The sequence below is a fragment of the Microcoleus sp. Aus8_D2 genome, assembly GCF_036702665.1.
In the GTDB taxonomy this organism is placed as follows: domain Bacteria; phylum Cyanobacteriota; class Cyanobacteriia; order Cyanobacteriales; family Microcoleaceae; genus Microcoleus.
Window position 1 is genome coordinate 1 of sequence record NZ_JAUBUN010000009.1, and the last position, 85,900, is coordinate 85,900.

Below are 85,900 nucleotides of genomic sequence, written 5' to 3' on the forward strand. Positions count from 1 at the left end.
CAAACAAAATAACTGGTTTGATCGTTCGGAATGCAAGTCCTCTGAATTTGATGCGGACTGAAGTCCTCACTACAAACAAAATAACTGGTTTGATCGTTCGGAATGCAAGTCCTCTGAATTTGATGCGGACTGAAGTCCTCACTACAAACTTTACTACAAACCTTCATTTACCAGCGTAAGCCCCCATCCGTTCTTTGATAAACCGGATATAAAAATGCCTGAAAGTAGACTTAATCACCCGCGGCATTCCAAAGTCTATCGGCATCATATTTTCCGGCAACTTCCAATCCAAAACCTTGAGAGTTTCCGGCTGCAACAGCGGAAAATCAATCGCCTCCAAATTCGAGCACAGTCCCAATCTCATCGCCGCAGCTACAGTCGGAACCAGGGCCGGATTGACATTAATAATTTCAACTAAAGTTCTGTCCAGCGCAAACACATCATCAGACGCGCCCAACATCCCCAAAAACTTAGGTTCGCCGCCGCTTGGCCCGTTACCTTCATGACCGATAATGCCATCCAAAATCGTCAAACTTGGGTTAATTGCTCGGGCAGTTTCTACTAGCATTTGACCGAATTTGGCGCTATCTTTGCCAGCTTCCATGTGCCACCAAGCTTTCATTTTTCCGGGCACGCAGCCGAACAAATTTTTCACGCCCATTGTCACGGTTAATTGAACGTGAGATTTGAGCTTGGGAAGATTAATCACCACATCAGCTTCCATTGCTTCTTTGCAAAGTCGGAGATGATTGAAGTCTTGGCTGACTGTTTCGTAGCGTTTTCCTTGAAACTCTACTACTGGTAAATTTAGTTCTGCCAACAGTGGCAAATAACCGTTGGCTTTGGCGACACCCATGGCGCTACCAAAAGCCGGACTGTCTCCTAAAAACGGTTTACCACCTGCTTCGATGACCATTTTCGCCACGCAGTAAACCAATTCCGGGCGGGTGACGCATTCTTTGGTAGGGCGAGCACCTGTCAGGAGGTTGGGTTTGAGTAAAACACGATCGCCCGATTTGACAAAAGCCGAGATTCCGCCCAAGGGTGCGAGCAGGTTTTCTAAAGATTTTTGTAGCTTTTGGCGATCGTATGAATTGGCCCGAATTAAACTAACAGCAGACATAATTGGGAATGGGGAATTGGGAATGGGGAATGGGGAATGGGGCATTGGGCATCTTGCCCGCTCGCGAAGTCGAAGGGTGGGCATTGGGCATCTTGCCCGCTCGCGAAGTCGAAGGGTGGGCATTGGGCATTGGGAATTGGCAAAACAGGGAATGGGGCATTGGGGAATGGGGAATGGGGAATGGGGAATGGGGAATGGGGAATGGGGAATTGGCAAAACAGGGAATTGGGAATTGGCAAAACAGGGAATTGGGAATTAATTTACAACTAATTTTTAGCAGTTTGTAGTTGGCCACTCTTACCGATGCCCGATGCCCTCTTTGGCCGATGCCCTCTTTGGCCGATGCCCTCTTTGGCCGATGCCCCACTGCCCTGTTTGGCCCATGCCCTCTTTGCCCGATGCCCCATGCCCCATGCCCCATGCCCACCCTTCGACTTCGCGAGCGGGCAAGATGCCCCATGCCCACCCTTCGACTTCGCGAGCGGGCAAGATGCCCCATGCCCCATGCCCCATGCCCCATGCCCCATTACCAAGTTTAAGTAGACATCGGCAATCTGCCAGAAGCAGCCCGCTGCATGGTACTAACTCGCAGGGAGTTAGAGAAAATTCCTTGACCTTGAAGTTCCGGGATAGCAGGTTTAACTTCCACTTTCACCAACCGAGAAGTGCAGATAAAAACCGTTTGATCGACCAAATGAAAAGTCAACCAAGGTTGATTTAACAAAGTCAGCACTTCGTCTTGAAATTCTTGTGCTGGGATCGGAATAGTAAAGGTTTCAGTGTGACCTTCCACATAATGAAATGTTACTTGAGTTGTGTTCTCTTTATCTTGAGTTAGTTTCCCAAAGGAACCTGCGCGCATAAATCTTGCTCCCAAACTTTAGAATTGAAAAGATCAGACGGCGGTTGAAACCGCGTCTAAACAAACGTAGATAAGACGGCGGTTCAAACCGCGTCTACACAAACGAAGTCCACCTCCGTGGACTGAAGAAAATAAGGTAATTTTAACCGCCTGGCCTTCAACCCGCTGGGAGTGGGTTTTGTTTGACAAGAAGCGGTTTCAACCGCCCGGTCTTCTTCTCCCAAGCGTATTGGCTTATACCTTCGATCGCCTAAACGTTAGCAGAAGATACCGGCATCGCACTCATTTTCTCTAAATCTAGAACTTTTGCCAAGTCTTCTGCACTCATTAAACCGCGTTCTAGCACAATTTGCCGCAAAGATTTGCCTGTTTCTAGAGATTCTTTGGCGACGGCGGCGGCGTTGAGATAGCCGATGTGAGTGTTGAGGGCGGTAACGAGGGCGAGACTGCCTTCTGCGTAGGCGAGACACCGATCGCCCTTAGCTTCAATTTTATCGAGGCATTTGGCAGTCAGGGCGCTGATGGTGTTGCCTAAAATTTCGATGCTGTGAATCAGATTGTAGGCGATTAAAGGCATCATCACGTTCAATTCTAATTGTCCCGCTTGGGCGGCTAGGGCGATCGCGCTATCGTAACCCATGACTTGAAAACACACCATCGAAGTCATTTCTGCCATCACCGGATTGTATTTCCCCGGCATAATGGACGAACCAGGTTGCACGGGAGGCAGTTGAATTTCCTTGAAACCCGTTTTCGGCCCCGAGTCCATCAAACGCAAGTCATGGGACATTTTAACGCAATCCTGAGCGAGATTTCGCAGTGCGCCGGAGACATTTACAAATGGTGCCATGCTCTGCATTGCTGCCATTAAATGCGGTGCTGGTTTCAGAGGTTTTCCGATTAACTCTGCGAGGATTTGAGCGACTTTTTCACAGTATTCTGGGTGAGTATTTAAGCCAGTTCCGGCCGCGCTTCCGCCCAATCCCAAGGATGTCAAATCGCCGGAAGCAGTTTCAATTCTGGCGGTATGTTCTCTGAGAATTTGCGCCCAAGCGCGGAAGGTTTCACCGAGTCGCACCGGGACGGCATCTTGCAGGTGAGTGCGGCCGGATTTGACGATATCGTGGAATTCTACGGCTTTTTTGTCCAGGGATGCGATCGCCTGCGATAAAGCGGGAAACAAAGTTTTTTCCAAAGCCAACAATCCGCCAATCCGAATTGCAGTCGGAATCACATCATTGGTTGATTGACCGTAGTTTACATGATCGTTAGGACTGACGCGCTTGTAGTTGCCTTTTTCATCGCCCATAATTTCCAAAGCGCGATTGGAAAGAACTTCGTTAACGTTCATGTGGTGAGAAGTTCCAGCGCCTGCTTGGTAGACATCAACTACAAATTGATCGCGCAAATTTCCCGCTAAAACTTCATCAGCGGCTGCGATCAGTGCTTGACTGATATCTTCAGGAATGCAGCCGAGTTTACCGTTGACAATTGCCGCAGCTTTTTTAATTAAAACGCAAGCATCGAGGTAAGTTGATAAAGGTTTAATGCCGCTAATTGGGAAATTTTCAACGGCGCGCAGAGTTTGGATGCCGTAGTAAACAGTAGATGGGATTTGTTTGTCTCCCATCGAGTCGCTTTCGGTGCGGTAGGTGATGCTTGGCTGTTGAGTCATATCCTCTGGTTTGCGATAGTTAGGAAGTGTACAATTTTTTGGGTAACAGCGGGCTGCGGGTGTTTTGACTGTACCGCGCCCGAGAAAGCGACTGTAGAGTAGCGCGAAATTGGCGATCGCCTCAAATTATCTCATATCCTGGAGTTCCTTCTCAAATCGAAAAATGGAAAATCTCAAATCAAGTTTTCGGTGAGGGCGATCGCACGCAGACAGGCCCAGTCAGCTATAATCCTACAAGTAAACCAATTTCACTCTTACTGTTAAACTCCCATGAACAAACCAGCAACAAGTTTCAAACACCCGCTAAATATTTTGCTCCTCGGCTTAAGTGCATCGCTGATTTTTCCGGCTTCAGTAAAAGCTATATCTAGCATTGTTTCCTCTCCAGTAATTTCCGAAAAACCAGCCGTTTTAATGGCTCAAGTTCAGCAGCGAATCCAGTTCAAAAAAGGTACTAATTCAGCAGAAATTAAAGGAGGAGTTGCGCGCGGAACTGTCAATACTTATTTGATTCAAGCCAAACAAGGGCAAAAAATGAATATCAAAATCCAATCCCCGGAAAAAAATGCTGTTTTTAACATCATAAATCCCAAGACCAAGACGATAGTTAAAGAAGCAAAAAGCTGGTCAGGAGAACTCAGCCAAACAGGAGACTATGAAATAGCTGTCGGTACAGAACGAGGAGGCGCAAGTTACACTATGTCAGTTTCGATAGAGTAACATTTCGATGTGAGTTTTAGGTAGTTAAATCCTGCAAGTTAGAACATTACCTAAATTCCCTAAACCCTGTTTTTTACTCCCGCAACCATCTCAAAAATGACAGTGTTAGCAGTACAGGCATCTTGCTTGTGCTGCTAAGTCTGATTAATTGTAGGAATCGCACATCATTGAGATCGATCGATCTCCTGGTTTTATGCCAAAATAGATTGTAGTATTAATTTTTATGAGGATTGTTCATGGCTCGTTTAAATCACATCCTTGTCGTCAGTGCCGTCACCGTTCTAGCTTTGACTGGTTGCGACAGCGCCAAGCAAGCTTCCACTCCCAAGACTTCACCTTCAGAGGTTCCTGCTGCTACGGCTGTCAGCACATCTGACAAAGCAGCATCTCCCGTTAGCTATGCAGAGTTGGTGAGTGTAGTTACCAATACCAAAGCAGCAGTTCAGACTGGTAATTTTGCCAAAGCCAAAACCGAATTTGACAAGTTCGAGAATTCCTGGAAGAAAGTCGAAGATGGCATCAAAAAAAGAGATCCTAAAAGCTATGATGCAGTTGAAGAAACTACAGAAAAAGTCATGACAGAACTCAAAAAGTCAAAGCCGAGTAAAGACCAAGTGCTGGCCGAATTGCAGTCGCTCGAAAAAACTATCAGTAGCATTCCCAAATCCTAAAATAAAGTGCTGAGTGCTTGATTCTACAGTCGGGGACGCAGAAACCGAGTTTTTTACCGTCGTAATTCGTTCAAACCTTGAATAAAAGTTAAAAGATCCGGTTTCTCTGAGTCGGAGTGCGTAAGTCCTGTGAGAGTTATGCGATCGCAGTTACTCAGAAACCAGCACTCAACGCTCCCTCTTTATATAACCTCTGTATTCCCAAACTTTCAACCACTATGAAGAAAGCATTTCGCAAGTACCACCGCATTATAGGCATTATTGTTGCTTTGCCGATCGCGCTGACCGTGTTGACTGGAATGGCTATCACAATGCTCCGAGAGTGGCCGCTCGGTATAGAAATCTCATCGAGATTCTTGTTAAAAATTCATACAGGTGAAATCTTTCACCTGCAAGCAATTTACCCAATTTTAAACGGATTGGGAATGCTCGGCTTATTAGTCACAGGTTTAAGTATGTCGGGTTTGTTTGGCAGAAGAAAGCAGCCCACCTCCAACGATTCAAACTAAATATATGACGAACTTGTGAAGGTTAAAATCGATGATAAAACAAATTGAACTGGAACAAATATTATTAAAAAAATTGCGGATACTTCCGACCGAAAAACAGCAGGAAGTTCTCGATTTTGTGGAATTTTTAGTTGAAAAAACAAAACAATCGCAACAGTTATCAACGAAAAGTTCCGAGTATAGCAGTTCGCTAACAGAACCACCGCCACTCAAGCTATCTTTCACAGAAATTGCTAGGTTGCCGATCGCGGAACGTCATAAAATACTAGCACCATATATGGCTGTCACAGCCCAAGATTTTTCGACAGATCCTGAATTAACTGAATTTTCTGTACTCGACGGCGAAGACTGGGAGACTGAATATGAATGAACGCTGAAACCCTTGATGCTGATAGATTATAAGCTTACGTTATCACCATAAGTACGGGAGATCCGTTTTGACTATAACCTCCCGCGACTTGTTAATAAACACTACTCATAATGCGTCCACATCCGCAAAATTTTCAGCGTATTTTCAGAATCAATAACCTCATACACCAGACGATGCTGAATATTTATTCGCCGTGAGTACGCACCAGCCAAATCTCCCACTAATTTTTCGTAGGGTGGTGGATTTTGAAACGGATTGATTTTAATGATATCAAGCAAGGCTTATGCCTTATCTCGTAAATTACTAGAAGCTAGTTTTTGGGCATCTTTCTGTGCCTGTTTGGTGTAAACTAAATCCCAACTCACCACTCTAACTCCCGATCGCATTCCTCAATCGGTGTCGCCAATCCTTCCCGAATCGATTCTCGCATTCCCGGAACTGACAGAAGATACAATGTTTCCTGCACCGATGCCCAATCAGCTTCAGATAACAACACGGCATTGCTACTCTGTCCTGCAATAATAACGGGCTGATGCGACTGGCTCACCGCATCAATCAAATCCTGTAACTGCTGTTGAGCAACTTTGACTGGAATCATAACTATTTTTAACTTTGGCTGCCTCTATTATAGCTTGAAAGAGCGCAAATTCTACTCGATCGTGATACTCATTTTGTGTTTTTTATGATTTGAATAGCTCGTTCTACCCGTTGCTGGCTCGGATATAGAGAACACACGATATTTAGATGGGGTAAGTTGACTAATACTACCCCATCTTTGTTCTACCCATTGAGATGAGGATTGAAACCTCACCCCAACAACATTCCACCTACAAAGGTGGGAGAATTTAACCCTTGGCACTCCAATTAAGCACTAAAACTCGGTCGTTTCATCATCCGATCGTGCCATACTTTCAGATGTGTTGCTGTTTCTGGAATCGCAATCTGACAAAATCCACCAAACGCAAATCCAGCCACCGCCGTAATATCTGCCACACTAAAGCGATCGCCTGCAATATATGGCTGATGCGCCAACAATCGATCTAAGCTGTCGATCGTGGCTAGTGCTTGCTCTTTTTGCTTTTCTCCCCACGCCGGGATTTGATAAGCTTCAAATCCTAAACCAGACGTGGCGTGGTGGAAATAATTGGCGATCGCATCGAGCAAATTCGCTTCCACTTTCCGCTGCATCATGTGGATCACCGCCCGCTCCTGCGCCGATGTTCCCGTCAGCGTCGGTTCCCCAGCCAGATGGTCGAAATACTCGGTAATGGCGGTACATTCGGCTATGCAAGTGCCATCATCCAGTTCCAGCAAAGGGACGGTACCCGCTGGATTTTTCGCTAGGAACTCCGGTTGCTTGTGCGCCCCATTCGGTACATCCACTTGAACAAATTCCACCCGATCGGTCAACTCCTTTTCCGCCAACGCCATGCGCACGCGAAAAGGATTGGGAAAGGCTTTATACTCGTAAACTTTCATGACCTACCTCGCAATGTATTTTTGTCTATCTAACGTTCGTTAGATAAATTGTGGCGCGAACCCAGCCGAGTTGTCAACCCCCTATCTGACGTTAGATAATTAAAAATATGAGCGACTATCCTACAAACTATTCAGCAAAGGCGATCGAAATTCTCGACGCGGCGGAGATCCGGATTCGGCAGGGGGGATTCGAGGCGGTGAGTTACCGCGATCTCGCTGCGGATGTGGGGATTAAGGCGGCCAGCGTGCATTACCATTTTCCACAGAAGGCTTTGCTAGGGGTGGCGGTGATCGATCGGTATAGCGATAAGTTGGCTGTCGCTTTGGGGTCGGTTGATTTGACGCAAGCAACGGTGGCAGAGCATTTACAGCGATTGTGCGATTGCTATGCGGCGGCAGTGCTCAATGACGGGATGATTTGTTTGGGGTGTATGTTGGGGGCGGGGTCGAAGGATTTACCGGAAGCTGTATCAGAGGCGGCAAGACGGTTTTTTACACGGTTGCTGGCTTGGATTGAGTTGGCGCTGGGCGATCGCCCTGACGCGGCAGCATTAGCCGTTCACATCATCGGCACGTTGCAGGGGACGATGATTCTGGCGGTGGCGCTCAAACGTCCTGAGTTAATAGTAGAAGCGAGCGATCGGGTCAGGCAATTGGTTGCAGAATAAATTCGGCTCTCCTCGATTTCACTAACACCAATGACAATCGCATCTAATTAACACCAAGTTTGGTAAGTGGATATTCAGCCGCCAAAAATAGCCTAGAACGGTTGTTATGCAGTGCGATCGTCGCCTGCAACTGCGATGTCGAAGTGCAGCACTTCTTCGCGGACTCCCAGCTTTGTATAGAGTGCGATCGCAGGCTCATCTCCGATGTCCGCCTGTACGAAAATAACATAGGCTCCTCGCGTTGCAGCAATCCTTTTGAGTTCTTGGATTAACGCCGTCGCGATGCCTTCGCGCCGGTGCGCTTGTGCCACAGCCAAATCGTAAATGTAGATTTCACTGCGCTCTTGCTCGAACTTATGAAGTTCGTAGGCGGCGATTCCGCCCACTACCTCGCCATTCTTTAACGCTGCAAGGGCGATGAAGTAATCGCTGGCGAGCAAGCGCTCGATATAGGCTTTACTTGGGCGAGCCGCTGTATAGGTTTCCGTCTCATCAAACGCCTTGCCGAAAGTCGCCATCATGGATTCCATGAGCGCCAAGTCTTCTGACGCCAGCAGGCGAATACTGAATGGAATTGAAAATGACATGGTTTAACCTAAATGACAGAGCTTAATTCTGTACTTTTCTCTTTTCTATTGTATTCAAGACTTGGGACAGATTCTGATTGAGGCTCGCATACCCCTGTGCGTTCAAATGTAATTCGTCACGTCTATATTTCGGCAACATCATGCCCTGATTATCGCCAAGAATAGGGAAGGTATCAAACACTATAGTTTTCTCTCCGGCCAATGTGGCAATGTAGGCATTTACTTCTTTAATCGCCCGACTGATGTCATCAGACCAAAAAGGCTTGCGTTCTAGCGGCACTTCTCCAACTGGGAAAATAGTAGTCACGATCGCAATTGCGCCCAGATTCTTAGATTCTTCGACAATTCGTTTAATATTGGCTTGACAATTGGCAACGATCGCATTTCTGCGTTCCGGAAACAAGGCGATGGTTTTCAGATCGTTGACACCAACTTGGATGATGACGATTTTGGGTTTTAATGAACTCACGTGATAGGCAAATCTTGCGATCGCCTGAACAGAGGTTTGAGAGCCAATTCCCCGGTTGATGAACTCATATTGATTGAGATTAGGCGGGTTCCAACTGGCGGCCCTGGAGTCACCAAAGAAAACCACGCGGGTTTGCTTGGTATTAGTAACTGGCTCGGCATTGATAGGATGGTCGTTCAATCCTAGAGGATCTAAACGAGTTTGATTGAGTTCGCGATAATACTGTTTGGCTCGATTGAAAAGCAGAATATTTAGAAAAATTGAGCTTCCCAGCACTACTAATAAAAGAGCGATCGACAGCATGGTACGTTTGCTCAATGTCATGTTTTTGAGATTTTGCTGCTATTTTATGTCACATACTATGAGATGTTAATATCGATATGCTAGGGATATTTGTCTGCATAGCTATCCCATTCACCCTAAGTTATGTTCCTTCAAATTCTCCCATTGCTCCCAACCGGATTGTGATTAACTCTACATCAGTTAACGCTTCATGCGCTCCTTGTTTTGTTCCTTTTGGCGTTGTCCAAAAACATCCTGCTTCACACACCCGATCGCCAGTTTTAAGACTGCCTGAAATAACAAATACATACTCATCAGCCGGATGAGTATGAACTGGAATAATTGTACCTTGCTTCATCTTCAACCGATGAATCGAGCCTTGCGGTACTGGCTCAGCTAACACAACCCAACTTGTCCCTGGAAACACCGATAAGTCAGCGAATTGTTGTGTCGATAAGTCTTGAAAAGTTTGAGTCATCGGTTTCATCCTCGCTTTGCAGTAAATTTATCATACCGATCGCCCTTCAACTCCCGCCGCCCATCCCCAACCACAATACTTAATAAAAACTTTACAAAACTTACCCGATCGCCCAACACGAGTTAGAGTTATTCTATAAAATCCAGCAATCCTGGTACAGTAAACCTTCCCGTCACTTATCCAGTGGTTCGATGACTCACACCCAAAGCACCAAAACCGCCGCCCCTACTGCAATTTATTCCTTGACAATTGCTCCCGCCTGTGTATTGCGGGGTCAAAAAGCCCTCGCACAAGCCGGAGATGCGATCGCCCGTTTCGGAAAGCGGCCGCTAATCGTTGGCGGTAGCAACTCCCTCGCCGCCGCCCAACCCTACCTGCAACCAATCGTAGAACAGCAACAGTTAGAATCCGCCCACACAGCCTACGGCAAAGATTGCAGCGAAACGGGCCTCGAAACCCTCCGCGCAGCCGTCCAAACCCACAAAGCCGACTTTATCATGGGTGTCGGTGGCGGCAAAGCCTTGGATGCAGCCAAACTCCTCGCCCATCAGTGCAAAATCGCGATCGTCACCATCCCCACATCAGCAGCCACCTGTGCCGCTTGGACAGCCCTTTCTAACATTTATTCCGAACAAGGTGCGTTCCAATACGATGTCACATTAGCCAGATGTCCCGACTTATTGATACTCGACTACAGATTAATTCAAACAGCACCGCAGCGGACATTAGTAGCAGGAATTGGAGATGCGATCGCCAAATGGTACGAAGCATCAGTCAGCAGCGGACACTCCGAACAAACCATGATAATTGCCGCCGTCCAACAAGCTAGAATACTGCGCGATATCCTATTCCAAAAATCAGCCACCGCCCTCAAAGAACCCGGTAGCGAAATCTGGCAAGAAGTCACAGACGCCGCCGTATTGCTAGCAGGAGTAATCGGAGGAATCGGCGGAGCTCAGTGTCGCACTGTCGCCGCCCACGCCGTCCACAACGGCCTAACTCATCTATTAGCCAGTCACGGCACATTGCACGGCGAAAAAGTCGCCTACGGCATTTTAGTGCAACTGCGACTAGAAGAAATGCTGCAAAACAATCAACTCGCAGCCACCGCCAGACAGCAACTGCTAAAATTCTACGCCGAGATTGGATTGCCTCAAACTTTAGACAACTTAGGACTTGGAGACGTTAGCGTCACACAATTGCAGCGCGCCGCCGACATAGCCTGCGATGCCAATTCTGACATCCACAGACTGCCGTTTAAAGTCGTTCCCGAACAATTAATGGCAGCGATGGTTTCTACCACCGCACCTGTGGGAGAATTGAGAATCAAGAATTAAAACCGTTTGTAGTAAGGACTTTAGTCTTTAAAAAACCGTGCTAGAAAAAACTGAAGTCCTTACTACAAACGAGGAAAAATTCGATGGTTTTTACCACACAACCTGTGGGAGAATTAAAAATCGAGAATTAAAACAGTTTGTAGTAAGGACTTTAGTCCTTAAAAAAACTCCTAGAAAGGACTGAAGTCCTTACTACGAACCAGGAAAACTGACAACTGACAAAAAACAAATGACCTTGGATTGGATTAGCCCTGCTGACAGGTTGCAAACACTACCGCCCTACGTATTTGCCCGTCTCGACGAACTCAAAGCCCGCGCCCGCGAACAAGGACTAGATTTAATAGATTTAGGAATGGGAAACCCCGACGGTGCAACTCCGCAACCGGTAGTAGAAGCCGCCGTCGCAGCCATCCACAATCCTGCAAATCACGGCTATCCGCCCTTTGAAGGAACTGCCAGTTTCCGCCGCACAATTACTAAATGGTACAGCCGACGCTACAATGTTGAACTCGATCCCGAAGGAGAAGCATTGCCTTTGTTGGGTTCAAAAGAAGGTTTAGCACATTTTGCGATCGCCTATATCAATCCCGGCGACTTAGTATTAGTACCGAGTCCCGCTTATCCCGTATTATTTCGCGGCCCCATCATCGCCGGTGCCAAAGTTCACAACATCATTCTCAAACCCGAGAATGACTGGGTAATTGACTTAGGTTCCATTCCCGACAGCGTAGCCGAACAAGCAAAAATTCTCTACTTTAATTATCCCAGCAATCCGACCGGAGCGACTGCTCCCCGGGAATTTTACAAAGATATTGTTGCTTTCGCCCACAAACACCAAATCTTGTTGGTTCACGATTTGTGTTATGCAGAATTAGCCTTTGACGGCTATCAACCGACAAGTTTATTAGAAATTCCCGGCGGTAAAGAAATCGGCGTCGAATTTCACACCATGTCAAAAACCTACAATATGGCCGGCTGGCGAGTCGGTTTTGTGGTAGGAAACAGCAAGATAATTCAAGGTTTGCGTACCTTAAAAACTAACTTAGATTACGGTATATTTTCCGCCTTACAAGCAGCAGCAGAAACTGCACTGCAATTACCCGACAGTTACTTGCATGAAGTGCAGGAACGCTATCGCACTCGCCGCGATTTTATGGTTGAAGGCTTGGCCGAATTGGGGTGGAATATTCCCAAACCTTTGGCGGCAATGTATCTTTGGGTTCCCTGCACTCCGGGCATGAGTTCCACGGATTTTGCCCTGAATGTTTTGCAGCAAACGGGTGTGGTTGTGACTCCTGGTAATGCTTTCGGCCCTGGCGGCGAAGGATATGTGAGGATTAGTTTAATTGCAGATTGCGATCGCCTGGGAGAAGCTTTGCGGCGATTGAAACAAGCAAACATTCGGTATCAGTAGTCATTAGTCATTAGTCATTGGTCATTGGTCATTAGTCCTTAGTCCTCAGTCATCTTGCCCGAAAAGCGTAACCGAAGGGTTGTCCTGCCGTCATTAGTAATTAGTTATTAGTCATTCATTAGCTGTCAGCAACTAATAATTAATAACTAATAACTATTTAATGAATAATGAATATTGAGTAAAAAACAATACTAGCTTATCATTAGTAAGGTGAACAATGTCCACCCTACTAATGACTAATGACCTGTTTGCCCCATGCCCCATGCCCCATGCCCCATGACTATAACGTTTTAATTTGTTCGATCGCCCAGTTAAAAGTTTCCATAACTTGCTGGAGGGCAAATTCATCTTCCAATGTAGATAAAGCCAGACTCGGAGACCTTTTTTCTCCAGGTTCTGTAGGTAACGAGAGACCGATCGAACTTAGCTTATTTCTCAATTCCAGCCAATTTGGTTCGGCATTAAACGGCGGTTGGGAACCGTAATTGTCAGCAGAAATCTCCATTCTGCCAGCAATATCTACAGTGAATAACTGATATGGCTTTCTTCCCCTGTGATGCAATTGAGCTGCGAAACCGCCGTAGGCATCCCCCGTTCCCCAATGGATTTGAATTTCGGGTTCTTGACTTTTCGCCCAAAGGTAAATTGCTCTTGCCATTTGCGCCTCGTCGGTGCCCCGTCTAGCTTTGATTTCCGCAAAAAATGACGATTCATCCCAGCGCCTTCTTTCGCGCGTTGCGCTGGATTTTTTCTGCTGTGCTTCGGCTGTCTGACCGATCACTCTGGGAACCAAGGTTTTCAAATTATCTTCACTTACATACTGCTTAATTTCCAGGGCCAAAACTTCAACCGGGTCCATTTGTTCGTTGAGAAATTCCACAACTCGGCGCATTTCAGCGGAAATCTCGTCTGCTACAAATACTAAGCGAATTTTACCGGCTTGCAAATTAGTTTTAACTTTCTGCCAAAATAGGTCTTCATTAGCATCCGCACCGAGAAACTCTTCAAAAATCTGTTCGGGATCGCGACCCCGATCGCGACAATTAGCTTCAAACAAAGCAATAATGGAATCTATTGGCCAATAAACCAACGCATTAGCAGCATAGTCGATCGACTGACCCAGCACTTTTTGGCGCATTTCGGCATTACGAGTGCGCCGGACATCCACCAAAGTAGGAACTGCATTTTGGTCGAGAAACAAATGATCCAACGACCACTGGACGGCAGTTTCCTCATCGGTGGGTACTGCGGCTTCCCGCGAAATTAACAGCCACCTCCGCGCCGTCGCGCGATCGATTTGGTCTCCGGCAATCAGATTAGGATAAGTTAAAAGCAAGTCTTGTAACTGGTCTTCCGAGTCGTAGGGCTGTTCCATCATTTCTACCAGCCTGTCATCGTCCTGAATCAGATAAATACCTCCAGCCATGCAAACCCACCTACTAGATTTTAGATTTTAGATTTTAGATTTTAGTCAGTTGTCAGTTGTCAGTTGTCAGTTGTCAGTTGTCAGTTGTCAGTTGTCAGTTGTCAGTTGTCATTAGTCATTAGTGTTCAGCCAATGACTTTTGAAGGTGCAAGGCATTAGTTATTAAGCATTATTCATAATTAAAGAAAAATTTTGAATTCAATACTTTTCCTGGTTTGTGAATTCCCCAAAAAACTCCTTCTGACCAATAACTGATGACCAATGACCATTGACTGATGACCACCCTTCGGCTTCGCAAGCGGGTAAAATGACTGATGACTGATGACCAATGACAAATGACCAATGACCACTGACCACTGACCACTGACTACTGACTAAGACAACCAGTAAATACTCGCTTGGCTGGCCCGGTCATGTAAATCCGCCCAGAAACTTCTGCCCATTCGATTTCCAAAACCCCACCGGGGAGTTCAACAGCAGTTGTCCGATCGCACTTTCCGACCAATACCCCAGCTACCACAGAAGCACAAGCACCAGTCCCACAAGCTAGAGTAACACCTGCACCTCTTTCCCACACCCGCATTTTTACGTAGTCCCGTCGTATCACTTGAATAAATTCCGTATTTGTACGCTGCGGGAAAGCTGAGTGGTGCTCGAATTGAGGGCCGACAGTTTCCAAAGCAACAGCCGAAACATCCTCTACAAAAGTAATGCAGTGAGGATTTCCCATGCTGACGCAGGTAACAGACCAAGATTTACCAGCAACTTCGATCGGCATATCTATCACTTTGGCATCTGGTGCAGCTAAAGTTGTTGGAATTTCCGCAGCCAGCAGCCGGGGAAGTCCCATATCCACCTTAACTTGACCGTCAACCAGCAATTCGGGGCTAATCACACCCGCCAGAGTGTGGATGCGATACTCAGTTTTTGCCTTCTCACCTTCCAAATCGGCGATAAACTTAGCCAAACAGCGAATCCCATTGCCGCACATTTCCGGTTCCGAACCGTCGGAGTTAAAAATCCGCATCGTATAGTCAGTACCGTTTTGACCCGGTAGCGCAAAGATTACACCGTCTGCGCCAATCCCGAAATGTCGATCGCACATGGACACAGCTTGTTCTGGTGTTAAAACTGGTTCTGAGGAGTGGCGGTTGTCAATCAAAATAAAATCATTGCCCAGTCCGTGATACTTTGCAAACTCGATCGGCATAAAAACAAACCTCTGTTGGTTAAAACTAATTAGTTGATAGACTGCATAAAGCCATTAAGTGATTAGTCAGTTGCCCCTTGCGTCCCGCCCGGATGTCATTAATCCTAAGTCCTCACTCCTCAGTTGGCCACCAAAGACCAATGACCAATGACTAATGACCAATGACTAATGACTAATGACTAATGACCAATGACTAATGACCAATGACCAATGACCAATGACCAATGACCAATGACTAATGACCAATTTACCCATTTCCCACTATGTCAGAATTTGAGACAGGATTGCCCAGCGTTCGCCTAATACAAAGCTACATCAAAGACAAAGAACAGGTAGAAATTAAACTCATGACCGGCGACTTGCTAGCCGGCAGAATTTTTTGGCAGGATCATAGCTGCATTTGCCTCCTCGATGCCTCAGAAACACAAATTCTGATCTCGCGATCGGCAATTGCTTATCTCAAACCTAACGCCTGAGGAGAGGGGGAGAGGGGGAGAGGGGAGAGTGGGAGATGGGGAGAGGGGGAGAGGGGGAGAGTGGGAGATGGGAAAAATATTCCTTCTTCCGTCTTCTCTCTTCCTTCTTGCTTCTTCCGTCTTCCCTCTTCCCTTTTTCCTCTTCCTTCTGACTAATGACAACTGACCAATGACTAATGACCAATGACAACTGACAACTGACCAATGACCAATGACTAATGACTACTGACTACTGACTACTGAACTAATCGCTAAACAGCTTTTCGCTGACTTGGGCGGTGACAAAAGGCAGCTTTAAGGCAGGTTGCGGCACCGGAGGCGAGGCCGTTCGCTGCATCAAGCCGAGCTCGTAGAAGCCGCCGCACAGCAGCAAACGATCGCCCTCTTGCAAATCCGTAATTCCATCCGGCCAGCGAGTAAACTTCCCTTCCCGGCGGATCGCCCGCACCTGCACCCCATACTGGGTGAGCAAATCTACCTCTGACAGTTTTTGACCAACCCAAGGACTGTTGGCTGGTAACCTCAACCACTGACAAGAACTGTCGCCCTGCGGGACAGCAACTTCGCCCTTCGCCAGCAACTCAAAACTGATCAGTTCTTCCGGTTCACCCACTACCAAAACTCGATCGCCCGACAGCAAAGCAGCCTTCCCGTTAGGATAATCAATTTCCTCGCCATCTTCGCGGACGATCGCCATCACGCTGACCCCTGTCAACTGCCGCAAGTTAGTTTCTTCCAGAGTCATCCCAGCGATGGGAGAACCCTCCGGTAAGTTGTACCAATCGCCGTTGAGATCTCGAACCGCCACTTTCAAATCCCGCGAAACCGCCAAAGGTTCCCGCGCCGGCCGCAATTCCAGATAGCGGCTGCTGCGAATTTGCTGCACATCCCGCCCAATCGCCATTGCAGAGACACCCATCCCAGCCAGCAAGTGGGCAGATAATTCTAAACTAGCCTCAAACTCCGGCTGCACAACTTCCCAAGCCCCCAATTGATAAAGCAGTTCAATGTCTTTATCTTTGTTGGCGCGCACCACAATATCCAAATCCGGGACTAATTCTAAAGCCCGTTTCAGACACAAGCGAGTGCTCATAGGATCGGGAAGAGTAATCGCCATTGCTTTGGCGCGTTCTACCCCGGCGGCTTCCAACACGTGCAAGCTAGCAGCATTCCCGTAAATGTAAGGAATTCCTGACACTCTGCACTCTTGAATTCTGCTTTCCGACTCGTCGATTACTACAATTGAACAGTTGCGACTTTGCAGCATTTTGACTAAATTTCTGCCAACTCCCCCGTAGCCGCAAACCACAACATGATTTTGTTCGGGCATAGTTTCAGCTATTTCCACAGGTTGAGATGTTTCGTCAAAATAGCGCTGCAAAGGCCCGAAATTTTCCGCCCACTTCAATAACTGTGGCACGCTTCTCAATACAAACGGCGTCAGCACAAGCGTGACTGCTGTTGTTCCTAAAATTAATAGGTAAACATCTCGCGAAACCAGCCCCATAGCTTGACCGGAACTAGCGAGTACAAAGGAGAATTCTCCGATTTGAGCTAAGCCCAAACCTGCGATTAATGCTGTTTTTAGAGGATAGCCAAATAGTCGGACGATCGGCGTTACAATCAAGAATTTGCCGACAAATACTAGAAATACCAGTCCCAGAATTAACTCTAGATGGTTCCAGAGAAACACCGGGTCGATTAACATTCCGATGGTAACAAAAAATAAGGATGCAAAAATATCTCGCAAAGGCTCGACATAAGTTAGAGTTTGGTCGGCATATTCCACCTCCGAAATCATTAAACCCGCCACAAATGCGCCCATCTCGATCGAGAAACCCAGATATTCTGTCAGCAGCGCAATCCCTAAAGCCAAAACCACAACTCCCAGCAAAAACAGTTCCCGGCTTTCAGTTCTCGCGAGATAGCGCAGCAACTGCGGGACGATCCAAATGCCCGCTACTACTGCACCCGCAGCAAATAATCCGATCCGCACCAGGGCCCAGACTACCGTCATGCCGATCGCCTCTGCGGGCTGGTTGAGGGCCGGCAAAACAGCCAGCATTAGCCCCAAGGCCAAATCTTGAACTACCAAGATTCCCAGCATGACTTGTCCGTGGGAAGTACCGCCTTCATTGCGTTCCATCAAGCATTTGAGTACAACCGCCGTCGAGGAAAGCGACAGAATCGCCCCTAAAAACACCCCTTGGGCAGGGGATTCTACCCAGCCTACACCCAAAGAAATTGCAGTAGTAAAGGCGATCGTCAGCACAATTTGCAAGCCCCCCCCGCCCAGACTAATTGCTTTAACTCGATTTAGTTCGGCGAATGAAAACTCTACTCCCAAAGCAAACAACAGAAAAGCAACACCAAATTCTGCCAGGGTGTCTACCTGAATTAATTCTTTAATCAGCCCCAAACCGGCCGGCCCAACTACGATCCCTCCCAGGAGGTATCCGAGAATTACCGGCTGTCGCAACAGCGATGCAAAGAGTCCTCCTGCTGCGGCAGCAGCGAGAACTAGAACTAAGTCAACAATCAGTCGGAAGTCTTCTTGCACAACTTTATGAAAAAAGTGTAAAGTTATATTATAGTCTCTAATGTGTTGACTATGTTAGGGGAGTTGACTATAGTTGAGTAGCAAGCGCAACTGCCACTCTTGAACAAGGTATTTTCTAATGACAAAGAGTTCAAATCCTCACAAAAAGCTTAACCTCTTGCAAGTTTATCGAGGGATTGGGGCTTTATTGGTGGTAATGTTTCACGTCAACCAGATGAGCGCGGAAAGATTAAATCAAGTTACTTTTTTTAATTTATTTCAGGCTGGGTGGAGTGGTGTTGATTACTTTTTTGTATTGAGCGGCTTTATCATGGTCTACGTTCACCGATCGGCGATCGGTAAAAAAGATCAGTTAAAATCATTTTTAGTCAAGCGCTGCGTGCGAATTTACCCGATCTACTGGATAATTACTCTGACAGTTTTGTTTTTCTTTCTAGTGATTCCAGGTTTTGCTAATGCTCAAGACTTAAGTTTGGGAAAGATAATTATGTCGCTGCTCTTGATTCCTCAATATGGCAAGCCAATTCTGGATGTAGGTTGGACTTTAGTTTACGAAATTTATTTTTACGTATTGTTCAGCATAGCTATCTGGCTAAAGCCTAAACAGTCTGTGCCTCTGCTGTCGGCTTGGCTATTTGTCACACTTCTACATTTTTCTAAAGTAATACAATTTCCCGATGCTTTTTTCTTGCTGAATCTAGTATTTGGCAATATGAATCTAGAATTTGTTTTGGGTGGCTTGGCTGCGTATATCGTGCTTAAATATAACAATAAAATTACTAATTACAGATGGAGCTTATTTTGGATAGCAAATTTAGGATATGTTATTTTAGGAATGTTTGTGGCTTGGGGCAACATTGAGTTCGATCGGATCAAGACTTTTGCAGTGCTGGCAGCTTTATTAATCATTGCTTGTACCTCGATCGACCTCAAGGATTCTCCGAGAATTCCTTATTTTTTCATCTTCCTAGGCGATGCCTCGTATTCAATATTTCTGCTCCACAGTCCGGTGATATCAGCAACTACAAAAATTGTGCAAAAGGCGAATTTAGGAAAATATTTCGACGGTTTCTTTGCCCCTGCTCTAGTGGCATTGTTTGCTGTAGTTGTCGGCTGCATATTCTACTCTTTCATCGAAAAACCGCTGACAGTTTATCTGCGGAAAAACGTAGTTGAAAAAATGAGTTTTTCCCAAGCGCCAGCCAGCTAATTGTAGGGTGCGGATCTGTGAGATTTTCGATGCTATCGAGATTATTCGGCAGTTGAAACCGCTCTTTTTAAAACAAAGTCCGGATGGTGCGCGGACTAAAGAATAAACGCGGTTTCAACCAAGTCTCAAAATAACAATCTTAACCCGCGAAGGTGGGTTTTGTTTGTGTAGACGCGGTTTCAACCGCCGAGTCTCTGCATTGCTTGTTCGTTAATAAAATTTTGAATTAAATCGGGAAGAGGCAGATTGAGGGTCATATTTTTATCCTTCCTCATGTGCGATCGACCTTGGCATATCTTAAATATTATAAATCAGATTTCACCTATTGTCGTTTGTGTAGGGTGGGTATCTCTGTGAGATGAGAAATGGAATTTGAAGATTGTAGATGGCGACGCACCTTCTATTGTGTGGAGAAATTATTCATCCAAGGCCGACAACAACACGAAAACCAATGCCCATCTTCCCGCTGTCCCGCGAGAGATGGTGACGATACGAACTAGAGCACTGGAAGCTATTACTATTCCAAGAACCTCCACGCAACATCCGTTGATTCTCTTCTCCACCTATTTCCCAGGAACTTCCGTCAGAAGGGGCACCGTTATAGTTAGATTGGTAGGGATCGCGGCACCATTCCCAAACATTTCCGTGCATATCAAACAGCCCAAAAGCATTAGGATAAAACTGCCCTACATCAAGTGTGTGTTCGCGATAATCTTTAAAAGTATAGTAATCAGGATGACTCAAACAATTCCTCAGATAACACCACATATTAGAGTCAAAGCTAGTGTTAACCAAATCATGTGTGATTTTATCACCAAAATAGAAACGTGTCGTCGTTCCCGCACGACAAGCATATTCCCATTCTGCTTCAGAAGGTAAACGATAACTATTGCCTGTTTTTTTAGTAAGCCGATCGCAAAATTCCACAGATTCATCCCATGATACTAATTCGGCTGGTCGTTTACCTCCTTGAAAATAGTATGAACCCTTTTCCATTACTTTTTTCCACTGTTCTTGGGTAACGGTATATTTCCCCATAAAAAAAGGTTGGATCGTTACTCGCCGTTGTGCGGAATGTGGGTTATCTGAGCCACCTATCTGGAATGTGCCACCCGGAATATAAACCATGTCGATCGCTGTTGAGTCACCTAAGTCTTCGATAAAAGATTGAGCCGACTTAACGCGACGGCTGATTGCTATGCCCTGGTTATCTACTCTGATGACCTCAAACTTAAAGCTATAAAATAAATCATTTAATTTCAATTTTACCTTAAATTTAGCTTGAGATTTTAGCAGATTATAGGCTGCAAATTTTACTTTCAGTGATTTATCTTCCAGTCCTTGAAGGAGGATCAAATCTAAACCGTTTTCTCCGTATTTCAGCGCTTGGGACAGTGCAGCGATTCTCACTTCGATCGCCGGCGAGGCTAAGCGGCTTTTAACACCTGCAATTCCTCCTAGAACAGCCGCATCGATGGGAGTTGAATTTTGACTGCCGAGGACGGCATCATATTCTCTAGGTTGATTTTGCTCGTTTGGCATGGCATTTTAACCTCTGTACGATTAACCACTGTGGCATTTACTTAATAGCTATGTCAAATATTCACAACTGACGCAGCCACCTAAAAAGCAGACAAATAATTCGTTATGCTTTGCGCTTTCATAAGCTACATTTATCTACTGTGTGCCAGCTTAACATTCCTTTACTCTTTAGGTCTAGAGCGTGATAAACTTAGGAGCTTTGTGTAACATTAGCTGGACAAAGATTGAGGATATCGGTGATGACAACGACTGTGAATCAAGCTAACTCCAAGTCAAGTACCGAAATAGTTGTAGGTGCTATTTGGGAGTGTAAGCTGTTGAGAACAAGCATGAAAAGGGCGATCGTAAGTGGGGGAATTATTGCCAGCATTCTCAGTCTGGTATCGCCGGTGCAAGCTTTGCAGGTAGTGGTGACGCCGCCAAATCCTGAACTGGGTGATACGCTGTCGGTAATCATTCAGGTTGATGGTAACGGCGGGGAAACTCCAAAAGTGTCTTTACAGCAAAAAAATTACCCTGCTTTTCCGATCGGCAATAATCGCTTTCGGGCTCTGCTACCGACGACACCACTGGAGAAACCCGGTGCGCGCCTTCTTCAAGTCTCCGGTGACGGACAAGTGCAGAAGTTGAATGTGCAAGTGCGCGATCGAGATTTTCCCACTCAATCTATCTGGCTCCCGCCTGGGAAAGACGAGGAAGGTACGGATGCCGAGTTCGATCGCGTGGACGCCTTTAAAGCACTGGTGACACCCCAAAAATTTTGGGATGGCAAATTGTTGCGCCCCAACTCCGGCGAAATTACCACTATTTACGGCGTGCGTCGGTACTATAATGGGGTATTTGCTAAGGACTACTACCACCGCGGCGTCGATTACGCCGGCGCTTACGGTTCCCCTGTAGTCGCACCGGCCGCCGGTCGCGTGTCTCTGGTGGGACGCGAATCCCAAGGGTTCAAAATCCACGGGAATGTCGTTGGTATAGACCACGGTCAAGGCGTAGCAAGTATTTTGATGCACCTCAGCCGGATTGATGTCAAGGAAGGCGATTTCGTGAAAGCGGGTCAAGTAATTGGTGCTTTGGGGTCAACGGGGGCTTCGACAGGCCCTCACCTGCACTGGGGACTTTACGTGCACGGGCAGTCTGTCGATCCGGTACCTTGGCGGCTTCAGGCAATTGAGTAGGACTTTTTAACGATTTTGACGAATTTAACAGTCAATTATGGGGTAAGTTTGTGGCTGGGGTGTGCAGATAACTTTTCTGGGTTATCACTATTGAGTTATGATTTGTAGAAAAATTCTCAACTCAACCCTCAAAACTCGAATCTCAAGACGCCAGCAATCGCGTCTTTACAAAACTTTATTGATGATGCCGTTGAGCGGGAAGCATATATGAGTATTGAAAAAATTGTGGAACAGGCTTTGCAAGACGGCTATTTAACGCCGTCTATGGAAGCTGAGGTGGGACGGATCTGCAATACGGCTTCTGAATTGTCGATCGAAGAGTACATGGCTCTCGATCGCCTGATGGGAGCTTTGTTGACCGGAGAAGTTGTGGTTCTGCCGCGCAAACAGTTCATCAATGTGATGGAAGAGTTGGTGCTCAGCGATGCGATCGCTAGGGTCGCAGAAATTGAGGCGAGCAGCGAGCTGAGTCTGGATGTGGGAGATATTGCGGCTTATGCTTTAAATAGGCTGCCGCCTCTGTACGCTACGACGGAAGAGGGAGCTCACTTTCAAAGGGCTAGGGCTAAAGAGCAACTTCACGATTTGATTTCTAAAGAAGTCAATGCAGCGATCGATCGCAACTTGGACAGACCTGAACCGGTCAACCCCACAGCTTTGGGTAAGCCGTCTTCTGGAACCGAAGTTCTGTCTAATCTCAGCAATTGGCTGCAAGCTAACGCCGTTAATTTTGAGCCGCAGCCGTAGTACCACCTCCAACAGCTCTATTTGGGTTTAAGTCGATCCCGCTCAATTCAAAAAGCGGGATTTTTAGTTTTTGAGCCACAAACAGTTGACCGCTTGACAGTTGACCGCTTGACAGTTGACCGCTTGACAGTTGTAGGGGCGGTGCCCCGTGCGGGCCCTCTTAGTTGACAGTTGACCGCTTGACAGCTTGTCAGTCAGCGAAGCGGAAGGGTTGACCTGGGATAACTACCTCTACCTAGAAGATCGTTTCCGGTTGTATCGGAATTATTTAACCGCAGAGGGCGCAGAGAACACAGAGAGATAAATGAGAGATTAATACAGGACGATGCTACCGGATTTGAGATCGCAAGACATCCGTCACAATTGAAAAAAAAATAAAGGAATTGTTTGTTTTACATAGCAAACAAACAATTCCCTTTTCCTTCTGGCCTGTGCTCTCTGACTGATGACTAATGACTGATGACTTCAAACGATTAATTATTGCTCTCAGAAGAGTCTGCTGAGGGGGCGGCAGTAACTTTTGTTTCTCGTTTTTCACGTTTTTTCCGTTCAGCTTGGATGACATCTTGAAGCACTATTCGCGCTTGAGCCATTTTTTCCAAATTGCTGCGGTACAAATCTAAATCTTTGCTAACTTTGTCTTCAGGTAGATGCAAAGCTGCACTGACTTTGGCGATCGCGTCGTTGCGAGTTTCTGGGTTTTTTACCATCTCGGGATCGGCTTTTTCTAACAGCGAGAACAAACCGATCGCGAATAAGCGACTGTACTTAAATTGAGCGTTGCTGGCGATCGCCCCTAAAGACGCTTGCAAATCTCCTGCATCTTCAAAGCTCATCGAGCGATCGAGCCACGACACCAATTCGGAGCCGGAAAGTCGATCTGCCAAGCTTTCCAAGCGGTGAGCGTCATGTTTGTAGCGATCGGGATCGTCTTCTAGGGACTTGCACAAGGCGTTAAAAATCGAAAGTCTGTCTGCTTCTGGGGCGTACCCGAGCATGAATCGATCGAAAGCTGTCACCACGCCCAAAGCATAAATTGGGTCGTATTGAAAATCGACATTCGCCGAAAGCAAGTGCATTTCTACCATCAACTCTTCTACCACTCGTCGGTAAATTGAGTTAATCGGTCGAGTGTGAATCGTATAGAAACTTCGCTTAGTATCTGAAACAGTACGGTTCTTGTTCACCTGAGTTTTATAGATAAATAATTGTGCCGCCACAGGTGGACCAGCGCGGCATGAGTAAAGTCGGGGGAGTCGATTGGCGATCTCGCTGGCAAAAATTGCCAGTTTTTTTTAAGTGCAGCAGCCGGGAACACAGGCAAAATTTGATCGATCAGATTTTGCGGGCGATCGGCAGCAACAATTAATTTGTCGCGCTACCAGGGCAAAAGCCAAGTATCTTTACAATCATAGCTTAGCTGGGATCGCTCCTAAATCCCATCTTCTGACTTGCCCGGCCCTGTTCGGGCAACTCATACCACAATCATATTTTACTGTCAAGCCCAATCGTCAAAAATCGAACGAACATGACAATTTCTCCTGAATTAAGAGCTTTAGCCCAATACATGGCGGGCGAATTTGACAACCGAGAACAAGCGCTAGCAGATCCGGCGTGGTACGTCCACCTACGTTTTTGGCAAAGACCGCTGCCCGTTGCTCTATTTTCCGAGCCCAGCATTGCCCTGTTTGCCGAACAAGCCAATATTCTGGAACTAGACAAGCCCTACCGCCCCCGCATCGTGCAACTGAGGCACGTTCAGGGAGCGCCAGGACTTATAGAAGCTCAGTATTATATGTTTAAGGACATTGCAGCCGTCAAAGGAGCGGGTCGCCATCCTGAGTTGCTCGAAAAGCTAACTAGCGAGCAAATCGAACTCCTCCCGGGCTGCACCCTCTCGGTTGCGGTGCAAAATTTAGGTTCAAACCGCTATCGCTTTCGGGCATCTCTGCCTCCGGGCACTCGCTGCGGCTTTACCTACGACGGGCAAAATTACCAAGTAGACTTGGGATTTGAAGCCGCAGGCGAGGAATTTCTAAGCTACGACAAAGGAATAAACCCCACGACAGGTAAGGCTATCTGGGGAGCTTTAATGGGCCCTTTTAGATTTGTCAAGCGTCAGGATTTTGCTTCTGAAATATTGGCCAATACGCTTGGGATCGGATCGGACGGCGGTTTAAACCGCGTAAGCGTCAAACTTTCGTCCGCCTCCGCGGACTAAAGACGAAGAGCGCGTAATTTTCACCACCCGGTCTTCAACCTGCGGAGGCACGTGCAAGTTTGTGTAGACGCGATTTCAATCGCCCGGTCTTCTTAAATTGTCCTTACACCAAAACCGATGTCAGCAAGAGCAATCAACTTGCGCGCGGCACCCCCTCTAGAGCTTCTTCTTCCGTCTCAAAGATTTCAAACACAGAATCCATCATGGTGACTTCAAACACCAGTTTGGCTTCTGGATGAACATTGCAAATGCGGAAACTGCCCTTAACTTTATCCGCATCGCGCATACCTGCAACCAACGAGGTCAGGCCAGAACTATCGATAAAGTTTACCTGACCAAGATTCACGACGACATGACGGCTGAGTTTGGAAATACACTCTTGCAACTTGAGGCGGAATTGCCAAGCTGTCGTGATGTCCAACCGTCCTGTCGGTGCTAAGACGATAACTGTTGTACCGTCTTGAAGCGTGTGGGTTTTTTGATCAATATGAATCACTGACCCTTCCCTCAAATTTATTACTATTTATCGCGGTGGTTACTTTCTCAGTAGTTTAACTCAGGTCGGTGACTGCTGAGGCAACCAATTCGCCCAATCTTGCGGTTTTAAGAACTTTGAGTAGAGTTCGGCTTCTGGAGAGTTGGGTTCTGGCTCGTAGCAATATTCCCAGCGTACCAGAGGTGGCAGGGACATCAGAATCGATTCGGTGCGTCCGTTGGTCTGCAAGCCAAAGGTCGTGCCCCGATCGTACACTAAGTTAAATTCAACGTAACGGCCGCGGCGGTAAAGTTGGAAATCGCGCTCGCGATCGCCGTATGCTTTCGATCGGTGTTTTTCAACAATTGGGGTGTAAGCCGGCAAAAATGCGCGGCCGCAGTCCTGTACGAAGGCGAACAGCGACTCCCAGCTTCTGGGTTCTGGGTGTCCGGCATTCTTGCTGTACTCAGCAGCTTTCCCTTTGACATTCTGGTCGCGGTAAAGCGGGCCTTGAGCGTTTTGGTAGTCAAAAAACAAGCCGCCGATGCCGCGAGTTTCTTGGCGGTGCGGGAGGTAGAAATATTCGTCGCACCAGAGTTTAAAAGTCGGATAATAGTCCGAATGGTGTTTGTCGCAAGCTGCTTTGAGAGTTTTGTGGAAATGAGCTGCATCCTCATCCAACAGGTAATAAGGAGTCAAATCGACACCGCCGCCAAACCACCAAATCGGGCCTGCCTCAAAATAGCGGTAATTCAGGTGAACCGTAGGCAAATAGGGATTGCGGGGGTGCAGCACCATCGAAGTACCAGTGGCGTAGAAATCGTGACCGGCAGCTTCTGGGTGCTTGGCCAGAATCAAAGCTGGCAAACTTTCGCCCCAAACTTGGGAAAAGTTGACTCCGCCTTGTTCAAACACATTGCCTTCGCGCATAACGCGAGAACGTCCGCCCCCGCCTTCGGAGCGTTCCCAAGAGTCCTCTTTAAATTTGCCGCCGCCATCGACCTGTTCGAGGGCTTGACAAATTTCGTCTTGTAGGCTTTTCATAAATTGGCTGACTCTAGCTCTAGAGTCAGCGGGTGGCAAAAACGGGGAAGTTGCGGTTTTAAGTGTTGTAGAAACTGTCATAAAATTTCTGTTGTCAGATTTGAGTTTTAGATGGGCGATGATTCCCAAATCCAGTAGTCCTGTAATTATGCCACCGCAGGTCTGCAAATGATCGCAATGAAGATACATTAAAAAATAGCAACAAAAATATACTTAAACTTGCGATCGAAAATTCGTTGACCCAATTGCAGAGCTATGGTGGAGAACACAATGCCCAACACACTCGATATTAGTTCAGTCTTAGAAATCCTGCGACCCGTGCAAGACCCCGAACTGCAAAAGAGTTTGGTGGAATTGAACATGATTCGTAACATTAAAATTGACGGCGGTGTCGTCAGTTTTACTTTAGTGCTGACAACGCCTGCTTGCCCCCTGCGAGAATTTATTGTCGAAGATTGCCAAAAAGCGGTCAAACAGTTGCCAGGAGTCGAAAAAGTGGCCGTGGAGGTGACAGCCGAGACCCCGCAACAAAAGGGAGTAGTCGATCGCCAAGGCATAGAAGGCGTTAAAAATATTATCGCAATTTCCAGCGGCAAAGGGGGCGTCGGCAAAAGCACAGTGGCGGTGAATGTAGCTGTAGCCCTGGCGCAAACCGGCGCAAAGGTGGGTTTGCTGGATGCCGATATCTACGGGCCCAACGACCCAAATATGTTGGGGCTGGGGGACGCAAAAGTAATGGTGAGGGACGGAAAAACCGGAGAAACCCTCGAGCCCGCTTTCAACTACGGCGTCAAATTAGTGTCGATGGCGTTTTTAATTGACAAAGACCAACCCGTGATTTGGCGCGGCCCGATGTTGAACGGCATCATCCGACAGTTCCTCTACCAGGCGAATTGGGGCGATTTAGACTATCTGATTGTCGATATGCCTCCGGGTACGGGAGACGCACAATTGACAATGGCGCAAGCAGTGCCGATGGCAGGTGTGGTGATTGTGACGACACCCCAGACCGTGGCTTTGTTGGACTCCCGCAAGGGGTTAAAGATGTTCCAGCAGTTGGGAGTCTCGGTATTGGGAATTGTGGAAAACATGAGCTATTTTGTGCCGCCGGATATGCCTGACAAGCAGTACGATATTTTCGGTTCCGGTGGCGGGGAAAGAACGGCGGCTGAGTTGGGAGTGCCGCTGTTAGGCCGCATTCCGCTGGAAATTCCGCTGCGGGAAGGTGGCGATTCGGGCGTACCGATTGTGGTGGGCCAACCGGGTTCTGCTTCGGCGAGGGAGTTGCGGGCGATCGCGGGTCGGATTGCTGGTAAAGTTTCCGTAGCAGCCCTAGCCTAATAGACATCTCATCCAAAAGTTCGTCAAGGGCAGGCTCTCCGGCCTGCCCCACAAGAGTTTTTGGGAGAAGTCTCACAAACTTTCGTTTCCCAGCTTTGTCTCCTGTTGGCGAAGCTTTGCCTAATTCCCGAGATCTGCTTGGGAACTAGAAACGAGAAACGGTAAGCTATAAAGAGCAAACTTAACATTCAAAGAATTATGATTTTTCCAGGTTCGGCAGTTCGAGTTAAAGATAAGGGCGAGATTTACTACGGCTTTCAAGGACTTGTGCAGCGAGTTACCGACGGGAAAGTCGCGGTATTGTTTGAAGGTGGCAATTGGGACAAGCTGATTACGTTCCGCTTATCCCAGTTGGATATTGTGGATGCTACGGCTGGCCGCGCGAAATAGTCATTAGTCATTGGTAATTCGTAATTCGTAATTCGTAATTTTGGACTTACGCAGGGGTGGCGATCAACCGGGTTTTTAATCGAAATACGTGCTTATAACCCTCAAGTTTGGTAAAAAACCCGGTTTCTGACTACCCATATTATCAAGAGACTTGAATTGCATAAATATTTAATTGATAGAACAACCGCAGACGAAAGGCAGATCGACACAGATTAACGCAGATAATTTCAAGAATTGAGAGTCAGGAACCCCATAGCTTTCATCTAGGGGCTTGTAGACTGTCCGGCTCTTCGAGCGGGATGGAACAAGCCAAACCTGACCAGGCTCGCGTCCTTTGAGGACTCCGTTTTATGAGTCATGACACCAACGAATGCGTAGCCAGTTCGTTGCCCTGTCGCTAAAAGTTAAACAGTTTTAACGGGTTAAGACAGTGCTTTTAGCCGAAAAAGCTCATTAAACATTGCCGAGGCTAACATTACACGCGAGTAGAAGAGACGCAAAAATGTCTAATTTTATTTTTGTTCTAGACACTAAAGGCCGCCCGCTATCACCCTGTAAACCAGGATTAGGGCGCTCATTACTCAACGCAGGCAAAGCATCTGTTTTCAGGCGATTTCCCTTTAGGATAATTTTGAACAAAGAGGTTGACGCAAGTCCTGAGCCCTTAGAGATCAAACTCGATCCAGGCTCTAAAACTACTGGTATTGCCATCAAGCAGAGCGACAAGATAATCTTTGGAGCCGAGCTACAACATCGAGGGCAACAAATTCTAGAAGCATTGCTGTCTCGTCGCCAACTCAGGCGAGGAAGACGCAATCGCAAGACTCGGTATCGTCAGGCGCGATTCCTCAATCGCACCCGTCCGGATGGTTGGCTAGCTCCATCTTTACAGCATCGGGTCGAAACAACGCTCACATGGGTTCGCAAGTTGATTCGATTTGCACCCATTGCCAGCATTGTTCAAGAGCTAGTGCGGTTCGATTTGCAACTAATGCAAAATCCTGAAATCTCAGGTGTTATGTATCAGCAAGGAGAATTGCACGGTTACGAAGTCCGCGAGTATCTCTTGGAAAAATGGAATCGGCAGTGCGCTTATTGCTCGGTTGAAAATGTACCGTTTGAGATTGAGCACATTCAAGCTAAGTCAAGAGGTGGTTCCAACAGAGTTTCTAATTTGACGCTGGCTTGTCACGATTGCAATCAGAAGAAAGGTAATCAGGATGTTCGGGCATTCCTAGCGGCTAAACCCGACGTGCTAAACCGCCTTCTGAAACAGGCAAAACTACCACTCAAAGATGCGGCAGCAGTCAACTCAACCCGATGGGCGTTGTTCAATGCACTTAAAGAGACAGGATTACCTGTCACTACTGGTACAGGCGGGCAAACTAAGTTCAATCGCAATCGATTAGGCTTGCCCAAATCGCACTGGCTTGATGCTGCGTGTGTAGCTAACTTTGACACCCTCGAAGTCTTAACCTCAAAGCCGTTACTGATTACAGCAAAAGGGCATGGGATGCGGCAGATGTGCGGTACAAATAGGTATGGCTTTCCTACTCGGCACAAATCCAGAGTGCAAATCCACAAAGGGTTTCAGACTGGCGATCTTGTTAGTGCGACCGTTACCGCAGGGAAGAAAATCGGCTGCTATGTAGGGCGGGTTCTATGTCGTGCTTCAGGTAGTTTTGATATTGTAACCAAGTCTGAAAGAGTGGCTGGTATTGGTTATAAATATTGCAGTCCGATTCACAAAAAAGATGGCTATAGCTACGCATTTTGAAGAAAGTAACTTCAAGGCGACTGAAGTCGCTACCGCTTTCCTCCCCATGTCTAAAGCCAGGGGCTTCTCGCTCGTTTTTTGGTGAATGAATGCAATATTGTCTAAGGTGGCAAATTCTAAGCGTGCCGCACTGTTGCTGAAAAAAGCCATAACACAAAACCGATAACTAATGCCCCATGCCCCATGCCCTATGCCCCATGCCCCATGCCCCATGCCCCATGCCCCATGCCCCATGCCCCATGCCCCATGCCCCATGCCCCATGCCCAATGACTAATAACTAAAACTATGCGTTTACCTTTACCCCAATTTACAACAAAAGAGCGCCATCCCGATCGCATTGCCGAAGTCATCGAGACAGCAACTACGGAGTTTTTGGCTCAATGTTTAGAACCTGATGACTTGAGTTTTCCGGTGATGCCGCCTTTCGGGAGTTGGGTGAAGGCCCAAGATGAAGAATCAAAAAATCAAATCTACGGCGTGGTTTACTATGCTACCACTAGCCCGATCGACTCCGTGCACAGAGCTCGCGCCTTGGGATTGTCGCTGGAAGAGTTGCGGGAAGAACAACCGCAGATTTTTGCGATGCTCAAAACCGAGTTTCGAGTGGCGATTGTGGGGTTCGAGAAGCCCCCGGAAAGGTTGAACGGCAACGGCTCCTCTAGGGGTACAATTTATCAGTATTTGCCGCCGCGCCCGCCACAAATTCACCAGGCGGTTTATCGGTGCGAACCGGATGAGGTGATTGATTTTACGGTGCAGTTGGATTTTTTGAGGACGCTGCTGGGAGTGACTAATGCGCCGGTGGATGCGCTAATAGCGGCGACGATTCGGGAGATTTATCAGTTGCGAATGCGCGATCGATCTTGGTTGGTGGAAGCGGGCAGGAGTTTGAGTGTTTTGCTCAAGGATGATTACGACAGATTGCGGGTGATTTTGAGTCAGATTCATCCGTAGGGGACAACTGTTATAACTACAAAATCGAGATAGTCTCAACCTAGCCGTTAAAGATGACAGGTTTCCTAAACTAAACTAAGCTATCAATAGTTCAGCCCCGACACTACTGCTACCCAACATAACTCTCATGCAAGGACAAACACTCGCAGGACGCTACCACATCATAAAACACTTGGGAGGCGGTGGATTCGGTCAGACTTACCTGGCTGAAGATAAAAAGCGATCGGGTAATCTTCGGTGTGTCGTCAAGCAACTCAAGCCGCAGTTTACAGATCCGCAAACTCTAAGTATAGCTAGACGTTTATTTAAAACAGAAACAGACACCCTTCACCAACTAGGAACTCATCCTCAGATTCCCGAACTTTTGGATCATTTTGAGGAAAATCAAGAATTTTATTTAGTTCAAGAGTTGATTGAGGGGATAGATTTAAGTAAAGAAATTACTCCGGGCCAGCAGCTTAGCGAGTCTGAAGTTATGGCTATTTTGCAGGACATCGTAGAAATATTGGTATTTGTTCAGGATCACAAAGTCATCCACCGGGATATTAAACCTGCTAATTTAATGAGGCGCAATTCTGACCGCAAAATATTCTTAATTGACTTTGGGGCGGTCAAACGAATTAGCACTCAAATAGCTAACACCACAGGGCAAACTCCGCCGACTATTGGCATCGGTACTGGTGGCTATATGCCAGCGGAACAAAATAACGGACAGCCTAACTTTAGCAGCGATATCTATGCTGTGGGAGTGACTGGCATTGAATGGCTGACTGGCATACTTCCTCACGAGTTGCCAAAAAATGCTAACGGTGAAATTATTTGGCGCGCTCGCGTCCCAGTTAGCGCCGGTTTTGCTAATATTTTAAACAAAATGGTGCGCTATCATTTTCGCGATCGCTACCAGTCAGCCGCAGAGGTATTGCAAGCTTTCAACAATTTGAGGATAGTTCGACCATCTTCTACTCTAGTATCATCTCCTAACTTATTGACATTAATGAGTAACTGGACGCGAGATCATAAAATTGGTTTGCTTGGGGTTGGTTTGGCTGCTATATTTGGTGTAGCAGCATTATTTACACCAGAAATTAGAAAACTTATGGGATTGGAGGCTGCGGACAATTTGGCAAGTTATGACAATACAGTCCAAGGCATTAAAATCAAATATCCCGATAATTGGACTAAACAAGAAGAGTCTAACGCCATTACCAAAGAGGTGGTTCAATTTATTTCACCGAAAGAAAGCGAGGGCGACTTTCAAGAACGGCTGATTGTCACAGTCGAACCTACCAGCAATCAAACCCTCGATGACTATACGAATTTATCTAAGCAAGAAATCCTGAAGTTAGATAAAAATGCTAAGATAGCTAAAGAGGAAAAATCGACTTTAGCTGGCAAAAATGGGTAGAGAGTTGTTTATACAACCAAAGAAGGGAATGAAGAGTTTAAAAAATTGAATGTTTGGACGCTGAAACATGACAAGGCTTATTTGATTACCTATGAAGCGGAAGCGGGGAAGTACGATAAGTTTTTGCCGGTTGTTGAGAAAATGATTAAGTCGCTGGAAGTTCAAGACACCAAATAAATTTATTGAGGCAGTTGTCAGATTATGGTGACAGTATCAATCAAATCAGATCCCCCTCGCATCCCCCTTAAAAAGGGGGACTTTGAACCGTCTTGTCCCCCCTTTTTAAGGGGGGTTAGGGGGGCTCTCCGGGTTTAATTGCTAAAGCCATAGAAAAACACCGCAAATTAGGGGAATCAATTAGCATTTGGCAAGATGGCAAAGTAATTACTTTAACTGCAGATCGAATTCTCCCCCTGAAATTAGATAATAATAGTTAACCTTTATTTTGCCATCAAATGAGCAACAGATATTGTAGTCAAAGGATTCGGGCAATTATTTAGGATTCGGCTACTTTTTCTGGTACTCGCCGATATTTACCATCTAAACGTTCCTGTCGCTGACGGCGGTTGTCAGCTTCTAACATTGCGAGCACTTCATCTAACTGTAGCGTCCAAGCATCAAGCAGGCGACAAGATTCTCGCATTCTAGCAACATTTTGCTGTCTAGTTTCTAAATCGGGTATTCTTGGCTGTTGAGTCATGGCAGATTCCAACTCCTTTTAATTTCTTGAATACTGGCTTCTGAGGCATCGGCGATCGCCTCTCCTTGGTCTATCGTCCTATACAAAAAGTCTAGCACATCGGCTGTTGCTGCTGGTTGAGATTCTGCCACCTGTTGCAAGATTCTGTGCAAGCGGTTGTAGGGAATTCTCAGGCGTTCCTTGACATTATCAATTGCTTCTAACTCAGGCATTGTTTCCGGGGTTTCGCCAAATTGCTGTAAGAGGGAATATTCTGCTGCTGTTGCTGTGTCGAGAAGTGCGACTAACCGCTGTTGTAATTTGAAAATATTGCTGATAGTTTGGTCTGGTAATCTTGCCATTAATTTGAATTTGGAGGCTGACAAATTATCAGTATAATAGCATTGGCTGGGGCTGTGAAACCTGGTTTTTTACGAAAAATATTCGTGGCAGCCGACAGATTAGGTAAAAACCCGGTTTCTTTAGTCGCAGTGAGTAAATCCTCCCGATCGTATTCAGATTGAACGCAATCACTCAATCTGATAAATGTAAGCATCGTCAACATTGAATACTAGCGGACTGTCAAAGTGTATCTACCTCTTTCGCCTTTTTTATAAGCATTAACAACTACGATATAGCGGCCGCTGGCGGGTAAGGTGAAGGTGAGGGCTGAATTGGAATTTGATTTGCTGATGTCGTCATTTTTTGCTAACAGTTTTCCATCAGGGCCAAAGAGTGCGACATAGGTATCAAAATCGCTACTTTCTACGCTAATTGTAACTGATTGACCGGCACGACCTACAAAGCTATGTTGCTCGTACAAACTTCCATCAGAGGGAAGGGCAGAGGATCTACCGGGTATTAATGAGCTATTAGCGGTTAGTAATACGCTTGATGTTTGGGAAGTTGTTGCAGTTCCTTGAAGTATCCTAAGATTGTCAAGGACTTTTTGATAGCTCTCTCGATCTCCTTGCTGCTGCAATAAGTTGGCTGCTTTCTGAAAGTCTTGAATTGCACCCTGCTTATCTCCTAATTTAGAGCGGACAGCTCCCCGGTTGTTGTAGGCTTCGGCATCGTTAGGATTAATTCGCAAAGCTTCGTTGTAATCGGCTACAGCACCCTGCTTATCTCCTAATTTATAGCGGGCAATTCCCCGGTTGTTGTAGGCTTCGGCAAAGTTAGGATTAATTCGCAAAGCCTCGTTGTAATCGGCTATAGCACCCTGATTGTCTCCTAAACCACGGCGGGCATTTCCACGGTTGTAATAGGCTTCGGCAAAGTTAGGATTAATTCGCAAAGCTTGGTTGTAATCGGCTATAGCACCCTGATTGTCTCCTAAACCACGGCGGGCATTTCCACGGTTGCTATAGGCTAAGGCAAAGTTAGGATCAATTCGTAAAGCTTGGTTGTAATCGCCTATAGCACCCTGATTTTCTCCTAAACGACGGCGGGCAACCCCCCGATTCTGATAAGCCTTGGCATAATTAGGATTAATTTGCAAAGCTTGGTTATAATCGGCTATAGCACCCTGATAATCTCCTTTTTCATACTTATCCCCACCCTGAATATAAAAATCATCAGCCTTCGGCCCTGTTGCCACAGGTGCACTCGGAACCTTCACCCCTAAATCCACTTGAGATGAAGCCAACAATCTCAAACTCGTATTAATCGGAATCCCCAGATTAAAACCAGTCTTAGCAATTTGAATATCCTGATTAATACTGCTAGATTCCGCCGCCCTCGTATCCGCCCTCCCGTGAATTCCCACCACCTCGCCATTCTCATTCAACACCGGCCCCCGCTCATTCCCGGCAACGTATTATTACTATAAACCAACGCATAACTATCTTCTAAAGGTCGAGAAGCATTAGCAGTAATCCGCCCATCCGTGAAATTGTAAATCGAACTATTAATCGCCGCTGAAGTCTTCGGAAACCCAGCCACATAAGCAGCTTTCCCTTCTGTCGCAAAATCCGAGTTGCCAATCTTAGCAACGCTGTAAGTTTGACTGCTGGTAAACTCGACAACTGCTAAGTCAATATTTGGCAGTTTTTTGACACTGCTGTAATTGAGCAAATACCGCTTGTCATCAGGGGTGACAATCTCATATTTAGCTTGAGCATCTTTGAAAACGTGACGGGCAGTCAGCACCGTGTAAGTGTTGCCATTCCGTTTAATAATGATTCCCGAACCAGGATTTTTACTGTCAATCAGGACTGTGATTGATTTAGCTATTTTGCCTACTTCATCAGCAGATATTGCGAAAACTGCGGTTGGTTGTGCGATGACAATAGTTGCAACTGTACCGATTAAGGCGATGGGAAGTTTGTTAGAGAAGTTCATTGATTTTATTTGTTAATAGAAGAGATGACTTCAACAGAAGTTAATTTATACCTTGGGAAATCTCATTTTTATCGAAGGCTCGCTCCCCCTAAATCCTCCTTAATAAAGGGGACTTTGAGTTGTCCTGTGTTTCTATCGTTTTTAGAGAAGGCTCGATCCCCCTAAATCCCCCTTAATAAGGGGGACTTTAAATGCTCTCTTGTCCCCCCCTTACTAAGGGGGGCTAGGGGGGATCTCCGGGTTGGAAAACACGCGCTAGGGGGATCGATCGCCCATAATGAATACGAATCGACTATGGTGAAATAGGAGAAACATTTTCCTCAACAGGTGTCTCCTCCAGATATCTATCCACATCAACAGAACCAGGCCCAGTTTCAGATAGTACATATCCAGAGGCCAACCCGCGACGATCCCTCAATCTTTGCAAAGTAGCATCAGCATCACTCCCCCGCTTGAGAGTGAATAGCAAAGTCCTATTCGTACAACTATCGTCTTTGTTAACAGCAGCACCACCGGTTCTCCGTTCAGAATTCCAGTGTTAATATATTTGAGAGTACCGTTGTCGTAGTTTCGCTGAAATCTTCGACCTACCTCTTGGCAGCGTTTTTGGGCCGTCCACGGCGGTGGAAAATAGTTGTTAGAAGTCCAGCGGACGAGTGGCACATTCCCCCGTGGGGTGCGAACCAAGGTGACAGGCTGTCTGTTGAGAGTAGCGCAGAAAAAGCTATTATTTCCCGCACGGCTGGGTTGACAAAACAGCGCAGTTGTGCTAGTAGAAACTACTAACCCTGTCAGGAGTCCCGTCAAGATTTTGAATTTCATAAATAGAAATTTTTGATATATTATCTCATAGCTGAGCTACATTTGCTACCTGGAACTTATCCTGATGCTCAGGGCGATCGCCAATCAGTCTGTCATAATTTATTTAAACCAAAAAATCATATGTGGGTAGAGATAACGGCGCTAAATCAAGTTCCAGAATTGGGTATTTTGAAGGTGAAAGTTGAGGATACTTCGCTGATTTTGAATCGCCAAGGTGCGAAGGTGACTTGTTACCGCAATGCTTGCTCTCATTTGGAATATCCGATCGATATGGGGAAAGTAAGTAATGGCATCATTACTTGTCCGTTTCACAAATTTCAGTTCAAGTTAGATACTGGTAAATGTTTGAATTCACCCGATTCCTTGGAATCTTACCCGGTCAAGATTGAGGGCGAGATCGTTTTTGTAGAAATTGGTTCGTAGTAATGACTTTAGTCCTTATTACTCGTTATCAGGCTCTGCCTGATAACGCATATCCGGAGGCTCTGCCTCCATTTTCATCTTTCCAAAGCGAGGCAGAGCCTCGCTTATATCGGTTCCCCGGCAGAGCCTGGGAACCAGTTGATTGCAGAGTTCAACCAATCATTTTCGCGCGTCGCTGGCGGAGGAAAACCGCTAAAAGCCCGATCGCCCCAACGATCAAAAGCAGCCATTCTTCCGGCTCAGGAACCCCAGAAACGTTGAGAGGATTGTTCGGTTTGCTCAACTGTTCCTTACCAGATTCTACCTTGCGATCGAATCGATCGCTCTTAGCTTCCGCCGCCTTTAGCTGCTGTCTTTGCTCGTCATTAACCAACACAATCATCGAAGAATACGGTGTCACCACCTTAAAGGTTTTAGCCAACGAGTGCATCGCATCCAACTGAGTCAACTGATTGGCAGTTTTCTCTTTGCTAAGTGCGGTTATCAACTGCCGCGCAGCTATCGGTTTAAAACCCTCATTTGGATCGTCTGTGATTTTCGCCACCGCTGTCGCCGCCTTCGGAGTTTTGCTGTAACTCCAAACATAGCCATCAACAACACTGATTGCAGACTTACCCGAAGCTGCTGTCGTCGCCACTCGCTGCATCGCCTCTTTGATATCCGTAGAAACTCCGCCGCCGCTATCTTGAATCAGCTTTAAAGTTCCATCGTCATAGCCTGGGGGCAAACCTCCCAAATGCACTGTCCACAGGGGTGCAGCTAGGGAAACGCTGATTTTGCGATCGTCCGATAACTCGTAGCTGTGGCGATCGCTCACCAAGAATACAGTATCGTAAGTTCGATCGCCGCGCAACTGTGCAAACTGTTGCAGAATATCCTTAAGTTGGAGCGTACCATAAAACGTCAACTTTCCAACATCAAAACTCCGCAAATCTTCCACCAACTTCGGCGGCATCCCCGCAGCACTAGCCACATACAAATCAACCGTATTTCCTTTTAAACTATTCGCTTTCAACCATTCAAAATTCTCCTTAACCTCCTTCGTTTCCCCCGCCATGCTGCGGGAAGTATCGAGAATCACTGCCAACTTTTTGCCCCGCGGCAGCGAGTAATTTGCCTCAACCAGCGGCTTAGCCGAAATCGTATTTTCTCCCGGCAAATTTGCTAAACGCGGTATTGGTTGCTGCTGCGAAACTGCTGGCACAAATCCCGGCAGCCAAGTTTCCTTGGCCTCTTTCAGGCTGTATTTAATCTCCTTTCCTGCTACTACTCGGCGAGTATTTTGATTCCAAAAAATATTGCGTTTTTCAGCCAACTTCGGCATCGCCCAACCCTGCGGCTGTCGCATCACTTTGTAAGTCAGCCACAGATTCATCTCCGTTGGTGCGTCAGTTTGCGTGCGCGAAAACTCTCGTTTAGCAGGGATGGGAAAAGCTCGCAAGCGGTATTGTTTCGGGCCAATTTGTTCGAGCAAAGCCGGATCTACGCTTTCTCTCACCTGCTGGTTGTAAACTTGTTGTGCGGCACCTCGGGGCGACACAGTAAATGCAAAACGCCTTTTCAAATCGCCAGTATCGCCCAGCCAAACTCCGGTAACTGCGGCGCTTTCCGGCAGAGAGAAGTAATAGAATACTTCTTGCAAGTTGGGCGTTTGATTTTTGTAAACTTCGTAGAGTTGAACGTCAGCCCAATCGCCCTTTTCTGTGACTGTAACTTCTTGCGACTGCAACCATACTTTTTCCTCATTGACATTCAGCAAACCTGCTTTAGCTTCTTCGCGGTTAGATGTTGACTGCACTGCGTGCTTTACTGCTGCTGCGTCGCCTTTTTGGATTTCGGTATCGAAGAATCCAGCGTAGAGTTTTTCGGCTTTTTTAACATCGGAACCTGAGCCTTGATACAAAAACGGCGACATTAAAAAATTATAGCTGTTCTGCACGTTGCGAGCCGCTCCGTCAGGCAAACTGAAAGTATTTTTGTACATCTCATAAATGTGGTTGTTTTCTCCCACAGTGCTGAGATAGCGGTACGGAGATAAATAAGCGTTAACTAAGCCGGATCGAATCAGATCGGACTTGGCTAATAAAGTTTGACGCGCAGTCTCATTGGCTGCGGGAGTAGCCAGAATTTTCATCGCTTGAATTTGGGGCTGCTGTAGCAAAGCTGCGAAAATCGCCAGCCAAGCCGCCATAACTCCCAAGCTGCCCATTATTGCTTGATTTTTTCCGTATTGGGAAGCGAAACTGTTTAATATTTTGCGCCCGGATTGGATGTACAGAAAGCCGTAAAGGGAAGGCATTACCACGAATAAGCTGGAGGTAAAACCAAACAAAATCAAGGATAATGGTAGCCACCAAATTATCTCAAATGAAATGTATTGTAGAGAGTTGAGCAGTGGTACTACCCAGGCAAAACTAAAAAATGCAACAGTTATCGTAAGTGCGACAGGTAGAGCATAAAACATCAGCAAGGTTGCCGCCCAAGTTCCCACTAACAACATTAAGCTGTGAAATGCTAACTGTATCCACGCACTGCGCTTGTTTCCCATGAATCCAATCGAACTTGGCTTTCTGTTGACAGCATCTTGAGAGGAGTTACCCACTCCGATAGAAGAAACCGGGTTTTTTACCTCAACTGTGGGCTGTAACGAAGTATTATCGTAAAAAAACCCGGTTTCTGGCCGCCCGTTTTCTATTTTTCCCAAATATCCGTACAGCATTTCGACTAAAAATGCTGCGATGCACAAAACGATTGTTGCGATAATTAGCGAGCTGGCTGGATTCAGTTCTCGCAGCAAAAATAGCCTGATTAAGCAGAGTAAAAATAACGGCGCTTCTACTCCGTAAAACAAGCGCATTAGCTGTAGCGGTTGCTTTTGAAAACGCCTTGCTCCGACTATGGTAGATATTGTCGGCACTGCTATCAGTGCTGTTAGGGTTAAGGAAAATTCAAGGGGAATAATTCCCTCTATTGTTGCTTGAATTAAGGGAATTGCCAGGTAGGGCAAAATTCCTAGATAAACAATTGACAAAAATGTCAGGTTCCACACCCAGAAAATTATTTTGAAAATTGCATCAAATACTTGCTTTGCTTTCATTTTTTGCTCCTGTTAAGCTTTGTTTTACAGCATTGTGTACGCGGGCAGTAAACTCTTCTACCTCAGGACTATCTGGATTTACGGCACTGTCAAAAAGAATGGAAACTAGCACCCAAGTCTGATTGCGATGGGTGATGTCGCTGCCGATGCGCGACAAGAAGTTATCCGTTGTTTGCCCTGAAGATTGCAGCCAGTATGCAGCGGATAGTTGGTTGTCCCTCAGATACAGCCAGCGAGCGGTTACGGCAGGAGTTAGCTGTTTTTGTTCTATGCGATTGACGGAGATGCCGCTGGTGACAAAGCACAATTCTGGTGCGTGATAAGTCTGCCAAGATGTGCTGGCTACTGCGAGCATGGAACCGTGCAAGTTACCTGAGACAAATCTCTTTTTTTCTGCTTTTGTGTCTGGGTAATTGCCGAAGAATCTTTGTTCGCTGGGATTCAGGGGGATGGCTTCGGATATAATTTGTGTTGGTAGTTGTAAAGGGGCGATCGCTATTTTTGTACTTTCTACATGATACAATTGAGAAATTACTGCCAAAACAGCCACCGTCGCAATTAGTCCGGGTTTTGCCAGAGGCTGATTTTTGAGTATTTCCGAATCTCGTTGCGAGTTAAAATCAATTTGTTTTGTGGTCGGAAATTTAGGAACTTTTTGCAGCATCAACCAACTTAAAAAACAAGCGCAAACTAAACCGACAATTCCCAAGGGGACGTGCAGGATTTCGGCATAAGTTGGCTGTTGGAAAACTTGGGCGACTAACACTAAGACCGCAACCCGCAAAGCGTTAGCAGACACTAACATTAAAAAGTTAGCAGCGCATACTGCCAGCCATTTAAAATTCAATTGGCGGCCTTCTAACCAGGTGGCAGCTAGCAAAAATAGCGTCCCGACTAAGAGTGTTTTAATGCCGCTGCAAGGTACGTCAACGTGAGCGATGCCGTTTTCCAAAACGATGATATCGTAGGAAGAAATAGCCCCGATTTGGAAAATAGAGAGAAATTTTTCTACTACCTGAGCAGTTAGCACTCGCGCCGGCAAACCCAATCCGCTATTAAACTGACTGTTGAATGGTAAAATACAGGCCAGCAAGCCCGCAACTGGCAAGTTTTTTCGCCAAAAGTTCGGCTCCGCAAACAAGCCGCACAGCCCGTAAGTTCCGAGGATAAATAGCATTACGCTAACTTGTGGGATATTAATTGTGCACCCAAGGGCGATCGACAAAACACCTGCACCCAACATCAACAGCAGCGGATTGCGCCTCAAAACGATGTTTGGGGAAAGGGCGAGCGGCCGATCGCCCGAACTGAGCGATCGCCCTACTAATGCTACAATCAGAAAACCAATTGCTATCTTGTAAAGTGTCGGTATCTCAACAAACGAGGATAACAGCCACTTAACAGCCGAGATATTGGCGCAAAACCAAGCAAGCGCCAGCAAAAAAGGAGCCAGCCAAACCAAATTAACCGCCTGAGGGGGACTAACAGAATCGGGAATTCCCGAATCGGGAATGTTGGTGCGTTGCATGATACCGCTTGACATTCACATTGGTGACATCTTATCTCAGCAAAATTGGTAATGCCTAGACCGATTATTTAAGTTTTGTCAAGCTTCTATTTCCTCTACAGAGATGCTAGCTAGCGTTATAATGATTTTAGCGGAGGTAAAAATGAGCGAAAAAAGTCCTGGATACAAAATTCTTAGCGATAATCGACAAGCGCGCCATCTGTATGAAATTATAGATACATATCAGGTGGGCATCGAGCTAAAAGGAACCGAAGTCAAATCTATTCGGGAAGGAAAAGCCAATTTGCGGGACGGATACGCCTTGGTGAAGAACGGGGAAATATGGTTGATCAACGTTCATATTTCGCCCTGGAGAAGTGCTAGCAACTATTTTAATCACGAGCCTCGCCGCACCCGCAAATTGCTGATGCACAAGCAAGAAATTCGCAAATTAATCGGCAAAGTGGAAGAAAAAGGCTTGACTTTAGTGCCTTTAAAAATGTATTTGAAAGGTGGCTGGGTAAAACTTGATATCGGTTTGGGGAAAGGGAAAAAACTGCACGACAAGCGCGAAGATTTGAAGAAACGCGAAGACAAGCGGGATATGGAACGTGCGATGAAGCAATTTTAGTCATCAGCGATCAGTCATCAGTCATTAGTCATTAGTCATTAGTCATTAGTCATTAGTAGCTGTAGGGTGCGGATCCATTAAAAATCCCTCAATAAAAATCGACAATCTCATGGATCCGCACCTGGGTTCTTCAAAGGCCGCTGTAAACAATCCTCCGTTTCAGTCCGCACCAACATGATGTTGTAGCAAGACTTGAGAGAAATGGTATAAATCAGAGGCGATTATCTGTAGGGAAACGGCAATGCTTTGTCCGGCGCGGGACAGGCGCGAATGAAAGATAATTTGGATCAGATTGAGGATTGTAGCAATACATTTTCAAATTGGTATTATTTGAGATTTATTCTGGTTAATTAGTCATCATAAAATTGTTCGATATCCCCATTTAGAATTTTGAGGACGGATGTCTTCACTATAAAGTTAATTAGAGTTATTTCAGCGCAATCGATTTTATCTATTATACCATTTCTAAAGATATTGGCTACAAAATAATAGTTTGGTTTGTTTACGAGGCCGAGAGTTTGTCAGGTGCGTCGCTGTAAGATTGTCGATTTTTATTGAGAGATTTTTGATGGATCCGCACCCTACAACTACTCGATTTTTATGCCCTGATACAGTCACATACTGTCGAGCGCCATTATGACTAAGTATTATTACTTATAAGACTGCCAAAATCCTGCCCGCTGCCCTCTGCCCGCTTGCTTCTTGCTAATTTCTGAAAATATCCGGATTGCTTGTGGAGTCTCAGGAAGGATCAACTTATGCTCGAATACATCTAGGTAGTCGCAGCATGACGCAAGCATTCGGCTGTGGAGTTGCAAACTAGAGCTCAGAAATCGGCTCAAGCCTGAGTCATTTCGTAAGATTATGATGCCATGAGGGTGGCAATTAAATATCGACCAGTAAATATCCCCCAACTCTCAAGTTAAAATATGCTAAAAACGACACCATTAGCTAACATTTTTAATGTTATGAAAGAGCCAGCAAAAAAGCATCATCACTCCAAGTGGGCGGCATTCCTGCTGATGCTAACAGTAGGCTTGGGCGGCTGGCAATTTGGGTTGCCGGAACTCGCATCACTTTTTAATAATATGGGGTTGGAAAACTACAAAGGCAATCGATTGGCTGATACTCAACAAGCCTATGAGTTAGCGCTCTCCGTAGACCCCAAAAGCCGACCAGCTTTGTACAATTTGGGATGGCTTTGCGAAGAGGTGCAAGATTTAGAATGCGCCCGAGGAAAATATCTGCAAGCTGCCAAACTCGGTATGCCTGCTGCTTACAGCAATCTAGCTCGATTATATATAGTAGAGAAGAAAAACTATCCTGCGGCCGTTCACTTGCTGTTCCAAGGTTTGAAATTAGCTGAGGACGATCGAGTAAAATATTCTTTACTCAAAAATTTGGGATGGGCTCGGCTGAAACAGGGTCGATATTCCGAGGCATTGCAACATCTGGATGCAGCGATTAAACTTGATAGTGAAAGACCAGCAACTTACTGCTTAAAAGCGCAAGTCCTAGAAGGGATGAAAAAAACTAAGGAAGCGCTACCGCAGTGGAAAACTTGTCTAAAGTATGCGGATTCCCAAGAATTCGATGAGGATATATGGATAGGAATGGCACGTCAACGATTAAAAGAGGAAAAAACAAATAAATGAAACGCACAGTTTTGTTTTCATCAACCATACTGGCAATTATCACGGTACTGGAGCTAAGTCAAGCCTCAACAGCACTGCCAACTCCTGCGACTGTTAAACCTACTGTTAATGAATCAGTCGAAACGCTGTTAAACTCGAATCAGTCAACGTGGCGGCAGTGCAAAGATAGAGATGGATATTATAGGTGTCCGAATTTGGTCATGCCTTCGGAGAGCGAAGAATAAGAGTTATTTTCAAGGAATTGTGTAGAGTACGCCATCAGCACTTGACACCAACAGGTATGTAGTATGTAGTAGTGTTATGTAGGTGCGCCGTGCGCACCTTATACGATTTTAGATTTGAGATTAAATAATTGAAGAATTAGAAATGACTTATGACTATCATGGTTTGCAGCTTGCATAAAGCTGCATTCTTTTTTTGAACTGGTATCACTATTGATAATTGCTTTTTTCCTACAGCCACCATGTACCGCCATTTATAGCATCTCTCTTGCTGGCATCCGCACGAGAGCGGGGAGAAAACCCCGCCAGGACTTCTATTTACTCGGCCTCCGTCAAAGCTGAATCTTGCTGCTGCTGGGAGTTGCGGTAAAAACTAGCAATAATCGCCACCATCAACCACCAAAGCATATTAACTTCTGGTCGGTACCAAACGGTATCGACAAAACCGTGGGCCATCATTCCGGCTAAAGTTGCGATCGCCCCCATCAACCAAAACCCCTGATTCGATTTGAGATTTGGGATTTGGGATTTGAGATTTGGGGATTCTTCCTCTAAATGAGAGCTGTTAAATTGTGCGTCGCGCAATTTTTTGATCTGCAACAAACCTTGATTGACGGTAACAGTCATCAGCCACAGGAAACACATTAAACCGATAAAACCAGTTTCAACCGCTATTTCCAACAGCACGGAATAAGCACTCAAAGCAGTGAATTTCGGTTTCATATAAAGCGGATAAACTTTATTGAAAGCAGTGTTTCCCGGGCCAATGCCGATAATTGGCCGATCGCGAATCATGTCAATCACCGCCGTCCAAACATTAATCCGAAAATTGTTGCTGCTGTCGCCGCGGCCGACAAACATACTCGAAACTCGATCGCGCAAGGCTGGCACCAAAAGCACTCCCAAAATTAACGCCCCAGCCAAACCTCCTAACCCTAACGGCAGCGCCAAAGTCCGCCAGAACCGAGGCATCAAAGGGCTGTACCAGTACCAAAGCAGCACCAAAAATACCACAAGCAGAGCCACAAAACCGATCCAAGCACCCCGGCTGTCGGTGTAGCGCAAACACGCGCAATTCACCACCAACATCGTCAGCGCTAAAAGTTTGGTACCCCATCCTTTCCACACAAAAAGTGCGGCGGCGCTTAATGCAATTGCCGGCAGCAAATAGGAACCGAGCAAGTTGGGATTGCCCAAAAAACTGTAAACTCGCGTGAGATTGGCTTGACTAGAAGTTGGATCGTTCCAAGTAGCTAATGGCGGCACTTTGTCAATCCACTGCCGCACGCCGTAGAAACTGACAACTAGAGCGACGTTCAAATATACGGCGATTAACCACGATCGCCAACGGGAATCTCGCAATATCCGCGCCATCAGTGCGAAAAAGAGCAAATACAGGGTTAGTTTGCTCCAACCCGTAAAAGCGGCGGCTTTCACCGGCGACATTGCTGTGGCGACGGTAGCAATGCCCCAGTACAAAAGTACCAGTAAGTGAATGGGTGTGAGGGCGATCGCGCGATCGTCCGAAACAGTCAGCAGCACCCAAAATGCAGCGCCAGCAGCCATCAACACCCCCACCAGGGCGTTGTTTACAAACGGGCCCATACCGAACGTCAAGGCGAGCAAACCAAAACCCAGGGGTTCCGCCCACTGCATCAGCCAGCTACCCTGCCGCCAACTGCGCGCATTGCCGATCGCCAAATTCAATAAATAACTGCCACTTTGCCACTGAGAGAGCGGCAAATTTGCCATAGTTAACTGTTGCCAAACTGAGTTCATTTCTCTTTTAGATTTGTACTTAAATAATGGGAATGGGGAATGGGGAATGGGGCATGGGGAATGGGGCATCGGGCATCGGGTATCGGGCATTGGTCATCTTGCCCGCTCGCGAAGTCGAAGGGTGGGAATTGGTAATTGGTAATTGGTAATTGCTTCCAATGACAACTGCCAACTGACAACTGCCAACTGACAACTACCAACTGTCAACTGTCAACTCTTTTTACCTTTCCAGCAACTCCGTAGCATTGGTACAGGGGAGCCAGAGTACGTAGCGATATCCAGATTCCGGAGTGCCTTGAATCGAGAGTTTGCCGCCTTGAATTTCCACCAACTGGCAGCAAAGCAGCAGCCCCAAGCGTTCCCTGGCGCCGTAACCAGCTAACACCGGTGCGGTATCCGCTGCATTCTCAACTACCAAAGCCGCCAACTCAGAAAACGCCAGCGTTAATCGCTGCGAAGCCTGTGTCTGTGACGGGAGTTCCGGTTCGAGTTCGGGGGAGTCGGTTTCGGGGTTCGATCGCGCACCGCTATCGGCTCCGACCATCAACAAGTAGTCGGAGTAGAGTTTAGCATGGGGCAAACTTTCTCCCAACCAAGGATGAAAAACCCAAACTCCGATATTGATACCCTCTTCTTTCCGAGAAACGTGGACTCTAATCACGCTGCCTGCACCAGCGGATTGAATAATGCTAAAAATTAAGTGGTGCAGCATTTGCTGAACTTTATCCTTATCGGCCAACCAGATGCGCGGCCCGGGCCCCATCGACAAGTTAATTTCTTGCTCTCGTCTAGAGGCTGCCGGCGACAGGGTTGTCACCACTTGGTGACACAAAGTTTCTATATCAACTGCGGTTCGCTTCAAGGTGAAAGCGGTATCGTCTAGTTCTGCCAGTTCCAAAATTTCTTCAACTAGCGATCGCAAAGATCGGCTGCTGTCTTGAATTACGTCAATATATTCTTTTTGCTTGCTCGTTAAGGGGCCGTAAATTTCTTGGTTCAACACGCTTGCCATGCCGAGGACAGAAGTGAGCGGGGTGAGCAATTCCTGCGCTAAATGATTCAGCAGTTTTACTTTAATTGAGTTAGTAGATAAATCGATATGTTTGCTATTCATCGGTTATTTTTGTTTGTTCATTATCGAGGGTTTATTGTTAAATCTAGTCCGGTTAAAACATTCATTCTGATTAAGTTGAGCGTGAGAAATTTATTATTCAAAAATATAAAATGCCTCTAGCCAACAACTTGATTGTCAGTGATTAACTGGCACTGGATATTAGTTGTCGTTTATTATACATCTTCCCCAAGTTTATAACAAGTTGTTTCATTAGACCTCTTGCAAAAATAGTGAGAAATGGGCTATAATGCCCGTTCCACAACAATATTTTTTTCTGTGGAACGGGCATTATAGCCCGTTCCAAAATTAGATCGAAAAGACTTTTGCAAGAGGTCTATTCATGACGAATCCCAAACCGATCGGGAACAGAAAGGCAAGATATAGCAGTTGACAGTTGACAGTTGACAGCTAGCCCGCCCGCGAAGTCGAGGGGTTGACAGTTGACAGTTGACAGTTACATAGTACGAGAATCAAACCGTTTATGCTAAAGGGTTATAGGATCTATTCATTCTATTATTTATGTCCTAACCTATGTGGCGGTTGCTATATCATCCTTATTTTTGCTTCTCTCTTCCTGCTTCTCTTTTCCTACTTCTCTTTTCTCTATTCCTAATTGCAGATTCGGAGTAATTAAGATTTAATCATTCCTTCTAAAGCGGATTGCAAGTCTTGGGTGAGTTCGGCAACTGCTAACCTGCGACTGGTTTGATATGCTTCCCAGCGATCGCCCACTGAGATTGGTTCGCCCACGGTCATTTGTACCTGCTGTTTGCCCAAAGAAGGCCTGCCGAAAGGATTTCCGCCTTTGATGCGAGTCAGTACGTCCCACAGCAGCAATGTGGTTTCTGCCAAACGTTCGGCTGTCAGCTTTTCTTGGACGTACCTGCCGGTGACGGAGACGAAACTTTCAACAAGTCTCATATGCCACATCCGCAGATTTGCTTCTTCAGCGAGGCGATCGGCTAATCCTCTTTCTAAGGCACAAAGTGCTGCAATATCTTTGATATCTTCTCGATAAATATAGTCCCAGCCTGCTTGTTCCAGACGGCGGCAGCGGTCGATCAAACTGCCTTTGGGCTTCAAGTTAAAATATTCTTCTGCTACTTGCAAAGCCACGTCTAACAGTGCTGTCAGTCGAGCAATCATCGCTTCATTGTCCGAATCGTTTGCCGTTGTTTCGGGCAGCGATAGTGATGTCAAAGAAGATGTTTTTAACTGTAAATTTCGATGGTAAAAACGGGCATAAAACTGTTCCATTACTGTTAGCAAATGGCTGCCAACTCGAATCAGGCGCAGATATTGGAATTTGTGATGCTGGTCTGCGGGAGCGAGATTTTCTGCCTCTAATTTAGCAATCTCGGTGGGTTCTAAGGCTGGAAGTCCGCAATCTATTTCTAATTGAGTTAAAAGTTTTTCTAATGGTTCCCAAGGCGGATTGACATAGCGGTATTGAATGCCGATCGGCACAATTAACACTTTTTCCTCAGTGCGTCCGGCTTTTAGCAAGTCTTCCACGCACCAGAAGCCCATTTGAGCGATTCCGGGTTCTAGGGGGCTGACTATTTCATTGTGACCGTTGGTGGCACCTTCTGGGGCGGCGGCGATCGGGAATTGGCTGTTGGCGAATAAATCGCGGGCCGATCGCAATCCAGCGCGATCGATTTTACCGCGGACGATCGGAGTACCGCCGAGGCTCGAATACAGCCAGCCGACGCCAGAACCGGCCCACAGGGGAATTCCGCGATCGTAGATAAAGTGGGAATGTACGGGGGATTGCAGCGAAATGCCCTTGGCGCGCGCCGCCTGGGGAACGAGTTTCCAAACCAGTTGTCCCAAGCAGTAGGGATCTTCTGAGTTGGGATGGCGGAAGGCTAGCAAGAAGCGAACTTTCTGATTTTGAAATTGGTGGAATAATTCGGCGAGGGTTTCGACGTTTTCGGCTTGAATGTGGCTGATATTCGTCTTAAATCGCAGCCACCAAGGGAGTATTTGCTGACAACCCCGGACGATTAAGGGGTTGTAGGCTGGGGGTATGAATTCCAGCGGTGGCTGAACTTGGTTAATTGAATTCGGCATTTGGCGATTTTAAATTTTAGATTTTAGTTCAGATCGTGTCCGATCGATAGCAATCAGATTCGTTCGTAGTGCGGACTTTAGTCCGCAGCCTGAAAGCGGACTGAAGTCCGCACTACAAACCGTTCGTAGTGCGGACTTTAGTCCGCAGCCTGAAAGCGGACTGAAGTCCGCACTACAAACAGAAACAAAACCCACTTCAATGAGATTGCTAACTTAAGCTTATTGGTTTATAGCCACAAGTGCATAACTCCTCTCACTAAGATTTTGGCAATCCAAAATCTAAAATCTAAAATCTAAAATCCTATTGTGCGGCTTCAAGAATGACTTCTTGGAAGTTAATCACGTCCGATCGCGGATCGCAGTGAGTGACTTTGACTTCTAGCCGATCGCCAATTTCGACCGATCGACCAAATCGCATCGCCAACTCCAAACCCAACTCTTCCAACAAAATCAATGCCAGATTGCTATCTTCCCTCAACCAGCGCAGCATCAAAGCTTCCCAAACCTCATCGGGATTGCGCCGCAAATATTCCAATCCCCAATAGCGGTTAGTTTGGCGTTCCACAGTAGAGGCTTCTCTAACTGCGGTACCGAGACACATCACGATGTCCTGTATTTCTTGGGCCGAAAAAGGCAGGGGTTCGTCCCGCAGGTGGGCTTTAATTTGGAAGTGAGTCAGCAAGTCGGTATAGCGGCGGATGGGAGAAGTAACTTGGGTGTAGGATTCCAAACCCAAGCCTGAATGGCGTCCGGGGGTCAGACCCATTTCGCTGCGCGGCATACAGCGGCGCACGGCGCAAGCGCGGGCTGGGCCAGCGGGCACGGCCAGGAGTTCTTCCTCTGGGGGGAGTTCCGGCTGCGGCTGATAGCGGTACGGTATGGGCAGGCTGTGAGTTTGACCGTAGCGGGCAGCTACTTCGCCGGCTAAAATCATCATTTCTGCTACTAGCAATCTGGCTGTAGAGTCGTCGATGACGTGGATTTTGATGTCGTCGCCGTGGACTTTGATGACGGATTCCGGCATAAAAATGCTGATGGCGCCTTGGGCTTCCCGCCATTTTTGGCGAAGTTTTGCCAAAGCGGCGATCGCGCCTATTTCCGGTTCTGCTTCAATTCCCAACTCCAGCATTTCATCTACGTCATCGTAGGTTAAGCGGTAAGTAGGTTTAATCTTGCTGATGTGGATGCTGTAATCTTGGGCCGCACCGGTTTCATCTAAGGTGACGCTAAAGCTGAGAGCGCTGCACTCTTTACCTTGAATTAAACTCATTGGCCCAGTCGCCAAAGCTGGCGGAAACATCGGGATCATACCCGTGGGTAAATAAACCGTAGTGGTGCGTTTTCTGGCTTCGAGGTCGAGTTCGTCTCCGGGGGAAAGCAAGCGGGTAGGATCTGCTATGTGTATCCACAGGCGCTGCTGGCCGTTTTCGAGGAATTCTAAGCTGAGTCCGTCGTCGATTTCGGTGGTGCTTTCGTCGTCGATCGTGTAAACCTTGAGATGAGTTAAATCGAGACGATTTGTGTCTGAGTCGGTTGGGGGATTTTCCAGGCAGCTTTGGGCCACTTCTAATACCTTTGCGGAGAATTGTAGGGGAATTTGGCTGCGCCGCAAAAACAGGTTTTCGTGGTGGCTCCACAGGCCTAGATCGACTAGGAGTCCAAAGGCTGCTTCCGGGTTTTCGGAACGTTGTAAGCTGGCTAAAGTTTCTAAAGCCGGCGTGCGGTGAGTTGCTTCTTCTCCGAGGGTAGCAAAACGTTCTAGGGCGTCGAGGCGAGTTCGATCGCTAGGAAGCCAATCTACATTTTCCCCAGCCAGCCGCTGTTTGACTCGATCCCAAAATCCTTGGGATTCTTGGTGTCGTTGCTGTTCTACTTCTTGCTGGTGTTTGATTTCTGCTACTTGGGCGGCCGATCGCGGTTCGTAGCGATCGCCCTTTTGTTTGAAATACAGTTTGTCTGTTGATAGCAAACAATAAGCTGCATAACATTGCGCCGGAGTGCGATCGGAAAATAGCAGCACGGCGAGGGATTCTGGATCTGTGTTTTCTCCGTCACCCACTAGAAGTTCCCAAGCTACTTCTAGACTCGAGGGATCTGAATAAGCTTCTACTTCTTTGAGAAATTTGGAAATGTCGGAGTGTTTGTAAGTTTCTCCGACTGCTTCGTAGCTGATTTGTTTGGGCGGTATGCTGTGCGGTTGACCGTTTTCGTCTACCACCACCCAGTTTTTTTTGCCATCGGGGCGATCGGCAACGGCCAGACGGCGGTCGCCGTGCACTCTAAATTCTACTAACGTTCCCTTCTCCACTTGCCAGCTTTATGTTTGAGATTTTGGATTTTTACAGTGGCCACTTTATCGAGTTTCTTTGCTTCCGATTTTAGATTTTGGATGTTTACATTTTTTAAATCAATTGTCAAAACTAACATCTAAAAAGTTGTGCTTTTTGTGCTTTAATTTTTAACTTTTGAGATTTTGATTAAGACTTACGCACCAGCGACTCAATACGAAATATTGCCAGCTATTAGCTACCATCGCTTGCGACAAAAAGACGTTGTTTTCGCGTAAGTCCTATTTTTGTCCAAAATCTAAAATCTAAAATCTAAAATCCAAAATCCAATTAGCCTTCTTGGTTTACGAAGGGCATCAAAGCTACAATTCTTGCTCTTTTGATGCTGCGGGTCAAGTCGCGCTGTTGTTTTGCCGTCAAACCGGTAATCCGGCGGGGCAAGATTTTACCGCGTTCTGTGACGTATTTTTTGAGCAAATCGACATCTTTATAGTCGATCGGGTCTCCGGGTTTGATTGGCGAAACGCGCCGGCGAAAGTAAGTCATGGTTCTTTGGTAATTGGTAATTGGTAATCGGCAATTGGTAATTGGTAATCGGCAATTGGTAATTGGTAATTGGTAATGGGTAATTGGTAGTTATTGAAAGACTTTTGGATGACTGCGATAGTAGAAACTATTGGTCATTAATCCTTAAATACTTCCCATTTCCCATTCCCCATTCCCTATTCCCCATTCCCCATTCCCCATTCCCTATTCCCTACTTGATCTCTTTGTGAGCAGCGTGCTTGTTGCAATGGGGGCAGAACTTTTTGAGTTCTAGCCGCGCCGTCGTGTTGCGACGGTTCTTGGTCGTGGTGTACCGAGACACGCCTTTGGAGCGTTTGCTCGCGTTTGTTCGGCACTCAGTACACTCTAGAGTAATTATGATGCGGACGCCTTTAGCCATAATTCTAAATAAATTTCGACTAATTTAAACACAATTTATTATCGTCTCACATTTGTCTGCACTTGGTCAAGCAATCTCCTAACTTTGATGTCGAGGGAGTAGCCGCGCTTGGTTCCGATGACGATCGTCTTCCCCAGTCGATCGTGAAAAGCTTGGGGAAACCTTTCTGCGTCGGTGAAAGCAAAGCTACAGTCGATCGCCAGGGGCAGCATCAGCAGCAAGACACCCGCGTTGCCAGAGGTGAGCCCAGCTACACCTGCGAAGGCTAGGGCGGCGCAAAAGCCCAGCAATGCCTCGCGCTTGCAGAGTTCTTGCACTCCGGGAGTCCGTTGGAATCTGGGATCGAAAATTTTCATGTCCAAAGCCCAGCGCCCGAGACTTTGACCTTGGTTTTTCCTGGTGATCGCTACGCGCATTATCAACCACAGCAGGACAAAAAGGATGATTTGGGCGATCGGATTTGTGCCGAGAATCAAACTGGGTATCCAAACGGCGATCGCGTCGATGCAGAAGGCACCGGCGCGGCGTTCGAGTGATACTTTGGGCAGGAGGGGAACTAGGTCGGAACTCATGGGTCAAAAGGGCGATCGCCATTAGCTACTTTTTTATCTTAAACTGTCGAGCCGGTCGATCGGTTTAAATCAGCCTAAATCAAAGTCAAAGCCAAGCCCTAATTATTCAAGCAGAAAATGGATTTTCGCCTATTCCCAACTGCGTTTTAGACTTTTCCACCTGTTCCCAGAGTGTTTGGATTTGAGTAAAGGCCTGTTCCACAGGCATTTTGCCGTTAGATGTCAAAGCACTGATCTAACCCACTCGCTGGGAAAACTCTTGTAAATTCGCATTAAATACCAAATTCTCTGGCTTTACTTCACCGTAGTAACGATTTTTAGGATATAAAAAATCTGAAGTTGCTACCATTACTTTAACCTTCCCTGAAAACTTGTTTCTTGAACATCTATGAACATATCTATACTATAAACTGTGCTTGCCTTCTATAGTTGTGCTGCAAGTAGCAAAAATTATGTGACATTTGGGGAAGTTTTTTGTGACTCTAATTACAAATAGAGATGACGATGGCAAAAGCATAAGTAATTTCACCTAGAAAACTTGGACAGGTGAAATCTGTCGATTTGGGATTTGGGATTGTGGATTGTAGATTGTGGATTGTAGATTGTGGATTGTGGATTTGCGTAGAAACTGGTGTTTGTCCGTAAGTCCTGACTCAAGTCAATAAGTGACAAAAAATCCAAAAATCGATATGATTATTGCCGACCTCAATAGTTAGGCTTTTAGTAAAAAACTGCGTAATGTCTCCAAATGTGCGTGAAGCAAAGCTATCCCGTAGGGAATCGCCCCGTCCCAAATCCCCGAAACAGCAAGTGTTAATCAGACTTGTCCTCGCCCTAATTGCTGCTGTTATCGCCTTCAACATTCCTCACTCCTTAATTCCCGTGTTTAAAGAACCCGTATCCCAAGCATCGCCGCCGCCAGAAATCCAAAACGTACTCGCAGGGAAGCGCAGAATTGTGACGGTGGGCGACAGCATCACCGAAGCCGCGAAATACCCCGGAGGTTACGTTTGGCTGCTGCAACGCTATCTGAATGCGCTATATCCCGATCGCAAAATCGAGATCGTCAACGCGGGCATCTCCGGTAACAAGGCGAGTGATATGCAGGCGCGCTTTCAGAAAGATGCGATCGACAAAAAGCCAGATTTAATCACGATCAACGCCGGAGTAAACGACGTTTGGCACGCTTTCTTCGACTTCCAAAACCTTCAGTTTCATCCGCAAGGCAACTTAGCCGCCGGAGTACCGCTGGCAGAATATATAGACAAAATAACTCAAATGGTGCTGGCAGCCAAAGCCGCAGGAATTCGAGTCGTGCTGCTTTCCCCAACTCCCATCCGCGAGATTCTCGACGGCCCCGAAAATCGCAGGTTGCAAGAATATGTTGCCGCAATGCGAGAAATTGCGAAGCAAAATCAGTGTTTATTTATCGATTTAAATGCGCCGTTTCGGGAAGTAATCGGCACCTATCAAAAACACGCGGGCAAAACTCTGAATTTGTTAGCCGCCGATGGAGTTCACCCGAATCCGTCGGGATATCGAATCATTGCTTTTACTATCTTGCGCGGCTTGGGCGTACCCGCTAAGGATATTGAGAATTTACAGGTAAAAAATTGACAGTTTGTAGTGCGGACTTCAGTCCGCTTTCATGCAGCGGACTGAAGTCCGCACTACAAACTATGTTACTCATCAATGGGCGGATGATAGCGCTTCAACCAACAGCTACCGATAATCACCAACGCGACTACAACGATAATTTCCGTCCAAAAAAACGATAGGAAATCGCTAGCCGTTCCTACAGGCGGAACTCCCGGCTGAGCGTTGCGAATAGCGGGAAAAGCAAACAGCATTACAGCAGTCCAACTCAGCATTCCAACTTCCGGCAACTTCCCGGATTTCATCACCTTTAATGCTAGCAACAGCGCCATAATTGACAGCACCCACATAATCACAATAATCACCAAGGCAAAAAATTTCACCGGCAGCGATCGAGTTGCAGAAACATCGATATAAATAAAGATAGATGAATTCTCTTCCAGTGGCTTATAACTGATGTCGAAGCCGGGAACATCGGCATTAAACTTAAATGCCAGCGGTACAGGATTGAGTTCAAAGGGAGCAAACTTTTTGCCCATCGAAGCCAGCGGATCGATGGAAATAGCTACTTTAGCAATGTGCGTGTCAAATGGATAATTGTTGATTTTGCCCTTGACTAAGTTAAACTTTAATGCCGGGACAATCATCGGCTTGCCTTCTTTAAAGGTAATTTCCGAATCTTCTACATTGGCGCCGTTAACTGTCATTAACAAATCTTGAGCGGGGTAAGTTGGCCCTTTTTTGTAAATACCTTTGAGTTCAAACTGCAAGCGGGTCTCTAATTCGTTTTTAACGGGATCTACCCCAATTCCCGTCATTTTGACCTCAACCAAGCCTTTCGGGGCTACAGCAGTATCGGGAGAGGCGCTGTAGGGTTCTTGGGCATTAGCATTGTGAGAGTAAATAGATAAGATAATTGCCAAAGTTACGGTGAGGCTGCAAATTAAAATAAGTATTTTTTTGAGATTTAATTTGTTGACAGTTGGCATTAATTATGGATATTTTATGTCTTGACTTGTTGTTAGAATTCCCCGCAATACAAAAGGTTCGTAGTGAGGACTTTAGTCCTTTGACGGATGCGGACTAAAGTCCTCACTACGAACCAATTTGATTTTAGTTCTCCGGAAGCAGTACGTTGGGGGTAAAACTGCCGTGCAAACCGTAGGGTATGTGCTGTTTTAAATGCAGGCGCGCTACGGGGCCTTTGGTGATGTCGCGGGCATCTAGAATCGCTAAGGTCGATCGATGATTAGCCGCATCATACATCAAAACGAGCAACCAACCGTCATCCTCAGCCCTTGCAGCTTCAGGCGAGACGCCCGAGCCACGGGGAACAAACACCGGTTCTCCCGCAAAGCCGCGCGGCGCTACACTCCAAAGTTGCCTATCACCCGTCTGGAAATCTATTTTAAGAATAGCTTGCAAAGGAGCATTCCCAGTGGGAGAGTCAGCCGCGCCGATGTAAAGATATCGGTAAGGTTGTCCGACATTATTCGGATGCAGAGTCGGAAATTCGCAGCACCGAGTTTCAACAACTTGATGCTGCACGGTTTTGTCTTGCAGATTTAACTTAAACCGCCACAATTCGCCCGCTGGAATGGTGTCAAAATCAATTTCCAGAAAATCGCCGTCATGTTCTACTGTTGGAAATGATTCGTAGCAAACTGAGTCTACAAAAACTTCGCCTGCTTCTTCCCAAGCGTTGCAGTGGTGGAAAACAAAACAAGGTTCTGTTTCTAATATTTTCACCGCGTCAGTGCCGTTGCGGGGAATTAAAATTGCTTGGGTGGGCTTGTTGGGTGAAAATTGAATGCACTGGGCTGCACTCCTAAATCCTAATAAGAAAAGTATCGGATTGAAGCTGACGGGATTTTGGAAGAATATGCAGTAATTCTCGGTAATTACCATGTCGTGCAAAAAGGCAAACCCCGGGATGGCGTGGGCGTGTTTTTGTAAAAGTTTGCCGCTTTCGTCGAGTTCGTAAATGGTAATTGTACTCGACAAACCTGGCTTGACGGAAAAGTTGATTAATCTGTCTCCGGCTCCATTTTTGCCTTTTTCAATTCTGGGGTGGGCGGCGAAGGCTTCACCGGGTTCTAAGATGCCGTCTAGGGTGTCTAATCCGAGGGTTTCTAGGGTGCGGGGGTCGAGTCTGTAGGGCTGTGCTGCTTCCCAGAGTGCTAGCAGTTTGTCGCCCCAATAAATGATGTTGGTGTTGGCGATGTTTTTGATTTTGACATCGAAGATGTTGGCGAGCCAGCCTCCGGGTTTCTGTGTGCCGAATACGCCTCGGTGCAGGATTTTTCCTGATTTTTGTTCGGCGAGGTAGCCTTCGGTACGCACGAATCGGTTGCGGAAGTGGGCGCGTTTGTCTGAAATTGCGATCGCACAAATCATCCCGTCGCCGTCAAAGGGGTGGTGGATGCGTGAACCGTTTACATCCAACAATCCGGGCCCGTTGCGAAAGAATGTGCCTTGTAAGCCTGCGGGGATTTCGCCTTCGATGTCGTCGATCCAGTAGTCGGCTTCGTTGGGCTGGGATTCGTAGCCGCGCTGCCAGTCTTTGCGAGTGTATGATGGTTTTTGGGCTGCTGTTTGAGGCTGGGAAATTTGTAAGTTTGGCATTTGTAAATTAATGGAATCGTTTTTTAACCGCAGATGAACGCAGATACACGCAGATTAATTGGGATTAGCTGAGTTTTTCTATGCTGCGGTTTTCGGGGATTGATGTCGGTACTAAGTCGGGAAAGTATTCGGGCATAAAATGCTGTCCGCCCGGTTTGGTACAGCCCATTTCTGGTTCTAATACTGGGAGAGATTGTTGATAGTCTGGATCGCCACTTTCTGTGCTGGCGGCGGGCAGCCAATTTAAGAAGGGCAGGGGTAGCAGTGTGGATAGGTTGGCGATGACTACTAGCAGCCAGAGGTTGTCGAAATTGCGATCGGTAATTCCCAGCAAGTGAGTCAAAAGTGCACCGCCTTCGTAGGACAAAAGTCCGGCTAAGTTGGTGATTGACATCAGCAGGGCAAAAAGTGTTGCTTCGACTCCTTTGGGACACAATCGTGCGGAGAGTACCAGCACGGGCATATAAGCAATTTGTCCGATTACTGTTAGGATCAGGCTGTCTCCAATGCTGAACCACTGGTCGTCAATTCCTAAGGCTCGGTTCGCATGAGTTACTAATAATAATGTAGTCATGCCCAAGGCACTGGCAATGACTGTTGACCAACCGAAAATTACTCGAAATGGAATTGCTTTGAGGTAGCGCTGAAATAGCCAGATCCCTACGAGGGCGGCTATGCTGGTAACTAGGCGCACTCGACCGAGAAATTCTGGCTGAAAGCCTAATTCGTTGGTGGTGAAAAAGAAGAAGGCGGAGTCTGAGCTTGGGGTGGCTTGCCACAGGAATAGAAAGGCGGTGGGCAGCCAAATTGTTTTTTGCGTAACAGCTTGACGCAGTTGTTTTAGTTGGTCTTTGACTGTGGCAAAGTCGGTTCTTTTGTTGATTTTTTCTTCGGTAATTAACCAGGCTGTTGCTGATACTATGAGCGGGAAAGATGCGGTGATTAAAAAGATGGTGTGGGTGCTGAAGTGTTGCAGCAGGGAACCGCTGAGGTAGGCGGTGATTAGTCCGCCGATCGCAGATGCACCCCAAGATAATGATTGCAGGGAACCGGCATCGCTCACTGTTTCTTTTCTCGCTCTTTCTACCACTAGGGAGTCGGCGATTACGTCGCTGACTGCGAGGGATAGGGAACTAAGGGCGATCGCCCCTGTAGCGGCTAACGGCGTGTGTACAATTGTTGCGAGGCTCACCCATGCTGAAGTTCCCAACAGCCCGGAGAGGACGATGTAAGGCCGTCTGCGGTAGCCGAATATGGGCAAACCGTCGGACATGAAGCCGAAAACGGGCTTGATAATCCAAGGTAGGGCGACGACGCCCAGCATTGCTGAGACTTCGGCGGGACTCATGCCGAGTTCGTCTTTGAGGAAGAAGCTGACGGCTAAGCGAGCTAGTCCGAGAATGCCTTGGACGAAATAAATCAGTAAGATAGCTATGAGTTCCGGGGTTGGCTCATTCCCGAAGAATACTTTTTCTTTTAAAGATTCTTTGAGTTTGCTGGCGCCAGAGGGGGAAAGGAGCATTTGAGCAATATTTCTTAATGAATCTCAATATTTATAACACATTCTTAATGAGTTGACAGTTGACAGTTGACAGTTGACGGTTGTGACGGTTGTCAGTTGACGGTTGTGACGGTTGTCAGTTGACAGAAGGCAGAGGGAACAAACGGTTTCAGCAATTAGGAATTTCGCGATCGCCACGAGAGGTTGCTACGATTGTAATTAATCTGGATTAAATGACTTTTTTGTATCAATGAAAGCAGAAATTAGAATTGTTTCTCTGGCAGTTGTTTGGATTTTGGGATTGGGGGCTAATTTAGCCTTAGCAATACCTGTTGCTAATTCGCAAGGTGATTACCCGGTGCCGCCTGCGAGACAGCGGGGGAACAGGCAGGTGAATTGGGTGGTTGTTGATTCGGATTCTCAAGGGTTAAATTGTCGGATGGCTCAGCGATTTCGATCGGTTTCTGTGGATGCTCTTGATGCGCCGGATGAGTTGTTTGAAAAGAATAAGCACAATGTTTCTCAGTGGCCTGTGGTGACTGCTTTTCGCCGGGGAAAACGATTGCAAGCGGTGACTGGAAATAATGCGAATCAAATTATGATTGCTGATTCTCAGGGTAAACCTTGGTTGCCGATTTCCACAGATAAGGGTAATTGTTTTGTGCGGGCTAACAGCCGTTTTATTAAGCCGATTCGGGAAAATCCTACTACTTTGAAACCTTTGGAATAACTAACCGCGAAGACGCAAAGGACACGAAGGAAGAAAAGAGAGAGAGTTCACAACTACTGAAAGGAGTGTGAGATGATTGTCAATCCTGAAAATGTGCCGGAGAGTACAGGCTCGAATTATCCCCAGCAATTTAAATCTGCGGTGGCGGGAAGGGTTAAAAAACGTTTGGGTAATGCTGCGGGTTTGCAGAATTTTGGGGTGAATTTGGTGCGGCTGGCGCCGGGAAGTTGTTCTGCTCTCAGGCATTGGCACAGCCGTCAAGATGAGTTAATCTACGTTCTCGAAGGTGAAGTTACTTTGATTTCTAATGCGGGTGAGGAAGTGCTAAAACCGGGTATGGCGGCGGGTTTTCGGGCGGGTGATGCTGACGGGCATCATTTGGTTAATCGCTCGAATGCTGATGTTGTTTATCTGGAAATTGGCGATCGCACTCCTGGTGATTCCGCGAATTATCCCGATGATGACTTAATCGCGAAAGCTGACGGCAATAGCTGGATTTTTACGCATAAAAACGGCGATATTTACTAAATATCAAGGGTTATTAGCCCCGTTCAAGTGCGGGCGGATTGTTTTTATCGATCGGTTTAAATCCCCGTCTGAACAACCTCGCCCTCCGAAGTTAACTGTCAACTGTCAACTGTCAACTGTCAACTGTCAACTATTTATGAGTCAAGTCAATCTTTGGAGTTCGGCGGAACACGCTTTGTGGTATCTGGCTAAGGCTGATGGGATTCCTCACCGCACTGAGGGTGAAGCGGTTTTGCTGGAGGAGGTGCCACCAACTGTGCGCCGGATTCTGGATGTGGGTACGGGCGATGGGCGGTTGTTGGGTTTGCTTAAGTGCGATCGCCCTCTTGTTGAATCGGTGGCGATCGACTTTTCACCGACAATGCTAGAAAAAGTTAGAACTCGCTTTGCTGATGACAATACTGTCACGGTAATCGAGCACAATTTTGACCAACCTCTGCCGGATTTGGGCAAGTTTGATGCGATCGTTTCGAGTTTTGCTATCCATCACGTGGAGGACGAGCGCAAATTTGCCCTCTACACCGAGATTTTCGAGCTTTTGGAATCCGGAGGCATTTTTTGCAATTTGGAGCACGTAGCGTCGCCAACACAGGCTTTACATGAGAAGTTTCGAGTGGCGCTGGGTATTAGCGATTCACCCGACGATCCCTCTAATAAATTGCTGGATGTGGAGACACAACTGGGCTGGTTTAGAGAAATTGGTTTTGGTGAGGTAGATTGTTATTGGAAGTGGCGGGAACTCGCTTTATTAGTTGGGGTGAAACCCATCGCATCGCCATCACATTAGTTCAATCGTTCGGGCTTTAGTCCTCTAAATCTGCGGACTAAAGTCCTCACTACAAACCGCCTAAATCTGCGGACTAAAGTCCTCACTACAAACCGTTTTTGTCGATCGCAGTTGAGATTTGCCGTGTCTGATAATGAACCTGCACCGCATTTGCACCTCCTTTCTAGCTTTGAAGCGGGATGGGATGGTTTGAATCTCATTTATGAGCTAGAACCTGCTGACGAAATGCCGGCAATGGATTTAGAACATCACTTGCTCATCATCGCTGAAAATGATTTTCGGGCGAGTTTTATGTTTAATGGAAGTTGGCAAGAGGTAGATTATGCTAGGGGCGATATTGCAATTTTTTCTGCTACTGAAACTTTTCCGAGAACATTTGTCGATCGCGAAGTTCTATTAATAGATCTGTTTCTCGCGCCTGCAATGCTTGCTCGCGCTGCTTTTGACTCTGTGAATTCAGATAAAATTGAGTTGGTGCCGCAGTTGCACCTGTGCGATCCGTTAATTCAGCATATGGGGCTGGCTTTGAAGCAAGAATTAGCAGCCGGAGGTGCAGACAGTCGCCTGTATGCAGAGTCCATGGGGACAGCGCTTGCTGTGCATTTGCTGAGGCGCTACTGTTCTTTTACTCCTGAGATTAAAAACTACACGGGCGGGTTGTGCAAGTATCAGCTACGGCAAGTATTCAATTATATTGAGCAAAATTTAGATGCTAATTTGAGTTTGGAAACTCTGAGCAGTGCTGTGCAGATTAGCCCGCATTATTTTGCTACTTTGTTCAAGCAATCTACAGGTGTTACACCGCATCAATATGTGATGAAATGCCGCATTGAGAAAGCGAAGCAGTTGCTCGGGCGACGGGAGTTGACTCTGGTGGAAGTCTGTCTCGCAGTCGGCTTTCAAAGTCAGAGTCATTTTACTAGAGTTTTTCGCCAACAGGTCAAAATTACGCCAAAGGCTTATAGAGATTCGCTTTGAAGGTTGGGAAGATTAGGACATTTTTGCGAAGATCGGGCAAGACGGCGGCTGCGGGCGATCGCTAAATTTAGTATGTACTGATCTCGCCTCCTGTCGATTACTTGCAGTCAAAAGGTTCGTAGTAAGGACTTTAGTCCTTGAATTGGTGCGGACTAAAGTCCTCACTACGAACCTATTTGTTTGTGGTGTTCCCTGGGACAGGATATGAGAATTTATTGTAAGGATTTACCAGGATGAAAAAAAGTAAATTTGCTGTTGCAGGATGGAGCATTGTTGGTTTTTCGGCGCTGATAATTGGTGTTATGCTTGCTGCAATCTGGCTAATTTATGGTGTTGATGAACCAGCGATGCGGTTGGCGATTCGAGCAACTGCTCGTACTTCGTGTGTCTTGTTTCTCTGTGCTTTTGTTGCTTCGGCACTTCGCAGGCTTTGGCCAAATACTTTTACGCAGTGGCTGTTAAAAAATCGCCGTTATTTCGGGCTGTCGATGGCTGTGTCGCATACTTATCACGCGATCGCCTGGAGTGGCTTGTGGTTTGCAACTTCTGGCGCGTCGCCTGGGTTTGACCCTCTGGGCATCTTGGGCTATGTCTTCCTGTTTGCGATGGCTGTAACATCTTTTGAGCGATCGGCAGCATGGATCGGTCAACGGGCATGGAAAATATTGCACAATGCTGGAATGCACTATTTTTGGCTGGCTTTTACGTTTGAATTCGCTACCAAGATTTTCAAATCGGCGATCGTATATTTACCTTGGACTGTGTTGCTAGTTGCGGCAATGATGCTGCGCTTAATTTCTTCGAGAATGCAGACTGAGAAAATAAGTTGTTAAAAGTGCGATCTCGTGAGATTTCTCTGTTAGTTGAGAGATGAGCGAAACTAATGGAGAAACTGAAGGTTGTCGATCGCATTTGTGAATTTGATTTCTAATCGACAGAACCCAACGCTCCTCGCTTGATAGGGCATCGATCGGGTTTACGCGACCCGTAAACGTTCAATATCTTTGATAGGTGGCGCACCGAACAGGCGTGAATATTCCCGGCTGAACTGTGAGGGACTTTCGTACCCAACCTGATAGGCAGCAGAGGTTGCATCGCAATCTTCCGTCAGCATCAGGCGACGTGCTTCTAACAGTCTTAACTGCTTTTGATATTGAATTGGACTCATTGAGGTCACTTGCTTGAAGTGCTGATGAAACGATGAAGTAGACATCCTCACCTGCTTGGCTAAATCCTCGACTCGCATCGGCTGAGTAAACTCAGCCTTGATCCGTTTGATGGCTTCAGCAACGCGCTGCATACTGCTGCCTGATGTCGCAATTTGGCGCACGGCTTCGCTTTGTTTCCCGCTCAGCAAACGGTAGTAGAGTTCCCGAACGATCATCGGTGCCAGCATGGGAATATCTTGAGGCGTATCTAAAAGCTGAGTGAGTCGAAGGGCACAGTCGAGCAAGGTGGTATCAGCGTTGCCTACAAATAAGCCGCGAACGGAGTTCTCTTTCTTCCCCGAACTGAAATTCATTTGAGCCGCGACCTCACAGAGTTGCAGGGGGTCTAAAGTTATCTTTAATCCTAAAAACGGCCGATCGGGTGTCGCCTCAACAATACACGCACCGACGGGGAGTTCAACGGAGATAACTAGACATTGCCCCGCCTCAAACGGATAGGTTTCCTCACCCAAGACCATGTTCTTCTTACCCTGAACGAGAATGGCAAGCCCTGGTTCACTACCGTGGTAGATGACAGCAGATGTTGCATCTGCTCGCGAAAAGCTCAAAGGTGCGATCGCAGTTGGATAGATCAAGCTGCCGCCAGACTCGGTGTGCCTCGCCACTAATGCTGCCAGTGCTTGGCACCGATCGGCAACGACATCAGAATTAGGAATTTTGGCAGTCATGGTAAAGCCTCAACTTACACAATGCTTTACCCGATTATAAAAGTCCTTGAGTCATCTCTGCTGGAGAATGAGGCAAGCATCAAAGAGCTTTAGGCATTGGAAACACGGAATCGAATTCATAAGATGAAAGCATCTCAAGCGAAACCTTGAAGAGGCTAGGAAACGATACCGCATCTTTATAGCAGATTGCAGGTTTATGAGGTACACGGGGCAATCCCATGCCCCATGCCCACCCTTCGACTTCGCGAGCGGGCAAGATGCCCCATGCCCCATGCCCCACGCCAGACTGTACCTCATATTGCTAAAAACTGCTGTATTTCTTTAGCCTGAATCAATTACAGGAGAACCTATTCATGCAAACTACTCCTCAACACATGAACGCAATGGCGGTTGACGAGTTCGGTCATTCTGACAAGCTGACGTTGCACACCTTGCCCGTGCCGACGGTAGACGCAGGCGAAGTTCTGATTCGTATCGAGATCGCTGGGGTTGGCATCTGGGATGAGATGGAGCGTGAAGGCAATCTGATATACAACGAAGTTCACTTTCCGCGCGTGCTGGGCGGCGAATGTGCAGGCACGATCGTTGCGATTGGCGACGGGGTTGAGCAGTTTGCCGTTGGCGATCGCGTTTATGCACAAACCTTCATGAACGACAAGGGCGGTAGCTATGCCCAATACGTCGCCGTCTCCGAGAAAACGATCGCGCCGATACCCGATGGTCTCGATAGTTTGATGGCGGGCGGGTTGCCCATTGCTGGCATCACGGCACTCAGCAATTTGCAAGCGCTGGGAACGGGCAACGAAACTACATTAATGCTGTGGGGCGCGAGTGGTGGTGTCGGTCACGTCGCGCTGCAACTGGCTAAGCGGATGGGGGCGCGGGTGTTCGCGATCGCATCGGGTGCAGACGGTGTAGCGCTAGCTACGCAATTAGGTGCGGATGAAGTGGTGGACGGGCACAGCGACGACATTGCCGAACGCGCCCGTGCCTTTGCGCCCAATGGCTTCGATGGTGCGCTGGTGCTGGTGGGCGGTGACACCGTTCAATCCACGCTGAGTCTAGTGCGTCAGGGCGGGATTATCTCGTTTCCGAATGGTGTGCTGCCCGAACCTAAAGCACCCGACGGCGTGGAACTTAAGAAAGCAAACGGATTCGCTGACCGGATGTTGTTAGACCAACTCAATCGATCGATCGACATGGGTGAGTTTCAAGTTCACATCGCGCAGACGTTTCCGCTCGAAGAGGCGGCAAAAGCGCAAGATGCGATGAAGCAGCACTACCTGGGCAAAATCGTGCTGCGCGTAAGTGGCGAATAAGCACCGATCGAATTTCTAGCTTTTGCAACACCGTGACGATCGACAAACTCTAACATCCTTCATTTCGACATTATTTTGTAGCAACAATACCAATGAATCTGACCGACTACACCATTCTCATCACTGGCGGCACAAGCGGCATCGGTCGTGCACTTGCCGAAGCATTCTATCAACGCGGAAATCAGGTCATCATCGCGGGTCGCCGCCAGCATCTCCTCGACGAAATCACCGCCGCCCACTCTGGAATGCACGGGATTCAACTTGACGTTCAAAACTCGGCGGACATCGAAGCCTTTGCGTCCCACATTCGAGAGCAGTTCCCTAAACTCAATGTTCTGATCGACAATGCCGGAATCGCTAAGATGGAAGACCTCGCCTCAGACTCGATCGATTTCTCTGTAGTGCAGTCTATGATTCAGACTAATGTTGTTGCCGTACTTCACCTCACTGCGTTACTCCTCCCAACACTCAAACAGCAGCCGCATTCAACGATCGTCACGACTACTTCCGGGTTAGCTTTTGTTCCCATCAGTCCATATCCAACCTACTGTGCGAGCAAGGCTTTTCTGCACTCCTGGTTGCAGTCGCTCCGCGTTCAGCTCCGGGAAACCTCTGTGGAGGTTCTCGAACTCGCCCCACCCTATGTACAGACGGAGCTTGGTGGGGCGAGTCAGGCGACCGATCCTGCCGCAATGCCACTTGCTGACTTTATTGCTGAAGTGATGCAGATTCTCAGCACTCCAAACCCGCCATACGGCGAAATCCTTGTTGATCGTGTCAAAGCGGAACGGTTTGCGGAAAGGAACGGTGACTATGAACAAGTATTTGTGAGTCGCAACAAATGATCAACGATAACGGGAGTCTATTCTTCAGCAGGAGATGTCTGCGATCGCAGACAACAATCTCAATCACAAACTCTCCGAATTGCTTTCATTAATCACTGAAAAACTCTTGGACAAACAAGTAATATGTCTGAGCAAACTATGTCTAAGCAAACGAATCTTGGCGGCACTTTTACACTTTTGAACACTTCACTGACCTTGAATCGCATGGGATACGGCGCGATGCAGCTTGCGGGTAAAGGGGTTTTTGGTCCGCCGCGAGATATGGATGCAGCTATTGCTGTTTTGCGCGAAGCGATCGCACTGGGCATGAATCACATCGATACGAGCGACTACTACGGACCTCACATCACCAATCAGATTATTCGACAAGCGCTGCATCCCTATCCCGAAGATTTGGTGACGATCACCAAGGTTGGAGCGCGTCGTCCTGAAGATGGCTCATGGGTTCCCGCAATGTCGCGGCAGGAACTGACCGCAGCGATTCACGACAACCTGCGGAACCTCGGACTCGATGCGATCGATGTCGTCAATCTGCGTTTGATGGGTGACGGTCACGGAACTTCGGAGGGTTCTCTCGCCGAGCCGCTCACGACCTTAGCCGAGCTTAAGAAGCAGGGACTAATTCGTCACCTTGGTTTGAGCAATGTCACGGCGACCCAGGTAGCAGAGGCGCAAGCGATCGCGGAGATTGTCTGTGTGCAGAACCAGTACAACCTTGCACACCGGGAAGATGACGCTTTGATCGACGATCTTGCACAGCAGGGCATCGCTTATGTACCGTTCTTTCCGTTGGGTGGGTTCACGCCGCTACAATCCTCGGTACTTGAAAAGACTGCTAAATCCTTGGACGCAACGCCGATGCAGGTCGCGCTGGCGTGGTTGCTTCAGCGCTCCCCCAATATCTTGCTGATTCCGGGCACGTCATCGGTTGAGCATTTACGTCAGAATATCAAAGCTGCAACGCTGCAACTTCCGCAGCAAGCAGTGGCCGATCTGAATGCGATCGCGGCAAAAGCGCTAGTGTAGCAGACCGCTTGAGTTTGTAAAGAGCTTTGGCATAAAGCTCTTTACAAACTCTGACCTCCTTCATTTCGACATCTTTGCAGGAATAACACCAATGAATCTCACGGACAACACTATCCTCATCACTCGTGGCACAAGCGACATCAGTCGTGCGCTTGCCGAGGCGTTCTATCAACGCGGTAATCAAGTCATCATCGCGGGTCGCTGTCAACATCTCCTCGACGAAATCAGCACCGCTCACTCCGGTATGCACGGGATTCTGGTTCTGTCGGAAGGTTTTTGAAGCGACAAACGAACTGTGCCAATCGTATTGTTTTAACCCACATTCCAAACAGTTCTTAGATGAACTTCACTTCAGACACACTGTCCCGTTTGTTGATTCCTTTCACTTGTCCTTTCGGGATCGTACTCATCGCTTCAATCCCACTCAACGTTCTTCTCGCACTGGTGAATGATTGGAAGCCTATCATCGGTTTTACAATCCGCTTGACGTTCCAGTGTTCCTGCTCAATGATGTTGTTCAAGTATTGAATCTGCCGCAGTTCCCAATACCACCGGACATTGAGCAAGATGAGCTCTGGCAAAAAGTGACACCACTTGAACAAGGATTGAGCAGCCATTTAATTTTAGGTAGAAGAAAATTGAGTCTCCCCACCTTACCATTTTTGCGACAGAACCCAGAAAGCTACGCTGTGCGCTTTGGGGGCGCTCGAAAATAGATATTTGTATGGATTAAATTAAATCCGGTACTTTTGGTTTGATTCGGCGCTCGTACCAGTTCATTAATGGGGTGGCGCTAATGCCGTGGACAATCACAGAAATGACGATGGTTGTAAAGGTAATCCAGGCAATTTTTTCGCCGAGTTCGCCTTTTAAGCCGTGACCGAAAGCATAGGCAAGATAATAAATAGAACCGACGCCGCGAATGCCGAACCAACCGCACAGCAAGCGGCTGGCGGGATGTAAACGACTGCCGATCGTACTGATCCAAGCTCCCACAGGCCGGATAAAAAAGATTAACAATCCAGCTATTAAGAGGGCGTAGCTGCTATGTGCCACCAGAGCTTCTAGGCGCAATATGGAACCCAATATTAAAATTGTTCCTACTTCCATTAACTTTTCTATCCGCTCGGTAAAGTGCAGTTGCGAAAGCGGTTTTTCGGGGTTGCGGTAACTGCGCTGCACCACAATTCCTGCTACAAAAACTGCGAGGAATCCGTAGCCGTTGACTACTTCTGTGAGGGAATAGGTGAGCAAAATTGTGCTGAGAGCGATGAAATCTTCCATTAGTTCGTCAGCAGGCCTGTAACGCTGGAGTCTTAAATCTATCCAGGTGACTGCTTTAGCTACTAAAATGCCCATGACGATACCTGCGGTGCCGGCCCAAAGCAAATCAATTGCGGCCCACTGCGAAAACCAATTCGGCCAGTTGCTATCTTTTAGCGCATAAATGCCAAAATAAACAAAGGGAAAAGCTAAAGCATCGTTTAATCCCCCTTCCGATGTTAAGCCAAAGCGCAACTCATCGCGATCTTCTATATCAGCTATCTGAACTTCTGAGGCTAAAACTGGATCTGTGGGCGCCAGAATTGCTCCTAGTAAAATGGCAGGGCCCCAATCTAATTTTACAAACCAATGAGCGATCGCAGCAACAGCAAAAATCGAAATCGGCATTAAAAAACCCAGCAGCCGCGCGGTGGAATTCCACGCCCAAAGTTGCAGCGGGCGATTCATTTTTAAGCCGCAACTGAAGAGGGAAACAAGAACTACAAATTCTGTGAGTCTTTCTAAAACTTGAGCTTGGGGGCGCAATTCAATCAGCTTGACGCCGTAGGGCCCCAATGCGATACCGACAATTAGATAAATTAAGGCATAAGATACTGGTAATCGCGCAATCCATCCCGAGCCCAAGGTGACTGTGAGCAGGAGGATGCCAATTACTAGCAAGTTGAGAATGTAATGATCTACCATAGCGATCGCACTTTTAATCAGGCGTGACAAGTGCGATCGTGACAGACTCTACCTTCTGGCGCATCGGCCGTCAGCTAGAGTCTGCTATCCTCCGAAAGTTGCAGTTGTTATGCGATGTCTCTTAATTGGGCGCAATCAAATTTTGTCGCGTGGTGGGGGCGGGTTGATATAGATTGTGAGTGGGAATTAGAGATTGTGGGTGAACCCGCCCCTACAAGTATTATGGTTAATTGACCGGATATCATCTGACTGATGACTGATGACCGATGACTGATGACTGATGACTAATTACAATTCCCATTTTTTTCGGTAGCGATGATGTGCAAATCTACGTTTTTGAGCGATCGCACTAACTTTTGAGTCAAGGAACCTCGCAGCAGCAAATTCCAGCGGGATTGCTGGCTTTCGCCGATCACAATTTGAGTAATCCGATACTGTTTCGCTACATCTGCGATCGCTTGAGCTATTTTAGTGCCGTTTACCCGCAAAAATTGCCCGTTAAATTCTTTACAAAGTTTTTCACAAGTTTCGACGTGCAAGCTTTCTGCTTTTGTTAGAAATCTGTCTGGATCGCTGACAAATACAGCATAAAAAGGAGCATTCATGTAGTTAGCGAGCCTCGCGCCGCGCCGCAGCAGTTGCAAGGAATTCGGATAAGTCGAAACGCAAACCAAAACTCGTTCGTGAATGTTGCAATATTGACCTTTTAAACCTGCTGCGTCCTCTTCAACGTTGTCTGCAACTTCTCGCAGGGCGAGTTCCCGCAATGCAATTAAATGACGGCGCTGAAAAAAGTTTTCTAAGGATTGTTCAATTTTTTCGGGAGCATAAATCTTGCCTTCTAGCAACCTTTCTTCAAGAGTTTCCGGCGTGACATCAACTACTACTATTTCGTCAGCTTTTTCCAGAATGCGATCGGGCACTCGCTCTCGCACTACAACTCCGGTAATGCGTGCTACTAAATCGTTGAGACTTTCTATGTGCTGAATGTTCAGCGTGGAAAAAACATCGATTCCCGCATTAAGAATTTCTTCGACATCTTGATATCGCTTTTCTCGCAGAGAACCTGGAATATTGGTGTGAGCAAGTTCGTCTACTAATGCTAGTTGGGGGCGTCGTGCTATTACCGCCTCGGTATCCATTTCGGTAAGTGCTTTTTCGCCGCGAATCATTTGTTTTCGCGGCACTATTTCCAGTCCTTCGGCTTTAGCTGCCGTTTGTTTCCGCCCGTGGGTTTCTAATAGTCCGATGGCGACATCAATGCCTTCAGATTTGAGTCTGTGGCCTTCTTCCAGCATTCGGAAAGTTTTGCCGACACCGGGGGCCATGCCGATAAATATTTTGTGCTTTCCCCGGCGCGTGCGATCGTAAGTGCGGTTAGGTTGGGCGTAAATCGCGTCTGGATTGTTGGTGAGTTCGCTAGAGTGAATCATAGCAGTTGGCAGTTGACAGTTGACAGTTGACAGTTGACAGTTGACAGTTGACGGTTGGCAGTTGACAGTTGACAGTTAACCGACTAATGACTGATGACTAATGACTGATGACTAATGACTGATGACTAATGACTCTAAACTATGGTAAACCGTCGAGAGCTAGGTTTAGTTTGAGGACGTTAACTCCCGGTTCGCCGAAAAGGCCGATAAATCTGCCGTCTGTATTTTTGGCTACCAACATTTCTACTTGATTGAGATTGAGCGATCGCACTTTTGCTACTCTCTCGATTTGCGCCCTAGCTGATTCTACGCTAATGTGCGGGTCGAGGCTAGAACCAGAAGTGTACACTAAATCCGCAGTCGGTTTGATGCCAGCTTGGCTGAGGCGGGCTAATTCCACTTGTACGCCTTGAAAACCATCTTTTTCATTGCCACGTTTCAGCAAATCTGAGTTGCTGGGAGCGAGGTTGCTAGCTCCCGAAACCCCTGTTCTCTGACTTAAATTATCTGCCTTTGTCGGGTCGTAATCGGTAGCTGCAAAGCTGCTGTAATTTGTGGTGCTGGGACGGCTCCAAAAATATTTTTCTGAAGCGAAGGGTTGACCGATTAACGAGGAACCGACTACAACTCCTTGCTTGGTAATTAAGCTGCCGTTTGCCTGGGAGTTGAAAGCTAGTTGACCGATCGCTAGCAGGATTAAGGGATAGATAATTGCGGTGATTCCCCACAAAACTAAAGTCACGCGGATGGCTCTGATTAATTCTCTCATAAATTACCTCAATGAAGGAGGAAGGAAGAAGGAAGAAGGAAGAAGGAAGAAGAAAGAAGGAAGAAGGAAGAAGGAAGAAGGAAGAAGGATTTACACGCGGGGGGCAAGAAACCGGGTTTTTCGCGAAATATTTCGTTTGAGGGCGCAGATTTGGTAAAAAACCCGGTTTCTGGGAGTCTGTGCGCCCTACACGCTATACCTAAAATCTTTCTGGCTGTAAAATTACGACAAACAAATAAACTGCGAGTCCGATGATTACTAAACCCAAAAGACTTAAACCCCAGGCAGCTTTTTTTGTTAAACCTTCATCGGCTGCGGCATAAACAGCCGGGGCAATTATTAAGTTAAAGCACATTACTAGAAATAGCTGCACTGGGATGGGGTGGCGCTGCCACAGCATTTGTCCTAACTCGATGGTTTCTTGAAAATCTCTGGGCAAAATATCGTTCAGCAAATCGTTTCGTTTCATAATTCCTCGGTTTTGTTTACTTAAATTACTTGACAAAATACCTCAGATAGCCTCCGATCGATATAACCGAAATAAGTAAGGTTCGTAGTAAGGTTCGTAGTGCGGACTTCAGTCCGCTCTTATTCTGCGGACTGAAGTCCGCACTACGAACAATTTTTGTTATGTTATACGAACAATTTTTGTTATGTTAATCGACCAGACATGAGAGCGCGTATCTTTTGATTAATGTTCCTGTGTTTGACTCTCCTTTTTGTCGGTTAAATCCCGCACATCTGTCGCTGCCGAACTTTCCTATGCTAACCCGACGGCTGCAATGAAAACATCAATGATTTTGATGGCGATAAACGGTGCAATGGCTCCGCCCAATCCGTAGATTAATATGTTGCGCTGCAACAGTTGATTGGCAGTTAGCGGTCGAAATTTGACACCAGTTAGTGCGAGCGGAATTAAAGCGGGGATAATCAGGGCATTGTAGATTAAGGCGGACAAAACTGCGGATTGACCGCTGGCTAAACCCATGATATTTAAAGCGCCAACGGGGGCAAACATTGCCGGAATAATTGCAAAATATTTGGCGATGTCGTTGGCTAGCGAAAAGGTGGTGAGCGCGCCGCGAGTAATTAACAATTGTTTGCCGATTGTTACTAAGTCAATTAACTTTGTAGGGTCAGAATCTAAGTCAACCATGTTGGCGGCTTCTTTGGCTGCTTGGGTGCCGGAATTCATCGCCAGTCCGACGTTTGCTTGGGCTAGTGCGGGTGCGTCGTTGGTTCCGTCTCCCGTCATTGCTACTAATTTGCCTTCTGCTTGTTGCTTGCGAATTACTTCGATTTTGTCTTCGGGAGTTGCTTCGGCGATGAAGTCGTCAACTCCGGCTTCGTCGGCAATTACTGATGCTGTAATTCGATTATCTCCGGTGAGCATGATAGTGCGAATTCCCATTTTTCGCAGTTGGTCAAACCGATCGCGAATTCCGGGTTTAATCACATCTTTCAAATAGATAATGCCGTAGGTGTCGTTGCCTTGACAAACGCCTAATGGTGTGCCTCCCAACCGCGAAACTCGCTCGTAAGCTTCGTCGAGATCGGGGCCGATGTTGCCGCCGCGCGATCGCACAAAACCCTTCACTGCATCCACCGCACCTTTGCGCGCCTCGGTACCATCGGGTAAATCGGTGCCCGACATCCGCGTTTTTGCGGAAAAATCAAGCCCAGTCGATCCTTGAGGGTTAGTGCGATCGAAATCCACGGCTGCGCCCAGATTTTGAGCCAAACGGACGATCGACTTTCCCTCTGGAGTATCGTCAAATACGCTCGCAGTCAGCGCTACCTGCGCCACTTCTTGCAGCGAGTGACCGTTTACCGGAATGAATTCCTCGGCTAAACGGTTCCCCAGCGTGATTGTCCCCGTTTTGTCCAAAATCAACGTATTCACGTCGCCGCAAGCCTCCACGGCGCGCCCGGAGGTCGCTATCACGTTAAATTGAGCGACGCGATCCATCCCCGCAATGCCGATCGCGCTCAGCAAACCGCCGATCGTCGTCGGAATCAAGGCCACCAGCAGCGAAATCAGCGTCACCACGCCCACAGGAGTTCTGACGTAATTGCCGATCGGCGGAATCGTCGATACCACAATCAAAAACACCAGAGTCAGCACCGCCAAAAGCACCGTCAGCGCGATCTCGTTCGGCGTTTTCGACCTTTCAGCGCCCTCCACCAGCGCGATCATCCTGTCCAAAAACCCCTTACCGGGGTCGGCCATCACCCGCAGCGTCAGCTCGTCAGAAAGGATGCGCGTACCGCCGGTGACGGAACTGGAGATGTCCGATCCCGGTTCTTTCAGTACCGGCGCCGATTCGCCGGTGATTGCAGATTCGTCCACCGACGCCACGCCCGCGATCACTTCGCCGTCGGCGGGAATGACATCACCTGCGATCGCTTTAATTTGATCGCCGCGTCTGAGAGATGTCGAACTAACTTCTTGAATTGAACCGTCTGGTAAGAGTTTGCGGGCTGTGGTGTCAGCTTTAGTCGATCGCAGCGCATCTGCTTGCGCTTTCCCGCGGCCTTCCGCCACCGCTTCCGCAAAATTAGCAAATACCAAAGTGAAGAACAAAATTAACGTTACCAGCCCGTTAAAAAGAACTTGATTCTTGCCGGGAACCGGGCCGAACAGCGTCGGATCGACAGTCAAAAGTGCAGTTACAATTGTGCCCACCCACACCACAAACATCACCGGATTTTTCAGCATCACCCGGGGGTTGAGCTTGACAAAAGCTTCTTTAAATGCTCTTTGGTAAAGCCCTTTAGTATTTGCTTTCGGCGTGTGTTTTCGAGAGTCGCGAGAGCCTCTAGCACTTGTTTTTGGAGTATTGGAAGAAGCCATGTCGATTTTAGATTTGGGATTCTAGATGGGATTGTTTTTACAGTCTGGGACGCATGGGAGGTCAGAAACCGGGTTTTTTGACAAATACTTGCTTCAAACCCTCAATCTCGGTAAAAACCCGGTTTCTTTGTGGGCGAGTGCATCCAGTCGCTGGGGGATTTTCCAGGATTAAAAAACTTTTTTATCTCCTGAGTTAGCGCACTTATCGGTGTTCTACTGTCCGCTATTTGGTGAAGGCGTTGCTAGAGGTGACGGCGCAGTTGCGGGTGCAGGTTCAAGCTTACCGCTGCTAATTTCAAATCCTTCTGCAATTGGCCCTAAAGCTAGAACTGGGAAAAATGTTAGTGCGCCCAGAATAATGATTACTCCTGCTGTCACGCTGGTAAACAAAATCGAATCTGTTCTTAATGTTCCCGTGGTTTCGGGAACCAATTGTTTGTTTGTCATGCTGTCAGCTAATAGCAGCAAGGCAATAATTGGCACGTAGCGCCCCATCAGCAAGCTAAAACAGGTGCTTAAATTCCACCAAAGTCCTGTCGCTGCGGGTTGAGAATCGGCCAATCCTTCAAAACCCGAACCGTTGTTAGCCGCCGCCGAAGCGTATTCGTACATCACCTGCGAAATGCCGTGAAATCCCGGGTTGCTGATGCCGCTCAAACTGTCGGTAAAGGCGAGGGCGATGGCGCCGGGGATTAAAACTGCGATCGGGTGAATCAACAAAACCACACTCGCTAAAACAATTTCCCGTTTTTCAATTTTACGCCCCAAAAATTCCGGCGTTCTCCCCACCATCAACCCGGTAAGAAACACGCTCAAAATGAGGTATATAAACAAGTAAGCCGTTCCCGTTCCCTGTCCGCCCCAAACAATTTGCAGAAACAAGTTAAACAAAGTAGCAAAACCGCCGGCAGCCATTAAAGAATCGTGCATTCCGTTCACGGCGCCGCACATTGTCCCCGTCGTAGTCACCGCCCAAAGTACAGTTTGGGCCCACCCGAATCTAACTTCTTTTCCTTCTAAATTTGGTTGCACCGAACCGAGCAAACTATTAACTTGGGGATTGCCTTGAGCTTCGCCAACTGCTGCAATGCCAATCAAGACCACATAAATTACAAACACCATCCAAAAAATCAGCCATCCCTGCTTTTTGTTATTGGCAAATCTGCCGTAGGTGTGAATTAGGGAAGCGGGAATCGAAACCATTGCTAGTGTGGCCAGCAGGTTAGCAAAATTGTTGGGATTTTCAAAAGGGTGAGCCGAGTTAATGGCGAAAAATCCGCCGCCGTTTTCTCCGAGTTGTTTGATGCTTTCAAAGTGAGCGACAGGGCCGCGAGCAATTACTTGGGTGCCGCCTTCTAAGGTGCGGGCAACTGCGGGGCCGGCTAGGGTTTCCGGTACTCCAGAAATCAGCAAAAATAAGCCGATTATCAAAGAAATAGGCAGCAGAATCCGGGTGATTGATTGAATTAAATCGATGTAAAAGTTGCCTAGGGGGCGACCAGTCAGTCCCCGAATAAAGGCAATCCCTACAGCTAAACCCGTGGCGGCGGAGGTAAACATTAAAAAACCCAGAGTTAGCTGGGATAGATAACTGAATGTTGTCTCGCCGGAGTAATGCTGTTGGTCGGTATTTGTGAGGAATGAAATAGTTGTGTGCAGCGCAGTATCCCAGGTTGGTGCGCTGAGGCTGGTGGGATTTAAAGGCAGCAGTCCCTGAAGCATGAAAATTAGAAAGACAAATATGCCCATTGCTGCATTGCTGTATAATAGCGATCGCGCATATTGCCAGCCTGTCATGGAATCTACAGACCGGATATTGCTGGCTTTGTATATCAGTTGTTCTATTGGTTTAATTGCGGGATCGAGAAGGGTTGGTTGTCCCATGTACACCCGTGCCATGTAGTTGCCGAACACGGGGGCGATCGCTATTAAAATGATTAGCGTTAATGCAATTTGAATTAATCCTTGCAGCATAACTTAGTTAAAAAATCCTCGTTTATAGTTCTGGATGCACTGTAGTGTCAGAAACCGGGTTTTTTCCTAAAATTCTTGGTTGTAGCCCAGAGATTCGGTAAAAAACCCGGTTTCTTTGGTATGAGTACGTAAGTTTTAATTTACTAATTACTCTACAGAAGTTTTGAGTTTTTGATAATCAGTCTTAAGATATAAGTTACTGTTTAGAATTTATGCTCGTCCGCCCTATACTTAGACTGCTAGGCGAATGTTTAGATGCAGCGATCGATCTATACTTGCAGGTATAGATGCTGTCTAAACACTGTTTTTGGCGCCACAATGCGATCGATGCTTTAACAAACAGGATTTACCGACTCGCATAGTTGGACGCGCAATTTATAGTAGTAGGGTACGCACTGCACACCCTACATATAGAACAATACAGTTCACTTAAGACCGATCCTCCCTAGGGCGTGTTTTCAAACTACTCATGGAGATCTCGATCCCCCTAAATCCCCCTTAAAAAGGGGGACTTTGAAAGCATTTCTCCCCCCTCTTTTTAAGGGGAGTAGGGGTCGAGTAGGGGGCAAGCTAGGGGGGGATCTAGGACGCAAGAAAACACGCCATAACCCCCCCTAAAAGGGGAAAGAATGCTCTTAAAGTCCCCCTTCTTAAGGGGGATTTAGGGGGATCTCCGAGTATCAGGAGTCGATCGCGAACCGTATTGACATAGAGAATACCTTCGTCCGGGACTGTCTAAGCTATGTTGAAATTGGCAGCACTTATCAAGCTGGCAGACACTCCATTGAGAGAGGCTAAAATTTCACCTGTTGCTGACAAACGGATGAAAGTTGAACTGTTTTCTTGAGTAATTGACAATTGTGCAAAAGTGAGATTGTTACCCAATACTAACAAGTCTTTACCAACTTCAAAGTCAGCAATAGTATCAGTACCGGCATTGGTAGCAAGCAAGAATTTATCATTGCCATTACCTCCCGTCAAAATATCACTTCCCAAACCGCCAGTCAGCAAATCGTCACCCTTACCTCCCAGCAGAATATCGTTACCATCACCGCCATTCAAAATGTCAGCACCGCGACTGCCAAACAAGGCATCATTACCGCTACCTCCCAGCATAATATCATTACCTTTGCCTCCGAAAAGAGAGTCATTTCCGATCGCACCGTCGAGGTAATCATTGCCCCTCATACCCATCAAAACATCATTTCCGCTGCCGCCAGTCAGGATATCGTCGTCATTTGTACCAAGAATGCGATCGGGGGAATTGCTGCCGAAATCTGCGTCACCGGTAACAACAGGAACCGCAAGCCCAGGCGCAGGCGACGTTGTGTCTTGAATTTTGCTATCTAAAGCAGCACCAGTATTCTCAGCAACTAACTGAGAAATTGGCTTGCTTCCGGCACCAACTGCTTTAAAGTCTTGAGTAGTTGCGCCCAAAGTTACTTTTTGGACGCGGGCGACTGCTTCGGGAATTGAAGTTGTTGTACTGGAGACAGCGGCATCAATGCGTTGATTTGCTGTTGCCATTACAGTCGCAGCTTGCGAGGCAATTTGGGTGAAGTTTTGACTGCTAAAACTGGGGTCAACTTGCTTGATTCTACTGACAGATTGCTGAATTATTGGTTCTAAATCTGCTGCATTGCTGAGGTTTAAAACTGTACCAGATTGAATTCGAGTCGTAATTGAACTGACAACAGCCTTGACAAGATCCTTAGTTAATGCACTCGAAGCACCGTCAATCAAAGCGCTAGTTTGAGTGATGATGTTTTGGACTTTCACCATTGCGGATAAGACTTGGACTCCCCCTGGCTGGTTGTTGTTGGTTGCCTTGATGGGATCTAAGCTAATCAGGTCAACATCAGCGGGGATGGAAAGGGCGGTTTTGACTAAAGATTGTGCTTCTGCTGATGTAACTCCTTTGTCGATTAAGTCAGCTACTAAACTGGTTAAGAGGGTGACAACAGTAGCATCTGGTGGTGCCGTAACTGGTGTTTCTAGCGGTAAACCCGTGGCGGTATCGGTGCCACCTATGGCAACTATATTGCCTTCTTCTGGGTCAATTTCCCCGTTTTCATTTTTGTCAAAAATGTCGGAGGCGAAATTCAGATTGAATTCACCATTAGAGCTAGTTATGGCAGATGGTTCGTTAGGATCGAGTATGCCGTTTTTGTTGGCATCTAAGAAAACAGTAGAACCAGCAATGTAGTTGTCAATCACAAAACCGCCGAAATTGTTACTCTTGAACCGAACGAGTTCGCTAACACTGGCACCTGATGAATCGGTTCCCGTTACCTTCAGCCAATAGTTGAAAGATTTTGGGCGACTCGCATCTAAATTGATAGTACGGGTTTCGGGATTGAAAGTTAACCATGAGGGGAGAGGAATTTGAGGAAAACTTAACCCGTCTACCGGCTGGCGATAGGAACCGCCGTTGAGAGATCTCTCCAAAGTGAATGCAGACGAATTCAAAGCATTGTAATCGGCCAGACAGATCGTATAACTAATGCGATCGCCCGGATCGGGGTCAGTATCGGTGTTTGCAGCAAAGGTCAACTCATTGGTTTTATAACCTCCTTGCGACAAGACAGGACGATTTACCAATGGTGGGCGATTATCCGTTGGTGTCGGTGTTGGTGTCGGTGTTCGTATCGGCGTTGGTAGTGTGGGCGTTGGTGTCGGTGTGGGCGTTGGCGATATTGGCGTTGGCGATATTGGCGTTGGCGTTGGCGTTGGCGTTGGCGTTGGTGTTGGCGATATTGGCGTTGGCGATATTGGCGTTGGCGTCGGCGTTGGCGATATTGGCGTTGGCGTCGGCGTTGGCGATATTGGCGTTGGTGTTGGTGTCGGTGCAGTGTAGTTAATAATAGTTGTGGTAGCCGTATCAGCGGTAATTATCGGTATTGCCGCTGCGATACCTGTGGCATTTGACAAGGTGACGGTAATAGTTTCATCAGGTTCAACTACCGTGTCGCCCAACACATCCAGAGTAATGGTTTTCGATATTTCACCAGTGACAAAATTAATGGTGCCAGCAGTAGTTCGTGCGCCAGAAGTGCCGCCGATATTGTTATAATCGGTGACGTTGGTAGCTGTTCCGGCGATCGCATATTTGACACTACTTGCCCCGTTAGTGACGTTGCTGCGAGTCACAGTGAAAGTTAGAGGTTTTTTGCCGCTATTGCCTTCGTCAATGGTGGCAGTATCGGTGGCAATGGCATAAGCAACAGAACCTCGATCGGAAATAGTTAGTGTGGTTTTTTTTGTGGAACCTGCAATCGCACCAGTAATTGTACCAAGGTTGAAAATTACAGTTTCGGGGTTTTCAGAGAGATTGTCAGACTTGATAGTAACTGCCACATTCTTGGTGAGTTCGTCACCTGTTGCACCTGCGGGGAAGGTAATCGAAGTAGGGGAAAAGGTGTAGTCTGAATTTTCGGTGGCCGTGCTAATGGGATCGAGGACAATTGGCACAACTACATCGTTTAAGGGAGTGCCGCCGGTGATCTTGACGGGAATATTAACTACTGTGTCTGTTGTTCCTTCCACGCTGCTGTAAGTGGCCGCACCGAAATTAACTGTATTCGATGTATTCAGCAGAACCGAGACATTTTGATCGAAAGCCGTAGCTATATCCAACTTGCCGTCAGCATTAAAATCTCTCGCAATCATATAAGCATATGCGAAAGAATTCGGGATCGTAAAGTTGCTGAGAGTACCAAATTTACCTGTACCATCTCCTAACAAAACTGAAAGGTAGGTACTAAAGTAGTTAGACGTGGCTAAATCGAGTTTGCCGTCGCCATTAAAATCCCCTGCAACCACAAATTGGGGAAATCCTCCAGTAGTTGCGACATTAAAGTTGTTAGCAGTATCAAAATTACCCGTACCATCTCCCAAGAAGACTGAGACAGATCGATCGGTGCTGTTATTAGTGGCGATATCCAGTTTGCTGTCGCCATTAAAGTCGCCTGTGATGACAGTTCGCTCAGTCCCGCCGGTGCTGCCATTGTTAGTGGGGGAGCTAAGGTTAACGGGGGAGTTAAAGTTGCCTTTACCATCTCCTAAGAAAACGGAGATGTTATTAGTCTTTTCATTGTTCGATGTGACTAAATCGAGTTTGCCGTCGCCGTTAAAGTCGGCTGTGGCAAGAGTAAACTTTGGTGTTTGTGTACTAATCTTAACGGGAGTGCCAAAGCTACCAGTACCGTCTCCAAAAAGTATTGAAATGAAGTTATCAAAAATGGAGTAAGGAGTTGTGGCTAAATCTAACTTGCCATCTCCATTAAAGTCACCGGTTACGATCGACTTATGATCTATCCCTTGACCGAAATTGGTAGGATCGCCAAAACTGCCAGTACCCGTCCCCAGCCGGATGGAAACGAAATTGCCGTTGGAAAAACCCAAATTCGTTGTAGCTAAATCGAGTTTGCCGTCTCCATTAAAGTCGGCCACTGCAACGCCAGAGGGATTCTCTTTACCTGGCTTAAATAAGCTGATAGGAGTCCCAAAGCTGCCCGTAGTACCCGTCCCCAACAATATGGCAAGATCTTTTGGGGAGTTGTTTTCCCCCATTGGCACTACTAAGTCGAGGAAACCGTCACCATTAAAATCGCCCGTACCAATGTCAGAAATCCTTCCTTGGCCCGAACTATAGTTCCTAGCTTCACTGAAGGTGGCAAGGACGTGGTTGTATGCTGCTAGAACTTCGGGCCGAAATGCTAAAGGTGCTGCTATTTTCCCGGTTGTGACTTCTAGTTCCCAGTCGCCGCCTTTTGCTGCACTTCCGGTGAGGTTTTTGGAGGCGGCAACGTTGGTATTTGTGAGTTGGGCGATGCGCTGGATGAAGGTGAAATTGTCTGCTGGGTGTTGATTGTCGATCGCCCATTCATTAATGTTAATTGGGGCTTTTTCGTGGGGGAGGGCGGGTTTATTTAACCTGTCTGTTATCTTTAAAGCTGTTGGCGAACCCGCCCCTACAGGATGATTGAAAATGGCGCAAAATTTCGGTTTCAACCGACTTTCGCGCTCGAACAGGGAATTAATTCCCTCTCGGACGTTGAGGGAAGCGCCAGGTTCTGATGCGACATTGCAACCATAAATCAGAATGTCTGCGCCGTGCGTGAAAGCACTGGGCCACTGCTGCAATTTCTCGGAATAAGCATCTAGATTGTCTAAACTCAAGCTACCGCTACCCAGTTGCAAGCGGCCGGGAGTGCCGTGAGAAACGATGTGAATGCTATCAATATTGGTACGAAGAGCTAAAATTTCAGTGATTTGGTCGATCGCATCCCGGTTCTCATCCAAAACCACTACTTCCGTACCCGGTGTTACCCCAGCCACCAAACTTTGATAATTTGGTACTTGAGTGTCGATAAAGGCGATCGCACTTCCTGAAACTTGACAATTAAAGTTTGGCATCACACACCTATTCCTGATTTAAAAAGAGTGAGAACTTCTAGCATCGACTGTAACCGCTTATTCCATAAAATTCTGTAAAGATTTGGTAAAGATGTACGCTGTTTTATACAGGCACAGCTTCTAACGGAGGAAGTACGCCCGTGCTTGCTTCCTTGCCCGCGAGGACAACCATGATTCAACTTTGCACGCACCTACTAAGTAGGTATATCCAATTAAACTAAACTACATAAAAGTATGGAAATAGGGCTGAATTACCCACTTAGAGTTAAATTACCCACTTTTAAGGGATTTGCATACTTTACAATCCTTTACATAGTTACGTTTTACAGCACCTAGTTTCTTGCTTGCCGATCGAGAATGCTGCAAGATATTAAGTCGATCGCACTTTCTACCGTGTTTTTATTAAATCAGGTGGCTATTTGAGAACGTGAGTAAGTTCTCATCGACTTCTCATCGACTTTTCATTAGACAAGATTGCATAATTAGATCAGTCCTGGACGCACTCCGACAAAGAAACCGGGTTTTTTACCTAATCTTCGAGTACGAACGAAGTATTGTCGTAAAAAAACCCGGTTTCTGGGCCCCCATGCGTCCAGGACTATAGATTTTTGTCCAGATAGGGCAAGGCGTAACGCATTTTCTTAGATTTTGAGTAAATTAAGATGTAATACCAATTTTATAAAGATTTGCTATAGATCAACTCTTAGCCCCCCCTTAGTAAGGGGGGGTTGGGGGGGTGATTTGATCGCGCTACTTTATAAAAATGGTATAACAGGAGGCAGAAGGCACTAGGTCATAAGATCGTCTGTTTCAGCAATCGATCGAGTCCGCCATCGCCTTGCCGATTGCTATATAGCAGTGGACAGTTGACAGTGGATAGTGGACAGTTGCAGAGTAAGGAAATCAAACGGTTCTGCTGTGGGATATAGGCTCTATTCATGAGGTTATTTATGTCCTCACCGCTGTGCCGATCGCTATATTATTCTCCTTTCTTTCTAATGAAAATATTGAGAAAATTCTTAAAAATCAACAAAAATCTGCTACTTCAAGAGAAGTATTTGCGGGGAAGGTGGTCGATCGCACTTTTATTCGCTATTGTCATCGCGCTGGAATTTAGCACGCCCTCGCAGTATCTGTTTGGATACTTGTACACGGGGCCGATTTTACTGGCAAATTCGCGCTTGAGTCGGTTGGGTAAGTTACAAGTTACCCTGGTAGCGGTAGCTTTGACGCTGTTAAATTTGTTTGTTCCTGCTGGAGAAACGATCGCCCTAGCTACAGTTGCAAATAGATCGATCGCAGTTATGGCTTTAGGAGTGACGGGATATTTGAGCGATCGCAACCAGCAGTACCAAGAAGCGATCGCGATCGCTAAAGCTCAGTTACAGTCTCAGCAGCAGCTAGCCAGCATCCGAGAGGATTTTGTCTCTACTTTGAGTCACGACTTGAAAACGCCGATGCTGGGGGCGATCGAAACAATAAAAGCCTTTCAGTCAGCACAATTTGGGGAAGTCACTCCCAGCCAGCAAAAAGTTCTCGAAACAATGGCGCGATCGCACAAAATGTCACTACAATTAGTAGAAACGCTGCTGGATGTTTACCGCAACGATGCCGAAGGTTTAACACTCCAACTTGCACCCGTAAATTTAGTAGCTTTAGCAGAAGAAGTAATCGCCACCCTCATCCATTTGTCCGCAGCGCGTCGAGTTTACATTAGTATGAATTATGGAGAGTCAGATTTTCGCCGCTCTTTGTGGGTAAATGGCGATGCAGTCCAACTCCAGCGCGTTTTTGCTAATTTGCTAACAAACGGGATCAACCATTCTCCTCGCGGTGGTAAAGTAGAAATAGTCATGGAATCTTCGGCCAGCTATCAGGTAGTGAAAGTGATCGATAGCGGCTTGGGAATTACCGCTTCGGAATTGCCGCACCTGTTCGAGCGTTTTTATCAAGGAAATGGCGATCGGCAAGCCAAAGGATCGGGATTGGGGTTATACTTATCCCGCCAAATTATTGACGCCCACGGCGGTATAATTTGGGCAGAAAACAAATTGCCTTTAGGGGCGTTGTTTGGATTCCGACTACCAGCTATCTCCGCCAATGAAACCTAATTCTCCCTTGCGAATTCTCCTAGTTGAAGACGACGAACTGTTTAGGTTGGGACTGCAAACCCGATTGCAGCAAGAAATTTGCTTGCAAGTAATTGCCGAGGCGGAAGATGGCGAAACGGCGGTAGAATTGACTCAGGAACACTTGCCGGATGTGGTAGTTCTCGATGTGGGTTTGCCGGGAATTGGTGGCATTGAAGCGTGCCGTCAAATTAAACAGCGGCATCCAGAAATTCCTGTTTTGATTTTAACATCCCACGCCCAAAAAACCTTAATTGAAAGGTTAATTGCAGCCGGAGCCCAGGGATATTGTCTCAAGGGAATTGCCGCGGAAACATTAGTTTTAGCAATTCGATCGGTAGCAGCGGGCGCTTCTTGGTGGGACAAAGCGGCAACTGCGGAAATTCGGGCAGTTTTTAATAATCCAGAACCTAGCAAATGCGCGACAAAACCCGAAATTTTAGACAATCCGCTGACGAAGCGAGAACAGGAAATTTTAGCTTTAGTTGCGGGGGGGAAAAGCAATCAAGAAATTGCACAAATATTGTACATTGCTCCGGGTACGGTGCGGGTGCACGTGCACGCGATTTTGCAAAAGTTAGAAGTGCGCGATCGCACTCAAGCAGCAGTGCTCGCTATTCAGAAAGGATTGGTAGCAGAAGAACTTTTGGCGATCGAACCTTAAACAGAACCAGTCAGGTTTGTAGTGAGGACTTTAGTCCGCATTCATGAAGGACTGAAGTCCCCACTACAAACCCTGTAGTGAGCCAATTCTACTGATGACATTTAATATTGAAATTGCTAAATTAATTAGATATTAATTTCCGTAACGTCATCTAACCAGAGGTATGTTGTGCCAAATTTTATCAATTCTATTATGAGTTCGATCGCCTTTCTCGACTCCGCCCTCCCCGATATCCAAAACCTCCGCAACGGTATCGCAGTGGGAATAGAAGTAATTATAATCGATGCAGCACGGGATGGAGTAGCACAAATTACGGAAGTGCTAGGGAGTCGCAGCAATATTAGAAGCATTCATATTATCTCCCACGGTCGCCCTGCGAGTTTGCAGCTAGGCGCGATCGATCTAAACTTGACAAATTTAAACTTTTATGCTAATAAATTGCAGCGTTGGTGGCGATCGCTGGTAGAGAGTGCAGAGATTTTACTATACGGGTGCGATGTAGCTTCCGGCGAAACGGGCGCTAATTTTGTGCAGCAACTGAGTAGGCTAACGCGGGCAAAAATTGCGGCTTCCAGCGGGCCGATCGGCAATTCAGCTTTAGGCGGAGACTGGGAACTAGATTATACAACGGGAAGGATTGCTTCTGGACTGGCGATCGACCAAGCTGCGATCGCCGCCTATCAATTTGTGTTCGGCCGCACCCTCTACGACGGTACAAGTAACTTTCCGCCTCCTGCGGCAACACCCGGTATCGGGACACCAGCAGGTACCCAATTAGGTTACGGACAGATACCCCTGCCCGCCCCATTTGGTTCTGGCCTTCTTCCTGCTGGTGCGTACTCGCCCAACACGGGAATTAATACTGCTAGCGTGACGGCGGCTAATAACACTACAGGCTATGCAGGCTACACCAACTACAAATATACTCCCCCAAGCCCGCCAGCAACGCCAGCAACATTTACTCCAATCAGTCCAACATTCCCCGCACTCGATCGCACCAACGGTTACAGCGTTTCTTTTCGAGTTGCGGTTACGGCGGAAACCAGTAATAGCGACAATCGGGCAGGTTTCAGCCTCATCGCCATTAGCAGCGACGGTCAAAATGGCATTGAACTGGGTTTCACCAACCGCAACCTCGGCGCCAACGGAGGCATTTTTGCCCAAGAGGGTGGTACAGCATCAGTTCCCCCCGTGTTTACTCGCGCGGAAAACGCACTTCTTAACATCAGCACTCCTACGGACTACAAATTTGTGGTTCAAGGCGCTACTTACACTCTGTTCGCTGGCGGTGTAGCAATACCAACCCTGACCAATCAACCACTGCGGAACTACACGGCATTTAATCCAGCAACCAGCCAGCCTGCTTTACCCTACAATCCCTACAGCAAGCCAAACTTCTTATTTTTCGGCGACGACACAGATCAAGCAAGTGCCACTTTTACTCTCGGCCCAATTTCGGTGAATAATTTCCCGGTGGCCGCCAATGATACCTACAGCGTAGTGCATGACAAAGTTCTCACCGTCCCTGTGGCGACAGGAGTCTTAAGCAACGACACCGATGCTAATAACAACGACGCGCTGAGTGCCGTTGTAGTTACAGGCCCGACCAAGGGTACGATCGTCTTAAACAGCAAAACCGGCGACTTCACTTATACTCCTCAAGCAGGCTTTGTAGGGACTGATACCTTCACCTACAACGCTAACGACGGTACAGATACGTCTGTTCAATCAGCAACAGTTACCATCAACGTTACTAACTTTCCCCCGATCGTAAATCTTGACAACTACAGCGTCTTGCACGACAAAGTTCTCAGCGTCCCTGTGGCGACGGGAGTCTTAGGCAACGACAGCGACCCGGACTCGGACACGCTGACTGCTGCCTTAGTTACAGGCCCGGTCAACGGTACGATCGCATTCAACAAAACTGGCGACTTCACTTATACTCCAAAAGCAGGCTTTGCAGGTCTAGATACCTTCACCTACAGCGCTAGCGACGGCGCTGCGACTGTCCCCAGTACGGTGAATATCAACGTTACTAACTTTCCCCCGATCGTAAATCTTGACAACTACAGCGTCTTGCACGACAAAGTTCTCAGCGTCCC

At 47.0% G+C, this 85,900-nt stretch carries 83 protein-coding genes and 1 pseudogene; 37 read left to right on the forward strand and 47 right to left on the reverse strand.

From position 1 onward, the window contains the following. Nucleotides 1-163 precede the first annotated feature (163 nt). The gene (locus QUB64_RS09290; RefSeq protein ID WP_333268265.1) at nt 164-1,123 is read right to left on the reverse strand and encodes a DUF362 domain-containing protein; all 960 of its coding nucleotides are present in this window, start codon (nt 1,121-1,123) and stop codon (nt 164-166) included. 29 nt (nt 1,124-1,152) lie between these two features. Here QUB64_RS09290 and QUB64_RS09295 point away from each other — a divergent pair, with 29 nt between their 5' ends. Then, nucleotides 1,153-1,410 carry a hypothetical protein gene (locus QUB64_RS09295; protein WP_333268167.1) on the forward strand — a complete coding sequence of 86 codons (258 nt, stop codon included), beginning with the start codon at nt 1,153-1,155 and terminating at the stop codon, nt 1,408-1,410. Nucleotides 1,411-1,420: 10 nt separating this feature from the next. Here QUB64_RS09295 and QUB64_RS09300 read toward each other — a convergent pair whose 3' ends face one another. The 3 genes from QUB64_RS09300 to QUB64_RS09310 form a co-directional block, all read right to left on the reverse strand. Beyond that, nucleotides 1,421-1,636: a hypothetical protein gene (locus tag QUB64_RS09300; protein ID WP_333268165.1), complete on the reverse strand. Its 216-nt coding sequence runs from the start codon at nt 1,634-1,636 to the stop codon at nt 1,421-1,423. Between the two features lie 22 nt (nt 1,637-1,658). Further along, nucleotides 1,659-1,985 (reverse strand): hypothetical protein, encoded by a 327-nt coding sequence (locus tag QUB64_RS09305; protein WP_333268162.1) that lies wholly within the window; start codon nt 1,983-1,985, stop codon nt 1,659-1,661. A 250-nt stretch (nt 1,986-2,235) separates the two neighbouring features. Next, nucleotides 2,236-3,660 carry an aspartate ammonia-lyase gene (locus tag QUB64_RS09310; protein WP_333268159.1) on the reverse strand — a complete coding sequence of 475 codons (1,425 nt, stop codon included), beginning with the start codon at nt 3,658-3,660 and terminating at the stop codon, nt 2,236-2,238. 270 nt (nt 3,661-3,930) lie between these two features. Here QUB64_RS09310 and QUB64_RS09315 point away from each other — a divergent pair, with 270 nt between their 5' ends. The 4 genes from QUB64_RS09315 (at nt 3,931) to QUB64_RS09330 (ending at nt 5,930) form a co-directional block, all read left to right on the forward strand. Further along, a complete protein-coding gene (locus QUB64_RS09315; RefSeq protein ID WP_333268157.1) occupies nt 3,931-4,380 on the forward strand; it encodes a hypothetical protein in 450 nt (149 codons plus the stop codon). 236 nt (nt 4,381-4,616) lie between these two features. After that, on the forward strand, nt 4,617-5,051 hold the full coding sequence (locus QUB64_RS09320) for a hypothetical protein (RefSeq protein WP_333268156.1): 435 nt from the start codon (nt 4,617-4,619) through the stop codon (nt 5,049-5,051). Nucleotides 5,052-5,167: 116 nt separating this feature from the next. Further along, nucleotides 5,168-5,560, forward strand: coding sequence for a peptidase (locus tag QUB64_RS09325; RefSeq protein WP_333268154.1), 393 nt, complete (start codon nt 5,168-5,170; stop codon nt 5,558-5,560). Nucleotides 5,561-5,591: 31 nt separating this feature from the next. Next, nucleotides 5,592-5,930, forward strand: coding sequence for a DUF2281 domain-containing protein (locus QUB64_RS09330; RefSeq protein WP_333268152.1), 339 nt, complete (start codon nt 5,592-5,594; stop codon nt 5,928-5,930). Between the two features lie 101 nt (nt 5,931-6,031). Here QUB64_RS09330 and QUB64_RS09335 read toward each other — a convergent pair whose 3' ends face one another. From QUB64_RS09335 to QUB64_RS09345, 3 genes are all read right to left on the reverse strand, one after another. Beyond that, entirely contained in the window at nt 6,032-6,208 is a 177-nt protein-coding gene (locus QUB64_RS09335; RefSeq protein ID WP_333268150.1) for a Txe/YoeB family addiction module toxin, read from the reverse strand. An 83-nt stretch (nt 6,209-6,291) separates the two neighbouring features. After that, nucleotides 6,292-6,528: a type II toxin-antitoxin system Phd/YefM family antitoxin gene (locus QUB64_RS09340; RefSeq protein ID WP_333268147.1), complete on the reverse strand. Its 237-nt coding sequence runs from the start codon at nt 6,526-6,528 to the stop codon at nt 6,292-6,294. A 266-nt stretch (nt 6,529-6,794) separates the two neighbouring features. After that, entirely contained in the window at nt 6,795-7,409 is a 615-nt protein-coding gene (locus QUB64_RS09345) for a glutathione S-transferase family protein (protein WP_333268145.1), read from the reverse strand. Between the two features lie 107 nt (nt 7,410-7,516). On the opposite strand from QUB64_RS09345, the gene QUB64_RS09350 reads away from it, so the two are divergent. Next, nucleotides 7,517-8,077: a TetR/AcrR family transcriptional regulator gene (locus QUB64_RS09350; protein WP_333268143.1), complete on the forward strand. Its 561-nt coding sequence runs from the start codon at nt 7,517-7,519 to the stop codon at nt 8,075-8,077. Nucleotides 8,078-8,181: 104 nt separating this feature from the next. On the opposite strand, the gene QUB64_RS09355 is transcribed toward QUB64_RS09350, so the two are convergent. The 3 genes from QUB64_RS09355 to QUB64_RS09365 form a co-directional block, all read right to left on the reverse strand. After that, nucleotides 8,182-8,664, reverse strand: coding sequence for an AAC(3)-I family aminoglycoside N-acetyltransferase (locus tag QUB64_RS09355; protein WP_333268141.1), 483 nt, complete (start codon nt 8,662-8,664; stop codon nt 8,182-8,184). Between the two features lie 22 nt (nt 8,665-8,686). After that, on the reverse strand, nt 8,687-9,457 hold the full coding sequence (locus QUB64_RS09360) for an SGNH/GDSL hydrolase family protein (protein ID WP_333268138.1): 771 nt from the start codon (nt 9,455-9,457) through the stop codon (nt 8,687-8,689). 100 nt (nt 9,458-9,557) lie between these two features. After that, nucleotides 9,558-9,893, reverse strand: a complete 336-nt coding sequence (locus QUB64_RS09365) for a cupin domain-containing protein (RefSeq protein WP_333268135.1) — start codon at nt 9,891-9,893, stop codon at nt 9,558-9,560. 191 nt (nt 9,894-10,084) lie between these two features. On the opposite strand from QUB64_RS09365, the gene QUB64_RS09370 reads away from it, so the two are divergent. Next, nucleotides 10,085-11,230 (forward strand): iron-containing alcohol dehydrogenase family protein, encoded by a 1,146-nt coding sequence (locus QUB64_RS09370; protein WP_333268133.1) that lies wholly within the window; start codon nt 10,085-10,087, stop codon nt 11,228-11,230. 229 nt (nt 11,231-11,459) lie between these two features. Beyond that, nucleotides 11,460-12,644 (forward strand): aspartate aminotransferase, encoded by a 1,185-nt coding sequence (locus tag QUB64_RS09375; RefSeq protein ID WP_333268130.1) that lies wholly within the window; start codon nt 11,460-11,462, stop codon nt 12,642-12,644. Nucleotides 12,645-12,924: 280 nt separating this feature from the next. On the opposite strand, the gene QUB64_RS09380 is transcribed toward QUB64_RS09375, so the two are convergent. Together QUB64_RS09380 and dapF are read right to left on the reverse strand one after the other, a co-directional pair. Continuing rightward, nucleotides 12,925-14,070 (reverse strand): hypothetical protein, encoded by a 1,146-nt coding sequence (locus QUB64_RS09380; RefSeq protein WP_333268128.1) that lies wholly within the window; start codon nt 14,068-14,070, stop codon nt 12,925-12,927. 367 nt (nt 14,071-14,437) lie between these two features. After that, complete coding sequence (gene dapF, locus QUB64_RS09385) at nt 14,438-15,280, reverse strand: diaminopimelate epimerase (protein ID WP_333268125.1); 843 nt, start codon at nt 15,278-15,280, stop codon at nt 14,438-14,440. Nucleotides 15,281-15,543: 263 nt separating this feature from the next. Here dapF and QUB64_RS09390 point away from each other — a divergent pair, with 263 nt between their 5' ends. Continuing rightward, nucleotides 15,544-15,756, forward strand: a complete 213-nt coding sequence (locus QUB64_RS09390; protein WP_333268123.1) for an Hfq-related RNA-binding protein — start codon at nt 15,544-15,546, stop codon at nt 15,754-15,756. 244 nt (nt 15,757-16,000) lie between these two features. Here the strand turns inward: QUB64_RS09390 and QUB64_RS09395 are convergent, their stop codons facing one another. Further along, nucleotides 16,001-18,316 carry a cation:proton antiporter domain-containing protein gene (locus QUB64_RS09395; RefSeq protein WP_333268120.1) on the reverse strand — a complete coding sequence of 772 codons (2,316 nt, stop codon included), beginning with the start codon at nt 18,314-18,316 and terminating at the stop codon, nt 16,001-16,003. A gap of 118 nt (nt 18,317-18,434) precedes the next feature. Between QUB64_RS09395 and QUB64_RS09400 the strand changes: the two genes are divergently transcribed. Next, nucleotides 18,435-19,526 (forward strand): acyltransferase family protein, encoded by a 1,092-nt coding sequence (locus QUB64_RS09400; RefSeq protein WP_333268118.1) that lies wholly within the window; start codon nt 18,435-18,437, stop codon nt 19,524-19,526. A gap of 420 nt (nt 19,527-19,946) precedes the next feature. Here QUB64_RS09400 and QUB64_RS09405 read toward each other — a convergent pair whose 3' ends face one another. Beyond that, nucleotides 19,947-21,068: a formylglycine-generating enzyme family protein gene (locus QUB64_RS09405; RefSeq protein ID WP_333268116.1), complete on the reverse strand. Its 1,122-nt coding sequence runs from the start codon at nt 21,066-21,068 to the stop codon at nt 19,947-19,949. A 329-nt stretch (nt 21,069-21,397) separates the two neighbouring features. Between QUB64_RS09405 and QUB64_RS09410 the strand changes: the two genes are divergently transcribed. Together QUB64_RS09410 and QUB64_RS09415 are read left to right on the forward strand one after the other, a co-directional pair. After that, nucleotides 21,398-22,249 (forward strand): M23 family metallopeptidase, encoded by an 852-nt coding sequence (locus QUB64_RS09410; protein WP_442921643.1) that lies wholly within the window; start codon nt 21,398-21,400, stop codon nt 22,247-22,249. Between the two features lie 207 nt (nt 22,250-22,456). Then, on the forward strand, nt 22,457-22,996 hold the full coding sequence (locus tag QUB64_RS09415; RefSeq protein ID WP_333268112.1) for a late competence development ComFB family protein: 540 nt from the start codon (nt 22,457-22,459) through the stop codon (nt 22,994-22,996). Nucleotides 22,997-23,469: 473 nt separating this feature from the next. Here the strand turns inward: QUB64_RS09415 and psb29 are convergent, their stop codons facing one another. Continuing rightward, the gene (psb29, locus tag QUB64_RS09420; RefSeq protein WP_333268110.1) at nt 23,470-24,183 is read right to left on the reverse strand and encodes a photosystem II biogenesis protein Psp29; all 714 of its coding nucleotides are present in this window, start codon (nt 24,181-24,183) and stop codon (nt 23,470-23,472) included. A 50-nt stretch (nt 24,184-24,233) separates the two neighbouring features. Here psb29 and QUB64_RS09425 point away from each other — a divergent pair, with 50 nt between their 5' ends. After that, complete coding sequence (locus QUB64_RS09425) at nt 24,234-24,365, forward strand: hypothetical protein (protein WP_333268107.1); 132 nt, start codon at nt 24,234-24,236, stop codon at nt 24,363-24,365. Nucleotides 24,366-24,524: 159 nt separating this feature from the next. Next, complete coding sequence (locus QUB64_RS09430; protein WP_333268105.1) at nt 24,525-25,217, forward strand: chromophore lyase CpcT/CpeT; 693 nt, start codon at nt 24,525-24,527, stop codon at nt 25,215-25,217. 133 nt (nt 25,218-25,350) lie between these two features. Here the strand turns inward: QUB64_RS09430 and QUB64_RS09435 are convergent, their stop codons facing one another. Beyond that, nucleotides 25,351-25,713 carry an STAS domain-containing protein gene (locus QUB64_RS09435; protein WP_006631392.1) on the reverse strand — a complete coding sequence of 121 codons (363 nt, stop codon included), beginning with the start codon at nt 25,711-25,713 and terminating at the stop codon, nt 25,351-25,353. A 60-nt stretch (nt 25,714-25,773) separates the two neighbouring features. Continuing rightward, nucleotides 25,774-26,817, reverse strand: coding sequence for an oxygen-dependent coproporphyrinogen oxidase (hemF, locus tag QUB64_RS09440; protein WP_333268102.1), 1,044 nt, complete (start codon nt 26,815-26,817; stop codon nt 25,774-25,776). A 189-nt stretch (nt 26,818-27,006) separates the two neighbouring features. On the opposite strand from hemF, the gene QUB64_RS09445 reads away from it, so the two are divergent. From QUB64_RS09445 to iscB, 3 genes are all read left to right on the forward strand, one after another. Then, entirely contained in the window at nt 27,007-28,077 is a 1,071-nt protein-coding gene (locus QUB64_RS09445) for an Mrp/NBP35 family ATP-binding protein (RefSeq protein WP_333268099.1), read from the forward strand. Nucleotides 28,078-28,275: 198 nt separating this feature from the next. Next, a complete protein-coding gene (locus tag QUB64_RS09450; protein ID WP_293185343.1) occupies nt 28,276-28,467 on the forward strand; it encodes an NAD(P)H dehydrogenase subunit NdhS in 192 nt (63 codons plus the stop codon). Between the two features lie 502 nt (nt 28,468-28,969). After that, nucleotides 28,970-30,244, forward strand: a complete 1,275-nt coding sequence (gene iscB / locus QUB64_RS09455; protein WP_333268097.1) for an RNA-guided endonuclease IscB — start codon at nt 28,970-28,972, stop codon at nt 30,242-30,244. Here the strand turns inward: iscB and QUB64_RS09460 are convergent. Then, nucleotides 30,140-30,499, reverse strand: coding sequence for a hypothetical protein (locus QUB64_RS09460; RefSeq protein WP_333394032.1), 360 nt, complete (start codon nt 30,497-30,499; stop codon nt 30,140-30,142). The two genes, iscB and QUB64_RS09460, sit on opposite strands and share 105 nt — an antisense overlap. Before the next feature lie 31 nt (nt 30,500-30,530). Between QUB64_RS09460 and QUB64_RS09465 the strand changes: the two genes are divergently transcribed. From QUB64_RS09465 to QUB64_RS09475, 3 genes are all read left to right on the forward strand, one after another. Continuing rightward, nucleotides 30,531-31,199: an HAS-barrel domain-containing protein gene (locus QUB64_RS09465; RefSeq protein ID WP_333268094.1), complete on the forward strand. Its 669-nt coding sequence runs from the start codon at nt 30,531-30,533 to the stop codon at nt 31,197-31,199. 127 nt (nt 31,200-31,326) lie between these two features. After that, on the forward strand, nt 31,327-32,604 hold the full coding sequence (locus tag QUB64_RS09470) for a serine/threonine-protein kinase (protein ID WP_333268092.1): 1,278 nt from the start codon (nt 31,327-31,329) through the stop codon (nt 32,602-32,604). A 45-nt stretch (nt 32,605-32,649) separates the two neighbouring features. Continuing rightward, nucleotides 32,650-32,781 (forward strand): hypothetical protein, encoded by a 132-nt coding sequence (locus QUB64_RS09475; RefSeq protein ID WP_333268090.1) that lies wholly within the window; start codon nt 32,650-32,652, stop codon nt 32,779-32,781. 319 nt (nt 32,782-33,100) lie between these two features. On the opposite strand, the gene QUB64_RS09480 is transcribed toward QUB64_RS09475, so the two are convergent. The 6 genes from QUB64_RS09480 to QUB64_RS09500 all read right to left on the reverse strand — a co-directional run bounded on the left by QUB64_RS09480 (nt 33,101) and on the right by QUB64_RS09500 (nt 36,448). Next, on the reverse strand, nt 33,101-33,304 hold the full coding sequence (locus tag QUB64_RS09480; protein WP_333268088.1) for a hypothetical protein: 204 nt from the start codon (nt 33,302-33,304) through the stop codon (nt 33,101-33,103). Beyond that, entirely contained in the window at nt 33,301-33,645 is a 345-nt protein-coding gene (locus tag QUB64_RS09485) for a hypothetical protein (protein ID WP_333268086.1), read from the reverse strand. Before QUB64_RS09485 ends, QUB64_RS09480 begins: the two co-directional genes overlap by 4 nt. A 209-nt stretch (nt 33,646-33,854) precedes the next feature. Then, nucleotides 33,855-35,075, reverse strand: coding sequence for a tetratricopeptide repeat protein (locus QUB64_RS09490; RefSeq protein ID WP_333268084.1), 1,221 nt, complete (start codon nt 35,073-35,075; stop codon nt 33,855-33,857). Continuing rightward, nucleotides 35,069-35,626, reverse strand: coding sequence for a S1 family peptidase (locus QUB64_RS09495; protein WP_333268082.1), 558 nt, complete (start codon nt 35,624-35,626; stop codon nt 35,069-35,071). Before QUB64_RS09495 ends, QUB64_RS09490 begins: the two co-directional genes overlap by 7 nt. Nucleotides 35,627-35,918: 292 nt before the next feature. Further along, entirely contained in the window at nt 35,919-36,095 is a 177-nt protein-coding gene (locus QUB64_RS32935) for a hypothetical protein (RefSeq protein WP_442921642.1), read from the reverse strand. Further along, nucleotides 36,041-36,448: a COP23 domain-containing protein gene (locus QUB64_RS09500; protein WP_333268080.1), complete on the reverse strand. Its 408-nt coding sequence runs from the start codon at nt 36,446-36,448 to the stop codon at nt 36,041-36,043. Before QUB64_RS09500 ends, QUB64_RS32935 begins: the two co-directional genes overlap by 55 nt. Before the next feature lie 12 nt (nt 36,449-36,460). Here QUB64_RS09500 and QUB64_RS09505 point away from each other — a divergent pair, with 12 nt between their 5' ends. Next, nucleotides 36,461-36,871 (forward strand): Rieske (2Fe-2S) protein, encoded by a 411-nt coding sequence (locus tag QUB64_RS09505; RefSeq protein ID WP_333268079.1) that lies wholly within the window; start codon nt 36,461-36,463, stop codon nt 36,869-36,871. A 151-nt stretch (nt 36,872-37,022) separates the two neighbouring features. Here the strand turns inward: QUB64_RS09505 and QUB64_RS09510 are convergent, their stop codons facing one another. Beyond that, nucleotides 37,023-39,968 carry a TIGR02921 family PEP-CTERM protein gene (locus QUB64_RS09510; protein WP_333268076.1) on the reverse strand — a complete coding sequence of 982 codons (2,946 nt, stop codon included), beginning with the start codon at nt 39,966-39,968 and terminating at the stop codon, nt 37,023-37,025. Then, nucleotides 39,946-41,496 carry an exosortase O gene (xrtO, locus tag QUB64_RS09515; protein WP_333268073.1) on the reverse strand — a complete coding sequence of 517 codons (1,551 nt, stop codon included), beginning with the start codon at nt 41,494-41,496 and terminating at the stop codon, nt 39,946-39,948. Before xrtO ends, QUB64_RS09510 begins: the two co-directional genes overlap by 23 nt. 142 nt (nt 41,497-41,638) lie before the next feature. Between xrtO and smpB the strand changes: the two genes are divergently transcribed. From smpB to QUB64_RS09530, 3 genes are all read left to right on the forward strand, one after another. Beyond that, nucleotides 41,639-42,106: an SsrA-binding protein SmpB gene (smpB, locus tag QUB64_RS09520; RefSeq protein ID WP_332948373.1), complete on the forward strand. Its 468-nt coding sequence runs from the start codon at nt 41,639-41,641 to the stop codon at nt 42,104-42,106. A 929-nt stretch (nt 42,107-43,035) separates the two neighbouring features. Beyond that, complete coding sequence (locus QUB64_RS09525) at nt 43,036-43,761, forward strand: tetratricopeptide repeat protein (RefSeq protein WP_333268070.1); 726 nt, start codon at nt 43,036-43,038, stop codon at nt 43,759-43,761. After that, on the forward strand, nt 43,758-43,985 hold the full coding sequence (locus QUB64_RS09530) for an Osc7112_2153 family protein (RefSeq protein WP_333268068.1): 228 nt from the start codon (nt 43,758-43,760) through the stop codon (nt 43,983-43,985). Before QUB64_RS09525 ends, QUB64_RS09530 begins: the two co-directional genes overlap by 4 nt. Before the next feature lie 315 nt (nt 43,986-44,300). On the opposite strand, the gene QUB64_RS09535 is transcribed toward QUB64_RS09530, so the two are convergent. From QUB64_RS09535 to QUB64_RS09570, 8 genes and pseudogenes are all read right to left on the reverse strand, one after another. Further along, the gene (locus tag QUB64_RS09535) at nt 44,301-45,761 is read right to left on the reverse strand and encodes an IctB family putative bicarbonate transporter (protein ID WP_333268066.1); all 1,461 of its coding nucleotides are present in this window, start codon (nt 45,759-45,761) and stop codon (nt 44,301-44,303) included. Nucleotides 45,762-45,981: 220 nt separating this feature from the next. Next, nucleotides 45,982-46,875: a sensor histidine kinase gene (locus QUB64_RS09540; protein ID WP_333268063.1), complete on the reverse strand. Its 894-nt coding sequence runs from the start codon at nt 46,873-46,875 to the stop codon at nt 45,982-45,984. Nucleotides 46,876-47,505: 630 nt separating this feature from the next. After that, nucleotides 47,506-48,951 carry a 1-acyl-sn-glycerol-3-phosphate acyltransferase gene (locus QUB64_RS09545; RefSeq protein ID WP_333268062.1) on the reverse strand — a complete coding sequence of 482 codons (1,446 nt, stop codon included), beginning with the start codon at nt 48,949-48,951 and terminating at the stop codon, nt 47,506-47,508. 301 nt (nt 48,952-49,252) lie between these two features. Further along, nucleotides 49,253-51,259 (reverse strand): ribonuclease catalytic domain-containing protein, encoded by a 2,007-nt coding sequence (locus QUB64_RS09550; RefSeq protein ID WP_333268059.1) that lies wholly within the window; start codon nt 51,257-51,259, stop codon nt 49,253-49,255. A 310-nt stretch (nt 51,260-51,569) separates the two neighbouring features. Continuing rightward, complete coding sequence (rpsR, locus tag QUB64_RS09555) at nt 51,570-51,785, reverse strand: 30S ribosomal protein S18 (protein WP_006631377.1); 216 nt, start codon at nt 51,783-51,785, stop codon at nt 51,570-51,572. Nucleotides 51,786-51,996: 211 nt separating this feature from the next. Further along, nucleotides 51,997-52,185, reverse strand: coding sequence for a 50S ribosomal protein L33 (gene rpmG, locus QUB64_RS09560; RefSeq protein WP_333268057.1), 189 nt, complete (start codon nt 52,183-52,185; stop codon nt 51,997-51,999). A gap of 38 nt (nt 52,186-52,223) precedes the next feature. Continuing rightward, complete coding sequence (locus QUB64_RS09565; protein WP_333268055.1) at nt 52,224-52,757, reverse strand: RDD family protein; 534 nt, start codon at nt 52,755-52,757, stop codon at nt 52,224-52,226. A gap of 106 nt (nt 52,758-52,863) precedes the next feature. Then, nucleotides 52,864-53,106: pseudogene (locus tag QUB64_RS09570) on the reverse strand (DUF7219 family protein). Nucleotides 53,107-53,495: 389 nt separating this feature from the next. Here QUB64_RS09570 and QUB64_RS09575 point away from each other — a divergent pair. Next, the gene (locus tag QUB64_RS09575) at nt 53,496-54,374 is read left to right on the forward strand and encodes an SGNH/GDSL hydrolase family protein (RefSeq protein ID WP_333268053.1); all 879 of its coding nucleotides are present in this window, start codon (nt 53,496-53,498) and stop codon (nt 54,372-54,374) included. A gap of 65 nt (nt 54,375-54,439) precedes the next feature. On the opposite strand, the gene QUB64_RS09580 is transcribed toward QUB64_RS09575, so the two are convergent. The 3 genes from QUB64_RS09580 to QUB64_RS09590 form a co-directional block, all read right to left on the reverse strand. Next, the gene (locus QUB64_RS09580; RefSeq protein ID WP_333268051.1) at nt 54,440-55,342 is read right to left on the reverse strand and encodes a DUF4436 family protein; all 903 of its coding nucleotides are present in this window, start codon (nt 55,340-55,342) and stop codon (nt 54,440-54,442) included. Between the two features lie 124 nt (nt 55,343-55,466). Beyond that, nucleotides 55,467-56,978: a carotenoid oxygenase family protein gene (locus QUB64_RS09585; RefSeq protein WP_333268049.1), complete on the reverse strand. Its 1,512-nt coding sequence runs from the start codon at nt 56,976-56,978 to the stop codon at nt 55,467-55,469. 64 nt (nt 56,979-57,042) lie between these two features. Further along, nucleotides 57,043-58,500, reverse strand: a complete 1,458-nt coding sequence (locus QUB64_RS09590; RefSeq protein WP_333268047.1) for a folate/biopterin family MFS transporter — start codon at nt 58,498-58,500, stop codon at nt 57,043-57,045. 229 nt (nt 58,501-58,729) lie between these two features. Here QUB64_RS09590 and QUB64_RS09595 point away from each other — a divergent pair, with 229 nt between their 5' ends. The 5 genes from QUB64_RS09595 (at nt 58,730) to QUB64_RS09615 (ending at nt 62,335) form a co-directional block, all read left to right on the forward strand. Then, nucleotides 58,730-59,209: a hypothetical protein gene (locus QUB64_RS09595; RefSeq protein ID WP_333268045.1), complete on the forward strand. Its 480-nt coding sequence runs from the start codon at nt 58,730-58,732 to the stop codon at nt 59,207-59,209. Between the two features lie 72 nt (nt 59,210-59,281). Next, a complete protein-coding gene (locus QUB64_RS09600) occupies nt 59,282-59,737 on the forward strand; it encodes a cupin domain-containing protein (RefSeq protein ID WP_333268043.1) in 456 nt (151 codons plus the stop codon). A 136-nt stretch (nt 59,738-59,873) separates the two neighbouring features. Beyond that, nucleotides 59,874-60,524, forward strand: a complete 651-nt coding sequence (locus tag QUB64_RS09605; protein WP_333268041.1) for a class I SAM-dependent methyltransferase — start codon at nt 59,874-59,876, stop codon at nt 60,522-60,524. Between the two features lie 123 nt (nt 60,525-60,647). Further along, nucleotides 60,648-61,502: a helix-turn-helix transcriptional regulator gene (locus QUB64_RS09610; protein WP_333268039.1), complete on the forward strand. Its 855-nt coding sequence runs from the start codon at nt 60,648-60,650 to the stop codon at nt 61,500-61,502. Nucleotides 61,503-61,735: 233 nt separating this feature from the next. Next, nucleotides 61,736-62,335 (forward strand): hypothetical protein, encoded by a 600-nt coding sequence (locus QUB64_RS09615; RefSeq protein WP_333268037.1) that lies wholly within the window; start codon nt 61,736-61,738, stop codon nt 62,333-62,335. 143 nt (nt 62,336-62,478) lie between these two features. Here QUB64_RS09615 and QUB64_RS09620 read toward each other — a convergent pair whose 3' ends face one another. Together QUB64_RS09620 and QUB64_RS09625 are read right to left on the reverse strand one after the other, a co-directional pair. Further along, complete coding sequence (locus QUB64_RS09620; RefSeq protein WP_333268035.1) at nt 62,479-63,399, reverse strand: AraC family transcriptional regulator; 921 nt, start codon at nt 63,397-63,399, stop codon at nt 62,479-62,481. Between the two features lie 79 nt (nt 63,400-63,478). Then, the gene (locus QUB64_RS09625) at nt 63,479-63,679 is read right to left on the reverse strand and encodes a hypothetical protein (protein WP_333268032.1); all 201 of its coding nucleotides are present in this window, start codon (nt 63,677-63,679) and stop codon (nt 63,479-63,481) included. A 73-nt stretch (nt 63,680-63,752) separates the two neighbouring features. Between QUB64_RS09625 and QUB64_RS09630 the strand changes: the two genes are divergently transcribed. From QUB64_RS09630 to QUB64_RS09645, 4 genes are all read left to right on the forward strand, one after another. Further along, nucleotides 63,753-64,718, forward strand: a complete 966-nt coding sequence (locus tag QUB64_RS09630) for a quinone oxidoreductase family protein (RefSeq protein WP_333268030.1) — start codon at nt 63,753-63,755, stop codon at nt 64,716-64,718. Between the two features lie 92 nt (nt 64,719-64,810). Next, a complete protein-coding gene (locus QUB64_RS09635) occupies nt 64,811-65,563 on the forward strand; it encodes an SDR family oxidoreductase (RefSeq protein WP_333268028.1) in 753 nt (250 codons plus the stop codon). 138 nt (nt 65,564-65,701) lie between these two features. After that, complete coding sequence (locus tag QUB64_RS09640; protein ID WP_333268026.1) at nt 65,702-66,589, forward strand: aldo/keto reductase family oxidoreductase; 888 nt, start codon at nt 65,702-65,704, stop codon at nt 66,587-66,589. Between the two features lie 91 nt (nt 66,590-66,680). Then, entirely contained in the window at nt 66,681-66,869 is a 189-nt protein-coding gene (locus QUB64_RS09645; RefSeq protein WP_333268024.1) for a hypothetical protein, read from the forward strand. 55 nt (nt 66,870-66,924) lie between these two features. Here the strand turns inward: QUB64_RS09645 and QUB64_RS09650 are convergent, their stop codons facing one another. The 8 genes from QUB64_RS09650 to QUB64_RS09685 all read right to left on the reverse strand — a co-directional run bounded on the left by QUB64_RS09650 (nt 66,925) and on the right by QUB64_RS09685 (nt 81,005). Further along, on the reverse strand, nt 66,925-67,206 hold the full coding sequence (locus QUB64_RS09650) for a DDE-type integrase/transposase/recombinase (RefSeq protein ID WP_333268022.1): 282 nt from the start codon (nt 67,204-67,206) through the stop codon (nt 66,925-66,927). A gap of 112 nt (nt 67,207-67,318) precedes the next feature. After that, the gene (locus tag QUB64_RS09655) at nt 67,319-68,587 is read right to left on the reverse strand and encodes a cation:proton antiporter (RefSeq protein WP_333268019.1); all 1,269 of its coding nucleotides are present in this window, start codon (nt 68,585-68,587) and stop codon (nt 67,319-67,321) included. A 254-nt stretch (nt 68,588-68,841) separates the two neighbouring features. After that, complete coding sequence (locus QUB64_RS09660) at nt 68,842-69,990, reverse strand: universal stress protein (RefSeq protein WP_333268017.1); 1,149 nt, start codon at nt 69,988-69,990, stop codon at nt 68,842-68,844. A gap of 139 nt (nt 69,991-70,129) precedes the next feature. Then, complete coding sequence (kdpC, locus tag QUB64_RS09665; RefSeq protein ID WP_333268015.1) at nt 70,130-70,759, reverse strand: K(+)-transporting ATPase subunit C; 630 nt, start codon at nt 70,757-70,759, stop codon at nt 70,130-70,132. A 199-nt stretch (nt 70,760-70,958) separates the two neighbouring features. Beyond that, the gene (gene kdpF / locus QUB64_RS09670; RefSeq protein ID WP_333268013.1) at nt 70,959-71,228 is read right to left on the reverse strand and encodes a K(+)-transporting ATPase subunit F; all 270 of its coding nucleotides are present in this window, start codon (nt 71,226-71,228) and stop codon (nt 70,959-70,961) included. 291 nt (nt 71,229-71,519) lie between these two features. Continuing rightward, nucleotides 71,520-73,613 (reverse strand): potassium-transporting ATPase subunit KdpB, encoded by a 2,094-nt coding sequence (gene kdpB, locus QUB64_RS09675; protein ID WP_333268011.1) that lies wholly within the window; start codon nt 73,611-73,613, stop codon nt 71,520-71,522. A 213-nt stretch (nt 73,614-73,826) separates the two neighbouring features. Further along, nucleotides 73,827-75,587: a potassium-transporting ATPase subunit KdpA gene (gene kdpA, locus QUB64_RS09680; RefSeq protein WP_333268008.1), complete on the reverse strand. Its 1,761-nt coding sequence runs from the start codon at nt 75,585-75,587 to the stop codon at nt 73,827-73,829. A gap of 735 nt (nt 75,588-76,322) precedes the next feature. Further along, nucleotides 76,323-81,005, reverse strand: coding sequence for a DUF4347 domain-containing protein (locus QUB64_RS09685; RefSeq protein ID WP_333325243.1), 4,683 nt, complete (start codon nt 81,003-81,005; stop codon nt 76,323-76,325). Between the two features lie 998 nt (nt 81,006-82,003). On the opposite strand from QUB64_RS09685, the gene QUB64_RS09690 reads away from it, so the two are divergent. The 3 genes from QUB64_RS09690 to QUB64_RS09700 form a co-directional block, all read left to right on the forward strand. Then, nucleotides 82,004-83,116: a sensor histidine kinase gene (locus tag QUB64_RS09690; RefSeq protein WP_333268263.1), complete on the forward strand. Its 1,113-nt coding sequence runs from the start codon at nt 82,004-82,006 to the stop codon at nt 83,114-83,116. Continuing rightward, entirely contained in the window at nt 83,106-83,798 is a 693-nt protein-coding gene (locus QUB64_RS09695) for a response regulator transcription factor (protein ID WP_333268003.1), read from the forward strand. The genes QUB64_RS09690 and QUB64_RS09695 overlap by 11 nt, the downstream gene beginning before the upstream one ends. Before the next feature lie 168 nt (nt 83,799-83,966). Continuing rightward, a partial coding sequence (locus QUB64_RS09700; protein WP_333394035.1) for a DUF4347 domain-containing protein occupies nt 83,967-85,900 on the forward strand: 1,934 nt, incomplete at its 3' end.

Coding starts and splice junctions, on each gene's coding strand:
- QUB64_RS09290 (WP_333268265.1), bottom strand. CDS start 1,123: ATGTCTGCTGTTAGTTTAATTCGGGCCAATTCATACGATCGCCAAAAG.
- QUB64_RS09295 (WP_333268167.1), top strand. CDS start 1,153: ATGGGGAATGGGGCATTGGGCATCTTGCCCGCTCGCGAAGTCGAAGGG.
- QUB64_RS09300 (WP_333268165.1), bottom strand. CDS start 1,636: ATGGGGCATGGGGCATGGGGCATCTTGCCCGCTCGCGAAGTCGAAGGG.
- QUB64_RS09305 (WP_333268162.1), bottom strand. CDS start 1,985: ATGCGCGCAGGTTCCTTTGGGAAACTAACTCAAGATAAAGAGAACACA.
- QUB64_RS09310 (WP_333268159.1), bottom strand. CDS start 3,660: ATGACTCAACAGCCAAGCATCACCTACCGCACCGAAAGCGACTCGATG.
- QUB64_RS09315 (WP_333268157.1), top strand. CDS start 3,931: ATGAACAAACCAGCAACAAGTTTCAAACACCCGCTAAATATTTTGCTC.
- QUB64_RS09320 (WP_333268156.1), top strand. CDS start 4,617: ATGGCTCGTTTAAATCACATCCTTGTCGTCAGTGCCGTCACCGTTCTA.
- QUB64_RS09330 (WP_333268152.1), top strand. CDS start 5,592: ATGATAAAACAAATTGAACTGGAACAAATATTATTAAAAAAATTGCGG.
- QUB64_RS09340 (WP_333268147.1), bottom strand. CDS start 6,528: ATGATTCCAGTCAAAGTTGCTCAACAGCAGTTACAGGATTTGATTGAT.
- QUB64_RS09345 (WP_333268145.1), bottom strand. CDS start 7,409: ATGAAAGTTTACGAGTATAAAGCCTTTCCCAATCCTTTTCGCGTGCGC.
- QUB64_RS09350 (WP_333268143.1), top strand. CDS start 7,517: ATGAGCGACTATCCTACAAACTATTCAGCAAAGGCGATCGAAATTCTC.
- QUB64_RS09355 (WP_333268141.1), bottom strand. CDS start 8,664: ATGTCATTTTCAATTCCATTCAGTATTCGCCTGCTGGCGTCAGAAGAC.
- QUB64_RS09360 (WP_333268138.1), bottom strand. CDS start 9,457: ATGACATTGAGCAAACGTACCATGCTGTCGATCGCTCTTTTATTAGTA.
- QUB64_RS09365 (WP_333268135.1), bottom strand. CDS start 9,893: ATGACTCAAACTTTTCAAGACTTATCGACACAACAATTCGCTGACTTA.
- QUB64_RS09370 (WP_333268133.1), top strand. CDS start 10,085: ATGACTCACACCCAAAGCACCAAAACCGCCGCCCCTACTGCAATTTAT.
- QUB64_RS09375 (WP_333268130.1), top strand. CDS start 11,460: ATGACCTTGGATTGGATTAGCCCTGCTGACAGGTTGCAAACACTACCG.
- QUB64_RS09380 (WP_333268128.1), bottom strand. CDS start 14,070: ATGGCTGGAGGTATTTATCTGATTCAGGACGATGACAGGCTGGTAGAA.
- dapF (WP_333268125.1), bottom strand. CDS start 15,280: ATGCCGATCGAGTTTGCAAAGTATCACGGACTGGGCAATGATTTTATT.
- QUB64_RS09390 (WP_333268123.1), top strand. CDS start 15,544: ATGTCAGAATTTGAGACAGGATTGCCCAGCGTTCGCCTAATACAAAGC.
- QUB64_RS09400 (WP_333268118.1), top strand. CDS start 18,435: ATGACAAAGAGTTCAAATCCTCACAAAAAGCTTAACCTCTTGCAAGTT.
- QUB64_RS09405 (WP_333268116.1), bottom strand. CDS start 21,068: ATGCCAAACGAGCAAAATCAACCTAGAGAATATGATGCCGTCCTCGGC.
- QUB64_RS09410 (WP_442921643.1), top strand. CDS start 21,398: ATGAAAAGGGCGATCGTAAGTGGGGGAATTATTGCCAGCATTCTCAGT.
- QUB64_RS09415 (WP_333268112.1), top strand. CDS start 22,457: ATGAGTATTGAAAAAATTGTGGAACAGGCTTTGCAAGACGGCTATTTA.
- QUB64_RS09425 (WP_333268107.1), top strand. CDS start 24,234: ATGAGTAAAGTCGGGGGAGTCGATTGGCGATCTCGCTGGCAAAAATTG.
- QUB64_RS09430 (WP_333268105.1), top strand. CDS start 24,525: ATGACAATTTCTCCTGAATTAAGAGCTTTAGCCCAATACATGGCGGGC.
- hemF (WP_333268102.1), bottom strand. CDS start 26,817: ATGACAGTTTCTACAACACTTAAAACCGCAACTTCCCCGTTTTTGCCA.
- QUB64_RS09445 (WP_333268099.1), top strand. CDS start 27,007: ATGCCCAACACACTCGATATTAGTTCAGTCTTAGAAATCCTGCGACCC.
- QUB64_RS09450 (WP_293185343.1), top strand. CDS start 28,276: ATGATTTTTCCAGGTTCGGCAGTTCGAGTTAAAGATAAGGGCGAGATT.
- iscB (WP_333268097.1), top strand. CDS start 28,970: ATGTCTAATTTTATTTTTGTTCTAGACACTAAAGGCCGCCCGCTATCA.
- QUB64_RS09460 (WP_333394032.1), bottom strand. CDS start 30,499: ATGGGGCATGGGGCATGGGGCATGGGGCATGGGGCATGGGGCATGGGG.
- QUB64_RS09465 (WP_333268094.1), top strand. CDS start 30,531: ATGCGTTTACCTTTACCCCAATTTACAACAAAAGAGCGCCATCCCGAT.
- QUB64_RS09470 (WP_333268092.1), top strand. CDS start 31,327: ATGCAAGGACAAACACTCGCAGGACGCTACCACATCATAAAACACTTG.
- QUB64_RS09480 (WP_333268088.1), bottom strand. CDS start 33,304: ATGACTCAACAGCCAAGAATACCCGATTTAGAAACTAGACAGCAAAAT.
- QUB64_RS09485 (WP_333268086.1), bottom strand. CDS start 33,645: ATGGCAAGATTACCAGACCAAACTATCAGCAATATTTTCAAATTACAA.
- QUB64_RS09495 (WP_333268082.1), bottom strand. CDS start 35,626: ATGAACTTCTCTAACAAACTTCCCATCGCCTTAATCGGTACAGTTGCA.
- QUB64_RS09500 (WP_333268080.1), bottom strand. CDS start 36,448: ATGAAATTCAAAATCTTGACGGGACTCCTGACAGGGTTAGTAGTTTCT.
- QUB64_RS09510 (WP_333268076.1), bottom strand. CDS start 39,968: ATGAAAGCAAAGCAAGTATTTGATGCAATTTTCAAAATAATTTTCTGG.
- xrtO (WP_333268073.1), bottom strand. CDS start 41,496: ATGCAACGCACCAACATTCCCGATTCGGGAATTCCCGATTCTGTTAGT.
- smpB (WP_332948373.1), top strand. CDS start 41,639: ATGAGCGAAAAAAGTCCTGGATACAAAATTCTTAGCGATAATCGACAA.
- QUB64_RS09525 (WP_333268070.1), top strand. CDS start 43,036: ATGCTAAAAACGACACCATTAGCTAACATTTTTAATGTTATGAAAGAG.
- QUB64_RS09530 (WP_333268068.1), top strand. CDS start 43,758: ATGAAACGCACAGTTTTGTTTTCATCAACCATACTGGCAATTATCACG.
- QUB64_RS09535 (WP_333268066.1), bottom strand. CDS start 45,761: ATGAACTCAGTTTGGCAACAGTTAACTATGGCAAATTTGCCGCTCTCT.
- QUB64_RS09540 (WP_333268063.1), bottom strand. CDS start 46,875: ATGAATAGCAAACATATCGATTTATCTACTAACTCAATTAAAGTAAAA.
- QUB64_RS09545 (WP_333268062.1), bottom strand. CDS start 48,951: ATGCCGAATTCAATTAACCAAGTTCAGCCACCGCTGGAATTCATACCC.
- rpsR (WP_006631377.1), bottom strand. CDS start 51,785: ATGACTTACTTTCGCCGGCGCGTTTCGCCAATCAAACCCGGAGACCCG.
- rpmG (WP_333268057.1), bottom strand. CDS start 52,185: ATGGCTAAAGGCGTCCGCATCATAATTACTCTAGAGTGTACTGAGTGC.
- QUB64_RS09565 (WP_333268055.1), bottom strand. CDS start 52,757: ATGAGTTCCGACCTAGTTCCCCTCCTGCCCAAAGTATCACTCGAACGC.
- QUB64_RS09575 (WP_333268053.1), top strand. CDS start 53,496: ATGTCTCCAAATGTGCGTGAAGCAAAGCTATCCCGTAGGGAATCGCCC.
- QUB64_RS09580 (WP_333268051.1), bottom strand. CDS start 55,342: ATGCCAACTGTCAACAAATTAAATCTCAAAAAAATACTTATTTTAATT.
- QUB64_RS09585 (WP_333268049.1), bottom strand. CDS start 56,978: ATGCCAAACTTACAAATTTCCCAGCCTCAAACAGCAGCCCAAAAACCA.
- QUB64_RS09590 (WP_333268047.1), bottom strand. CDS start 58,500: ATGCTCCTTTCCCCCTCTGGCGCCAGCAAACTCAAAGAATCTTTAAAA.
- QUB64_RS09595 (WP_333268045.1), top strand. CDS start 58,730: ATGAAAGCAGAAATTAGAATTGTTTCTCTGGCAGTTGTTTGGATTTTG.
- QUB64_RS09600 (WP_333268043.1), top strand. CDS start 59,282: ATGATTGTCAATCCTGAAAATGTGCCGGAGAGTACAGGCTCGAATTAT.
- QUB64_RS09605 (WP_333268041.1), top strand. CDS start 59,874: ATGAGTCAAGTCAATCTTTGGAGTTCGGCGGAACACGCTTTGTGGTAT.
- QUB64_RS09615 (WP_333268037.1), top strand. CDS start 61,736: ATGAAAAAAAGTAAATTTGCTGTTGCAGGATGGAGCATTGTTGGTTTT.
- QUB64_RS09620 (WP_333268035.1), bottom strand. CDS start 63,399: ATGACTGCCAAAATTCCTAATTCTGATGTCGTTGCCGATCGGTGCCAA.
- QUB64_RS09630 (WP_333268030.1), top strand. CDS start 63,753: ATGCAAACTACTCCTCAACACATGAACGCAATGGCGGTTGACGAGTTC.
- QUB64_RS09635 (WP_333268028.1), top strand. CDS start 64,811: ATGAATCTGACCGACTACACCATTCTCATCACTGGCGGCACAAGCGGC.
- QUB64_RS09640 (WP_333268026.1), top strand. CDS start 65,702: ATGTCTAAGCAAACGAATCTTGGCGGCACTTTTACACTTTTGAACACT.
- QUB64_RS09645 (WP_333268024.1), top strand. CDS start 66,681: ATGAATCTCACGGACAACACTATCCTCATCACTCGTGGCACAAGCGAC.
- QUB64_RS09650 (WP_333268022.1), bottom strand. CDS start 67,206: ATGGCTGCTCAATCCTTGTTCAAGTGGTGTCACTTTTTGCCAGAGCTC.
- QUB64_RS09660 (WP_333268017.1), bottom strand. CDS start 69,990: ATGATTCACTCTAGCGAACTCACCAACAATCCAGACGCGATTTACGCC.
- kdpC (WP_333268015.1), bottom strand. CDS start 70,759: ATGAGAGAATTAATCAGAGCCATCCGCGTGACTTTAGTTTTGTGGGGA.
- kdpF (WP_333268013.1), bottom strand. CDS start 71,228: ATGAAACGAAACGATTTGCTGAACGATATTTTGCCCAGAGATTTTCAA.
- kdpB (WP_333268011.1), bottom strand. CDS start 73,613: ATGGCTTCTTCCAATACTCCAAAAACAAGTGCTAGAGGCTCTCGCGAC.
- kdpA (WP_333268008.1), bottom strand. CDS start 75,587: ATGCTGCAAGGATTAATTCAAATTGCATTAACGCTAATCATTTTAATA.
- QUB64_RS09685 (WP_333325243.1), bottom strand. CDS start 81,005: ATGCCAAACTTTAATTGTCAAGTTTCAGGAAGTGCGATCGCCTTTATC.
- QUB64_RS09690 (WP_333268263.1), top strand. CDS start 82,004: ATGAAAATATTGAGAAAATTCTTAAAAATCAACAAAAATCTGCTACTT.
- QUB64_RS09695 (WP_333268003.1), top strand. CDS start 83,106: ATGAAACCTAATTCTCCCTTGCGAATTCTCCTAGTTGAAGACGACGAA.